99 protein-coding genes are annotated in these 115343 nt (G+C 60.8%); 57 read left to right on the top strand and 42 right to left on the bottom strand.

Annotated elements, in window-relative coordinates; all coding sequences use genetic code 11:
* The first annotated feature begins 36 nt into the window (after window positions 1–36).
* Entirely contained in the window at window positions 37–942 is a 906-nt protein-coding gene (locus ACKUG4_RS26465; RefSeq protein WP_445435158.1) for a LysR family transcriptional regulator, read from the top strand.
* A gap of 86 nt (window positions 943–1028) precedes the next feature.
* Window positions 1029–1205, top strand: coding sequence for a hypothetical protein (locus ACKUG4_RS26460; RefSeq protein WP_007953274.1), 177 nt, complete (start codon window positions 1029–1031; stop codon window positions 1203–1205).
* A gap of 9 nt (window positions 1206–1214) precedes the next feature.
* Here ACKUG4_RS26460 and ACKUG4_RS26455 read toward each other — a convergent pair whose 3' ends face one another.
* Window positions 1215–2111 (bottom strand): helix-turn-helix domain-containing protein, encoded by an 897-nt coding sequence (locus ACKUG4_RS26455; RefSeq protein ID WP_085610843.1) that lies wholly within the window; start codon window positions 2109–2111, stop codon window positions 1215–1217.
* A 187-nt stretch (window positions 2112–2298) separates the two neighbouring features.
* Between ACKUG4_RS26455 and pobA the strand changes: the two genes are divergently transcribed.
* Both pobA and ACKUG4_RS26445 read left to right on the top strand, forming a co-directional pair.
* Complete coding sequence (gene pobA / locus ACKUG4_RS26450) at window positions 2299–3483, top strand: 4-hydroxybenzoate 3-monooxygenase (protein ID WP_373874482.1); 1185 nt, start codon at window positions 2299–2301, stop codon at window positions 3481–3483.
* A gap of 79 nt (window positions 3484–3562) precedes the next feature.
* Window positions 3563–5080 (top strand): MDR family MFS transporter, encoded by a 1518-nt coding sequence (locus ACKUG4_RS26445; protein ID WP_445435157.1) that lies wholly within the window; start codon window positions 3563–3565, stop codon window positions 5078–5080.
* Between the two features lie 44 nt (window positions 5081–5124).
* Here ACKUG4_RS26445 and ACKUG4_RS26440 read toward each other — a convergent pair whose 3' ends face one another.
* The 4 genes from ACKUG4_RS26440 to ACKUG4_RS26425 all read right to left on the bottom strand — a co-directional run bounded on the left by ACKUG4_RS26440 (window position 5125) and on the right by ACKUG4_RS26425 (window position 9028).
* Window positions 5125–5973 carry a cache domain-containing protein gene (locus tag ACKUG4_RS26440; protein ID WP_445435156.1) on the bottom strand — a complete coding sequence of 283 codons (849 nt, stop codon included), beginning with the start codon at window positions 5971–5973 and terminating at the stop codon, window positions 5125–5127.
* A gap of 122 nt (window positions 5974–6095) precedes the next feature.
* Window positions 6096–6971 carry an ATPase gene (locus ACKUG4_RS26435; protein ID WP_445435155.1) on the bottom strand — a complete coding sequence of 292 codons (876 nt, stop codon included), beginning with the start codon at window positions 6969–6971 and terminating at the stop codon, window positions 6096–6098.
* 116 nt (window positions 6972–7087) lie between these two features.
* Window positions 7088–8080, bottom strand: a complete 993-nt coding sequence (locus ACKUG4_RS26430) for an NAD-dependent epimerase/dehydratase family protein (protein ID WP_445435154.1) — start codon at window positions 8078–8080, stop codon at window positions 7088–7090.
* 54 nt (window positions 8081–8134) lie between these two features.
* Window positions 8135–9028, bottom strand: a complete 894-nt coding sequence (locus tag ACKUG4_RS26425; protein WP_085647266.1) for a LysR family transcriptional regulator ArgP — start codon at window positions 9026–9028, stop codon at window positions 8135–8137.
* A gap of 96 nt (window positions 9029–9124) precedes the next feature.
* On the opposite strand from ACKUG4_RS26425, the gene ACKUG4_RS26420 reads away from it, so the two are divergent.
* The 10 genes from ACKUG4_RS26420 (at window position 9125) to ACKUG4_RS26375 (ending at window position 23114) form a co-directional block, all read left to right on the top strand.
* Window positions 9125–9526: an ACT domain-containing protein gene (locus ACKUG4_RS26420; RefSeq protein WP_085610849.1), complete on the top strand. Its 402-nt coding sequence runs from the start codon at window positions 9125–9127 to the stop codon at window positions 9524–9526.
* 5 nt (window positions 9527–9531) lie between these two features.
* Window positions 9532–10134 carry a LysE/ArgO family amino acid transporter gene (locus ACKUG4_RS26415; protein WP_236190351.1) on the top strand — a complete coding sequence of 201 codons (603 nt, stop codon included), beginning with the start codon at window positions 9532–9534 and terminating at the stop codon, window positions 10132–10134.
* A 176-nt stretch (window positions 10135–10310) separates the two neighbouring features.
* Window positions 10311–10907 carry a superoxide dismutase gene (locus ACKUG4_RS26410; RefSeq protein ID WP_003227660.1) on the top strand — a complete coding sequence of 199 codons (597 nt, stop codon included), beginning with the start codon at window positions 10311–10313 and terminating at the stop codon, window positions 10905–10907.
* A 354-nt stretch (window positions 10908–11261) separates the two neighbouring features.
* The gene (locus ACKUG4_RS26405; protein WP_039765890.1) at window positions 11262–13313 is read left to right on the top strand and encodes a putative bifunctional diguanylate cyclase/phosphodiesterase; all 2052 of its coding nucleotides are present in this window, start codon (window positions 11262–11264) and stop codon (window positions 13311–13313) included.
* A gap of 195 nt (window positions 13314–13508) precedes the next feature.
* Entirely contained in the window at window positions 13509–14855 is a 1347-nt protein-coding gene (locus ACKUG4_RS26400; protein WP_039765888.1) for an imelysin family protein, read from the top strand.
* 287 nt (window positions 14856–15142) lie between these two features.
* Window positions 15143–16570: a di-heme oxidoreductase family protein gene (locus ACKUG4_RS26395; protein WP_445435153.1), complete on the top strand. Its 1428-nt coding sequence runs from the start codon at window positions 15143–15145 to the stop codon at window positions 16568–16570.
* Between the two features lie 26 nt (window positions 16571–16596).
* Entirely contained in the window at window positions 16597–17661 is a 1065-nt protein-coding gene (locus tag ACKUG4_RS26390; protein WP_074688445.1) for an imelysin family protein, read from the top strand.
* A gap of 14 nt (window positions 17662–17675) precedes the next feature.
* Entirely contained in the window at window positions 17676–18776 is a 1101-nt protein-coding gene (locus ACKUG4_RS26385) for a DUF1513 domain-containing protein (protein ID WP_445435152.1), read from the top strand.
* 146 nt (window positions 18777–18922) lie between these two features.
* Window positions 18923–20071, top strand: coding sequence for an efflux RND transporter periplasmic adaptor subunit (locus ACKUG4_RS26380; RefSeq protein ID WP_085647262.1), 1149 nt, complete (start codon window positions 18923–18925; stop codon window positions 20069–20071).
* Between the two features lie 13 nt (window positions 20072–20084).
* Window positions 20085–23114: a multidrug efflux RND transporter permease subunit gene (locus ACKUG4_RS26375; protein WP_445435151.1), complete on the top strand. Its 3030-nt coding sequence runs from the start codon at window positions 20085–20087 to the stop codon at window positions 23112–23114.
* A gap of 52 nt (window positions 23115–23166) precedes the next feature.
* Here the strand turns inward: ACKUG4_RS26375 and ACKUG4_RS26370 are convergent, their stop codons facing one another.
* The 5 genes from ACKUG4_RS26370 to colR all read right to left on the bottom strand — a co-directional run bounded on the left by ACKUG4_RS26370 (window position 23167) and on the right by colR (window position 26893).
* On the bottom strand, window positions 23167–23394 hold the full coding sequence (locus tag ACKUG4_RS26370; RefSeq protein ID WP_011335717.1) for a hypothetical protein: 228 nt from the start codon (window positions 23392–23394) through the stop codon (window positions 23167–23169).
* Between the two features lie 2 nt (window positions 23395–23396).
* Window positions 23397–24110, bottom strand: a complete 714-nt coding sequence (locus ACKUG4_RS26365) for a lipopolysaccharide kinase InaA family protein (protein WP_445435150.1) — start codon at window positions 24108–24110, stop codon at window positions 23397–23399.
* A 4-nt stretch (window positions 24111–24114) separates the two neighbouring features.
* A complete protein-coding gene (locus tag ACKUG4_RS26360) occupies window positions 24115–24783 on the bottom strand; it encodes a class I SAM-dependent methyltransferase (RefSeq protein ID WP_011335719.1) in 669 nt (222 codons plus the stop codon).
* Between the two features lie 162 nt (window positions 24784–24945).
* A complete protein-coding gene (locus ACKUG4_RS26355) occupies window positions 24946–26220 on the bottom strand; it encodes a sensor histidine kinase (protein ID WP_445435149.1) in 1275 nt (424 codons plus the stop codon).
* The gene (gene colR, locus ACKUG4_RS26350; RefSeq protein WP_007953224.1) at window positions 26210–26893 is read right to left on the bottom strand and encodes a two-component system response regulator ColR; all 684 of its coding nucleotides are present in this window, start codon (window positions 26891–26893) and stop codon (window positions 26210–26212) included. Before colR ends, ACKUG4_RS26355 begins: the two co-directional genes overlap by 11 nt.
* A gap of 218 nt (window positions 26894–27111) precedes the next feature.
* On the opposite strand from colR, the gene ACKUG4_RS26345 reads away from it, so the two are divergent.
* A complete protein-coding gene (locus tag ACKUG4_RS26345) occupies window positions 27112–27855 on the top strand; it encodes a phosphatase PAP2 family protein (protein WP_064599123.1) in 744 nt (247 codons plus the stop codon).
* A 75-nt stretch (window positions 27856–27930) separates the two neighbouring features.
* Here ACKUG4_RS26345 and groL read toward each other — a convergent pair whose 3' ends face one another.
* The 4 genes from groL to ACKUG4_RS26325 all read right to left on the bottom strand — a co-directional run bounded on the left by groL (window position 27931) and on the right by ACKUG4_RS26325 (window position 31451).
* Window positions 27931–29577 (bottom strand): chaperonin GroEL, encoded by a 1647-nt coding sequence (gene groL, locus ACKUG4_RS26340; RefSeq protein ID WP_039765873.1) that lies wholly within the window; start codon window positions 29575–29577, stop codon window positions 27931–27933.
* Window positions 29578–29626: 49 nt separating this feature from the next.
* The gene (locus ACKUG4_RS26335) at window positions 29627–29920 is read right to left on the bottom strand and encodes a co-chaperone GroES (protein WP_003227685.1); all 294 of its coding nucleotides are present in this window, start codon (window positions 29918–29920) and stop codon (window positions 29627–29629) included.
* 257 nt (window positions 29921–30177) lie between these two features.
* Complete coding sequence (locus tag ACKUG4_RS26330) at window positions 30178–30654, bottom strand: FxsA family protein (RefSeq protein ID WP_064599125.1); 477 nt, start codon at window positions 30652–30654, stop codon at window positions 30178–30180.
* A gap of 65 nt (window positions 30655–30719) precedes the next feature.
* Window positions 30720–31451 (bottom strand): HugZ family pyridoxamine 5'-phosphate oxidase, encoded by a 732-nt coding sequence (locus ACKUG4_RS26325; RefSeq protein WP_445435148.1) that lies wholly within the window; start codon window positions 31449–31451, stop codon window positions 30720–30722.
* 160 nt (window positions 31452–31611) lie between these two features.
* On the opposite strand from ACKUG4_RS26325, the gene ACKUG4_RS26320 reads away from it, so the two are divergent.
* Window positions 31612–32370, top strand: a complete 759-nt coding sequence (locus ACKUG4_RS26320; protein ID WP_011335726.1) for an SDR family oxidoreductase — start codon at window positions 31612–31614, stop codon at window positions 32368–32370.
* A 68-nt stretch (window positions 32371–32438) separates the two neighbouring features.
* On the opposite strand, the gene apbC is transcribed toward ACKUG4_RS26320, so the two are convergent.
* Complete coding sequence (gene apbC / locus ACKUG4_RS26315) at window positions 32439–33533, bottom strand: iron-sulfur cluster carrier protein ApbC (protein ID WP_445435147.1); 1095 nt, start codon at window positions 33531–33533, stop codon at window positions 32439–32441.
* 155 nt (window positions 33534–33688) lie between these two features.
* Here apbC and metG point away from each other — a divergent pair, with 155 nt between their 5' ends.
* From metG to ACKUG4_RS26275, 8 genes are all read left to right on the top strand, one after another.
* The gene (gene metG / locus ACKUG4_RS26310; protein ID WP_221398022.1) at window positions 33689–35740 is read left to right on the top strand and encodes a methionine--tRNA ligase; all 2052 of its coding nucleotides are present in this window, start codon (window positions 33689–33691) and stop codon (window positions 35738–35740) included.
* Window positions 35741–35871: 131 nt separating this feature from the next.
* Complete coding sequence (locus ACKUG4_RS26305; RefSeq protein ID WP_103387009.1) at window positions 35872–36441, top strand: electron transport complex protein RnfA; 570 nt, start codon at window positions 35872–35874, stop codon at window positions 36439–36441.
* A complete protein-coding gene (gene rsxB / locus ACKUG4_RS26300) occupies window positions 36438–37652 on the top strand; it encodes an electron transport complex subunit RsxB (RefSeq protein ID WP_445435146.1) in 1215 nt (404 codons plus the stop codon). The genes ACKUG4_RS26305 and rsxB overlap by 4 nt, the downstream gene beginning before the upstream one ends.
* Window positions 37639–38622 carry an RnfABCDGE type electron transport complex subunit D gene (locus ACKUG4_RS26295; RefSeq protein ID WP_445435145.1) on the top strand — a complete coding sequence of 328 codons (984 nt, stop codon included), beginning with the start codon at window positions 37639–37641 and terminating at the stop codon, window positions 38620–38622. Before rsxB ends, ACKUG4_RS26295 begins: the two co-directional genes overlap by 14 nt.
* Window positions 38619–39224, top strand: coding sequence for an RnfABCDGE type electron transport complex subunit G (locus ACKUG4_RS26290; RefSeq protein WP_445435144.1), 606 nt, complete (start codon window positions 38619–38621; stop codon window positions 39222–39224). Before ACKUG4_RS26295 ends, ACKUG4_RS26290 begins: the two co-directional genes overlap by 4 nt.
* Window positions 39221–39802 (top strand): Rnf-Nqr domain containing protein, encoded by a 582-nt coding sequence (locus ACKUG4_RS26285; RefSeq protein ID WP_445435143.1) that lies wholly within the window; start codon window positions 39221–39223, stop codon window positions 39800–39802. Before ACKUG4_RS26290 ends, ACKUG4_RS26285 begins: the two co-directional genes overlap by 4 nt.
* On the top strand, window positions 39799–40437 hold the full coding sequence (gene nth, locus ACKUG4_RS26280; protein ID WP_445435142.1) for an endonuclease III: 639 nt from the start codon (window positions 39799–39801) through the stop codon (window positions 40435–40437). Before ACKUG4_RS26285 ends, nth begins: the two co-directional genes overlap by 4 nt.
* Window positions 40438–40544: 107 nt before the next feature.
* Window positions 40545–40724: a PA3496 family putative envelope integrity protein gene (locus ACKUG4_RS26275; protein WP_039765850.1), complete on the top strand. Its 180-nt coding sequence runs from the start codon at window positions 40545–40547 to the stop codon at window positions 40722–40724.
* Window positions 40725–40812: 88 nt separating this feature from the next.
* Here the strand turns inward: ACKUG4_RS26275 and ACKUG4_RS26270 are convergent, their stop codons facing one another.
* Window positions 40813–41439: a response regulator transcription factor gene (locus ACKUG4_RS26270; protein WP_007953203.1), complete on the bottom strand. Its 627-nt coding sequence runs from the start codon at window positions 41437–41439 to the stop codon at window positions 40813–40815.
* Window positions 41440–41826: 387 nt separating this feature from the next.
* Between ACKUG4_RS26270 and ACKUG4_RS26265 the strand changes: the two genes are divergently transcribed.
* A complete protein-coding gene (locus tag ACKUG4_RS26265; RefSeq protein ID WP_085647250.1) occupies window positions 41827–42408 on the top strand; it encodes a hypothetical protein in 582 nt (193 codons plus the stop codon).
* Between the two features lie 132 nt (window positions 42409–42540).
* Here ACKUG4_RS26265 and ACKUG4_RS26260 read toward each other — a convergent pair whose 3' ends face one another.
* Both ACKUG4_RS26260 and ACKUG4_RS26255 read right to left on the bottom strand, forming a co-directional pair.
* A complete protein-coding gene (locus ACKUG4_RS26260; RefSeq protein ID WP_007953201.1) occupies window positions 42541–43758 on the bottom strand; it encodes an argininosuccinate synthase in 1218 nt (405 codons plus the stop codon).
* 129 nt (window positions 43759–43887) lie between these two features.
* Window positions 43888–44796: a flagellar protein MotY gene (locus ACKUG4_RS26255; protein WP_007953200.1), complete on the bottom strand. Its 909-nt coding sequence runs from the start codon at window positions 44794–44796 to the stop codon at window positions 43888–43890.
* 160 nt (window positions 44797–44956) lie between these two features.
* On the opposite strand from ACKUG4_RS26255, the gene pyrC reads away from it, so the two are divergent.
* Both pyrC and rnt read left to right on the top strand, forming a co-directional pair.
* The gene (gene pyrC / locus ACKUG4_RS26250) at window positions 44957–46003 is read left to right on the top strand and encodes a dihydroorotase (RefSeq protein ID WP_039765844.1); all 1047 of its coding nucleotides are present in this window, start codon (window positions 44957–44959) and stop codon (window positions 46001–46003) included.
* Window positions 46000–46674 (top strand): ribonuclease T, encoded by a 675-nt coding sequence (rnt, locus tag ACKUG4_RS26245; protein ID WP_007953196.1) that lies wholly within the window; start codon window positions 46000–46002, stop codon window positions 46672–46674. The genes pyrC and rnt overlap by 4 nt, the downstream gene beginning before the upstream one ends.
* A 74-nt stretch (window positions 46675–46748) precedes the next feature.
* Here rnt and ACKUG4_RS26240 read toward each other — a convergent pair whose 3' ends face one another.
* Window positions 46749–47351, bottom strand: coding sequence for a peroxiredoxin (locus tag ACKUG4_RS26240; protein ID WP_007953195.1), 603 nt, complete (start codon window positions 47349–47351; stop codon window positions 46749–46751).
* A 291-nt stretch (window positions 47352–47642) separates the two neighbouring features.
* Between ACKUG4_RS26240 and ACKUG4_RS26235 the strand changes: the two genes are divergently transcribed.
* Together ACKUG4_RS26235 and bfr are read left to right on the top strand one after the other, a co-directional pair.
* Complete coding sequence (locus ACKUG4_RS26235) at window positions 47643–47861, top strand: bacterioferritin-associated ferredoxin (RefSeq protein ID WP_007953193.1); 219 nt, start codon at window positions 47643–47645, stop codon at window positions 47859–47861.
* Window positions 47862–48060: 199 nt separating this feature from the next.
* On the top strand, window positions 48061–48537 hold the full coding sequence (gene bfr, locus ACKUG4_RS26230; RefSeq protein ID WP_085684506.1) for a bacterioferritin: 477 nt from the start codon (window positions 48061–48063) through the stop codon (window positions 48535–48537).
* Window positions 48538–48643: 106 nt separating this feature from the next.
* Here bfr and grxD read toward each other — a convergent pair whose 3' ends face one another.
* The 3 genes from grxD to plzR form a co-directional block, all read right to left on the bottom strand.
* Entirely contained in the window at window positions 48644–48985 is a 342-nt protein-coding gene (grxD, locus tag ACKUG4_RS26225; protein ID WP_039765841.1) for a Grx4 family monothiol glutaredoxin, read from the bottom strand.
* A 97-nt stretch (window positions 48986–49082) separates the two neighbouring features.
* Window positions 49083–51188, bottom strand: coding sequence for a molybdopterin oxidoreductase family protein (locus tag ACKUG4_RS26220; RefSeq protein WP_445435141.1), 2106 nt, complete (start codon window positions 51186–51188; stop codon window positions 49083–49085).
* A gap of 131 nt (window positions 51189–51319) precedes the next feature.
* Window positions 51320–51610, bottom strand: coding sequence for a PlzR type 4 pili assembly inhibitor (gene plzR, locus ACKUG4_RS26215; protein WP_085610874.1), 291 nt, complete (start codon window positions 51608–51610; stop codon window positions 51320–51322).
* Between the two features lie 406 nt (window positions 51611–52016).
* Between plzR and argF the strand changes: the two genes are divergently transcribed.
* Both argF and ACKUG4_RS26205 read left to right on the top strand, forming a co-directional pair.
* Complete coding sequence (argF, locus tag ACKUG4_RS26210; protein ID WP_064599150.1) at window positions 52017–52937, top strand: ornithine carbamoyltransferase; 921 nt, start codon at window positions 52017–52019, stop codon at window positions 52935–52937.
* Window positions 52934–54043, top strand: coding sequence for an ABC transporter ATP-binding protein (locus ACKUG4_RS26205; RefSeq protein WP_445435140.1), 1110 nt, complete (start codon window positions 52934–52936; stop codon window positions 54041–54043). The genes argF and ACKUG4_RS26205 overlap by 4 nt, the downstream gene beginning before the upstream one ends.
* A 49-nt stretch (window positions 54044–54092) precedes the next feature.
* Here the strand turns inward: ACKUG4_RS26205 and ACKUG4_RS26200 are convergent, their stop codons facing one another.
* Complete coding sequence (locus ACKUG4_RS26200; RefSeq protein WP_064599153.1) at window positions 54093–54875, bottom strand: PhzF family protein; 783 nt, start codon at window positions 54873–54875, stop codon at window positions 54093–54095.
* An 89-nt stretch (window positions 54876–54964) separates the two neighbouring features.
* Window positions 54965–55435 (bottom strand): Cys-tRNA(Pro) deacylase, encoded by a 471-nt coding sequence (ybaK, locus tag ACKUG4_RS26195; protein ID WP_007953184.1) that lies wholly within the window; start codon window positions 55433–55435, stop codon window positions 54965–54967.
* Between the two features lie 360 nt (window positions 55436–55795).
* Here ybaK and ACKUG4_RS26190 point away from each other — a divergent pair, with 360 nt between their 5' ends.
* The 11 genes from ACKUG4_RS26190 to ACKUG4_RS26140 all read left to right on the top strand — a co-directional run bounded on the left by ACKUG4_RS26190 (window position 55796) and on the right by ACKUG4_RS26140 (window position 68117).
* Window positions 55796–56647, top strand: coding sequence for an MIP/aquaporin family protein (locus ACKUG4_RS26190; protein WP_236190372.1), 852 nt, complete (start codon window positions 55796–55798; stop codon window positions 56645–56647).
* A 78-nt stretch (window positions 56648–56725) separates the two neighbouring features.
* Entirely contained in the window at window positions 56726–58228 is a 1503-nt protein-coding gene (gene glpK, locus ACKUG4_RS26185) for a glycerol kinase GlpK (protein ID WP_039765827.1), read from the top strand.
* 95 nt (window positions 58229–58323) lie between these two features.
* Window positions 58324–59079 (top strand): DeoR/GlpR family transcriptional regulator, encoded by a 756-nt coding sequence (locus tag ACKUG4_RS26180; RefSeq protein WP_007953179.1) that lies wholly within the window; start codon window positions 58324–58326, stop codon window positions 59077–59079.
* A 248-nt stretch (window positions 59080–59327) separates the two neighbouring features.
* Window positions 59328–60866 (top strand): glycerol-3-phosphate dehydrogenase, encoded by a 1539-nt coding sequence (gene glpD / locus ACKUG4_RS26175; protein WP_445435139.1) that lies wholly within the window; start codon window positions 59328–59330, stop codon window positions 60864–60866.
* Between the two features lie 340 nt (window positions 60867–61206).
* Complete coding sequence (locus tag ACKUG4_RS26170) at window positions 61207–62121, top strand: glutamate/aspartate ABC transporter substrate-binding protein (RefSeq protein WP_011335750.1); 915 nt, start codon at window positions 61207–61209, stop codon at window positions 62119–62121.
* A 194-nt stretch (window positions 62122–62315) separates the two neighbouring features.
* Entirely contained in the window at window positions 62316–63062 is a 747-nt protein-coding gene (locus tag ACKUG4_RS26165; protein ID WP_007953174.1) for an amino acid ABC transporter permease, read from the top strand.
* On the top strand, window positions 63062–63733 hold the full coding sequence (locus tag ACKUG4_RS26160; RefSeq protein ID WP_007953172.1) for an amino acid ABC transporter permease: 672 nt from the start codon (window positions 63062–63064) through the stop codon (window positions 63731–63733). The genes ACKUG4_RS26165 and ACKUG4_RS26160 overlap by 1 nt, the downstream gene beginning before the upstream one ends.
* Window positions 63730–64464: an amino acid ABC transporter ATP-binding protein gene (locus tag ACKUG4_RS26155; protein WP_007953170.1), complete on the top strand. Its 735-nt coding sequence runs from the start codon at window positions 63730–63732 to the stop codon at window positions 64462–64464. Before ACKUG4_RS26160 ends, ACKUG4_RS26155 begins: the two co-directional genes overlap by 4 nt.
* Before the next feature lie 64 nt (window positions 64465–64528).
* Window positions 64529–66442, top strand: a complete 1914-nt coding sequence (aauS, locus tag ACKUG4_RS26150; RefSeq protein ID WP_039765823.1) for a two-component sensor histidine kinase AauS — start codon at window positions 64529–64531, stop codon at window positions 66440–66442.
* A complete protein-coding gene (gene aauR, locus ACKUG4_RS26145) occupies window positions 66439–67767 on the top strand; it encodes a two-component response regulator AauR (RefSeq protein ID WP_039765821.1) in 1329 nt (442 codons plus the stop codon). The genes aauS and aauR overlap by 4 nt, the downstream gene beginning before the upstream one ends.
* 20 nt (window positions 67768–67787) lie before the next feature.
* On the top strand, window positions 67788–68117 hold the full coding sequence (locus ACKUG4_RS26140; RefSeq protein ID WP_162831789.1) for a GlpM family protein: 330 nt from the start codon (window positions 67788–67790) through the stop codon (window positions 68115–68117).
* Between the two features lies 1 nt (window position 68118).
* Here ACKUG4_RS26140 and ACKUG4_RS26135 read toward each other — a convergent pair whose 3' ends face one another.
* Window positions 68119–69153 (bottom strand): alpha/beta fold hydrolase, encoded by a 1035-nt coding sequence (locus tag ACKUG4_RS26135; protein WP_445435138.1) that lies wholly within the window; start codon window positions 69151–69153, stop codon window positions 68119–68121.
* Between the two features lie 130 nt (window positions 69154–69283).
* Window positions 69284–71596 carry a 5-methyltetrahydropteroyltriglutamate--homocysteine S-methyltransferase gene (gene metE / locus ACKUG4_RS26130; RefSeq protein WP_445435137.1) on the bottom strand — a complete coding sequence of 771 codons (2313 nt, stop codon included), beginning with the start codon at window positions 71594–71596 and terminating at the stop codon, window positions 69284–69286.
* 111 nt (window positions 71597–71707) lie between these two features.
* On the opposite strand from metE, the gene metR reads away from it, so the two are divergent.
* A complete protein-coding gene (gene metR / locus ACKUG4_RS26125) occupies window positions 71708–72625 on the top strand; it encodes a transcriptional regulator MetR (protein WP_007953158.1) in 918 nt (305 codons plus the stop codon).
* Here the strand turns inward: metR and ACKUG4_RS26120 are convergent.
* The 4 genes from ACKUG4_RS26120 to nosR are packed head-to-tail and all read right to left on the bottom strand — an operon-like array spanning window position 72609 to window position 75654.
* On the bottom strand, window positions 72609–73139 hold the full coding sequence (locus ACKUG4_RS26120; RefSeq protein ID WP_085647243.1) for a GNAT family N-acetyltransferase: 531 nt from the start codon (window positions 73137–73139) through the stop codon (window positions 72609–72611). The two genes, metR and ACKUG4_RS26120, sit on opposite strands and share 17 nt — an antisense overlap.
* A 2-nt stretch (window positions 73140–73141) precedes the next feature.
* Entirely contained in the window at window positions 73142–73780 is a 639-nt protein-coding gene (locus ACKUG4_RS26115; protein WP_064599168.1) for a LysE family translocator, read from the bottom strand.
* A gap of 23 nt (window positions 73781–73803) precedes the next feature.
* Window positions 73804–74238: an NUDIX hydrolase gene (locus ACKUG4_RS26110; RefSeq protein WP_085647241.1), complete on the bottom strand. Its 435-nt coding sequence runs from the start codon at window positions 74236–74238 to the stop codon at window positions 73804–73806.
* 57 nt (window positions 74239–74295) lie between these two features.
* Window positions 74296–75654 carry a response regulator c-di-GMP phosphodiesterase, NosR family gene (nosR, locus tag ACKUG4_RS26105; protein ID WP_445435136.1) on the bottom strand — a complete coding sequence of 453 codons (1359 nt, stop codon included), beginning with the start codon at window positions 75652–75654 and terminating at the stop codon, window positions 74296–74298.
* A gap of 256 nt (window positions 75655–75910) precedes the next feature.
* On the opposite strand from nosR, the gene ACKUG4_RS26100 reads away from it, so the two are divergent.
* From ACKUG4_RS26100 to ACKUG4_RS26080, 5 genes are read left to right on the top strand one after another with little or no spacing between them, the layout of a single operon-like run.
* Window positions 75911–78184 (top strand): GGDEF/EAL domain-containing response regulator, encoded by a 2274-nt coding sequence (locus ACKUG4_RS26100; RefSeq protein ID WP_085610886.1) that lies wholly within the window; start codon window positions 75911–75913, stop codon window positions 78182–78184.
* On the top strand, window positions 78181–80055 hold the full coding sequence (locus ACKUG4_RS26095) for a putative bifunctional diguanylate cyclase/phosphodiesterase (protein WP_445435135.1): 1875 nt from the start codon (window positions 78181–78183) through the stop codon (window positions 80053–80055). The genes ACKUG4_RS26100 and ACKUG4_RS26095 overlap by 4 nt, the downstream gene beginning before the upstream one ends.
* A complete protein-coding gene (locus ACKUG4_RS26090; RefSeq protein WP_085647238.1) occupies window positions 80052–80999 on the top strand; it encodes a cytochrome-c peroxidase in 948 nt (315 codons plus the stop codon). Before ACKUG4_RS26095 ends, ACKUG4_RS26090 begins: the two co-directional genes overlap by 4 nt.
* Window positions 80996–82810 carry a DAHL domain-containing sensor histidine kinase gene (locus ACKUG4_RS26085; protein ID WP_445435134.1) on the top strand — a complete coding sequence of 605 codons (1815 nt, stop codon included), beginning with the start codon at window positions 80996–80998 and terminating at the stop codon, window positions 82808–82810. The genes ACKUG4_RS26090 and ACKUG4_RS26085 overlap by 4 nt, the downstream gene beginning before the upstream one ends.
* Window positions 82807–84210, top strand: coding sequence for an ATP-binding protein (locus ACKUG4_RS26080; protein WP_445435133.1), 1404 nt, complete (start codon window positions 82807–82809; stop codon window positions 84208–84210). Before ACKUG4_RS26085 ends, ACKUG4_RS26080 begins: the two co-directional genes overlap by 4 nt.
* A 7-nt stretch (window positions 84211–84217) precedes the next feature.
* Here the strand turns inward: ACKUG4_RS26080 and ACKUG4_RS26075 are convergent, their stop codons facing one another.
* Entirely contained in the window at window positions 84218–85543 is a 1326-nt protein-coding gene (locus ACKUG4_RS26075) for an APC family permease (protein WP_445435132.1), read from the bottom strand.
* A gap of 284 nt (window positions 85544–85827) precedes the next feature.
* Window positions 85828–86649: a carbon-nitrogen hydrolase family protein gene (locus tag ACKUG4_RS26070; RefSeq protein ID WP_445435131.1), complete on the bottom strand. Its 822-nt coding sequence runs from the start codon at window positions 86647–86649 to the stop codon at window positions 85828–85830.
* Window positions 86650–86774: 125 nt separating this feature from the next.
* On the opposite strand from ACKUG4_RS26070, the gene ACKUG4_RS26065 reads away from it, so the two are divergent.
* Window positions 86775–87575: a helix-turn-helix transcriptional regulator gene (locus ACKUG4_RS26065; RefSeq protein ID WP_011335770.1), complete on the top strand. Its 801-nt coding sequence runs from the start codon at window positions 86775–86777 to the stop codon at window positions 87573–87575.
* Between the two features lie 38 nt (window positions 87576–87613).
* Window positions 87614–89233: an FMN-binding glutamate synthase family protein gene (locus ACKUG4_RS26060; RefSeq protein WP_064599190.1), complete on the top strand. Its 1620-nt coding sequence runs from the start codon at window positions 87614–87616 to the stop codon at window positions 89231–89233.
* Between the two features lie 37 nt (window positions 89234–89270).
* Here the strand turns inward: ACKUG4_RS26060 and ACKUG4_RS26055 are convergent, their stop codons facing one another.
* The 3 genes from ACKUG4_RS26055 to ACKUG4_RS26045 form a co-directional block, all read right to left on the bottom strand.
* Window positions 89271–89645: a GtrA family protein gene (locus ACKUG4_RS26055; RefSeq protein WP_064599191.1), complete on the bottom strand. Its 375-nt coding sequence runs from the start codon at window positions 89643–89645 to the stop codon at window positions 89271–89273.
* A 108-nt stretch (window positions 89646–89753) separates the two neighbouring features.
* Complete coding sequence (locus ACKUG4_RS26050) at window positions 89754–91259, bottom strand: glucosyltransferase domain-containing protein (protein ID WP_445435130.1); 1506 nt, start codon at window positions 91257–91259, stop codon at window positions 89754–89756.
* Window positions 91260–91429: 170 nt separating this feature from the next.
* Window positions 91430–92851: an amino acid permease gene (locus ACKUG4_RS26045; RefSeq protein WP_011335773.1), complete on the bottom strand. Its 1422-nt coding sequence runs from the start codon at window positions 92849–92851 to the stop codon at window positions 91430–91432.
* 498 nt (window positions 92852–93349) lie between these two features.
* On the opposite strand from ACKUG4_RS26045, the gene ACKUG4_RS26040 reads away from it, so the two are divergent.
* Together ACKUG4_RS26040 and ACKUG4_RS26035 are read left to right on the top strand one after the other, a co-directional pair.
* Window positions 93350–96481, top strand: a complete 3132-nt coding sequence (locus tag ACKUG4_RS26040; protein WP_445435129.1) for a transglycosylase domain-containing protein — start codon at window positions 93350–93352, stop codon at window positions 96479–96481.
* Window positions 96482–96771: 290 nt separating this feature from the next.
* Complete coding sequence (locus ACKUG4_RS26035; protein ID WP_445435128.1) at window positions 96772–101691, top strand: NEL-type E3 ubiquitin ligase domain-containing protein; 4920 nt, start codon at window positions 96772–96774, stop codon at window positions 101689–101691.
* A 64-nt stretch (window positions 101692–101755) separates the two neighbouring features.
* On the opposite strand, the gene ACKUG4_RS26030 is transcribed toward ACKUG4_RS26035, so the two are convergent.
* The 5 genes from ACKUG4_RS26030 to ACKUG4_RS26010 all read right to left on the bottom strand — a co-directional run bounded on the left by ACKUG4_RS26030 (window position 101756) and on the right by ACKUG4_RS26010 (window position 107394).
* A complete protein-coding gene (locus tag ACKUG4_RS26030) occupies window positions 101756–102256 on the bottom strand; it encodes a CS1 type fimbrial major subunit (RefSeq protein ID WP_172829505.1) in 501 nt (166 codons plus the stop codon).
* Window positions 102257–102289: 33 nt separating this feature from the next.
* Window positions 102290–103033: a molecular chaperone gene (locus ACKUG4_RS26025; RefSeq protein WP_445435127.1), complete on the bottom strand. Its 744-nt coding sequence runs from the start codon at window positions 103031–103033 to the stop codon at window positions 102290–102292.
* 43 nt (window positions 103034–103076) lie between these two features.
* A complete protein-coding gene (locus ACKUG4_RS26020; RefSeq protein WP_445435126.1) occupies window positions 103077–104291 on the bottom strand; it encodes a hypothetical protein in 1215 nt (404 codons plus the stop codon).
* A 4-nt stretch (window positions 104292–104295) separates the two neighbouring features.
* Window positions 104296–106818, bottom strand: a complete 2523-nt coding sequence (locus ACKUG4_RS26015; protein ID WP_064599205.1) for a CS1-pili formation C-terminal domain-containing protein — start codon at window positions 106816–106818, stop codon at window positions 104296–104298.
* Between the two features lie 81 nt (window positions 106819–106899).
* On the bottom strand, window positions 106900–107394 hold the full coding sequence (locus ACKUG4_RS26010; RefSeq protein WP_064599207.1) for a CS1 type fimbrial major subunit: 495 nt from the start codon (window positions 107392–107394) through the stop codon (window positions 106900–106902).
* A gap of 478 nt (window positions 107395–107872) precedes the next feature.
* Here ACKUG4_RS26010 and ACKUG4_RS26005 point away from each other — a divergent pair, with 478 nt between their 5' ends.
* Together ACKUG4_RS26005 and ACKUG4_RS26000 are read left to right on the top strand one after the other, a co-directional pair.
* On the top strand, window positions 107873–108448 hold the full coding sequence (locus tag ACKUG4_RS26005) for a PadR family transcriptional regulator (RefSeq protein ID WP_039765773.1): 576 nt from the start codon (window positions 107873–107875) through the stop codon (window positions 108446–108448).
* On the top strand, window positions 108445–109230 hold the full coding sequence (locus tag ACKUG4_RS26000; RefSeq protein ID WP_064599209.1) for a siderophore-interacting protein: 786 nt from the start codon (window positions 108445–108447) through the stop codon (window positions 109228–109230). Before ACKUG4_RS26005 ends, ACKUG4_RS26000 begins: the two co-directional genes overlap by 4 nt.
* An 18-nt stretch (window positions 109231–109248) precedes the next feature.
* Here ACKUG4_RS26000 and ACKUG4_RS25995 read toward each other — a convergent pair whose 3' ends face one another.
* Both ACKUG4_RS25995 and ACKUG4_RS25990 read right to left on the bottom strand, forming a co-directional pair.
* Complete coding sequence (locus tag ACKUG4_RS25995) at window positions 109249–109887, bottom strand: Pr6Pr family membrane protein (RefSeq protein WP_445435125.1); 639 nt, start codon at window positions 109885–109887, stop codon at window positions 109249–109251.
* 1 nt (window position 109888) lies between these two features.
* Window positions 109889–110119 carry a VF530 family protein gene (locus ACKUG4_RS25990; RefSeq protein WP_007956650.1) on the bottom strand — a complete coding sequence of 77 codons (231 nt, stop codon included), beginning with the start codon at window positions 110117–110119 and terminating at the stop codon, window positions 109889–109891.
* Between the two features lie 301 nt (window positions 110120–110420).
* Here ACKUG4_RS25990 and ACKUG4_RS25985 point away from each other — a divergent pair, with 301 nt between their 5' ends.
* The 3 genes from ACKUG4_RS25985 (at window position 110421) to ACKUG4_RS25975 (ending at window position 115074) form a co-directional block, all read left to right on the top strand.
* Window positions 110421–111782 (top strand): carbohydrate porin, encoded by a 1362-nt coding sequence (locus ACKUG4_RS25985; protein WP_197868465.1) that lies wholly within the window; start codon window positions 110421–110423, stop codon window positions 111780–111782.
* A 135-nt stretch (window positions 111783–111917) separates the two neighbouring features.
* Entirely contained in the window at window positions 111918–114329 is a 2412-nt protein-coding gene (locus tag ACKUG4_RS25980) for a glucose/quinate/shikimate family membrane-bound PQQ-dependent dehydrogenase (protein ID WP_039765764.1), read from the top strand.
* A gap of 376 nt (window positions 114330–114705) precedes the next feature.
* Window positions 114706–115074 carry a DUF6124 family protein gene (locus ACKUG4_RS25975; protein ID WP_445435124.1) on the top strand — a complete coding sequence of 123 codons (369 nt, stop codon included), beginning with the start codon at window positions 114706–114708 and terminating at the stop codon, window positions 115072–115074.
* Window positions 115075–115343 lie beyond the last annotated feature (269 nt).

Genomic DNA, 115343 nt, shown 5'->3' with positions numbered 1-115343 from the left:
GCTTGAACATAGTTTGTTTCTGAAAGCGGGCAAATCATGGATCGTCTCCAAGCAATGCGGGTATTCGTCACGGTAGTGGATCTGGGCAGTCAGTCGGCGGCGGCCGATCACCTGGACCTGTCGCGGCCGGTGGTGTCGCGGTATCTGGCGGAACTGGAAGACTGGGTCGGGGCGCGTCTGATGCACCGCACCACCCGCAAGTTGAGCCTGACCGCCGCCGGCAACGAAATCCTGCCGCGCTGCCGGCAGATGCTGGAGCTGTCCGGTGACATGCAGGCCGCCGTCAGCGAACCCGCCGATGCACCAAGGGGGTTGCTGCGGATCAGCGTCAGCACCTCGTTCGGTCAGGCGCAACTGGCCGATGCCATGGCGGCGTTCGTCAAAGCGTATCCGGGGGTGAGCATCGACCTGCAAATGCTCGATCGCACGGTGAACCTGGTGGACGAACGCATCGACCTGGCGATCCGCACCAGCAATGACCTCGACCCCAACCTGATCGCCCGGCGCCTGACGGTCTGCCGTTCGGTGGTCTGCGCCGCACCCGCCTATCTGCGGGAACATCCGCAGCCGCAGCGGGTTGAAGATCTGAGCCGGCACACCTGCCTGACCCATTCCTATTTCGGCAAGAGCCTGTGGCATTTCGAGGAGGATGGCGAACCGGTTTCGGTGCCGGTGCAGGGCAACATCAGCGCCAACGAGGCCAGCACCCTGCTGCGCGCGACCCTGGCCGGCGCCGGCGTGGCGATGCTGCCGACCTATCTGGCCGGGGCACATATTCACAGCGGCGAACTGGTGCGCCTGCTGCCCCACGCCGAGCCCCGGCAGATGAGCATCTATGCCGTGTATGCCTCGCGCAAGCACATGCCGGCGGCGTTGCGCTGCATGCTGGACTTTCTGGTGCAGCGTTTTCCCGAAAACCCGCAGTGGGATATCAGACTGTAAAGCCGTTCACAGAGCCGCTGGCAACTCCACGGCGCTGACCTATGCTGAAAGTAGTACCCAAGGGTATTCGTTCAGAGGTCAACGCCATGAACACCAGAACAAGAAGATACCTCGCGATTTTCATCACCTGCGCGGCCACGCTGGCGCTGTACGGCACCGCGGCGTGGCGCGTGGAGCAGTTGCGGCAACTGCCCCGTGAGTACGCGAGCTGCAACTTCGAGCGCTGCATCCCTCACAACGCCACCCTCAACGCCCTGCGGTAACACAGGACGTCAGGCGTCGTCGTTCTGCTCGGCCTTCAAGCGGTCGCGGAACGCCTTTGGCGAGATCCCCACCCGACGCCGGAACAGGCGCGTGAAGTTGGTCGGATCGGAAAACCCCAACACCTCGGACATCTCGTAAATGGTCATGCTGGTGTACGTCAGCAGACGCTTGGCTTCCAGCAACTGACGCTCGTGCATGATCTGCAACGCCGGCTGCCCCGCCAGTTCACGGCAGGTGCCGTTGAGGTGCGAGACGGAAATCCCCAGCCGATGGGCCAGGTCTTCGACCTTGACGTGCTGGCGGTAGGTTTCTTCCACCAGTTGAATGAACCCGTTGAGGTATTCGCGCTGACGCTGCGGGCGTTGCGTGGCGTTGTGACGGCGGATCGCCTGACGGCTGACCCAGACCATGATCACACTGACCAGCGAATGCATGAGCATTTCACGTGCCGGTTGATGGCCGTTGTACTCGGCCTGCAACGCGGCAAACAGACTGTTGAGGTAATCCGCGTCCTTGCCCGCCGGATAGCTTTCGGCCTGGGCCAGGGCCTGCACCGCGCTGCCCAGTTGCGCCTGCAAATGGTTGATCAACGGAGTGGCGAGGGTGACGACAAACCCTTCGACGTCCTCGGAAAAACGGAATCCATGCACCGATAACGGCGGCAGGATCTGGATCGCGGTTTCGTTCAGTTGCGTGCGTTGGCCTTCGATTTCAAGCTCTGCCTGACCTTTGAATACGAAGAGCAACTGGCACAAATCGGCGTGGCGGTGGGGTTTGATTTCCCATTGGTGTTCGCGGCTGCGTTTGGAAATGGTTTCACAGTGCAGCAAGTCAGGGGTCGGCCAGTCCAGGCTTTCACCGTAGAGCTTGAACACCGGAATCGAAGGCAAGTCAGGCTTGTTCATCACTTCAATCCAGGCCTCGAGGTTTGCGGGCGATAATCGCACCGATTGGCAGAATGTACAGGTATCGGCTCAGTTTTCACCTTCAATTGACAGACCCGCAAGGGAAAAATGCAAGCACTCGAATCCTGAAACTCATTCACCGGCCGTTGTCGCGTGAAGCTTGCGAGTCATAAAAACAATGAAAACGCTGAAAACCCAAGTCGCCATCATCGGCGCCGGTCCGTCCGGATTACTGCTCGGCCAACTGCTGCACAACGCCGGCATCGACACCCTGATTCTGGAGCGCCAGACACCTGACTACGTGCTCGGCCGAATCCGCGCCGGCGTGCTTGAACAAGGCATGGTAGAGCTGTTGCGCGAGGCTGGCGTGGGTCAGCGGATGGACGCCGAAGGGCTGGTGCACGGCGGGTTCGAACTGGCCCTCGACGGGCGCCGGATCCACATCGACCTGCAAGCCCTGACCGGTGGAAAAACCGTGATGGTCTATGGCCAGACCGAGGTCACTCGCGACCTGATGGCCGCTCGTCGGGAGACCGGAGGGCAGACCATCTACGAAGCCCGCCATGTCGTTCCCTGTGACATGAAAAGCGACGAAGCTTATGTCACCTTCGAAAAGGACGGCGAAACCTGGCGCGTCGATTGTGACTACATCGCCGGTTGCGACGGTTTCCACGGCGTGGCCCGGCAGTCGATTCCCGAGGATTGCCTGAAAGTCTTCGAACGGGTTTATCCGTTTGGCTGGCTGGGGATTCTCGCCGACACGCCACCGATTCACGAGGAACTGGTCTACGCCCGCCACGAGCGCGGCTTCGCCCTGTGCAGCATGCGCTCGGCGACCCGCACCCGTTATTACCTGCAAGTGCCCGCCGAAGAAAACGTCGACGACTGGTCGGATCAGCGTTTCTGGGATGAACTGCGCAAGCGTCTGCCGGAGGATCTGGCGCAGAAACTGGTGACCGGTCCGTCGATTGAAAAGAGCATCGCGCCGCTGCGCAGCTTTGTGGTCGAGCCGATGCAATACGGGCGGATGTTTCTCGTTGGGGACGCGGCGCACATCGTTCCGCCGACCGGCGCCAAGGGGCTGAATCTGGCGGCCAGCGATGTCAGCACGCTGTTCAGGATTTTGCTGAAGGTTTACCGCGAAGGTCGCACTGACTTGCTGGAGAAATACTCGGAAATCTGCCTGCGCCGGGTGTGGAAAGCCGAGCGGTTTTCCTGGTGGATGACTTCGATGCTGCACCGCTTCGACGAGCACGATGATTTCAGCCAGCGGATCTGCGCTTCGGAACTGGACTACTTTGTCAGCTCGGAGGCCGGTCAAAAAACCATTGCAGAAAATTACGTCGGGCTTCCTTATGAGGCTATCGAATAGCTTCCTACCGACTTACACTGGCGAGCACTCACCCGCTCGCCCTGGCACTGCGGGTCAATCACTGCCCGCAGGTTCGCCCGTGACCAATCTCAACCATCCCGAAACGCCCAAACCGGCCATTCGCAGCGTGCTGGTTGCGCTGATGATGGCGATCTTCCTTGGCGCGCTCGACCAGACCATCGTCGCCGTTTCCATGCCGGCCATTTCCGCACAGTTCAAGGACGTCAGCCTGCTGGCCTGGGTGATTTCCGGCTACATGGTGGCGATGACCGTGGCGGTGCCGATCTACGGCAAGCTCGGCGATCTGTACGGGCGGCGCAAACTGATGCTGTTCGGCATGGGCCTGTTCACCCTCGCCTCGCTGTTCTGCGGCATGGCCCAAAGCATGGAGCAACTGGTGCTGGCGCGGATTTTCCAGGGCATCGGCGCTGGCGGGATGATTTCGGTAAGCCAGGCGATCATCGGCGACATCGTGCCGCCTCGCGAACGCGGGCGTTATCAGGGCTATTTCTCCAGCATGTATGCGGTGGCCAGCGTTGCCGGCCCGGTGCTCGGCGGCTACATGACCGAGTACCTGTCGTGGCGCTGGGTGTTCCTGATCAACCTGCCGCTGGGCCTCGGCGCGTACTGGGTGGCGCGACGCAACCTGATCGGCCTGCCGATTCCCCAGCGCAAACCAATCATCGATTATCTCGGCACGCTGCTGATGATCATCGGCCTGACCGCGCTGTTGCTGGCGATCACTCAGGTCGGCCAGGGCCATGCGTGGCGCAGCAGCGAAGTGCTCGGTCTCTTCGCTTGCGCGGTGGCGGTGCTGGCGGTGTTCGTCTGGCACGAGCGGCGCGCCCGGGAGCCGTTGTTGCCGATGCACCTGTTCACCAACCGCAGCGCCCTGCTGTGCTGGTGCACGATTTTCTTTTGCAGCTTCCAGGCGATCTCCCTGATCGTGCTGATGCCGCTGCGCTTTCAGAGCGTGACCGGTGCTGGAGCGGACAGCGCTGCATTGCACTTGCTGCCGCTGGCGATGGGATTACCGATCGGCGCGTATTTCGCCGGACGCCGCACTTCGATCACCGGACGCTATAAACCGCAGATTCTGAGCGGCGCGCTGCTGATGCCGATCTCGATCCTTGGCATGGCCTTCAGCCCGCCCGATGCCACGCTGCTCAGCAGCCTGTTCATGCTGCTCAGCGGGATCGCCGGTGGCATGCAGTTCCCGACTTCGCTGGTCGGTACGCAGAACTCGGTGGAGCAAAAGGATATTGGCGTCGCCACCAGCACCACCAACCTGTTCCGCTCACTGGGCGGCGCGGTGGGCGTGGCGTTGATGTCGGCGCTGTTGCTGGCGTTGTTGCAGGACTCCAGTTTCGCCCACCTGGCCGGCAGCTCGCTGATGAGCGAAGGGCATTCCGGCAACGTGCTGCTCGACGGCCTGAACGCGGCGCCCGGCGATGCGCAGAACGCCTTGCGTGCCGAACTGCTGGTGACGTTCCGCCATTTGCTGATGGTCAGCGCGGCGGTGTCGCTGCTCGGGCTGGCGGCGGCGATTGCGATGCCGAACCGGTTGCTGCGGGGCCGTGAGCACGGCGCCCGCTGATTGATGCCGATCGCTCCCACGCGCCGCGTGGGAGCTTTCAGCAATCAAGCACTGTAATAACCGACCGCCACCAGCATGTTCCCGACCTTCTTCAGGTAGGCATGCTTGTTCTCGACCTTGCCGGTCACCGGATTTTTCCAGCGGTATTCGTACTCGCCCTCATCCTGTTTGCCGATCAGCGCCAGAATCGGTTCGCCCACCGGTTTGCCTTCGGGATCGTCGACCTTGGCGAAATCGGTGTTGATCAACCGCAGATTGGTGCCGTGGGCGACGTAGCGATGGTTGTCGAGATTGACCACGAACACATACAGGTCGTCCTGCAGGTAACCGCCCTTGAGTGAGTTGATCGCGGACAGCGTGCCCTTCTCGTCTTTGGTCAGGTCAGTGGCGGCCTTGTCGAGCAACGCTTTCGCCTGCTCCGCCGACGCGCGCGGCAGGTAATAACCCACCGCCAGAATCCGCTGACCGATGCGTTGATAGTAAACGTGCTTGCGCTCGACCTTGCCGTCGGACCAGTTCTGCCAGCGGTATTCGGCCTGCTGGATGCCGTTGCCTTCCGGCACTTTCAAGGCGTCCTTGAAGGACTTCTGCAAGTCCGGCCCGAGGACTTCACTCACGTCGCGACCGATCAATGCCGACGACGGCCCGCCGCTGGCGAGCATCACGCCCTTGGTGTCGACCACGAACACGTAGCGATCCTTGTCGACGAATTCGCCCTGACGGCTGAACGCCGCAAACGCCTTGTCGCCGTTGTCGTGGTAATAGGCCAGAGCCTTTTCCAGCAAGGCGATGGCCGCCTTGCTGTCGTCTTTTTCAGTGGTGGCCGCGTTGGCCTGACCGAAACTCGACAGCAGTACCGCACCGAGCCAGGCCAGCTTGTGCACAAACCCCATGACGCATCCCTCGTTCTTGTTGGTGTTTCAAGAGCGTAGACGGCCTGAAGGCATGTATGGATATTCAGAACGCTTCTGAATGTTGCTGTGGCGAGGGCGCGCACCCTCGCCACACAAGGGGCTTACGGACGCGCGTTGAGTTGCTGTTGCAGGTTCTGGATCTGCGCCTGCAGGGTGTTGATGTTGCGGGTCATCTGCGCGCGGAACGCGTCGAACTCGGCAGTGTTGGTGCCACCCTGCGCAGCAGCCGGACGGTTGTCCTGCTCGCTCTTGAGGATGACGATTTCCTGCTCCAGACGATCGATAGCAGGGTTCGACCCAGCTTGTTTTTTCAGGGCCGTGATGTCGGCACCGAGGCTCTTGAACTGCGCATCGAAGCCCTTCACCTGTGCATCGAGGCTCTTGAGCTGGGCGTCGAGCTTGCTGGTGTCGGCCGGGGTGCTTTTCAGCGTTGCCAGCTCGGCGCTCAGGGCTTTGACCTGAGCCTGCAACTGAGTGTTGGCGTTCTGCTGTTCAGTGGTCTGGGCGGTCATCTGCGCCAGGCGCTTGTCCAGATCCGTCGCCTGCCCGGCCACGCCTTGTTGCTGTTTGCTCTGATCCTGAAGCGCACTTTGCAGCTGTTTGATCTGCAGCTTCAGGGCTTCGCTGTCGGTGGTGACGTTGGTCTGGCTGGCCACGACCTTGCCGGAAATGTCCTGCAGGCGCCCCGCCGCTTCCTCACTGATGCGCGCGAAACTTTCCTGGGTCGCCACCAGTTGCTGCTCCATAAGCGAAATCTGCTGGAAGCTCCACCAGGCCAGACCAATGAAGGCAAAAAATAATGCGCCAACCAATGCCCACAACGGACCGGTGCTGGCGGCCTTGACCTTGACCACCGGCGGCGTGCGCGAATGCACGGAGGTGCGGGCGGTGACCGGAAAATCGTCGTCATCGAGGGTATCGGCGCGCAGGCTCGGTACATCGTCGAAATCGTCGTGGGCATCGTTACGCATGGACATTGAGGCAACCTTTGTGAAACGCGGTGATGGCAGATTGGCGCGAAGTATAAACCCCGCGGCCGCTGGGGTTGACCCTCAAGCCGTGACGCGGTTCAGTGCCGGCCGGCAGATTCGTATCAACGAATGTCCTGAGCCTTCCACCAGCCACAGAACTCATCGAGGGCCGTCCACAGACTGACTTTCGGATCGTAGTCCAGATAATGCCGGGCGCGACTGATGTCGAGGGTGAAATTTTTGTTCATCACCTGCATGCCCAGACGCGACAGGGTCGGCTCGGGACGCCCGGGCCAGAGCTTGCACACACCTTCGTTGAGCGCCGCCACGCTGTAGGCCAGACCGTAGGAACGGTACTTGGTGACCTGTGGGACTTCCATCTTGCGCATCACGTAATTGACCACATCCCACAGCGGCACCGGGGCGCCGTTGCTGATGTTGTAGGCCTTGCCCAGCGCGGAAGCGTCGGCCAGCAGACTGCTGAGCAACGCTTCGTTGAGGTTATGCACGCTGGTGAAATCGACCTTGTTCAGACCGTTGCCGATGATTGCCAGACGACCCTTGCGCTGCATGTTCAGCAAGCGCGGGAAGATGCTCATGTCGCCGGCGCCGGTGACGAAACGCGGGCGCAGGGCGAGGGTTTCGAGGCCGAATTCCTGGGCGCCGAAGACCTTTTGCTCGGCCAGGTATTTGGTCGCCGCATAGTGATGCTTGAAGTGCGTGGGCACTTGCTCTTCGGTCAGGCCGAGATGATCGCGACCGTCAAAGTAGATCGAGGGCGACGACAGATGCACCAGCCGCCGAACCCGTTGCTTCAGGCAGGCCTCGACCACGTTTTCGGTGACCTGCACGTTGCCCTGATGAAAGTCCTGATAGCGGCCCCAAAGGCCAACCGCGCCGGCGCAATGCACCACGGCTTCGACGTCATTGCACAGTTCACGCACCAGATCCGGATCGCTCAGATCGCCTTGAACGAACTCGGCACCGCGACGCACCAGATGCTCGACACCCTCGGCCCGGCGACCGTTGACCCGCACGTCCAGGCCCTGCTCCAGGGCGAAACGCGCAAAGCGTCCGCCAATGAAGCCGCTTGCGCCGGTGACCAGAATTTTCATGTAGAGCTCCGCTGTCTTTCGTTTTGCCTGATTCGTGAGTCTTGACGCTGGCCGTCAGTCCAACGGCACCAGCCATTGCGCCGACGAGCGCACCAATTGTTCGGTCAACAGCCCGAGCAACTGACCGCCATTGCGCCAATGATGCCAGTACAAGGGCACGTCGATCGGTTTATCTGGCAACAGTTCGCGCAGCACGCCGCGCTCCAACTGCTCGCGGACCTGTAATTCCGGCACCAGGCCCCAGCCGAGCCCGGCTTCGGTCAGGCGGAGGAAACCTTCGGACGACGGGCACAGGTGATGTTCGAAACCGCCATCGACGCCGAGGGACGCGAGGTATCGATGCTGGAGAAAATCGTCAGGGCCGAACACCAGCGCCGGGGTGCGCGGTAATTGTTCGGCCCGCACGCCGTCGGGGAAATGCCGCTCGATGAACGCCGGGCTGGCCAGCGCTCGATAGCGCATCGCCCCGAGCAACACGCTGCGTGCCCCCGCCACCGGCCGCTCGCTGGCGCACAGGCAACCGGCCACTTCACCGGCGCGCATGCGTTTGAGGCCGACAGTCTGATCTTCGACGATCAGATCCAGCAATAGATGTTGTTCGGCGCAGAAGTCGCCCACCGCCTCGGCCCACCAGGTGGCGAGACTGTCGGCATTCAGGGCGATACGCAGGCGCTCCGGCAGGCCCTCTTCGTCCAGCGCTGGCACCAGCGTCTGCAAATCCCGTTCGAGCAGGCGCACCTGCTGCACATGGTTGAGCAGGCGCCGGCCAATTTCGGTAGGCGACGGCGGCGTGCCACGCACCAGAACCGGCTGGCCGACCCGCGCCTCCAACAGTTTGATCCGCTGGGAGATCGCCGATTGCGAAAGGCCCAGCACCTGCGCCGCCCGCTCGAATCCGGCCTGCTCGACCACGGCGGCCAAAGCAGAAAGTAATTTGTAGTCGAACATCAGTTTTCCTAATGAGCGATCAGCACTATTGGTTTTTCTTATACAGCCTCAACCGGGAGAATAGCCAGCAAGCACTCTTTATCAAGGACCACCATCATGGCTGGCGAAACCTCGTTGACCACCCTGCTGCGCAGCATGAGCCCGCAGCTCAATGCCGGCGAATTCGTGTTCTGCACCTTGTCCGACGGCGAGTTGCCGAGCGGCCTGGAAGTCGTAGGCAGTTTCCGTGAACAGGAAGGCCTGACGGTGATTCTCGAACGCTCCCACGCCGAGCGCGCCGGGTTCAGCTTCGACTATGTCGCGGCGTGGATCACGCTGAACGTGCATTCGGCACTGGAAGCCGTCGGCCTGACCGCCGCATTCGCCACCGCACTGGGCAAGGCCGGCATCAGCTGCAACGTGATTGCCGGCTATTACCACGATCATCTGTTCGTCGGTCAGGCCGACGCCGAACGCGCCATGCAAGTGTTGCGCGATCTCGCAGCCAACGCGGAGTAACCGTCATGTGGCAAAGCTATACCAACGGTTTGCTGGTGGCGTTCGGGCTGATCATGGCGATCGGCACGCAAAATGCCTTTGTCCTGGCCCAGAGCCTGCGGCGTGAACATCACCTGCCGGTCGCTGCATTGTGCGTCGCCTGCGATGCGTTGCTGGTGGCGGCGGGTGTGTTCGGCCTGGCCACGGTGCTGGCGCAGAACCCGACATTGCTGGCGGTCGCCCGCTGGGGCGGCGCGGTGTTCCTGATCTGGTACGGCAGCCAGGCGTTGCGCAGGGTGTTTTCGAAACAGAGCCTGCAACAGGGTGAAAACCAGACCGTACGTTCGCTGCGCGCGGTGATGCTCAGCGCACTGGCGGTGACCCTGCTCAACCCGCACGTCTATCTCGACACCGTCTTGCTGATCGGTTCTCTCGGCGCACAACAGTCGGTGCCCGGCGCCTATGTCGTGGGCGCGGCGAGCGCTTCGCTGCTGTGGTTCTTCACCCTGGCGTTCGGCGCGGCATGGCTCGCCCCGTGGCTGGCACGGCCGAGTACGTGGCGGATTCTCGATCTGCTGGTGGCGGTGATGATGTTCACGGTGGCAGGGCAATTGATATTGGCTTCATGATTTATTCCAAACAGCTCTGGAACCTCTATCCCACACAGTTGTTGCGTGGTTAAGCCGCACCCCCGGTGCTATGATCCGAACCCTGCGCCGCAAAGAGTAAAAACTCGCCGGTGCATTTCTGGCCGCCCGTGATCGGCCTTGCGCTCACCGCAACAGACCTGATTAGGAGAATCATCATGGCTTTCGAATTGCCGCCGCTGCCTTACGCACACGATGCCCTGCAGCCGCACATTTCCAAGGAAACCCTGGAATTCCACCACGACAAGCACCACAACACCTACGTCGTGAACCTGAACAACCTGGTGCCAGGCACCGAGTTCGAAGGCAAGACCCTGGAAGAGATCGTCAAGACTTCCTCGGGCGGCATCTTCAACAACGCCGCTCAGGTCTGGAACCACACCTTCTACTGGAACTGCCTGGCGCCAAACGCCGGCGGTCAACCAACCGGCGCACTGGCTGAAGCCATCAACGCGGCTTTCGGTTCGTTCGACAAGTTCAAGGAAGAGTTCAGCAAAACCTCGATCGGCACCTTCGGTTCCGGCTGGGGCTGGCTGGTGAAAAAGGCTGACGGTTCCCTGGCCCTGGCCAGCACCATCGGCGCCGGCAACCCGCTGACCAGCGGCGACACCCCGCTGCTGACCTGCGACGTCTGGGAACACGCTTACTACATCGACTACCGTAACCTGCGTCCTAAGTACGTCGAGGCGTTCTGGAACCTGGTCAACTGGAAGTTCGTGGCCGAGCAGTTCGAAGGCAAGACCTTCACCGCTTAAGCTGCACGCCAGACAAAAACCCGGCTTTGCCGGGTTTTTTTATACCTGCGGAAATAATCGTGAGTGCGTTGCATCACAAACAAGGCTTTTTCCCACACCTGAAGCAGCCCTTCTCGCCTTGCTCCCAAGCCACGGCGAACTAACATCAAAAGAGGAAAAATTGTCCGACGTCCCTCAAGTTGGAGACCGAAACTACCGACACAGTACAACCAGGGCAAATACTCCAGACAGCAGCATATCGGCCAAGGCCACGGACAAATTTTCCGCGGCTCGATTGTCCCTTTGACTGCCAACACGGGATTGCCAATACTCATGGCAACTTGACGCTACCCGCACGGAACAAGGAATAACCCTTTGAAGCTGGAACTCAAGAACAGCTTGTCGGTGAAGTTGCTCCGGGTCGTGCTCCTGTCGGCATTGATCGTCGGCGTGGTCTTGAGCTGCGCGCAGATCGTGTTCGATGCCTATAAAACACGCCAGGCCGTCGCCGGCGATGCCGAGCGCATCCTCGACATGTTCCGCGATCCCTCCACCCAGGCGGTCTACAGCCTGGACCGGGAGATGGGCATGCAGGTGATCGAAGGCCTGTTCCAGGACGACGCCGTGCGTCAGGCGTCCATCGGCCATCCCAACGAAGCGATGCTCGCGCAAAAGTCGCGTGAGCTGCAGCAATCCAACAGCCGCTGGCTGACCGACCTGATCCTCGGCCAGGAACGCACGTTCACCACCCAGCTGGTGGGGCGCGGGCCGTACAGCGAATATTACGGCGACCTGAGCATCACCCTCGACACCGCCACCTACGGTCAGGGTTTCATCGTCAGCTCGGTGATCATCTTCATTTCCGGCGTGTTGCGCGCCCTGGCCATGGGCCTGGTGCTGTATCTGGTCTATCACTGGCTGCTGACCAAACCGCTGTCGCGGATCATCGAGCACCTCACCGAGATCAACCCGGACCGCCCCAGCGAACACAAGATTCCGCAGCTAAAGGGTCACGAAAAAAACGAACTGGGGATCTGGATCAACACCGCCAACCAGCTACTCGAATCCATCGAACGCAATACCCACCTGCGCCACGAAGCGGAAAACAGCCTGCTGCGCATGGCCCAATACGATTTCCTCACCGGCCTGCCGAATCGCCAGCAATTGCAGCAGCAGCTGGACAAGATTCTGGTGGATGCCGGCAAGCTGCAACGGCGGGTCGCCGTCCTTTGCGTAGGTCTGGACGATTTCAAAGGCATCAACGAACAATTCAGCTACCAGACCGGTGACCAGTTGCTGCTGGCCCTGGCTGACCGGCTTCGTGCCCACAGCGGTCGCCTCGGCGCCCTCGCCCGTCTCGGTGGCGACCAGTTCGCGCTGGTGCAGGCCGATATCGAACAGCCTTACGAAGCGGCGGAGCTGGCGCAAAGCATCCTCGATGACCTGGAAGCCCCGTTCGCCCTTGATCATCAGGAGATCCGCCTGCGCGCGACCATCGGCATCACCTTGTTCCCGGAAGACGGCGACAGCACCGAGAAGCTGCTGCAGAAAGCCGAGCAGACCATGACCCTGGCCAAGACCCGCTCGCGCAATCGCTATCAGTTCTACATCGCGAGCGTCGACAGCGAGATGCGCCGCCGCCGCGAACTGGAAAAAGACCTGCGCGACGCCTTGCTGCGCGACCAGTTCTACCTCGTCTATCAGCCGCAGATCAGCTACCGCGATCATCGCGTAGTCGGGGTCGAGGCATTGATCCGCTGGCAGCATCCGGAACACGGCCTGGTGCCGCCGGACCTGTTCATCCCGCTGGCGGAACAGAACGGCACCATCATCGCCATCGGCGAATGGGTGCTGGATCAGGCCTGCAAGCAACTGCGCGACTGGCACGATCAGGGCTTCGTCGATCTGCGCATGGCAGTCAACCTGTCCACCGTGCAACTGCACCACGCCGAGCTGCCACGGGTGGTCAACAACCTGTTGCAGATGTACCGCCTGCCGCCACGCAGCCTGGAGCTGGAAGTCACCGAAACCGGCCTGATGGAAGACATCAGCACCGCCGCCCAGCACCTGCTGAGCCTGCGCCGCTCCGGCGCCTTGATCGCTATCGACGATTTCGGCACCGGCTATTCCTCGCTGAGCTATCTCAAGAGTCTGCCGCTGGACAAGATCAAGATTGACAAGAGCTTCGTCCAGGACCTGCTGGATGACGACGATGATGCGACCATCGTTCGCGCCATCATCCAACTGGGCAAGAGCCTGGGCATGCAGGTGATCGCCGAGGGCGTGGAAACCGCCGAACAGGAAACCTACATCATTTCCGAAGGCTGCCACGAAGGTCAGGGCTACCACTACAGCAAACCGCTGCCGGCGCGCGAGTTGGGCATTTATCTCAAGCAGGCCCAGCGCAGCAACGCGGCCATCCTCTGAAACGCGCCTGCCAGGCCCGACGCAACCCGGGTTCTGCCGGGCATCAACCTCGCTGTTGATCCAGCGCAGACCCCGCGCAAATAAGAAATATTTCCAGCTACAACCCTTTACACATAATGCGAAAGATTTGCATTATGTCGCAGTTTTGCGCACCCCCGCGCCTGTCCACTCAATCACCGAAGCAGGATGTTCGCCATGATTCGTATGCCTCTGGCTACCGCCAGTCTGCTGGCCATCGCTATTTCCCTCGCCGGTTGCGGCGAAGGTAAAGACAAAGAAAAGGCCGCCGCTCCTGCGCCGACTCCGGCTGCGAGCACCGCTGCACCGGCTGCGCCTGCTGCTGCCGGTAAAGTCGACGAGGCCGCTGGCAAAGCCGTTGTCTCGCACTATGCCGACATGGTCTTCGCCGTTTACAGCGATGCCGAATCCACCGCGAAAACCCTGCAAACCGCCATCGACGCGTTCCTCGCCAAGCCGAACGCCGACACCCTGAAAGCCGCCAAGGCTGCCTGGGTCGCTGCCCGCGTTCCTTACCTGCAGAGCGAAGTGTTCCGCTTCGGCAACACCATCATCGACGACTGGGAAGGTCAGGTGAACGCCTGGCCTCTGGACGAAGGCCTGATCGACTACGTCGACAAGTCCTACGAGCACGCACTGGGCAACCCGGGTGCCACCGCCAACATCATCGCCAACACCGAAGTACAGGTCGGCGAAGACAAGGTCGACGTCAAGGACATCACCCCGGAAAAACTCGCCAGCCTGAACGAGCTGGGCGGTTCCGAAGCCAACGTTGCCACCGGCTACCACGCCATCGAATTCCTGCTCTGGGGCCAGGACCTGAACGGCACCGGCCCTGGCGCCGGCAACCGTCCACCGTCGGACTACCTGGAAGGCAAAGGCGCCACCGGCGGTCACAACGACCGTCGTCGTGCCTACCTGAAAGCCGTGACCCAGCTGCTGGTCAGCGACCTGGAAGAAATGGTCGGCAACTGGAAGCCGAACGTGGCCGACAACTACCGCGCCACCCTGGAAGCCGAACCGGCTGAAAGCGGCCTGCGCAAAATGCTGTTCGGCATGGGCAGCCTGTCCCTGGGCGAGCTGGCCGGCGAGCGCATGAAGGTGTCCCTGGAAGCGAACTCCCCGGAAGACGAGCAGGATTGCTTCAGCGACAACACCCACAACTCGCACTTCTACGATGCCAAGGGCATTCGCAACGTTTACCTGGGCGAGTACACCCGCGTCGACGGCACCAAAATGACCGGCGCCAGCCTGTCGTCGCTGGTGGCCAAGGTCGACCCGGCTGCCGACACCGCGCTGAAAGCCGATCTGGCCGCCACCGAAGCCAAGATTCAGGTCATGGTCGATCACGCCAATAAGGGTGAGCACTACGACCAGTTGATCGCGGCCGGCAACACGGCTGGTAACCAGATCGTGCGCGACGCCATCGCTTCGCTGGTCAAGCAGACCGGTTCGATCGAAGCCGCTGCCGGCAAACTGGGTATCAGCGACCTGAACCCGGACAACGCCGATCACGAGTTCTGATCACAGCGTCCGCGTTAAAAAAGGCGACCTTCGGGTCGCCTTTTTCGTTTCCGCCATATACAAAACTTGTGGGAGCGCGCTTGCTCGCGAAAGCGTCCTGTCAGGCAACGCATCAGTGGCTGAACCAACGCTTTCGCGAGCAAGCTCGCTCCCACAAGGTTTGCACCCAGCCTTAAGATTTGTGAAACCCCTGCCCTGCATCAAGCAAACGATAATTCCTCTTATTCAAACCCACTCGCCCTGTTAGACTTTGCGCCTTTAAATTCGCCCCTCTTGCAGGAAGTCTGATGCCCTCGCTGCCTCTTCGCTTGTCCGCACTGTTTCTGGCCCTGGGCCTGAGTGCTTGCGATGACGCCCCGCGTTTCACCAAGGCCGAGCCAGGTGAAGCCCGTTCCGGCGGCGCGGCGACCGTGCGCAAGAGCGATCAGAACGCGTTTTCCCTGCCGTCGGCCAATCTGCCGCCGTCGCGGCGGGTGGACTTCAGCGTCGGCAACAGTTTCTTTCGCAGCCCGTGGGTGATCGCGCCGTCGACCACCACCGCCCGCGATGGCCTCGGCCCGCTGTTCAACACCAACGCCTGCCAGAACTGCCACATCAAGGACGGCCGCGGCCATCCGCCGACGCCGGATGCGGCCAACGCGGTGTCAATGCTGGTGCGCCTGTCGATTCCCGATGCGCCGCAGTACGCCAAATTGATCGAGCAGGTCGGAGTGGTGCCCGAGCCAGTCTACGGCGGCCAGTTCCAGGACATGGCCGTGCCGGGCGTCGCGCCGGAGGGCAAGGTGCGGGTCGATTACACGCCGGTGCCGGTACGCTTCAAGGACGGCACCGAAGTCGAGTTGCGCAAACCGGTCCTGCAGATCACCCAGCTCGGCTATGGCCCGATGCACCCGGACACACGTTTCTCGGCCCGTGTCGCGCCGCCGATGATCGGCCTGGGCCTGCTCGAAGCGATCCCGGAAGAAGCGATCCTCGCCAACGCCGCCGCGCAGGCCAAAGAAAACAACGGTATCAGCGGCCGGCCAAACCGGGTCTGGGATGACGCGCAGCAAAAGACCGTCATGGGGCGATTTGGCTGGAAAGCCGGCCAACCAAACCTCAATCAACAAAATGTTCACGCGTTCTCTGGTGATATGGGCCTGACCACCAGCCTGAGACCGTTTGATGACTGCACCGACGCGCAAACCGCCTGCAAACAGGCGCCGAACGGCAACGGCCCGGACGGCGAGCCGGAAGTCAGCGACAACATCCTGCGCCTGGTGCTGTTCTACAGCCGCAACCTCGCCGTTCCCGCGCGCCGTGGGGTCAACGATGCGCAGGTGCTGGCCGGCAAGAACCTGTTCTTCCAGGCAGGCTGCCAGTCCTGTCACACGCCGAAATACACCACCGCCGCCAATGCCGCCGAACCTGAACTGGCCCATCAAGTGATTCGCCCGTACAGCGATCTGCTGCTGCACGACATGGGCGAAGGCCTGGCGGACAACCGTACTGAATTCCAGGCCTCCGGCCGCGACTGGCGCACCCCGCCGCTGTGGGGCATCGGCCTGACGCAAACGGTCAGCGGCCACACCCAGTTTCTGCATGACGGCCGCGCCCGCAATCTGCTCGAAGCCGTGCTCTGGCATGGCGGCGAAGCGAAAGCGGCGCAGCAACAGGTTTTGTCTTTCAACGCCGAGCAGCGTGCCGCGCTGCTGGCGTTCTTGAACTCACTTTAAACACTTGAACGAATCGGGAGCCCGACATGTTCCGTCCCAAGCTGTTGTTCACCAGCCTTGCCGCACTGGCCCTCGGCGCGTGCTCGCCGCAGGATCCGCAAGCCGTCACCTCGGCGGCCATCGCCAAATCGGTGATCCTGCCGACCTACACCCGCTGGGTCGAAGCCGACAAGCAACTGGCCGTCAGCGCCCTCGCCTACTGCCAGGGCAAAGAGTCGCTGGACACCGCCCGTGCCGACTTCCTGCATGCGCAGAAAGCCTGGGCCGAGTTGCAACCGCTGCTGATCGGCCCGCTGGCCGAGGGCAACCGCTCGTGGCAGGTGCAATTCTGGCCGGACAAGAAAAACCTGGTCGGCCGTCAGGTCGAGCAACTGGTCACCGCGCAGCCGCAGATCGACGCCGCCGCACTGGCCAAGTCCAGCGTCGTGGTTCAAGGCCTGTCCGCTTACGAGTACATCCTGTTCGACGCCAAGCCTGACGTGGCCAACGACGCGCAGAAAGCCAAATACTGCCCACTGCTGGTGGCCATCGGCGAGCGTCAGAAACAACTGGCCGAAGAGATCCTCAGCAGCTGGAACAACACCGACGGCATGCTCGCGCAGATGAGCAAGTTCCCGAACCAGCGCTACGCCGACTCCCACGAAGCGATCGCCGATCTGCTGCGGGTTCAGGTCACCGCCCTCGACACCCTGAAGAAAAAACTCGGCACGCCGATGGGCCGCCAGAGCAAGGGCGTGCCTCAGCCGTTCCAGGCCGATGCATGGCGCAGCCAGTCGTCCATGGAGGCGCTGGAAGCCAGCCTCGCAGCGGCCAAAACCGTCTGGGAAGGCGTCGACAACAAAGGCCTGCGCGGCCTGCTGCCGGCGGAGCAGAAACCGTTGGCGGACAAGATCGATGCAGCCTACGCGGCGTCGCTCAAACTGTTCGGCAGCACTCAGCGCTCGCTGACCGAAATGCTCAACGATGACGCCGGTCGCCAGCAGCTCAACGATATCTACGACAGCCTCAACGTCGTCCACCGCCTGCACGAAGGCGAGCTGGCCAAGGCGCTGGGCATTCAACTGGGCTTCAACGCCAACGACGGTGACTGATGAGGGCACGTGCCATGCTGCGACGCCAGGCTCTGACTTTAGGTAGTTTGCTGCTGGGAGCAGTGACGCTGGGCGGCTGGACGCTGTTCAAACGCAAGGACCAAAGCCCGCTGCTGTTGTCGGCGCGGGACGACACCGACGGCAAGCATTACGCCGTCGGTTATCGACTGGACGGCACCCAGGTGTTCGCCACCGAAGTCGGCCAGCGTTGCCACGACATCATCAATCACCCGACGCTGTCGATCGCGCTGTTCGTCGCCCGCCGGCCGGGCACCGAGAGCTACCTGATCGACCTGCACAGCGGTGCATTGCTGCAAACCGTGACCTCGCAGCCGAACCGGCATTTCTATGGCCACGCAGTGATCCATCACAGCGGCGACTACCTGTACGCCACCGAAAACGACACCACCGATCCGGGCCGTGGCCTGCTCGGGGTGTACAAATTCGAAGGCGAACGGCTGGTGCACAGCGGCGAGCTTTCCACCCACGGTCTCGGCCCGCATCAGGTGTCGTGGATGCCCGACGGTGAAACCCTGGTGGTGGCCAACGGCGGGATCCGCACCGAGGCCGAAAGCCGGGTCGACATGAACCTCGACGCCATGGAGCCGAGCCTGGTGCTGATGCAACGGGACGGCACCCTGCTGAGCAAGGAAACCCTCGCCCAGCAGATGAACAGCGTGCGCCACCTGGGGATCGCCAGCGACGGCACCATCGTCGCCGGCCAGCAATTCATGGGGCCTTCCCACGAGCGTTCGGAGCTGCTGGCGATCAAACGTCCCGGCCAGCCATTCGTGGCGTTCCCGGTGCCGGAGCATCAGTTGCAGTCGATGGGTCATTACACCGCCAGCGTCGCCGTGCACAGCGAACTGCGCCTGGTGGCACTGACCGCACCGCGCGGCAACCGCTTCTTCATCTGGGACCTGGACAGCGGCGAAGTGCGCCTCGACGCGCCATTACCCGACTGCGCCGGTGTCGGTGCGGTGAAGGACGGGTTTGTCGTGACCTCCGGTCAGGGACGTTGCCGCTACTACGATTGCCGCCAGGATGATCTGCTCGCCAAACCGCTGGATTTGCCCGCAGGGCTCTGGGACAACCATCTTCATCTGATGGCCTGAAATTCGCCGCCGACCGCTCGGTCGGCGGCCCCGCTTTTCTCCACCGTCCTCCCTTACACCCGGTAAAACTGGCAGTTGGAATCCCTGCCGGACTCGGGGTAATGTGCCCGCCTGTCTCGCCTGATTTTCTCCAAGGAACTGGAAATATGCTGCGTCGCCGCATGCTGATCATGTTAGGTGTTGTACTGCTGATCGTTCTGCTTCTCGCCGGTTACAAAGCCTTCTCGATCTATACGATGATCCAGGGCTTTTCCAAACCGAAGCCGCCGATCAGCGTCGCCGTGGCCACGGCCGTCGAGCGCCCGTGGCAGATGCGTCTGCCCACCGTCGGCACGCTGAAGGCCTTGCAAGGTGTCGACCTGAGCCTGGAGAACGCCGGCACCGTCACCGAGCTGAAGTTCGAATCGGGGCAGAAGGTCAAGGCCGGCCAGCCGTTGCTGCAACTGGACAGCGCCGTCGAAGCGGCCTTCCTCGAAACTGCCAAGGCCGATCTCGGCCTCGCGCAGCTGGATTACGGTCGCGGCAGCCAGCTCGTCGGCAGCAGCGCCATCTCCAAAGGCGAATTCGACCGGCTCTCGGCGCAGTTGCAAAAGAACAAGGCCACGGTCAATCAGCTCAATGCGGCGCTGGCCAAAAAACGCATCGTCGCGCCCTTCAGCGGCACCATCGGCATCCGCCTCGTCGACATCGGCGACTACCTCGCCAGCGGCACCAAGATCGCCACTCTGCAGGATCTGAGCAGTCTCTACGCCGACTTCTACGTGCCCGAACAATCGGTGCCGAAACTGGCCCTCGGTCAGCCGGTGCAGATCACGGTCGCGGCGTATCCCGGCCAGCATTTCACCGGCGCCATCAGCGCCATCAACCCGATCGTCGAAAGCACCACCCGTAACATCCTCGTGCGCGCCACCCTGGCCAACCCCGATGGCAAGTTGCTGCCGGGCATGTTCACCAGCATCGAGGTGCTGCTGCCGGATCCGCAGAAACACATCGTGGTCCCGGAAAGCGCGATCACTTACACCCTCTACGGCAACTCGACGTACGTGGTTACCCAGAAAAAAGCCGAAGACGGCACCGTCGAGAAAGACGACAAGGGCCAACCCGTGCTGATCGCCGAGCGCAGGTTCGTCGAGACCGGCGAACGCCGCGATGGCCAGGTGATGATCAACAAGGGCGTGCAGAGCGGCGAACAGGTGGTGACGGCCGGCCAGATCAAACTGGACAACGGCGCCCACATTGCCATCAGCGATGACAAGACCCTCGGCGAGCAGAACAGTCCGCCCCGCGCCGACTGATCAAGGAAACCCCATGGCCTTTACCGATCCGTTCATCCGCCGCCCGGTGCTCGCCACCGTGGTCAGTCTGCTGATTGTGCTGCTGGGCTTCCAGGCCTGGAGCAAATTGCCGCTGCGCCAGTACCCACAAATGGAAAACGCCCTGATCACGGTGACCACCGCGTACCCCGGGGCCAACGCCGAAACCATCCAGGGCTACATCACCCAGCCGATGCAACAGAGCCTGGCCAGCGCCGAAGGCATCGACTACATGACCTCGGTCAGTCGCCAGAACTTCTCGGTGATTTCGATCTATGCGCGCATCGGCTCCAACAGCGACCGTTTGTTCACCGAATTGCTGGCCAAGGCCAACGAGGTGAAGAACAAACTGCCCCAGGACGCCGAAGATCCGGTGCTGAGCAAGGAAGCCGCCGACGCCTCGGCGCTGATGTACATCAGCTTCTTCAGCAAGGAGCTGAACAACCCGCAGATCACCGACTACCTGTCGCGGGTGATCCAGCCGAAACTCGCAACCCTGCCGGGCATGGCCGAGGCGGAGATTCTCGGCAACCAGGTGTTCGCCATGCGCCTGTGGATCGACCCGGTGAAACTCGCCGGCTTCGGCCTCAGTGCCAGCGACGTGACCAATGCGGTGCGCCAGTACAACTTCCTCTCCGCCGCCGGCGAAGTGAAAGGCGAGTACGTGGTCACCAGCATCAACGCCAACACCGAACTGAAGTCCGCCGAAGCCTTCGGCAAGATTCCGCTCAAGGTCAGCGGCGACAGCCGGGTGCTGCTCAGCGATGTGGCGCGGGTCGAGATGGGCGCGGAGAACTACAACTCGATCAGTTCATTCGGCGGTACGCCCTCGGTATACATCGGGATCAAGGCCACGCCCGGGGCCAACCCGCTGGAAGTGATCAAGGAAGTACGCAAGATCATGCCGGAGCTGGAAGCCCAGCTGCCGCCCAACCTCAAGAGCGAAATCGCCTACGACGCCACGCTGTTCATCCAGGCGTCCATCGACGAAGTGGTGAAAACCCTGTTCGAGGCGGTGCTGATCGTGATCGTGGTGGTGTTCCTGTTCCTCGGTGCCCTGCGTTCGGTAGTGATTCCGGTGGTGACCATTCCGCTATCGATGATCGGCGTGATGTTCTTCATGCAGATGATGGGCTACTCGATCAACCTGCTGACCCTGCTGGCGATGGTGCTGGCCATCGGGCTGGTGGTGGACGACGCGATTGTGGTGGTGGAAAACATCCACCGGCACATCGAGGAAGGCAAGACACCGCTGGACGCCGCGCTTGAAGGCGCCCGGGAAATCGCCATGCCGGTGGTGTCGATGACCATCACCCTGGCGGCGGTGTACGCACCGATCGGCTTCCTGACCGGGCTGACCGGGGCGCTGTTCAAGGAGTTTGCGTTGACCCTGGCCGGGGCGGTAGTAATCTCCGGCGTCGTCGCCCTGACCCTGTCGCCGATGATGTGCGCCATGCTGCTGCGCCATGATGAAAACCCCACTGGCCTGGCCCATCGACTGGACCGGATTTTCGACAGCCTCAAGCGGCGCTATCAGAGCATGCTGCACGGCACGCTCAATACCCGGCCGGTGGTACTGGTGTTTGCGGTGATCGTGCTGTGCCTGATTCCGGTGCTGCTCAAGTTCACCAAGTCGGAACTGGCGCCGGACGAGGATCAGGGCATCATCTTCATGATGGCCAACGCCCCGCAGCCAACCAACCTCGATTACCTGAACACCTACACCGACGAGTTCATCAAGATCTTCAAGGAGTTCCCGGAGTACTACTCATCGTTCCAGATCAACGGTTATAACGGCGTGCAGAGCGGCATCGGCGGCTTCCTGCTCAAGCCCTGGAACGAGCGTAGCCGCACGCAAATGGAAATCCTCCCCGAGGTGCAGGGCAAACTCGAGGGCATTCCGGGCCTGCAGATCTTCGGTTTCAACCTGCCGTCCCTCCCCGGTACCGGTGAAGGTCTGCCGTTCGAATTCGTGATCAACACCGCCAACGACTACGAGCTGTTGCTGCAAGTGGCCGACCGGATCAAGAAGCGCGCCACGGAGTCTGGCAAGTTCGCCTTCGTCGACCTTGACCTCGCCTTCGACAAACCCGAAGTCGTGGTCGACATCGACCGCGCCAAGGCTGCGCAGATGGGCGTGTCGATGCAGGATCTGGGCGGTACGCTGGCGACTTTGCTGGGCGAGGCGGAAATCAACCGGTTCACCATCGAAGGCCGCAGCTACAAGGTCATCGCCCAGGTCGAACGGGCCTACCGCGACAACCCGGACTGGCTGAACAATTACTACGTGAAAAACACCCAGGGCGAACTGCTGCCGCTGTCGACCCTGATCACCGTGACCGACCGTGCGCGACCGCGACAGCTCAACCAGTTCCAGCAACTCAACGCGGCCAAGCTGTCCGGGTTCCCGCTGGTGAGCATGGGCGAAGCCATCGACAGCGTGTTGCAGATCGCACGGGAAGAAGCCCCGGCCGGTTTTGCTTTCGATTACGGCGGCGCATCGCGGCAGTTCGTCCAGGAAGGCAGCGCGCTGTGGGTGACCTTCGCCTTGGCCCTGGCGATCATTTTCCTGGTGCTGGCGGCGCAGTTCGAAAGCTTCCGCGACCCGCTGGTGATTCTGGTGACCGTGCCGTTGTCGATCTGCGGGGCGCTGATTCCGCTGTTTCTCGGCTGGTCGAGCATGAACATCTACACCCAGGTCGGGCTGGTGACGCTGATCGGGCTGATCAGCAAGCACGGGATCCTGATCGTCGAGTTCGCCAACCAGCTGCGCAAGGAGAAGGGCCTGACACCCCGCGAGGCGGTGGAGGAAGCAGCGGCTATTCGTCTGCGCCCGGTGTTGATGACCACGGCGGCGATGGTGTTCGGCATGGTGCCGCTGATCGTGGCCACCGGCGCCGGTGCGGTCAGCCGCTTCGACATCGGGACGGTGATTGCCACAGGGATGTCGATCGGGACGCTGTTTACGCTGTTTGTCCTGCCATGCGTTTACACCCTGCTGGCGAAACCCGATCCCAAACCATGACGCAATAAAAAAGGCCTCGCATCAGCGAGGCCTTTGGCTCTAATCGAACGATTCAACTCTGCGGCCTCATCCCTTGAGAAAGTCCGAACATGAACAGCAATAGATCATGATCGGGTTGTGTGGCCACGGCGGCTTTCGCCACCCGTGGCATCGGGCAATGCGGATCACTGGCCGATGCGCCAATGACCTGCATGCGTGGCTGTTCCCAGGCCGCCACCGCCAATGATGCAACTGCCAAGGCTCCTACCAGAAACAAACCTCGTGCAATTTCTAGTTTCATCGCTATAAACCTTTGATAGCGCTGCCAAACGCCGTCTCATAAAAGTAGACGAGTTTTTTCCAGTCCGTAGCGCTGAACGACGAGTGGCGGCGCAGTTGCTTCATGTCATGGGCGGCCGCGCGATGAGCGGTCAGACGCTGACGGCATTTTTCCAGATCGATCAGAGCGACTTCGACCTTGGCCGATTCACCTGCGCCCGTCACCCGCACGAACACGTGCTTGATGTAGATGCAGCTGTGCTGCCAACGGCCCTTGTGCATGCGCGCCAGGTTTTCGGCGAGGTCCTTGAGCACGCGTTCATAGACGGCTTCGCCATATTGCTCACGACCGCCGGCGGCCTTCCATTGCTCAAACTCCTGAAAGCCGTCGAGGGATTTGGTCACCAACAGCGCGCGCCAATTGAATTTCGGATCGGGCTGCGCACCACAGAACACGATTTCAGGAACACGAACCCCGAGACGGGAAACCCCGGTCAGCGCATCCAGTTCACGCAACACGGTAGGCCGCCCGAACGGGTGCCGCCAGCTGCGATAGATATGTCCGGTCTGGCGCTTGGCATACAGCAGTTGACCATCGCGCCCCACCACCCGCTGCACACCACTTTCGCCACCACGACGCACATTGGGTTCTTCCACCCACTCACCGCGCTGGCTCCAGTAGTAGTCGAAGCGATCCTCGGGAGCGACTTCCGCTTCTGCTGCAAATTGCACTGCCATCCTCTTACCTCTTGCGTAATACGTAGACTCGCCACATGGCATAGAGCGGAATAAAGTCCAGTTGTTCCTGGATCCGGAATCCTGCTTCTTCGAATTCCTTTTCAACCGTTGCGGCCGGTAACACAAATCGATTCTGGTAACCTTCCTGCCCACGCTTGCGCTCGGCGCGCTTGCGTTTCCAGGCCTTGAAATTGCCGTCCACCCACAGCGAAATGATTACGCTGTCCCGGGTGACACGCTCGAACTCGCGCAGAATCGCCCGGCGGTGCTCGGCTTCGCCGATGTGATGCAGCAGTCGCATGCAAAAAATGCTGTCGACGGCGTTATCAGGCAAGGCAATGTCGAACGCAGATGTGTGCAAGGGTTGTACCCGTTTCACCACATCCGCCGGTTGTGCCTGCATGGCGGTCTTGATCATCGACTCGGAGTTGTCCGCCCCGATGATCACCCGATTGGGTTTTTCCGCCAGCAGTGGCCAGAAACGTCCAGCACCGCATGGCAGGTCCAGCACCAGGCCCGGCTCGCCAACAAGGGTCAACGCCTTGCGGGCCAACTGCTGATCTCGCCAATTGGACAAACGACGCCCCAGACCGTCCTGATGTTTACGCAGGTACTTCTGCGCATGGTTGTCGTCGTATTTTTCGGAAAAATCGAGCTTGATCGGGCCGGCCATCACCAGGACTCCTGAAATTACTGATGACGTCACCTTAAGCAGCGGCGTGTCAGCGTCAGGTCATCCCTTTGTGAAAAAAACGTCATGTAAACCGGCAAACTATTTCAAGGTTATACAGGATTTAGACAGGTTGGAGGCACTCTCGTGTCAGATGCACCGCTTTCAGCGCTTGCCCAGATCCACCTCGAAACGGCAGCCATTAGGCTCCATCGTGCTCAAAGTGACACTCCAGCCCTGGTTCTCGCAGATGCGTTGAACCAGTGACAGACCCAATCCCAGCCCTTCTCCGCGTTTTTCGTTGCCGCGCACAAAAGGCTGGAACATCGCCTCGCGCTTTTCCTCGGGAATGCCCACGCCCGAGTCCTCGACCACAAAACCGTTCTCATTAAGCGTCAGGCGAATAAACCCCTGCTCCGTGTAGTGCAAGGCGTTACGCAGCAGATTACCCATCACGGCATTGAGCAGTGTCGCGTTGTAACGGGTATCGGGCGGATTGCCCGGTTCGAAAATCAGCTGCAAGCCCTTGGATTCGATGGGCTCTCGCCACAGGCACAGCAAACTGTCAGCCACTTGCGAGAGGCTTTGCTGGGGCGCCGCGCCGGCGTCTTCACGTTGGGCGCGAGCGAGCATCAGGAAGGTCTGTACCAGCTCACGCATCTCTTCACTGGCCCGCGCAATGCGCTGAACCTGAGCCTTGCCGCGCTGATCGATACCCGGGTTTTCCAGCATCAGTTCACAGGAGCTGGCCAGCACCATGAGCGGTGTACGCAACTCATGGCTGACGTCGCTGGTAAACAAGCGTTCCCGCGTCAGTGCCTGACGCAATCGCCCAAGTGTCGCGTCGAACGCCACCGCAAGCTCGCCCACCTCGTCCGCCGCGTAGTCGGGCGCCAGCGGAGGCGCCAGTCCGAGCAACTGATCGCGATGACGCACCTGGCGGGCCAGCCGCACCACCGGGGCCATCACCTTGCGGGCCAGCACCCAGCCGAGGAACACCGCCAGTGCCAGACTGAGCACGAAGCCCACCAGCACCACGGCGAACAATACGCGCTCGCGCTCTTCGAAATCGCTTTGATCCTGCAGGAGCACATAACGCCGACCATCGACGATCTCGACCATTGCGTGATACGACAGCTGCTCGCGAAAGACTTCATGGAAACCTGAATCCAGGTGTCGCAGGTCCTTGGGCAGCTCGAAATCCCCCGGCCCGCCACTGAAATAAAACAACTGATCCGGTTCTGGTCGATGGCTCCAGTCCGAGACGTTGTCCATCAACAGCAGGCGTTGCAGGTCGCCGCCCAGCCCGGCGGAAATCAGTTTTTCCTCGACCAGGTGCACGGTCGCGACGATGCCCATGGCAAACGCCCCGGCTACCAGCGCGCTCATCAGCGCAAAGGCGATGATGATCCGCTGGGCAAGGCTTTGCTTAAACTCCATCGCGGCCCTCGGCCAAGCGGTAACCCACGCCATGCACGGTGTGCAGCAATGGCTTGGCGAATGGTTTGTCGATCACCTGGCGCAATTGGTGAACATGGCTGCGCAGGCTGTCGCTGTCCGGGCAGTCATCGCCCCACAGCGCTTCTTCGAGAATTTCCCGACGCAGGACATGCGGGCTCTTTTGCATCAGCACTGCCAGCAGTTTGAGGCCGACCGGGTTGAGCTTGAGCAATTTGCCTTCGCGGGTCACCTCGAGGGTATCGAGGTCGTAGCTCAGATCACCGACCTGCAGGGCACGACGGCCGCCGCCCTGGGTGCGGCGCATCACGGCTTCGACCCGGGCCGCCAGTTCCGACAGCGCAAACGGCTTGACCAGATAATCGTCGGCACCGGACTTGAAGCCCTGCAAGCGGTCATCGAGCTGATCGCGGGCGGTGAGCATGATCACCGGCGTATCACGACGGGCGTCTTCGCGCAGGCGCTTGCACAGGGTGTAGCCGTCGATCCCCGGCAGCATGATGTCGAGCACGATCAGGTCGTAATGCTCGGTGGCGGCCAGATGCAGGCCCGACAGACCGTCCTGGGCGCAATCGACGGTGTAGCCTTTGAGCCCCAGGTAATCGGCCAGATTGGCCAGGATATCGCGGTTGTCTTCGACCAATAGAATTCGCATGGGCACCTCCTCCGTACACGGTAGCGGCCGTCTTGGCCCGCGCAGCTTACGGCCAAGTGTGGCTCACGGCTAGGCGCTGGGCAGGTTGATTTGACTTAATTGCACGGATCGCCGGACTTGACGAGTTTTTCACGAGCGGTCGACAAATCGCCGACAGAACCAGGCGCAGACTCGCGCGGTTTTGCTTCTTTGAAGACCTTACCGATGAAGGAATTGCCATGGTTTCAATCTCTGCCCGACCTGCCTCAAGGCCTTTGAATGTATGGCTTTGCCTGGGTATTCCCGCCGTTGCGGCGGTCATTCTGGTGTTGCTGGAGCTGACCGATCTGGACATGGATCTGGCCCGGCTGTTTTACGATCCGGTCGCGGGCGACTTCATCGGCCGGCACAGTTATTTTCTCGAAGACATCCTCCACGACCGCGCCAAACAAGTGGTGATCGCCTTTTCGGTGTTTGCCATCCTCGGGTTCATCGGCGCGTTTTTCATCGAGCGGCTCAAACCGTTCAAGCGTGAGCTGGGCTGCCTGGTGTTGTCGCTGGGTCTGGCCACCTCTTTCGTCACGCCGGTGAAAGCGGTGACAGCGGTGCAATGCCCCTGGAGTCTCGAACAGTTCGGCGGCCACGAAACCTACAGCAAACTGCTGGAGCATCGCCCGCCGACCGACAAGCCCGGTCGTTGCTGGCCGGGTGGTCATGCGGCTACGGGTTTCACCTTGTTTGCGCTGTTCTTCGTGCTGCGTGATCGTCGCCCACGGCTGGCCCGTCAGGCGTTCATCTTTGCCTTTGCGCTGGGGTCGGTGTTCTCGATCAGCCGGATGATGCAGGGCGCGCACTTCTTTTCTCATAACGTGTGGACGGCGATCTTCTGCTGGCTGATCTGTCTGGGCTCGTATTACTGGATTCTGTATCGCCCGTCAGTAAAGGCTGAAACAGCAACACAGGCCCGGCCGGTCAACGCCTGAATCCTGGAACGCGGGCAATAAAAAACCCCGTCTGCTCTCGCAGACGGGGTTTTTCGTTACCGGGGTAAGGCTGGCTTACATCATGCCGCCCATGCCACCCATGCCGCCCATGTCTGGCATACCGCCGCCAGCTGCACCTTCTTTCTTCGGTGCGTCAGCAACGGCAGCTTCGGTGGTCAGGATCAGACCGCCGATGGAGGCTGCAGCTTGCAGAGCCGAACGGGTCACCTTGGTTGGGTCCAGGATGCCCATTTCGATCATGTCGCCGTACTCGCCGGAAGCAGCGTTGTAACCGAAGTTACCTTTGCCGTTCTTCACTTCGTTGACGACTACGCTTGGCTCGTCACCGGAGTTGGCAGCGATCTGACGCAGCGGCGCTTCAACAGCGCGACGCAGCACAGCGATACCGACGTTCTGGTCAGCGTTGTCGCCGGTCAGTTCGGTCAGGGCTTCCAGAGCACGGATCAGCGCAACGCCACCGCCAGGTACCACGCCTTCTTCAACGGCTGCACGGGTGGCGTGCAGGGCGTCTTCAACGCGGGCTTTCTTCTCTTTCATTTCAACTTCGGAACCAGCGCCAACCTTGATCACTGCAACGCCGCCGGACAGCTTGGCCAGACGCTCTTGCAGTTTTTCACGGTCGTAGTCCGAGGAGGTCTCGGCAACCTGGGCACGGATCTGAGCGATGCGGGCTTCGATGTCGCCTTGAACGCCAGCACCGTCGACGATGATGGTGTTTTCCTTGGACAGGGTGACGCGCTTGGCGTTACCCAGGTGTTCCAGGGTGGTGCTTTCCAGGCTCAGGCCGATCTCTTCGGAGATCACGGTACCGCCGGTCAGAACGGCGATGTCCTGCAGCATGGCCTTGCGACGGTCGCCGAAGCCTGGAGCCTTGACGGCTGCGACTTTAACGATGCCACGCATGTTGTTCACAACCAGAGTCGCCAAGGCTTCGCCTTCAACGTCTTCGGCCACGATCAGCAGTGGACGGCCGGCTTTGGCAACGGCTTCCAGCACTGGCAGCATTTCGCGGATGTTCGAGATCTTCTTGTCGACCAGCAGGATCAGCGGGCCGTCGAGCTCGGCGACCATGGTGTCCGGCTTGTTGACGAAGTACGGGGACAGGTAGCCACGGTCGAACTGCATGCCTTCTACAACCGACAGTTCGTTTTCCAGGCCCGAGCCTTCTTCAACGGTGATCACGCCTTCTTTACCGACTTTTTCCATGGCTTCGGCAATGATGTCGCCGATGGAGTTGTCGGAGTTGGCGGAGATGGTGCCGACCTGAGCGATGGCCTTGGTGTCAGCGCATGGCTTGGACAGGGCTTTCAGCTCTTTGACGATCGCGATGGTCGCTTTGTCGATACCGCGCTTCAGGTCCATCGGGTTCATGCCGGCAGCGACGGCTTTCAGGCCTTCGTTGACGATCGACTGAGCCAGAACGGTAGCGGTGGTAGTACCGTCACCGGCGTCATCGTTGGCACGGGAGGCAACGTCTTTGACCAGCTGCGCGCCCATGTTTTCGAAGCGATCTTCGAGTTCGATTTCCTTGGCGACGGAAACGCCGTCCTTGGTGATGGTCGGAGCGCCGAAGCTCTTCTCGAGGATCACGTTACGGCCTTTCGGGCCCAGGGTCGCTTTTACCGCGTCAGCCAGAACGTTGACGCCTTTGAGCATCTTGGAGCGAGCGGCATCGCCGAACTTAACTTCTTTAGCAGCCATGATCGATATTCCTTAAATACTTTGTAGTAGCGGGAAAATGAGCGGGGTATCAGCCTTCCAGTACAGCGAGAATCTCGTTCTCAGCCATTACCAGCAGGTCTTCGCCGTCGACTTTCACAGTGTTGCTGCCGGAGTAAGGACCGAACACAACCTTGTCGCCGACTTTAACGGCCAGCGCACGCACTTCACCGTTTTCCAAAGTCTTGCCTGGACCTGCAGCGACGATCACACCGTGGTTGGCCTTTTCAGCAGCCGAACCTGGCAGGACGATACCGCCAGCGGTTTTCTTTTCTTCTTCGCTGCGACGGATGACGACGCGGTCATGCAGAGGACGAAGCTTCATTGTCGATCTCTCCTAATTGTGGTTTTCATCGGCCGGTGTAGTCCCGGCGGGTTTAACGAATCCGGCCTGCGCCGGTTGCGGCTCGTCGAGCGAGCCGCGAAAGTCTGTCCGACTCATATGCCGGAACCTTGCGGTGACCGATACATAAGGGCGCATAAGCTTATTACAAGGGCTGGAGACAAAAAATTTTCATGCGGCTGCATGAATTCGTGCCATAAACGAACACGGCACCCGAAGGTGCCGTATCGATGCAGAATTTACTTGCTGTCGCGGTGTTCGAACTCGCCTTCGATCACATCGCCTTCGCGGCCAAGAGGCTGGCGCGGCGCGGGACCGCCGCGAGGTTGCAGGTCATCGGCAAACGCTCGCTGGCGCATGGCCTGTTCCTCGGCGCGTTGGCGCATCTTGTTGGCGACCAGCCGACGACTGAACGGCAACAGCAGCACCAGACCGACCACGTCGCTGATGAAGCCTGGCAGGATCAACAGGCCACCGGCCAGGGCCAGCATCAGGCCTTCGAGCATGGTCTGCGCAGGCAGTTCGCCACGGTTCAGGCTTTCACGAGCACGCAATGCGGTGGCCAGCCCGGCGACGCGCAGCACGAACACGCCGAACATCGAGCCGAGAATGATCAGCAGCAGGGCCGGGAAAAACCCGATAGCCCCTGCCACTTTGACGAATACGAACAGCTCCAACACCGGGAACAGCAGAAAGAGCAACAAAAAAGGGCGCATCAAAGTTTCCTCAACGCAAGAAATGCCTTGCAGTAAGCCTTAGATGACGTCGCCCTTTCGTGAATTCAAGCGTCGGCCAGCGCATTTTTTGGCCAGACCTCGGCGTGAGCCAGAGAAACCAAGGCCTCGCGCACTTGTATCGGCGTATGACAAGGCGCTTGAAACGGCAGCCAGTACAACGCCTGACCGATCCGCAGGTGCATGCCTTCGGTGTCGATCCCGGCCAGTTGCGCCGGTACGGTTTTCGGCAGACCGGCGAGGTCCACGTAATGCGCGATGGCCTTGACGTGGTCGCTGTTCATGTGCTCGACCATGCTGATTTCGGCCTTGCCGGCGAACGGGTTGGCCAGTGTCAGTTGGTCGACCCAATGGATCGCACCAAAGCCGCCTATATAGCGGTGGCGTACAGGCTTGAGCACCCAGAAATCGAAGTCGTGGGCCTTGTGGTAATTCTGCGAATCGGGAAAGTAGCGGTAGTAACGCTCGGCGGCGGCTTCGATGGCGGCAGCGTCTTCGAGTTTTTCCGCCTCGGCCAGATAGGTCAGGCGACCAACGGCTTGCACATCGTCAGCCTCGCGCTCGCCCACCAGCAGCGAACATTTCGGATCTTTCTGCAGATTGTGAGTGTGCTGGGCGATGCGGCTGATCAGGATCAGCGGCCGGCCCTGGTCGTCCAGGCAGTAGGGAACCACAGAGCCGAACGGAAAACCGGGCATCGATCTGGAGTGGGTCGACAGCACGCCACGGTATTCCTTGAGAAGCAATTCTCGGGCATTCTTAGCCGCTTCAACGCTCAATTTATGACTCCTTAAATAGAATCCGTCGACAAAACGGACAGGCGCATGGGTTTTGTCCCACTCGCCATCGGGCAGTTCTCATATGCAACAGGCTGCTGGCCGGTGCAGATCGAGAGGCTACCTGTAAGGACCACTCTGACCTGCTCTCGGGGGCATGCGAATGCAACTCAACGACAAAGTAATCATTATCACTGGCGGTTGCCAAGGCTTGGGCCGCTCGATGGCCGAGTATTTCGCGGGCAAGGGCGCGAAGCTGGCGCTGGTCGACCTGAACCAGGAAAAACTCGACGACGCGGTCGCGGCCTGCAAGGCCAAGGGTGTCGAGGCGCGCAGCTATCTGTGCAACGTCGCCAACGAAGAGCAGGTGACGCATATGGTCGCCCAGGTCGCCGAAGACTTCGGCGCGATCCACGGTCTGATCAACAACGCCGGGATCCTGCGCGACGGCCTGCTGCTCAAGGTCAAGGACGGCGAGATGACCAAGATGAGCCTGGCCCAGTGGCAGGCGGTGATCGACGTCAACCTGACCGGCGTGTTCCTCTGCACCCGTGAAGTGGCGGCGAAAATGGTCGAGCTGAAGAACAGCGGCGCGATCATCAACATCTCGTCGATCTCCCGCGCGGGCAACGTCGGCCAGACCAACTACTCCGCCGCCAAGGCCGGCGTCGCTGCAGCGACCGTGACCTGGGCCAAGGAACTGGCGCGCTACGGCATTCGCGTGGCCGGTATCGCGCCGGGCTTCATCGAAACCGAGATGACCCTGGGCATGAAGCCGGAAGCGCTGGAGAAAATGACCTCGGGCATTCCGCTCAAGCGCATGGGCAAGCCGGAAGAGATCGCCCATTCGGCGGCGTACATCTTCGAGAACGACTACTACACCGGCCGGATTCTGGAGATGGACGGCGGGTTGCGCATCTGACCTCTATCGCGCAATGAAAAACGCCCCGGTGCACAGGCACCGGGGCGTTTTCGTTTAAACCACAGCCATCAATCGTCGCTGATGGTGATGTTCGGCATTGCCGGCGACGCCGCTTCCTGCAGCACGATCCGCGCGCCGACGTGGCGGGCCAGTTCCTGATAGACCATGGCGATCTGGCTGTCCGGCTCGGAGATCACCGTCGGCTTGCCGCCGTCGGCCTGCTCGCGGATCAGCATCGACAGCGGCAACGAGGCCAGCAGCTCGACGCCGAACTGGGTCGCCAGCTTCTCGCCACCGCCCTCACCGAACAGATGCTCGGCGTGTCCGCAGTTCGAGCAGATGTGCACGGCCATGTTTTCCACCACGCCCAGCACCGGAATGTTGACCTTGCGGAACATCTCTACGCCTTTACGCGCATCGAGCAGCGCCAGATCCTGCGGTGTGGTGACGATCACCGCGCCGGCCACCGGGACTTTCTGCGCCAGCGTCAGCTGAATGTCGCCGGTGCCTGGCGGCATGTCGATCACCAGATAATCCAGGTCGCTCCAGGCGGTTTGCGTGACCAGTTGCAGCAGCGCGCCGGAGACCATCGGCCCGCGCCAGACCATCGGCGTGTTGTCATCGGTCAGGAAGGCCATCGACATGACTTCCACGCCATGGGCCTGCAGCGGCACGAACCACTTCTGATCCTTGACCTGCGGGCGGGTGCCCTCGGGAATGCCGAACATGATGCCCTGGCTCGGGCCGTAGATATCAGCGTCGAGAATCCCGACCTTCGCGCCCTCACGGGCCAGCGCCAGTGCCAGGTTGGCGGCGGTGGTGGATTTGCCCACCCCGCCCTTGCCCGACGCCACGGCGACCACGTTCTTGACATTGGCCAGCCCGGGAATCTGCGCCTGGGCCTTGTGCGCGGCGATCACGCTGTTGACCTCGACCTTCGCAGTCACCACGCCGTCGAGGTTTTCGATGGCCAGTTGCAGCAATTGCGCCCAGCCGCTCTTGAACAGACCGGCGGCATAGCCGATTTCCAGCTGCACGCTGACGCGATCGCCGGTGATTTCGATGTTGCGCACGCAACCGGCGCTGACCGGATCCTGGTTCAGGTAAGGGTCGGTGTATTGGCTGAGGACGGCTTCCACCGCTGCGCGAGTGACGGCACTCATGGGCAACTCCGATAACAAGACTGGGAAAAGATGGCGGGTATCCTACCCCTTCTGTCCTCCGGACGGCATGCCCGGCAACGATTTGCAGAGGTGAAATATCTTTCCCGGCGCTTTATAGTGGCCGACCTCCGTTTCATCAAGTAGCGAAGCCCCACATGTCCGAACCACGCAAGATTCTCGTCACCAGCGCCCTGCCCTACGCCAACGGTTCGATCCACCTTGGCCATATGCTGGAATACATCCAGACCGATATGTGGGTGCGCTTCCAGAAGCATCGCGGCAATCAGTGCATTTATGTCTGCGCCGACGACGCCCACGGTTCGGCGATCATGCTGCGCGCGGAAAAGGAAGGCATCACCCCGGAACAATTGATCGCCAACGTCCAGGCCGAACACAGCGCCGACTTTGCCGAGTTCCTGGTGGACTTCGACAACTTCCACTCCACTCACGCCGAAGAAAACCGTGAGCTGTCGAGCCAGATCTACCTGAAGCTGCGTGACGCCGGGCACATCGCCCAACGTTCGATCACCCAGTATTTCGACCCGGAAAAGAAAATGTTCCTGGCCGACCGCTTCATCAAGGGCACCTGCCCGAAATGCGGCACTGAGGACCAGTACGGCGACAACTGCGAAAAGTGCGGCGCGACCTACGCGCCGACCGATCTGAAGGATCCGAAGTCGGCCATCTCCGGCGCCACTCCGGTGCTCAAGGATTCCCAGCACTTCTTCTTCAAACTGCCGGATTTCCAGGAAATGCTCCAGGCCTGGACCCGCAGCGGCACCCTGCAGGACGCCGTGGCCAACAAGATCGCCGAATGGCTGGACGCCGGCCTGCAACAGTGGGACATCTCCCGCGATGCGCCGTACTTCGGTTTCGAGATCCCGGGCGAGCCGGGCAAGTACTTCTACGTGTGGCTGGATGCGCCGATCGGCTACATGGCCAGCTTCAAGAACCTCTGCAACCGCACGCCGGAGCTGGACTTCGACGCGTTCTGGGGCAAGGACTCCACTGCCGAGCTGTACCACTTCATCGGCAAGGACATCGTCAACTTCCATGCCCTGTTCTGGCCGGCGATGCTCGAAGGCGCGGGTTTGCGCAAGCCGACCGGGATCAACGTGCACGGGTACCTGACCGTCAACGGCCAGAAGATGTCCAAGTCCCGCGGTACCTTCATCAAGGCCCGTACCTACCTGGATCACCTGTCGCCGGAATACCTGCGCTACTACTACGCGGCCAAACTCGGCCGTGGCGTGGACGACCTCGACCTGAACCTCGAAGACTTCGTGCAGAAGGTCAACTCCGATCTGGTCGGCAAAGTCGTCAACATCGCCAGCCGTTGCGCCGGTTTCATCCAGAAGGGCAACGCCGGTCTGCTGGTGGACACCAACGCCGCACCGGAACTGACCGAAGCCTTCCTGGCTGCCGCGCCGAGCATCGCCGACGCCTATGAGGCCCGCGACTTCGCCCGTGCCATGCGCGAAACCATGGCGTTGGCCGACCGCGCCAACGCCTGGATCGCCGACAAGGCGCCATGGTCGCTGAACAAGCAGGAAGGCAAGCAGGATGAAGTCCAGGCGGTCTGCGCCACGGCGATCAACCTGTTCCGCCAGCTGGTGATCTTCCTCAAACCGGTGCTGCCAGTGCTGGCCGCCGATGCCGAGGCGTTCCTCAACGTCGCCCCGCTGACCTGGAACGACCACACCACCCTGCTGGCCAACCACCAGCTGAACGAATTCAAACCGTTGATGACCCGCATCGACCCGGTGAAAGTGCAAGCCATGACCGACGCTTCGAAAGAAGACCTGACCGCCAGCCAGACCGACACCGGCGCCGCCGCGCCTGCCGGCAATGGCGAACTGGCCAGGGATCCGCTGTCGCCGGAAATCGACTTCGACACCTTCGCCGCCGTCGACCTGCGCGTGGCGCTGATCGTCAAGGCTGAACACGTTGAAGGTGCGGACAAGCTGCTGCGTCTGACCCTCGACATCGGTGACGAGCAACGCAACGTGTTCTCCGGGATCAAGAGCGCTTACCCGGATCCGTCCAAGCTCGACGGCCGCCTGACCATGATGATCGCCAACCTCAAGCCACGGAAAATGAAGTTCGGCATCTCCGAAGGCATGGTGATGGCAGCCGGCCCTGGTGGTGAAGAAATCTACCTGCTGAGCCCGGACAGCGGCGCCAAGCCGGGTCAACGCATCAAGTAAGGTTCTGCCCTGACAGATCCCACAGGCGTACTCCGTGCGCCTGTGGGATTTTTCATATCTGGCCCGCCCTCCACGGCTGCCGGATAATGCCTAACCTTAAGTGACACCCGCCCGCTCCCACCGGCAGAACCATGACCGAACTCGTGCTTACGCTCTTCAGTGCTGCGCTGATCAACAACTTCGTGTTGCACTGGCCGCTGGGCGTCGATCCGCTGCTGGGCAGTGAGCGTCGACAAGTGCATGCGCTGGGGCTGGCGACGTTGTGTCTGATGCTGCTTGTCGGTGTGGCGGGTTACGTGCTCTGGCATTGGCTACTGGTGCCGTTGCAACTGGAATTCCTGCGCCTGTTTGTGTTTATGCCGTTGAGCATCTTGCTGATCACGCCGTTGCTGAAGCTGTTGGCGTATTGGCTCCCCGCTCTGCCATTCGATGGTTTGTGGCCGCTGCTGCTGGGCAATGCCGGTGTGCTGGGACTGACGCTGATCAACGCGCAAGCGGACACGGGTCTGTTGCATGCGACAGCGCTGAGCCTTGGCGCCGGCTTGGGTTTCTGGCTGGTGTTGAGCCTGTTCAACGATTTGCGCGAACGCACAGCCGACAACGATATTCCCCTGCCCTTTCGTGGCCTGCCGATCCTGTTGATCGGCGCCGGACTGATGGCCGTGGCTTTTCTCGGATTCAGTGGACTGATCAAAACATGAGTCTGATTCAACGCATCGATGCCCTGCTGCCGCAGACCCAATGCGGCAAGTGCGGCCATCCCGGATGCAAACCCTACGCTGAAGGCATTGCCGACGGCGAGCCGATCAACAAGTGCCCGCCGGGTGGCGACGAAACCATCGCGGCGCTGGCCGAACTGTTGAAAATTCCTGTGCTCGAGCTGGACATCAGTCGTGGTTCGGCGCCGCCGCAAGTGGCCTACATCCGCGAAGCCGAATGCATCGGCTGCACCAAATGCATTCAGGCCTGCCCGATCGACGCCATTGTCGGCGCAGCGAAGCTGATGCACACCGTCATCATCGACGAATGCACCGGTTGCGATCTGTGCGTGGCGCCCTGCCCGGTCGACTGCATCGAGATGCACCCGTTGCCGCTCGGCACGCTGCCGGTGGTCGGTGGTCTGGCCACCAGCCTTGAGGAACAACAGGCCCGTGCGGCCAAACGCGATCACGCCCGCCAGCGCTTCGAACGGCGCAACGCTCGTCTGCAACGCGAAGAACAGCAGAAGCAGGCCGAACGCGAAGCCCGCGCGCAGCGCGCGGCTCAGGTCGAAGTCGCTGCCACTGCGCTCGATCCGGTGCAGGCGGCGCTGGAGCGGGTCCGCGCGCAAAAAGCCGCGACCGCCGATGCTGCGCTGAAAAAAGCCAAGATCGATGTGGCCATGAGCCGGGCGCAATTGAACAAGTCGCTCAAGGCCTTCGGTCATCCGCCGACCTTCGATCAGCAATCGCAACTGATCGTCCTGCAACAACAGTTCGAAGCGGCCGAACAGGCACTTGCGAAGCTGGAAAGCAACGCGGCACCTGCGCCAGTAGCAGCCGCCCCGGCGAAGGACGCCGATCTGAAACGGGCAAAAATCCAGCTGGCGATGCGCCGTGCCGAACTGAAAAAAGCGCAAACCGCAGAGGCCCCGCCAGCCGAGATCGCCGCGCTGGAGCAAGCGCTGCGTGACGCCGAACGGGCGCTGCACAATGCCGAAGCCGCCAGTGATCAACCGGCGCCGGAGCTTGTGCGTGTCGAGAAACGTCCGATCGACGATCAGCTGCGTCAGCTGAAAACCGAACTGGCCTACGCTCGCGCCGATCTGAACAAACTGCAACGGCGCGACGGCACGCCCGCCGACATCCTCGAAAAGGCTCGCGCCCGCCTGCAAGAAGCAGAGCGGCAGGTACAAGCCCATGTCATCCATTGAAACCAGAGACGAGCGCCTGCAACAGGCAATGAAGCTGGTTTTGCTGGCGACATTGCCGGGATGGCTGGCGTTGTTCTGGTTTTACGGTTGGGGCGTGCTGATCAACCTGATCCTGTCCGTTGTCACGGGTTTGGGGGTTGAAGCTGCCGTGACTTATCTGCGCCGGCAACCGCTGCAGTCCACCTTGAGCGATGGCAGCGCGGTGGTCAGCGCCACGCTTCTGGCGATCGCGCTGCCGCCCTATTGCCCGTGGTGGCTGACGGTCACGGCGATCGCCTCGGGCCTGCTGCTGGGCAAACATCTGTACGGTGGCGTGGGCCGAAACCCTTTCAACCCGGCCATGCTCGGCTTTGCCTTGGCCATGGTGATGTTCCCTCAGCCGATGACCCACTGGCCGGCCCACGGCATGGAGCTGACGGCGGCTTTTGGCCAGGTGTTCAATCTGGGCGCGCAACCGGACGCCTGGGTTCAGGCCACCGCGCTGGACAGTCTGCGCATCAATAAAAGCCTGACCATGGATGAACTGTTTGCCGGCGATCCGGCGTTCGGTCGCGTTGGCGGGCACGGCGTCGAATGGGTGAACCTGGCGTTCCTCGGCGGTGGGTTGTTGCTGTTGCAGCGTCGAGTGTTTGGCTGGCACGCGCCGGTCGGCATGCTCGCCAGCTTGTTCATGATCAGCCTGTTGTGCTGGAACGGCTCGGGATCCGACTCCCACGGCTCGCCGCTGTTTCACCTGCTGAGCGGCGCGACAATGCTCGGGGCGTTTTTCATCGTCACTGAACCGGTGTCGGGGGCAAAAAGCCCGCTCGCCCGTCTGTTGTTCGGCGCGGGCGTGGGGTTGCTGACTTATGTGATTCGCACTTGGGGCGGTTACCCCGATGGCGTGGCGTTTGCGGTGCTGTTGATGAACCTGTGCGTGCCGGCGCTTGATCGTTTCGCCATGGCCCGTCAGGCGCAGGTGGCACCATGAACCGCACGAGCAGCCTGATCACACTGGTGTTGATCAGCGCGCTGGGCATCGGCGTGACATGGTTGGTGCAACGCAGCAATGCGCCGCAGATCGCCGCCGAACAGCGTCTGCTTGAAAGTCGCAAGCTGCTGGACGTGCTGCCGGCCGACAGTTACGACAATCAGCCGCTTGAACAACCTCTGGCGCTGACCGACATCAACCTGAGCCACAGTCAGTTGCTGGGCACTTATCGGGCGAGCAAAAGCGGCCAACCCGTGGCGGTGCTGCTGCGCAGCCAGGCCCAAGGTTATGCCGGCAATATCCAGTTGCTGATTGCCATCGACGCCAACGGCCGATTGCTCGGTGTGAAAACCCTTGAGCAAAACGAAACGCCGTCGCTGGGCGGGCATATCGGTGACTGGCCAAACAGCTGGCTTCAGCGCTTTAGCGGAAAATCGAGCAGCCAGCCGACGGACAGCGGATGGGCTCTGAAAAAGGATCAGGGACAGTTCGACCAGATCGCGGGCGCCACCATTACGTCTCGTGCGGCGATCAATGCCATCCACGATGCCCTGCGTTACTTCGATGAACACCGGACGGCCCTGCTCGGGAGCGCGCCATGAACACGTCAGCGACACTGTCGAATTCAATGATGCTGGTGCTATTGATCGGAGCCACCGACTCCGTGGCGGGTGCGCTGGCGACGCTGTTGATGTTTACGGTTGTCGTGGGCGTTTACGGTTTGTGCATGGCACCGCTGCGCTCGCGCCTGAGCAGCGAGAGCCTGTTGCCGGTCAGCCTGGTGCTGGCCGCAACCCTGGCGGGCTGCGCCGATATTTTTCTGCAACGCGGTGCGATGCAGTGGCATCAACTGATCAGTCTTTATGCAGGGCTGATTGGCTTGCAATGCGTCGTACTGGAGCACAATGGATTTTTTCGCCAACCCGTGCGCACACGGCTGAAGCTGTGCGGCCTGTTTGTCGCGCTGATGATTGCGCTTGCGATGTTGCGTGAGCTGATTGGTCAGGGCAGCATCGGCCATCACCTGTCGGATCACTGGCAAGGTTTGATTCTGTTCGGCGACGGCCTGCATTTCGCGACGCTGGCTCCCGGCGCCTTTATATTGCTTGGACTGTTACTGGCCGCCCGTCAGGCCTGGACTCGCCCTGCCGACCTACCCGAGGAAACGCATCACCCATGAATGCCGCAAAACGTCTGGAGATCTTCCGCCGGTTTCACGAGGACAACCCCGAACCCAAGACCGAGCTGGCGTATTCTTCGCCTTTCGAACTGTTGATCGCAGTGATTCTGTCCGCGCAATCGACTGACGTCGGGGTGAACAAGGCGACGGCCAAACTGTTCCCGGTGGCGAATACGCCGGCGGCCATTCATGCCCTTGGCGTCGAAGGACTGTCCGAATACATCAAGACCATCGGCCTCTATAACAGCAAGGCCAAAAACGTGATCGAGACCTGTCGTCTCCTGGTCGAGCTGCACAATGGCGAAGTCCCGCAGACTCGCGAAGAACTGGAGGCCTTGCCGGGCGTTGGCCGCAAAACTGCCAATGTCGTGCTCAACACTGCGTTCCGACAGTTGACCATGGCCGTTGACACCCACATTTTCCGGGTCAGCAACCGCACCGGCATTGCACCGGGAAAAAATGTGGTCGAGGTGGAAAAGAAGCTGATGAAGTTCGTGCCAAAGGACTACCTGCTCGACTCGCACCACTGGCTCATTCTTCACGGACGCTATGTGTGTCTGGCACGCAAGCCCCGCTGTGGCAGCTGTCGGATCGAAGATTTGTGCGAGTACAAGCACAAGACTTCCGACGATTGAGCGGCTATTGGAGTTATTGATTCATCGATTGAAAAAATCTTTTTTACCATCCGCTGGAATATCGATATAAGGGGCGCCAAAGGCAGTCTTAGCCTGGAGTTGACCTTATGACTGACAGCAAAGAACAACTGGATGTAGACGACGATTTCATCGCTGCCGAAGCCGAAGACGCCGAACCGGTGGTTGAAGTTGCCAAGACCAATCTCAGCAAGCGCCGAACCATCGACAACCTGCTTGAGGAGCGCCGGTTGCAGAAGCAATTGGCCGATTACGACTTTGATCTCTGATATTTGAAAGCCTCCCGAAACGGAGGCTTTTCTCTTTTTGCTACTCGCTGATTCCGATCCGCCCATGATCCGTCAGCCACTGAAAACCTCAGACCAGACCGTTGCGCTGCGCCAGTTCGATCAGATCCACCAAAGAGCGCGCGTTGAGCTTCAATAACAACCGGGTCTTGTAGGTACTCACGGTCTTGTTGCTGAGGAACATCCCGTCGGCGATTTCCTTGTTGGTCTTGCCGCGCGCCAGTTGCTGCAACACCATCATTTCACGCCCGGACAGGCGATCCACCATATCGGCCTCGCTGGCATTTCCCAGGCTGGTCCTCACGGTATGCAACGCCTGATTCGGAAAATAGCTGTATCCGGACAGTACCGCCTTGATTGCACTCAGCAACTCCGTCAGATCCTGTTGCTTGCAAACATAACCCGCCGCCCCCGATTGCATGCAGCGCATGGAAAAGTGCCCAGGCGACTGGGATGTCAGCACAAGTACTTTCAACGGCATCGCGCTTGTCGTAAGGCGCGCAATGACTTCCAGTCCATCCAGTTTCGGTATGCCGATATCCAGTATTACGATATCCGGCATCTGATCACGGGCAAGTTGTAATGCATCCACTCCATTGTCGGTTTCTGCAATGACTTCGTAGCCATGACGTTCCATCAGCATACGCACCGCAAGACGAATGACGGGGTGATCATCCACGATCAGCACTTTATTCATGGGCAAGTCCAGTTTCGCTGTTCGAATTTTTAGAACCGGCACAATAACGCAGTCATTTCACTCATGGCATGGAGAAGTTCATTCACACCGGCATCAAGAGACAACTCCTACAGCCAATAAAGATTATTCCTACAGAAAAGGACCACCAGAAAAATACCAGCCTGAAAAGAACATAAAGCCCGCCACCCTGCCGATCGCCACTCGAAAACTATCCAACAAAAAACAAACCCACCGAAAGAAATAAAAAGCTGAAACAACATACTTATATTAATTCAACGGTATTTCCGATAAACACCAGCTAACTAGCGTCGGAGCACCAACCCGACACCCAGCTATACAAATCACTAGAACCCCATGACGAGATCAGCAATTTCATGAGCAGAGCACATGTTAAAACCCAACAGAAAGATCACCAACCCCATCAGCATTATCGCCGTATTTGCATTGATAACGGAGACCTCGGCAGCGGTTTCCCTGCCCTTTCTGGATAACGAAGAACGGAAGATCTACATTTGGCTTTTAATCAGCTTTCCTTTTTTCCTGTCGTTCCTGTTCTTCATAACTCTTAATTTCAACTATCGATCCCTTTATGCACCTTCAGACTTTGAAAACGACAGTAGTTTTTTAAAGGCATTTGAGGAAACTGGATCCCACATGCATGAAACAGCGACACAGACCGATATAGAATTACACACAGTAAAACTGCAAAAGTTTTTAACTACGCTATATATCGTTGATATCAGGGGACGGACTGCCGAATTTGACACAGACGCGCTATTGAAAAAAATCCCACACTCTTCCAAGCACTCACTCAGAATATTCCTGTTCCTGACCCGCTCGACATCGGACGCTTCATTAACAGAAAACATCTTCAAATCGTTTAAACAGGCAAAGAAGGCTGCCGGAACGGCCTACTGCATTGCTTACGACGTGGATTCAATGAGCATGATCCAGGTGGAAAAGGTTTGAACGCCCCGCAGAAAGCGGGAGCAGCAAGATCAGCGCCAATACGGATCCGGATCAGTTTGAAGTACCGCGCGCCCGGAAACACAAAGGCCTTGTCTTACGACAAGGCCTTTGTTTCACATCCGAACCAACGACTCAGAATAGCTTGCGGCCCTTGTTGGCAGCAATGCGCATGCGCAGTGCGTTGAGCTTGATGAAGCCCGCCGCATCGGCCTGGTTGTAGGCGCCGCCGTCTTCTTCGAAGGTCGCGATGTTGGCGTCGAACAACGAATCGTCGGACTTGCGGCCGGTTACGATGACGTTGCCCTTGTATAGCTTCAGACGCACAACGCCGTTCACGTTGACCTGCGAAGCGTCGATCATTTGTTGCAGCATCAGACGCTCAGGGCTCCACCAGTAACCGGTGTAGATCAGGCTGGCGTACTTGGGCATCAGCTCGTCTTTGAGGTGAGCGACTTCGCGGTCCAGAGTGATCGATTCGATGGCGCGGTGAGCGCGCAGCATGATGGTGCCACCCGGGGTTTCGTAGCAGCCACGGGACTTCATGCCGACGTAGCGGTTCTCGACGATGTCCAGACGGCCGATGCCGTGCTCGCCGCCGATCTTGTTCAGCGTCGCCAGTACGGTGGCCGGGGTCATTTCGACGCCGTCCAGCGCGACGATGTCGCCGTTGCGGTAGGTCAGTTCCAGGTACTGCGGGGTGTCGGGAGCCTTCTCCGGGGAGACGGTCCAGCGCCACATGTCTTCTTCGTGCTCGGTCCAGGTATCTTCCAGCACGCCGCCTTCATAGGAGATGTGCAGCAGGTTGGCGTCCATCGAGTACGGGGATTTCTTCTTGCCGTGACGCTCGATCGGGATCGCGTGCTTCTCGGCGTAATCCATCAGCTTCTCGCGGGACAGCAGGTCCCACTCGCGCCATGGAGCAATCACTTTCACGCCTGGCTTGAGCGCGTAGGCACCCAGTTCGAAACGCACCTGGTCGTTGCCTTTGCCGGTGGCGCCGTGGGAAATGGCGTCGGCGCCGGTTTCGTTGGCGATTTCGATCAGACGCTTGGCGATCAGCGGACGCGCGATGGAAGTACCCAGCAGGTACTCGCCTTCGTAAACGGTGTTGGCGCGGAACATCGGGAACACGAAGTCACGCACGAATTCTTCGCGCAGGTCGTCGATGTAGATTTCTTTGACGCCCATGGCCTGCGCCTTGGCGCGAGCCGGCTCGACCTCTTCGCCCTGACCCAGGTCAGCGGTGAAGGTCACGACTTCACAGTTATAAGTATCCTGCAGCCACTTGAGGATCACCGAAGTGTCCAGGCCGCCGGAATACGCCAGAACGACCTTGTTTACGTCCGCCATGCCATCACTCCACGGGGTTCTACGGAAAGCCGAGGAGTCTACCGCCCAAACGCGATAATTTACAGAGGCGCGACAGCTTAAGACGACAAAGCGACAGAATCTGTCGAGAGGGCGACGATGACCGGCAGGTCAGGAAGTCGCCGCCGTGTTGGCCGGAGTGCTGGCCTGAGGCGCTGGCGCGGTAGTCGGTGCCACCCGCGCCAGGTGCACGTTGACCCGGCGATTCTTGGCCCGGTTGGCGGCATTGGTGTTCGGGACCAACGGGTAGCGCTCACCATGGAAACGCACGGTGATCTGCGATTCCTGAATGCCGTTGGCCTTGAAGAAATCAACCACGGCCAGCGCACGACGGCGCGACAGCTCACGATTGGTCAGACGATTGCCGCTGTTGTCGGAATGGCCGTCGAGCTCGATGTGATTGACCGTCGGATCGGCCTTCATGTATTCGAGCATCACCTGCAACTTGGCCTTGGCGGCGGCGTCCAGCTCGATGCCTTCGCCGGGGAAGCCGATCTGCGATTGTTTGACCTGATCGAAATTCTGCGGGAGCAGTTTCGCCACGCAGGTCTGATAGTCATTGAACGCCTTGCTGAACTTGACCGGCAACAGGCGCACTTCAGACACCCGACCATCGCCCGATGCCCGGCGCACCACCGGGCTGCGACCGTCCATCAGCCCGCTGATCAGTTGCCCGGCCTGGGACTGCGAACTGTTGAACAGCACGTTGCCGCTGCCCAGTCGAACCGTGCCCAGATTGATGTCGCCACGCCCCGGCTGCCACGGCGCAGCCGCCGCCAGCAAAGTCGCCGAACCGCCGCCAAGCATGGCGTTGTAGGCGTTCAGGCGAAAGGTCGCCTGCTCGCCGGCCTTGCGCACGAATTGCCCCGAGCCGAAGTCGGTGATCGGCTGCGTCAGACGGCACTCGAACTTGTCGCCCTCGACCGTCCACTCAATGTTCTCCAGACGAGTCTGGTAGGTCAGTGCCATCGCGGGAAGGCTGGCAAACACACTGAGCAAGGCTAAATATCGCTGGCGCACGGGAGGCTCCATTGGCTTCTACAACAAAAAAGACCGAGACATACATCTTTACGGCATACCTATGGGATATCGGACGCTCGTCGCAAAACTTGATAGCGAGTGCCTGCAAGAGTCTTTTCCGGTAGCATTCGCCTCAGTTTGACCCGCCTGGAATCCCCTCATGTCCGACCGCCTGACCCTGCTGCGTCCCGACGACTGGCACATTCATCTTCGCGATGGTGCCGTGTTGACCAATACCGTTGCGGATGTCGCGCGCACCTTTGGTCGCGCCATCATCATGCCCAACCTGGTACCTCCGGTGCGCAACGCCGCTGAAGCCGACGGCTATCGCCAGCGGATTCTCGCTGCCCGCCCGGCCGGCAGTCGTTTCGAGCCGCTGATGGTGCTGTACCTCACCGACCGCACCCAGCCCGAAGAAATCCGTGAGGCCAAGGCCAGCGGTTTCGTGCACGCCGCCAAGCTGTACCCGGCCGGCGCCACCACCAACTCCGATTCCGGGGTCACCAGCATCGACAAGATTTTCCCGGCGCTGGAAGCCATGGCCGAAGTCGGCATGCCGCTGTTGATCCACGGTGAAGTCACCCGTGGCGACGTCGACGTGTTCGACCGCGAAAAAATCTTCATCGACGAGCACATGCGCCGCGTGGTCGAGCGTTTCCCGACGCTGAAAGTGGTGTTCGAACACATCACCACCGGCGATGCCGTGCAGTTCGTCAACGAGGCGTCCGCAAACGTCGGCGCAACGATCACCGCGCATCACCTGCTCTACAACCGCAACCACATGCTGGTGGGCGGGATCCGGCCGCACTTCTATTGCCTGCCGATCCTCAAGCGCAACACGCACCAGGAAGCCCTGCTTGACGCCGCCACCAGCGGCAGCGCGAAGTTCTTCCTCGGCACCGACTCGGCGCCGCACGCCCAGCACGCCAAGGAAGCCGCCTGTGGCTGCGCCGGCTGCTACACCGCGTACGCCGCCATCGAGCTGTATGCCGAAGCCTTCGAACAGCGCAATGCGCTGGACAAGCTCGAAGCATTCGCCAGCCTCAACGGCCCACGTTTCTACGGCCTGCCGGCGAACACCGATCGCATCACCCTGGTTCGTGACGAATGGACCGCCCCGACCAGCCTGCCTTTCGGCGAGCTGACCGTTATCCCGCTGCGCGCCGGTGAAAAACTGCGCTGGCGCCTGCTGGAGGAACACGCGTGAGTGAAGACCATTTCGACGACGAACTGGACGGTCAAGGTGGCGGCGGTTCGCGCCATCCAATGGCAGCACGCTTTCGCGGCTACCTGCCGGTTGTCGTCGACGTAGAAACCGGTGGCTTCAACTCGGCCACCGACGCTCTGCTGGAGATTGCCGCGACCACCATCGCCATGGATGAAAAGGGTTTCGTCTACCCTGATCACACCTACTTCTTCCGCGTCGAGCCGTTCGAAGGTGCCAACGTTGAGGCGGCGGCACTGGAGTTCACCGGGATCAAGCTCGATCACCCGTTGCGCATGGCCGTCAGCGAAGAAACGGCGCTGACCGACATCTTCCGTGGCGTGCGCAAGGCCTTGAAGGCCAACGGCTGCAAGCGGGCGATCCTGGTCGGCCACAACAGCAGCTTCGACCTCGGTTTCCTCAACGCCGCCGTCGCGCGACTGGACATGAAGCGCAATCCGTTCCACCCGTTCTCCAGCTTCGACACCGCGACCCTCGCCGGTCTGGCTTACGGTCAAACCGTATTGGCCAAGGCCTGTCAGGCAGCCGACATCGACTTCGATGGCCGTGAAGCGCATTCGGCGCGTTACGACACCGAGAAGACGGCCGAGCTGTTCTGCGGCATCGTCAACCGCTGGAAACAGATGGGCGGCTGGGAAGACTTCGACGACTGAGGGTCGCCGGGTTAAATCCCGCGCATGAAAAAACCGGCTCAAGAGCCGGTTTTTTTGTACCTCGACGATGCGCCTTACAGGGCAGCAGCGTTCTCGGTCAGGTAAGCCGCAACGCCTTCTGGCGAAGCGTTCATGCCTTTGTCGCCTTTTTTCCAGTTGGCAGGGCAGACTTCGCCGTGCTCTTCGTGGAATTGCAGCGCGTCGACCAGACGGATCAGCTCTTCCATGTTACGGCCCAGCGGCAGGTCGTTGACGATCTGCGAGCGGACAACGCCTTTGTCGTCGATCAGGAACGCGCCACGGAAAGCCACGCCGCCTTCGGACTCAACGTCGTAGGCCTTGGCGATGTCGTGCTTCATGTCGGCAGCCATGGTGTATTTCACCTGGCCGATGCCGCCATTGTTGACCGGGGTGTTGCGCCAGGCGTTGTGGGTGAAGTGCGAGTCGATCGATACGGCGATCACTTCAACGTTGCGAGCCTTGAAGTCGGCCATGCGGTTGTCCAGGGCGATCAGCTCGGACGGGCAGACGAAGGTGAAGTCCAGCGGGTAGAAGAATACCAGGCCGTATTTGCCTTTGATGGCCGAGGACAGAGTGAAGCTGTCAACGATCTCGCCATTGCCGAGTACGGCCGGGACGGTGAAGTCAGGGGCTTGTTTGCCTACGAGTACGCTCATTGATATCTCCTGGTGTAGAAACTTGAAGTTCAGGGTCCGGGCCAGCCTGCCACCCTCAGGCGACAGCCCTGTGACACGAACCCCCTTCGCAAGGGCCGACCATCATACACTGCGTTTTTGGACTGGCCTTAACGGTTTTTCGCGAAATCCCGGCTGGCATTCAGCCATGCACCACCGTTCGTCAGTCACAGCCGTTGGCGATGAAAACCCTTCGGAAAGCACTTTGACAATCATTCTCGTTAACATTAAGATCCATCGCAATTGAGTCACAACCAGCGACGGTTCTCACTTATGTATGTTTGCCTCTGCACTGGCGTCACCGACGGACAGATCCGCGAAGCGATCTATGAAGGTTGCTGCAGCTATAAAGAAGTCCGTCAGGCCACCGGCGTAGCCAGCCAATGCGGCAAATGTGCGTGCCTGGCGAAGGAAGTGGTTCGCGAAACCCTGACCAAGCTGCAAACCGCCCAGGCCGCGATCCCCTACCCGGCAGAATTTACAGCCGCGTAATTATCCCGATTTCGAAGAACCGGACTTAAGTCCGGTTTTTTTATGCCTGAAAATCAACTGCTTAGCGTCTAGACGCGGAACACAAACATTCTTATTCCGATTAATTTTCATTTATTATTCAATAACTTAGGTTTGACACTTATAAACACCAAGCTCAAACTCTGCCTTATATACCGCTACTTAGGGCAGGACTCCCATCATGAAAGGCGACGTAACAGTCATCCAGCATCTCAACAAGATCCTTGCCAATGAGCTGGTCGCGATCAATCAGTACTTCCTGCATGCGCGCATGTATGAAGATTGGGGCCTGAACAAGCTCGGCAAGCACGAGTACCACGAATCCATCGACGAGATGAAGCACGCGGACAAGCTGATCAAGCGCATCCTGTTCCTCGAAGGCCTGCCGAACGTGCAGGATCTGGGCAAGCTGCACATCGGCGAGCACACCAAGGAAATGCTGGAGTGCGACCTGCGTATCGAGAAGACCGGCCATGCTGACCTGAAGGTCGCCATCGCCCACTGCGAATCCGTTGGTGACTTCGGCAGCCGCGAACTGCTCGAAGACATCCTGGAATCTGAAGAAGAACATATCGACTGGCTGGAAACCCAACTGGGCCTGATCGATAAAGTCGGTCTTGAGAACTATCTGCAATCGCAGATGGGCGAAGACGAGTAATCAGCCAGCGCTAAACTCGAGACACTAAAAAGCCCCGCCCTCTTTCGAGAGGAGGGGCTTTTTATTGCCTGGACTTCAGGGTTGCCGAAGTCCGGACAGAAACCAATCAGGCTTCGGACTTGGCCGCAGCAGCCTTGGCGGATGCTTCCTTGACCAGGGTCTGCAGCTCACCGTTGGCGAACATTTCAGCCATGATGTCGCTGCCGCCGACCAGTTCACCGGCTACCCACAGCTGCGGGAAAGTCGGCCAGTTGGCGTACTTCGGCAGGTTGGCACGGATTTCCGGGTTCTGCAGGATGTCGACGTAGGCGAACTTCTCGCCACAGCCCATCACAGCCTGCGCAGCTTTCGCGGAGAAGCCACACTGCGGGGCATTCGGCGAGCCTTTCATGTAAAGCAGAATGGTGTTGTTGGCAATCTGCTCTTTAATCGTTTCGATGATATCCATGGAGCACCTCGGCTGAACTTTCCGACTCATGGGTCGGCACGGTGGCGCATTGTAACGGAATCCCGAGCGCCCTGCTCGGTCTCCCCGACAGACATGCTCAAGCCGCTGCCACGGTCACCGGCACACCGTTGAGCGCCGCATTGCCTGACAGCTCGTCGAGCTGGCATTCATCGGTCAGGTCATTGGCGCTGGAGCCCGGCTGACCGCTGGCAATCGCCAACTGCACACCCGGACGGGCGTGGCCCCATCCGTGCGGCAGGCTGACCACGCCTTTCATCATGTCCGCGCTGCCCAGCACCTCGACCTCGATCTGCCCGACCCGCGAACTGACCCGCACAAGCTGACCATCACTGAGCCCGCGACTGGCGAGATCGTCCGGGTTCATCAGCAGCTGATGACGCGGTTTGCCCTTCACCAGTCGATGGTAATTATGCATCCACGAGTTATTGCTGCGTACATGACGGCGGCCGATCATCAACAGCTCATCAGCGGCCGGCGCCTGCAACGCGGCGAAGCGCGCCAGGTCGGCGAGGATTTCCGGCGGCGCCGCCTGAACTCGTTGATTGGCGGTCTTCAATCGCGGTGTCAGGTTGGGCTTCAGTGCTCCCAGATCAACGCCATGTGGATGATCGAACAGCGTCGCCAGCGACAATTTGTGTTCGGACGCATCGCCATAGGCGCCCATGCGCAAACCCATATCGATCATCTTCGCCGGCGCCATCGTCGGTTTCAGCTCCTTGCCGGTCTTCGCGGCAAAGGCCCTGGCCAGGCCGACGAAGATCTCCCAGTCGTGCAGTGCCCCCTCCGGTTTAGCGAGGATCGCCCGATTGAAACGGCTGACGTTGCGCACGGCGAACAGGTTGAAGGTGGTGTCGTAGTGATCGTTCTCCAGCGCCGAGGTCGACGGCAGGATCAGGTCGGCGTAACGGGTGGTTTCGTTGATATACAGGTCGACGCTGACCATGAACTCCAGCCCGTCCAGCGCCTGCTCCAGCTGCCGGCCATTGGGCGTGGACAACACCGGGTTACCGGCCACGGTGATCAAAGCGCGAATCTGCCCCTCGCCTTCGGTGAGCATCTCCTCGGCCAGCGCCGAGACCGGCAACTCGCCGCCGTATTCAGGACGCCCGGATACGCGGCTCTGCCATTTGTTGAAATGCCCGCCCGAGGTCGACGCCACCAGATCCACCGCAGGCTCGGTACACAAGGCACCGCCGACGCGGTCCAGGTTGCCGGTGACAAGATTGATCAACTGCACAACCCAATGGCACAGCGTGCCGAAGGCCTGAGTGGAAACCCCCATCCGGCCGTAGCAAACGGCACTTGGTGCAGCGGCGAAGTCCCGGGCCAGTTGGCGGATCTGTTCGGCGGGAACGGCGCACAACGGGCTCATGGCTTCGGCGGTGAAACCCGCTACCGCCGCGCGAACCTCGTCCAGACCATCCACCGGCAGATGACTGTCCGAAGTCAGGCCCTCGGCGAAAAGAGTATTGAGCACACCAAACAGCAACGCCGCATCGCCACCGGGACGCACGAACAGATGCTGATCGGCCATCGCCGCCGTCTCGCTGCGCCGAGGATCGACCACCACCACTTTGCCGCCCCGGGCCTGAATCGCCTTCAGACGCTTCTCGACATCCGGCACGGTCATGATGCTGCCATTGGACGCCAGCGGATTGCCGCCCAGAATCAGCATGAAATCGGTGTGATCGATATCCGGGATCGGCAGCAGCAAGCCGTGGCCATACATCAGATAGCTGGTCAGGTGATGGGGCAGTTGATCGACCGACGTCGCCGAATAGCGGTTACGGGTTTTCAACAGGCCGAGGAAGTAATTGCTGTGGGTCATCAGCCCATAGTTATGCACGCTGGGATTGCCCTGATACACGGCAACCGCGTTCTGCCCATGACGCTCCTGAATCGCCGAGAGTTTTTCGGCGACCAGCTCGAACGCTTCGTCCCACTCGATGGGCAGCCATTCGTTGCCGACCCGGCGCATGGGCTGGCGCAGGCGATCCGGATCGTTCTGGATGTCTTGCAGCGCCACGGCCTTGGGGCAGATGTGCCCACGACTGAACGTGTCCTGAGCATCGCCCTTGATCGAGGTGATTTGCACCTGACCGTCGGTTTCGGTGGTTTCAATGGTCAAACCGCAGATGGCTTCACACAGGTGGCAGGCACGGTGATGGAGAGTCTTGGTCATGGCCAGTCTCTGTCTTGTTCTGGGCAGGCAATCACGCCTGCGGGAACAAAACTATGGCCCGCAGCCCGATGCAGCGCCAGCGACGTTCGTCTTGTGAATCGGCGGCCATCAGGCCCGCCGATAGACCCGCGTCAGTTCGCCGGAAGCTGTGGCGGCGCGGCCAGCTGGATTTCCTGGATGGTCTCGATCTGCTCGTGGGCGACGTGGACGCCGGTGAGTTCGCCGATCAGTCGCCAATGCTCGTCGAGCCCGGCGCTGATGGTCGCCATCCGGTCGATCATCTGTCGACTGGCGGCCTTGACAACGTCGTCTTCGCTGCGCATCAGTTCGAAGGACATCGAGGTCATCGAGGCGGTGAGGTGGGTCAATGAGCGTGCCGTGTGGCCCAGCAGTTCCATTAACAGTTTTTCTTTCGATTCCATGCGGAGGCTTCCTGCGTCGCTCGTGATTTATTTATAACCCAGCACTTTGCTTTAGCAAATGTTTCAACCTGCGCATCCGACCAAGCGAACCGGTGGCTCACCGGTCGCAAACCGACCAGAGCGGTGCCATCCCCGCCGCGGCGGATTGCCAAGCCCGGTGGGGCCAGTGTACAAAGACCTCGCTGCCCTCTCGAAAACTGACCGGAAATCACAGTGTTCGCACTGTTATCACCCCGGCACATTTCTGCAAAAACCGTAGCCTATTGGAAAAACGCGACATTTAGTGTCAATATCGCGCCTTCCCCTATTTCGTCGCCCCCGTGCGGCTTACGCCGCAGGTCTCGCCCGTTGTTCCGATAAACAAGGCTTTGAGCATCTGCGGTTTGTAGCAAAAAGGTAGTCAATGATGAGCGCAAGGCACTTTCTCTCCCTGATGGATTGCACGCCCGAAGAGCTGGTCAGCGTGATCCGTCGAGGCGTTGAGCTCAAGGACCTGCGTAACCGCGGCGTACTGTTCGAGCCTCTGAAAAACCGCGTCCTGGGGATGATCTTCGAGAAATCCTCGACCCGCACACGCATCTCCTTCGAAGCCGGCATGATCCAGCTCGGCGGCCAGGCGATCTTCCTGTCGCCGCGCGACACCCAGCTGGGCCGCGGCGAGCCGATCGGCGACTGCGCCATCGTCATGTCGAGCATGCTCGATGCGGTGATGATCCGTACCTTTGCCCACAGCACCCTGACCGAATTCGCCGCCAACTCCCGCGTGCCGGTGATCAACGGTCTGTCCGACGACCTGCACCCGTGCCAGTTGCTGGCCGACATGCAGACCTTCCTCGAACACCGCGGCTCGATCCAGGGCAAGACCGTGGCCTGGATCGGCGACGGCAACAACATGTGCAACAGCTATATAGAAGCGGCGATCCAGTTCGACTTTCAGTTGCGCGTGGCCTGCCCCGAAGGCTACGAACCAAACCCTGAGTTCGTGGCCAAGGCCGGTGACCGCGTGACCATCGTCCGCGACCCGCAAGACGCCGTGCGTGGCGCGCACCTGGTCAGCACCGACGTCTGGACCTCCATGGGCCAGGAAGAGGAGACCGCCAAGCGCCTGAAGCTGTTTGCGCCGTTTCAGGTCAACCGTGCCCTGCTCGACCTGGCAGCCGATGACGTGCTATTCATGCACTGCCTGCCCGCTCACCGCGGAGAGGAAATCAGCCTCGACCTGCTCGATGACCCGCGCTCCGTCGCCTGGGATCAGGCAGAAAACCGTCTCCACGCACAGAAGGCCCTGCTCGAGTTCCTTGTCGAACCGGCATATCACCACGCATGAGTCATGAATTACTGCTGAACCTGCGCAACCTCGCTTGCGGCTATCAAGATCAACGTGTGGTGCAGAACCTCAATCTGCACCTCAACGCCGGTGACATCGGCTGCCTGCTTGGCTCCTCCGGCTGCGGCAAGACCACCACCCTGCGTGCGATTGCCGGTTTCGAACCGGTGCACGAAGGAGAAATCTCTCTCGGCGGTGAAGTGATCTCCAGCGCCGGTTTCACCCTCGCCCCGGAAAAACGCCGGATCGGCATGGTGTTCCAGGACTACGCGCTGTTCCCGCACCTGAGTGTCGCGGACAACATCGCCTTCGGCATCCGCAAGCACCCGAACAAGGAGCGCGTGACCGAGGAGCTGCTGGAACTGGTCAACCTGAAGAACCTCGGCAAACGCTTCCCCCATGAGCTGTCCGGCGGCCAGCAACAACGTGTCGCCCTCGCCCGCGCCCTGGCGCCGGAGCCGCAACTGTTGTTGCTCGACGAGCCGTTCTCCAACCTCGATGGCGAATTGCGACGCAAGCTCAGCCATGAAGTGCGCGACATCCTCAAGACCCGTGGCACCAGTGCGATTCTGGTGACTCACGATCAGGAAGAAGCCTTCGCCGTCAGCGATCACGTCGGTGTGTTCAAGGAAGGCCGGCTGGAGCAGTGGGACACGCCCTACAACCTCTATCACGAGCCGGCGACACCGTACGTGGCCAGTTTTATCGGTCAGGGTTACTTCATTCGCGGCCAATTGGGCAGCCCGGAATCGGTGCAGACCGAACTCGGTGAACTGCGCGGCAATCGCGCCTACACCTGGCCGATCGGTGGCGCGGTGGATGTGCTGCTGCGTCCGGACGACATCGTTTACGCGCCGGACAGCGGGTTGAAAGCGCGAATCGTCGGCAAGACCTTCCTCGGCGCTTCGACCCTGTATCGCCTGCAACTATCGACCGGCGCACAGCTGGAATCGATCTTCCCGAGCCATGCCGACCATCAGGTGGGTGCGGATGTCGGGATTCGGGTGGCGGCGGAACATCTGGTGCTGTTCCAGGCCTCCGGCAGCACCGCCGCGCAGATTCCGGCGGTGGAAAACGGCGTTCGCCGTTACAGCACCGCGCACTGATCTGCACACAAACAACGAGGGAGCCTGATGGCTCCCTTATTTTTTGCTCTCAGCCCAGCATCAATGTGCCGCTGGCCACCAGCGTCGCATTGCCGCCGATCTTCACCCGCTCGCCTTCCAGCCGACAAAACAGCTCGCCGCCCCGCGCCGAACGCTGGCATGCAGTCAGACTGGATTTGCCCAGACGTTTCGACCAGTACGGAATCAGGCTGCAATGGGTCGAACCGGTCACCGGGTCTTCATTGATGCCGATGGCCGGAGCGAAATAGCGCGAGACAAAATCATGCTGATTGCCCCGGGCCGTGACGATCGCACCCAACCACGGCAGCTTGGCGAGGGCGACCATGTCCGGCTGGCAATCGAGCACCGCCTGCTCCGACTCCAGCACCACAAACAGCTCGTTGGAACTCAGAACATCGACTGCCTGGACATTCAGCGCCCGCTCGATCTCCAGGGTGACGCCTTTCTCAACCGCTTCGATGGCCGGAAAATCCAGCCACAACCGGCCACCTTCGCGGCTGACACTCAACGGCCCGGACTTGCAAGTGAAGTCCAGACGCTCGGCGCTCTCCTTATAGATCTCGAACAGCACATAGGCGCTGGCCAGGGTCGCATGACCACACAGCGGCACCTCGGTGGTCGGCGTGAACCAACGGATGTGCCACGCCTGCCCTTCGCGCACCAGAAACGCGGTTTCCGCCAGATTGTGCTCGGCGGCGATCTTTTGCATCAGGTCGTCCGCGAGCCACGCGTCGAGCCGATAGACCATTGCCGGATTGCCACTGAACGGCCGATCACTGAACGCGTCGACCTGATGAAACTCGAGCTGCATAACCTTCTCCCTGTGTCAGTCGAACGAGCATGCAGCGCCAGCCGGATCAGCGCCAGTGACAGTGCCGGCCAATTTTCTTCATACAGCCGTCAAGGGCGACCGATGTCGGCAAATTTCGCCTGGGTGTGCTCCGCCAAGACCGCCGGCGCCAGCTCCACTTCCAGCCCACGTCGGCCGGCGCTCACATAAATGGTTGCAAAAGGCTGTGCCGAATTATCGATGAAGGTACGCAGGCGTTTTTTCTGCCCCAGCGGACTGATGCCGCCCAACAGGTAACCGGTGGAGCGCTGCGCGGCGGCCGGGTCGGCCATCTCGACTTTTTTCACGCCGGCGGCGTGGGCAAGCCCCTTGAGGTCGAGACTTCCGACGACCGGCACCACCGCCACCAGCAACTCTCCCTTCTCACTCGCCGCCAGCAGCGTCTTGAACACCTGCGCCGGATCGAGCCCCAGTTTTTCCGCGGCCTCCAGGCCATACGACGCGGCCTTCGGGTCATGTTCGTAACTGTGCACGCGATGTTCGGCACGAACTTTTTTCAACAAGTCCAACGCAGGGGTCATGGCAGCTCCGGGCTCGGCAGTGGCAAAAAATCCTGCGGCGGATTTTAGGCCATCGCTGGGTAAAAGGCTCTACCACGCGCCACGTTTCCCGGGGTCTACAGGCCGACAACAACCGCGCAGGCCGGGTAACCCGCAGGATCATTCACATGACTGATAGTTTATTTGTGACTGACGGTTCACTTTCGACCTTTGACAGGTTTGTTTCTTGTCTATATTTTTTCGAATCTGAATAATGTAAGAATTATCGTCATCGCAGCACCCAGCAGTAAACCGGGAACAGGATGGGGATCCTGCCTCGGCGAAAATCGCGCCTTGCCCTGTCGGCAACGCGCCAGACAACAACAAAAACCGAGGTTTTCAATGACAACTGCGTTACAGCAACCTTCGCTTTCGAGCCAGTGCCTGGCCGAGTTTCTGGGTACTGCACTCCTGATCTTTTTCGGTACGGGTTGCGTCGCCGCGCTCAAGGTCGCGGGCGCCACCTTCGGCCTGTGGGAAATCAGCATCATCTGGGGCGTCGGCGTCAGCATGGCGATCTACCTCACCGCCGGCGTTTCCGGTGCGCACCTGAACCCCGCCGTCAGTATTGCCCTGAGCATTTTCGCCGACTTCGAAAAGCGCAAACTGCCGTTCTACATTCTGGCCCAGATCGCCGGTGCCTTCTGCGGCGCGCTGCTGGTTTACACGCTATACAGCAACCTGTTCTTCGATTTCGAACAAACTCACCATATGGTTCGTGGCACTGAAGCCAGCCTCGAACTGGCGTCGGTGTTCTCCACTTTCCCGAACCCTGCGCTGTCAACTGCCCAAGCGTTCCTGGTCGAGGTGATCATCACCGCGATTCTGATGGGCGTGATCATGTCCCTGACCGACGACAACAACGGCCTGCCGAAAGGCCCGCTGGCGCCGCTGCTGATCGGTCTGCTGATTGCCGTGATCGGCAGTTCGATGGGCCCGCTGACCGGTTTCGCGATGAACCCGGCCCGGGACTTCGGCCCGAAACTGATGACTTTCTTCGCCGGCTGGGGTGAAATTTCCTTCACTGGCGCACGTGAAATCCCGTACTTCCTGATTCCGATTTTTGCACCGATTGTCGGTGCCTGCCTCGGCGCTGCCGGGTATCGCGGGCTGATTGCCCGTCACCTGACCGGCGCCACACCTGCTACAAAGGATGCAGAACCGGCCATTGACGGCAAACCAAGAACTTCTTGAAACAGTCGGCGCGGGCTCCTGCCCTTATAGAGCCCGCGCCACGGCCCACTCTCCCTTATTTCGTCCAAGGCAATCGACATGACCGACATTCAGAACAAGAACTACATCATTGCCCTCGATCAGGGTACGACCAGCTCCCGCGCGATCATTTTCGACCGCGACGCGAACGTGGTCTGCACCGCACAACGGGAATTCGCTCAGCATTACCCGCAAGCCGGTTGGGTCGAACACGATCCGATGGAAATCTTCGCCACCCAGAGCGCAGTGATGGTCGAAGCGCTGGCACAGGCCGGCCTGCACCATGACCAGGTCGCCGCCATCGGCATCACCAACCAGCGTGAAACCACCGTGGTCTGGGACAAGACCACCGGCCGCCCGGTGTACAACGCGATCGTCTGGCAATGCCGCCGCAGCACCGAGATCTGCCAACAGCTCAAGCGCGACGGTCATGAAGACTACATCCGCGACACCACCGGCCTTGTCACCGACCCGTACTTCTCCGGCACCAAGCTGAAGTGGATCCTCGACAACGTCGAAGGCAGCCGTGAGCGCGCGCGCAACGGCGAACTGCTGTTCGGCACCGTCGACAGCTGGCTGATCTGGAAATTCACCGGCGGCAAGGTCCACGTCACCGACTACACCAACGCCTCGCGCACCATGCTCTTCAACATCCACACGCTGGAGTGGGACGCGAAGATGCTGGAGATCCTCGACATCCCGCGCGAGATGCTGCCGGAAGTCAAAGCGTCGTCGGAAATCTACGGCCGTACCAAAAGCGGCATCGCCATCGGCGGTATCGCCGGCGACCAGCAGGCTGCGCTGTTCGGCCAGATGTGCGTCGAGCCGGGCCAGGCGAAAAACACCTACGGCACCGGTTGCTTCCTGCTGATGAACACCGGCGACAAAGCGGTGAAATCGCAACACGGCATGCTCACCACCATCGCTTGCGGCCCACGCGGCGAAGTGGCCTACGCCCTGGAAGGCGCGGTGTTCAACGGCGGTTCGACCGTACAGTGGCTGCGCGATGAACTGAAAATCGTCAACGACGCCCACGACACCGAATACTTCGCCAATAAAGTGAAGGACAGCAACGGCGTCTATCTGGTGCCAGCCTTCACCGGCCTCGGCGCGCCTTACTGGGACCCGTATGCCCGTGGCGCCCTGTTCGGCCTGACCCGTGGCGTGCGCGTGGATCACATCATCCGCGCTGCACTGGAATCGATTGCCTACCAGACCCGCGACGTTCTCGACGCCATGCAGCAGGACTCCGGCGAACGCCTCAAGGCCCTGCGCGTGGACGGCGGTGCGGTGGCGAACAACTTCCTCATGCAGTTCCAGGCCGACATCCTCGGCACCCAGGTCGAACGTCCGAAAATGCGCGAAACCACGGCGCTGGGCGCCGCTTATCTGGCCGGCCTGGCGTGCGGTTTCTGGGGCAGCCTGGAAGAACTGCGCGGCAAAGCGGTGATCGAGCGCGAGTTCGAACCGAGCCTGGACGAAGCGGCCAAAGAGAAGCTCTATAAAGGCTGGAAAAAAGCCGTCAGCCGTACCCGCGACTGGGAGCGTGAAGACGCTGAATAAGCCAGTCTGAGGACTGACTAAGGCTGGAAACTGGTCGGGAGGAGATTCCTGCGGCATCATGGGCAAATTTTGCACGGCAGCCCAAAGGAAGCCCCATGAATCTGCCTCCCCGTCAGCAGCAAATCCTCGAGCTGGTCCGCGAACGCGGCTATGTGAGCATCGAGGAAATGGCCACGCTGTTCGTTGTTACCCCGCAAACCATCCGCCGCGATATCAATCAACTGGCGGAAGCCAATCTGCTGCGTCGCTACCACGGCGGCGCCGCCTATGATTCCAGCGTCGAAAATACCGCCTACGCGATGCGCGCCGATCAGATGCGCGATGAAAAGCAACGCATCGGCGAAGCCATCGCCGCACAGATTCCCGATCACGCCTCGCTGTTCATCAATATCGGCACGACGACCGAATCGATTGCCCGCGCCCTGCTCAATCACAGCCACCTGAAGATCATCACCAACAACCTACACGTCGCTTCGATGCTCAGCGCCAAGGATGATTTCGATGTGCTGCTGACCGGCGGCAACGTGCGTCGCGACGGCGGCGTGGTGGGTCAGGCGAGCGTGGACTTCATCAACCAGTTCAAGGTCGACTTTGCGCTGGTGGGCATCAGCGGTATCGACGAAGACGGCAGCCTGCTCGACTTCGATTACCAGGAAGTGCGGGTGTCCCAGGCGATCATCGCCAATGCCCGGCAGGTGATCCTGGCGGCGGACTCCAGCAAGTTCGGGCGTAACGCGATGATCCGCCTCGGCCCGATCAGCCTGATCGATTGCCTGGTCACCGATCAGCAACCGGTGCCGGCCCTGGCGCAACTGCTGAGCCAGCACAAGATTCGTCTGGAAGTCGTTTAACCCTCTCCCGCATAACTCCCTCCCGGCGAACTCTCGTTCCCACGCTCTGCGTGGGAACGATCAGTCACGCCCTGATCCGCGCCCTGACGCGCATTTCATGTTCGAATATTTTCCTTTTTCGGCCCTTCGATGAGTTTTTTCAATCGAAGTCGACTGGCTGCGCGCGTCTTTATGGGCTACCATTTTCGCAAATGAACATTCATGTTCGATTTCCAAGACAGAAAATCAAAAGAGCCCGAGGCCAGCCGATGTCCACATCTACCTTGCGTACGCCCCCTATCTCCGAGATCTACGACATCGCCGTCATCGGCGGCGGGATCAATGGCGTGGGGATCGCAGCGGATGCCGCCGGTCGCGGTCTTTCGGTGTTCCTTTGCGAAAAGGACGACCTGGCCAGCCACACCTCATCGGCCAGCAGCAAGCTGATCCACGGTGGCCTGCGCTACCTCGAACATCACGAATTCCGTCTGGTGCGCGAAGCCCTGGCCGAACGCGAGGTGCTGCTGGCCAAGGCCCCGCACATCGTCAAGCCAATGCGTTTCGTGCTGCCGCACCGCCCGCACCTGCGTCCGGCGTGGATGATCCGCGCGGGCCTGTTCCTTTATGACCACCTCGGCAAGCGCGAAAAACTGGCGGGCTCGAAAAGCCTGAAGTTCGGCGCAGACAGCGCACTGAAAAGCGAAATCAGCAAAGGCTTCGAATACTCCGACTGCTGGGTCGACGACGCCCGCCTCGTGGTTCTCAACGCCATGGCCGCCCGTGAAAAAGGCGCGCACATTCACACCCAGACCCGTTGCGTCAGCGCCCGCCGCGCCAAGGGCCTGTGGCACCTGAACCTGGAACGCGCCGACGGCAGCCTGTTTTCGATCACCGCCAAGGCATTGGTGAATGCCGCTGGCCCGTGGGTCGCCAAGTTCATCCGTGACGACCTGAAGATGGAATCGCCGTACGGCATCCGCCTGATCCAGGGCAGCCACATCATCGTGCCGAAACTGTACGAAGGCGATCACGCGCACATCCTGCAAAACGAAGATCAGCGCATCGTTTTCACCATTCCGTACCTGAACAACCTGACCCTGATCGGCACCACCGACCGCGAATACACCGGCGATCCGGCCAAAGTGGCGATCACCGACGGCGAAACCGATTACCTGCTCAAAGTGGTCAACGCCCACTTCAAGAAGCAGATCAGCCGTGACGACATCCTGCACACCTACTCGGGCGTGCGTCCGCTGTGCAACGACGAATCCGACAATCCTTCGGCCGTGACCCGCGACTACACCCTGGCGCTGTCCGGCAGTACCGAAGAAGCGCCGCTGCTGTCGGTGTTCGGCGGCAAGCTGACCACCTACCGCAAGCTCGCCGAGTCGGCGATGGCGCAGTTGATGCCGTTCTTCACCCAGATGCGCCCGAGCTGGACGGCTACCGCCACCCTGCCCGGCGGCGAAGACATGACCACGCCACAGGCCCTGAGCGCGCAGATCCGCGACAAGTTCGACTGGGTACCGACCGAAATTGCCCGTCGCTGGGCCACTACCTACGGCAGCCGCACCTGGCGCATGCTCGAAGGCGTCGACACCCTTTCCGACATGGGCGAACACATCGGTGGCGGTCTCTACACCCGTGAAGTCGACTACCTGTGCACGGAAGAGTGGGCCACCACGGCACACGACATTCTTTGGCGTCGCAGCAAACTGGGCCTGTTCACCACGGCGGCGGAGCAAGAGCGCCTGGCGGCTTACCTGAACAAGGTCGAGCAGAACCGCAGCAAGATCGAAGCGGCCTGATCCGTTCCTCGTTGAATAAAAAGCCCCTGAATCGAATGATTCAGGGGCTTTTTGCATTCAGGCTGAGAAAGGATGCGCTGAGGACGTTCGGTTTTCCGAACGCGACCTGACGGTCAATTCGGTTAACCGGATCAGATCCACGGAAAAACACCATCACAAAACTTTAATAACGTTATAAATCAATGAATTAACCTGTATCGACTGGTCTGGCACGACTCATGCTCTACACTCCTTCGACGAATGCCTGTTGCGCCAACACAACAGGAGCCGTCAGGCATTCGAAGCTCAAAAGGGCCCGCTCAACCGGCTCCATAAAAAAAACAATGTCGAGGAAAATTTGATGCGCATCGTTCCCCATATCCTGGGCGCAGCCATTGCTGCCGCTCTGATCAGCACACCAGTTTTCGCTGCCGAACTCACCGGCACCCTTAAGAAGATCAAAGAGTCCGGCGTCATCACCCTGGGCCACCGTGACGCTTCCATCCCTTTCTCCTACATCGCTGACGCTTCCGGCAAGCCGGTCGGCTACTCCCACGATATCCAGCTGGCCATCGTCGAAGCGATCAAGAAAGACCTCGACCTGCCAAACCTGCAGGTCAAATACAACCTCGTCACCTCGCAAACCCGTATCCCGCTGGTGCAGAACGGCACCGTGGACGTCGAGTGCGGCTCCACCACCAACAACGTCGAGCGTCAGCAACAGGTCGACTTCTCCGTCGGCATCTTCGAAATCGGTACCCGTCTGCTGTCCAAGGCAGACTCCAAGTACAAGGATTTCGACGATCTGAAAGGCAAGAACGTCGTGACCACCGCCGGCACCACCTCCGAGCGCATCCTCAAGGCGATGAACGCCGACAAGCAGATGGGCATGAACGTGATCTCCGCCAAGGACCACGGTGAATCCTTCCAGATGCTGGAATCGGGTCGTGCCGTTGCGTTCATGATGGACGACGCCCTGCTGGCCGGCGAAGCCGCCAAGGCCAAGAAAGCCTCCGACTGGGCCGTAACCGGCACACCACAGTCGTACGAAATCTATGGCTGCATGATGCGCAAAGGCGACGAGCCGTTCAAAAAGGCTGTCGACGACGCCATCAAGGCGACCTACGCCTCGGGTGAGATCAACAAGATCTACGAAAAATGGTTCATGCAGCCGATTCCGCCAAAAGGCCTGAACCTGAACTTCCCGATGAGCGACGAGCTCAAGGCCCTGATCGCCAATCCGACCGACAAAGCGGCTGACGACAAGAAATCCTGATTTCTGACTAACCTTATCCCCTGAGGAGGCGCCTGCCTTTTCAGGGGATGGTCACTCCCTGCTGGCACTTATTGGAAACACTCGAACCGGTGGCTGTCGAGCCGATCGCGTGTGCCTGATTTTCACAATCAGGGCGGGAACGGAGCTTCCCCAGGCGGGCACTTGTACATCGATCGAATCGAGGGGAGACCCTAATGAATTACAACTGGGACTGGGGCGTGTTCTTCAAGTCCACCGGCGTGGGCAGCGAGACCTATCTCGACTGGTTCATTTCCGGTCTGGGCTGGACCATCGCCATCGCCATCGTCGCCTGGATCATCGCCCTGCTGCTCGGCTCGCTGCTGGGCATCATGCGCACCGTGCCGAACCGCATCGTGTCGGGCATCGCGACCTGCTACGTCGAACTGTTCCGTAACGTGCCGCTGCTGGTTCAGCTGTTCATCTGGTACTTCCTGGTGCCCGATCTGCTGCCGCCGGATCTGCAGGAGTGGTACAAGCAGGACCTGAACCCGACCACCTCGGCCTACCTGAGCGTTGTCGTCTGCCTGGGCCTGTTCACCGCCGCCCGGGTCTGCGAACAGGTTCGCACCGGTATCCAGGCGCTGCCACGGGGCCAGGAATCCGCCGCCCGCGCCATGGGTTTCAAGCTGCCGCAGATCTACTGGAACGTGCTGCTGCCCCAGGCCTACCGGATCATCATTCCTCCGCTTACCTCGGAATTTTTGAACGTGTTCAAGAACTCCTCCGTGGCGTCCCTGATCGGTCTGATGGAGCTGCTGGCGCAAACCAAACAGACCGCCGAATTCTCGGCCAACCTGTTTGAAGCCTTCACCCTGGCGACCCTGATCTACTTCACCCTCAACATGAGCCTGATGCTGCTGATGCGCATGGTCGAGAAGAAAGTCGCCGTGCCCGGCCTGATCTCCGTGGGGGGTAAATAATGGAATTCGATTTCAGTGGCATCGTTCCGGCCATTCCCGGCCTGTGGAACGGCATGCTGATGACCCTCAAGCTGATGGCGCTGGGCGTGGTCGGCGGGATCATCCTCGGCACCATCCTCGCGCTGATGCGCCTGTCCCACAGCAAACTGCTGTCGAGCATCGCCGGTGCGTACGTCAACTATTTCCGTTCGATCCCGCTGCTGCTGGTGATCACCTGGTTCTATCTGGCAGTGCCGTTCGTGCTGCGCTGGATCACCGGCGAAGACACCCCGATCGGCGCGTTCACCTCGTGCATCGTGGCGTTCATGATGTTCGAAGCGGCGTACTTCTGCGAAATCGTCCGGGCCGGCGTGCAGTCGATCCCCAAAGGCCAGATGGGCGCGGCGCAGGCACTGGGCATGACCTACGGCCAGATGATGCGCCTGATCATCCTGCCTCAGGCGTTCCGCAAGATGACCCCGCTGCTGCTGCAGCAGAGCATCATCCTGTTCCAGGACACCTCGCTGGTCTACACCGTGGGCCTGGTGGATTTCCTCAACGCCTCGCGCGCCAGTGGCGACATCATTGGCCGCTCGAATGAGTTCCTGATCTTCGCAGGTCTCGTGTACTTCACCATCAGCTTTGCCGCCTCGGTGCTGGTCAAGCGTCTGCAAAAAAGGTTCGCCGTATGATCTCTATCAAGAACATCAACAAGTGGTATGGGGACTTCCAGGTGCTGACCGATTGCAGCACCGAGGTCAAAAAGGGTGAAGTGATCGTGGTTTGCGGCCCGTCCGGTTCGGGCAAGTCGACCCTGATCAAGTGCGTCAACGCACTGGAGCCGTTCCAGAAAGGCGACATCGTGGTCGACGGCACATCGATTGCCGATCCGAAGACCAACCTGCCGAAGCTGCGTTCGCGCGTCGGTATGGTGTTCCAGCACTTCGAACTGTTCCCGCACCTGACCATCACCGAAAACCTGACCATCGCGCAGATCAAGGTGCTGGGCCGCAGCAAGGAGGAAGCCACCAAGAAAGGTCTGCAACTGCTCGAACGTGTCGGCCTGTCGGCTCACGCCCACAAGCATCCGGGGCAACTGTCCGGTGGTCAGCAACAGCGCGTGGCGATTGCCCGTGCGCTGGCGATGGACCCGATCGTCATGCTGTTCGACGAACCGACCTCGGCGCTGGACCCGGAAATGGTCAACGAAGTGCTCGACGTGATGGTGCAGCTGGCCCACGAAGGCATGACCATGATGTGCGTGACCCACGAAATGGGCTTCGCCCGTAAAGTGGCCGACCGTGTGATCTTCATGGACGCCGGCAAGATCATCGAAGACTGCAAGAAAGAAGAGTTCTTTGGCGACATCAGCCAACGCTCCGAACGCGCGCAGCATTTCCTCGAGAAAATCCTGCAGCACTAAAAACTGCTGCATTCCCCGACATCCACTGTCGGGGAATGCAGGTGGTTGACCCAAGGCAACTGTGATGAAATGCGACCCCACTCTCTATCGCGCCACGCCGCCATCACTTGCCGTGAAACCCCGTCTGATCCGCCACCTGTTCCTGCCGCCGCTGGTCATCGCTCTGATGATCGGACTGGGTTACATCGGCTTCTGGACCAGCGAACATTTCGGCATCCGCAGCCTCGGCGAAAACGGCCAGCGCCAGCTGGAACTGCACGCCCGCGCGGTCGAAAGCGAGATCAGCAAATACACCTACCTGCCCAGCCTGCTGGAGCTCGAATCGAGCGTTTCGCAGCTGCTGGACGACCCTACCCCGGAACACCGGCAAACGGTCAACGATTACCTTGAAGGCCTGAACCGGCGCAGCCGCAGTCGGGCCATCTACGTCATGGACACCACCGGCCGGGTCATGGCCACCAGCAACTGGCGTGACGTCGACAGTTATCTCGGTGAAGACCTGTCGTTCCGCGCCTACTTCCAGAACGCCATCCGCGGCCAGCCTGGACGTTTCTACGGGATCGGCAGCACCAACGGCGAGCCCGGTTATTACCTGGCCCACGGCCTCGAAGAACACGGCAAGATCATCGGCGTCGCGGTGGTCAAGGTACGCCTGGAAGCCATGGAAGAACGCTGGCAACGGGCGCGTCTCGAAGCCTTCGTCAGCGATGAAAACGGCATCATCATTCTGTCCAGCGATCCGGCCCGGCGCCTCAAATCGGTGATACCGCTGAGCGACGAGACCAAGGAAAAACTCGCCCGCAGCCTGCAGTACTACTGGTTCCCGCTGAACGAGCTGCAACCGCTGGCCCGGGAAACCCTGTCCGAAGGCGTGGAAAAACTCACCTTCCCGGCCAACAGCGAAGTGCCGAGCCAACAGGATGGCGATGAAGAAAACATCAGCTACCTGGCGCAAACCCGGCCGTTGAGCGATACCCCGTGGAATTTCACCCTGCTAACGCCGTTGCAGGATCTGCGGCGCGAGGCAATCAATCAGGGAATTCTGGTGGCCGTGGCGTTTGCCCTGGTGGCATTCCTGCTGATCGCCTGGAATGAACGGCGCAAGGTCATCGCCACCCGCCTCGCCGCCCGCGAAGCCTTGCAGGAAGCCAACAATCAACTGGAGCGTCGGATTACCGAACGCACCGCCGACCTGCGCGCCAGCAACGACCGGCTCAAGAGCCAGATCCGCGAACGGCGTCAGGCCGAAGAAACCTTGCGCCGCGCCCAGGACGAACTGGTGCAGGCCGGTAAGCTCGCAGCCATCGGCCAGATGTCCACCAGCATCGCCCACGAACTGAACCAGCCGCTGGCGGCGATGCGCACGCTGTCGGGCAACACCATTCGCTTCCTTGAGCGCGGCCAGCTCGATGTCGCCAGCACCAACCTCAAGACCATCAACGACCTGATCGACCGCATGGGCCGGATCACCGCCAGCCTGCGCTCCTTCGCCCGGCGCGGTGACGACAAGGGCCGCGCCAGCCTCGGCAAAGCAGTGGACGCCGCCCTGCAAGTGCTCGGCGCCCGTGTGGAAAGTGCCGCCCTGAAAGTGCATCGCCAGTTCGACGATGTGCAGGTGCAGATCGACCAGACGCGTCTGGAGCAGATTCTGGTCAACCTGATCGGCAACGCCCTCGACGCCATGCAGGCGCAACCGCTGCCGGAACTGTGGCTGGAAGGCGAAGAATTCAACGGCAAATATCGCCTGCGCGTGCGCGACAACGGCCACGGCATCGACGCGGAAGCGCGCAAGCATCTGTTCGAACCGTTCTTCACCACCAAGCCCGGCGAACAGGGTCTGGGCCTCGGCTTGACCCTGTCGGCCAGTCTGGCGGCCGCCACCGGCGGGCATCTGGGTGTCGAACACCCGGCCAGCGGTGGTACCACTTTCGTCCTCAGTTTACCGTTGGTAAGCCCTACTCCTGCCGAGCCAATATGAACAACGACCTCAGTGTATTGATCGTCGAAGACGACCCCCATGTCCTGCTCGGCTGCCAGCAGGCGCTGACGCTGGAAGACATTCCCTGCATCGGCGTCGGCAGTGCCGAAGAAGCGCTGGAGCAGGTCGGTGACAATTTCGCCGGGATCGTCATCAGCGACATTCGCCTGCCGGGCATCGACGGCCTGGAGCTGCTGACCCGGCTCAAGCAACGCGACCGCAGCCTGCCGGTGGTGCTGATCACCGGCCACGGCGATATTTCCATGGCGGTCGGCGCGATGCAGAAAGGCGCCTACGACTTCATGGAAAAACCGTTCTCCCCCGAGCGTCTGGTCGATGTGGCCCGCCGTGCCCTGGAGCAACGCAGCCTGAATCGCGAAGTCTCGTCCCTGCGCCGGCAACTGGCCGAACGTGATTCACTGGAAGGACGGATCATCGGGCGTTCGCCGGCCATGCAGAACCTGCGTGAACTGATCGCCAACGTCGCCGACACCTCGGCTAATGTGCTGATCGAAGGCGAAACCGGTACCGGCAAGGAACTGGTCGCCCGTTGCCTGCATGATTTCAGCCGCCGTCACAGCAAACAGTTCGTTGCGCTGAACTGTGGCGGGCTGCCGGAAAACCTGTTCGAAAGCGAAATTTTCGGCCACGAAGCCAACGCCTTCACCGGCGCCGGCAAACGGCGGATCGGCAAGATCGAACACGCCGACGGCGGCACGCTGTTCCTCGATGAAGTGGAAAGCATGCCGCTGCCGTTGCAGATCAAACTGCTGCGGGTGTTGCAGGAACGCACCCTCGAACGCCTCGGCTCGAACCAGAGCGTGGCGGTGGATTGCCGGGTGATTGCGGCCACCAAGTCCGACCTCGACGAATCGAGCAAGGCCGGGGAATTTCGCAGCGACTTGTACTACCGCCTCAACGTGGTAACGCTGGAACTGCCGCCCCTGCGCGAGCGCCGCGAAGACATCCTGCAACTGTTCGAACACTTCACCCAGCAATCGGCCCTGCGTTTCGACCGGGCGCTGCCGGAGCTGGACAACCAGACCCTGTCGAGCCTGATGAGCCACGACTGGCCGGGCAACGTACGGGAACTGCGCAACGTCGCCGAGCGTTTTGCCCTCGGTTTGCCGGCGTTCAAGAAAACCGGCGCGGGTAGCGCGGGCCAGGGTCTGGCATTCGCCGAAGCAGTGGAAGCGTTCGAGCGCAACCTGCTCAGCGACGCCCTGCAACGCAGCGGCGGCAACCTGACCCAGGCCAGCCTGGAACTGGGAATGGCCAAGACCACGCTGTTCGACAAAGTGAAGAAATACGGCCTGAGCCATTAAGCGAGAACGAAGTGGATCTGATTTTCAAGGCAATGCTCGGCGCGGCCGTGGTGGTGATCCTCGCCATGCTGGCCAAGACCAAAAACTACTACATCGCAGGGCTGGTGCCGCTGTTCCCGACCTTCGCCCTGATCGCCCACTACATCGTCGGCAAGGGCCGTTCGATAGACGACCTGAAGACCACCATCGTCTTCGGCATGTGGTCGATCATTCCGTACTTCGTGTATCTGGCGACGCTGTACGTGATGGTCGACCGCATGCGCCTCGAAGCTTCGCTGGCGGTCGCGGCAGTGGCGTGGCTGATGGCGGCGACGGTGCTGGTGTCGGTGTGGGTGCGGCTGCACGCCTGAGTCAGAGCAGGTTGTGTTCCGCCACCGGTTCGATCTGCGCCCAGTGCGACGTGTCTTCGCGATGCTCGCGCAAATACGGTAACACCGCCGCCAGCAACGGTTCCTTGAACGCTTCCTGAAAGCGGTGTGCCAGCCCCGGAATCAGCCGCAGCTGACTGCCGCGAATGTGCGCCGCCAGGTGCACGCCGTGCATCACCGGCAGCAACGGATCCGCCGTGCCATGCACCACCAGCGTCGGCACCCGCAACTGGTTGAGCAACGCCACCCGGCTCGGCTCGGCGAGGATCGCCATGATCTGGCGCTTCACGCCTTCGGGATTGAACGCCCGGTCATAGGACAGCGCCGCCTGATGCAGCAAGGCCTGCCGGTCATCGCTGACCGAAGGGCTGCCCAGTGCGGCCAGCAGATCGGCCTGTTGCTCCAGCGCAATCTGGCGATTGGGCGCGCCGCGCCGTGACAACAACTGCACCAGCGCCGCGCTCGGCGCCGGCAGCCCTTCGGCACCGGAGCTGGTCATGATCAGCGTCAGGCTTTCGACCCGTTGCGGCGCCATCGCCGCCAGGTGCTGGGCGATCATCCCGCCCATGCTCGCGCCGAGCACGTGGAATTGCTCGACGTGCAACGCATCCATCAGGCCCAGCGCATCGTCGGCCATGTCGGTCAGGCTGTAAGGCGCCACCACCGGCAGGCCGAGTTTGTAGCGCAGCACCTCAAAGGTCAGGTTGGCTTCGGCCGGCGCCTGGCGCCAGGTCGACAGACCGACATCGCGGTTGTCATAACGGATCACCCGAAAGCCTTGCTGACACAGCGCGACCACCACTTCATCCGGCCAGTGGATCAACTGCCCGCCCAGGCCCATCACCAGTAACAGCGCCGGATCCGACGCACGACCGATGCTCTGGTACGCCAGGCTTACCTGCTCCAGATCGACCCGTTCGGTCGGTACATTGACGTCGCAACGCGACGCCGCGTAGGACGCCGGAACGCAAAAAACCGCGGCCAACAACGCCGCGATTGCAAAAAATCCCTTGAACATGAAAAACACCGAAACGCAGAACCCCAGTAGAGCGTGAGTCTGATGAAGTTTGTTCAAGCGCGCTGCCACAGTTCGATGACAGTTTGATGAAGAGTGCCGAGCGGTCGACACGCTTCATTCGGTGTTGCCGTTACGCCAACTGACTGCGCAACTGCCGAGCCGCCGCGACCATGTTGACCAATGCGGCTTCGGTCTCCGGCCAGGCGCGAGTCTTCAGGCCGCAATCGGGGTTGACCCATAGCCGCTGCGCCGGGATGCGTTTCACGGCCTTGCTCATCAACTTGACCATCTCGGCGGTGTCCGGCACTCGCGGCGAGTGGATGTCGTAGACGCCCGGGCCGATGTCGTTCGGGTAGTCGAACGCTTCGAAAGCCTCGAGCAATTCCATGTCCGAGCGCGAGGTTTCGATGGTGATGACGTCGGCGTCCATGTCGGCGATCGCCTTGATCACGTCGTTGAATTCGCTGTAGCACATGTGGGTGTGGATCTGGGTTTCATCCTTCACGCCCGAGGCGGTCAGGCGGAACGCTTGCACCGCCCAGTCGAGGTATTCCTGCCATTGCTCACGGCGCAGCGGCAGGCCTTCGCGGAACGCCGCTTCGTCGATCTGCACGATCCTGATCCCGGCGTTTTCCAGATCGACCACTTCGTCACGCAGGGCCAGCGCCAGTTGTTGCGCCTGGACTTTGCGCGACACGTCTTCGCGGGGGAACGACCACATCAGCATGGTCACGGGACCGGTCAGCATGCCTTTCATCACCTTGTCCGTCAGGCTCTGGGCGTAGCTGATCCAGTCAACGGTCATGGCGTTCGGACGGCTGAGGTCGCCATAAATCACCGCCGGTTTCACGCAGCGGGACCCGTAGCTCTGGACCCAGCCGAAACGGGTGAACAGGTAACCGTCGAGCTGTTCGGCGAAGTACTCGACCATGTCGTTGCGCTCGGCTTCACCGTGCACCAGTACATCCAGGCCCAGACGTTCCTGCACCTGCACCGCGTGGCGGATTTCGCTGCGCATGGCATCGTGGTAGTCGTTGGCCGACAGCTTGCCCTGCTTGAATGCCTGACGGGCCAGGCGAATCGAGCCGGTCTGCGGGAACGAACCGATGGTGGTGGTCGGGAACGTCGGCAATTTCAAACGCGCCTGCTGTGCGGCGATGCGTTTGGCAAACGGCGAATGCCGCTGGCTGTCGCTGGCATTGATCGCCTCGATCCGCGCTTGCACGTCGGCCTTGTGAATACGCGGCGAGCGGGCGCGGCTCTCTTGAATCGCGCGGCTTGCGGCCAGCGCGTTTTGCACGTTCGGCGCTTGCGGGTCGTTCAGCGCATCACGCAACACCGAGATTTCGCTGCACTTCTGTACAGCGAATGCCAGCCAGCTTTTCAGTTCCGGATCGAGCTTGTCTTCACGCTCGACATCCACCGGGCTGTGCAGCAACGAGCAGGAACTGCTGACCCACAGGTTGTCGCCGAAACGCTCCTGCGCCGGTTGCAGTTGCGCCAGCGCCTGCTCCAGTTCGCAGCGCCAGACGTTGCGCCCGTTGACCAGGCCGACCGAGAGAATCTTGTAGGTCGGCAGACGATCGAGCACCTGACCGAGCTGATCCGGTGCCCGCACAGCGTCGATGTGCAGGCCTTGCACCGGCAGGCCGACGGCCAAACCGAGGTTGTCTTGCAAACCACTGAAATAGGTCGCCACCAGTTTCTTCAGCGGCGAATACTGAAGGATGTGATAGGCGCGTTCGAAGGCGCTTTTCCAGGCTTGCGGCAGATCGAGGGTGAGGATCGGCTCGTCGATCTGCACCCACTCCACGCCCTGGGCGGCGAGGCGGCCGAGGATTTCGTTGTACACCGGCAGCAGGCGCTCAAGCAGATCGAGCTTGTCGAAATCGTTGCCTTTCGCCTTGCCCAGCCACAGATAAGTCAGCGGGCCGATGATCACCGGTTTGACGTTGTGACCGAGGGCTTTGGCTTCTTCGACTTCATCGAACAGCTGTTCCCAGCTCAGCTTGAATGGCTGGTCGGCGGTGAATTCCGGGACCAGGTAGTGGTAGTTGGTGTCGAACCACTTGGTCAACTCTTGGGCGTATTGAGTCTTGCCGTGTTCGCCGCCGCAGCAGGAAGACGTGGCGCCACGGGCCATGGCGAACAGGGTGTCGAGGGTTGGCAGACCGCGTTCGTCACGCACACCGTCGAAACGCTCGGGGATCACACCGAAGGTCAGCGAGTGGGTCAGCACCTGGTCGTACCAGGCGAAGTCGCCGACCGGCAGCAGGTCGATGCCGGCGTCCTTCTGCAATTGCCAGTGCCTGGCGCGCAGCTCGCGGCCGACCTGATTCAGAGCGGCCTGATCGAGATCGCCTTTCCAGTAGGCTTCGAGGGCTTTTTTCAGTTCGCGGTCGGCGCCGATGCGCGGGAAACCCAAGGTGTGTGCCACGGCCATGTCGAGTGTTCTCCATTGCGTAAAAGATGGCGCCATTGTCGACAGCCAGAGCAACATGAGACAAACTCAACCTTTTCGTGTTGATCACAAATTTTCCTCATGGAGCCTGCGGTGCTTGAGATCCGTCACCTGAAAACCCTGCATGCCCTGCGTGAAGCCGACAGCCTGGTCGATGCGGCCGACCGCCTGCACCTGACCCAGTCGGCGCTGTCCCACCAGTTCAAGGAGCTGGAAGAGCGCATGGGCATGCCGTTGTTCGTGCGCAAGACCAAACCGGTGCGCTTCACCAGCGCCGGCCTGCGCCTGCTGCAACTGGCCGACGCGACCCTGCCGCTGCTGCGAGCCGCCGAACGTGATATCGGACGGCTGGCCGGTGGCACCGCCGGGCGACTGCACATGGCCATCGAATGCCACAGCTGCTTCCAGTGGCTGATGCCGACCATCGACCAGTTCCGCGATGCCTGGCCGGAAGTCGAACTCGACCTCGCTTCGGGCTTCTCCTTCGCACCGCTGCCGGCGCTGGCCCGGGGTGATCTGGATCTGGTGGTGACGTCCGATCCGCTGGAAATCGCCGGCATCACCTACGTGCCGCTGTTCACCTACGAGGCGATGTTGGCGGTCGCCAACCAGCACGCACTGGCAAGCAAACCGTACATCGTCCCCGAAGACCTGCTGACCGAAACCCTGATCACTTATCCGGTGGAACGTGACCGCCTCGATATCTTTACCCGCTTCCTCGAACCGGCCGACATCGAGCCGGCGCAGGTGCGCACCTCAGAGCTGACGGTAATGATGATGCAGCTGGTAGCCAGCGGCCGTGGCGTGTGCGGCATGCCGCACTGGGCGCTGCATGAATACAGCTCGCGCGGTTACGTGAAGGGCAAGCGGCTGGGCGAGAAAGGTCTGTTTGCGACGCTGTACGCGGCGATCCGCGCCGACATGCTCGACGCGCCGTACATGCGCGACTTCCTGCTGACGGCCAAGGACACCTCGTTCTCGACCCTGGATGGGGTCAGCGCGGTTCGTTGAGACTGGCGGTTGGCACGAAAGGCTGGGACCACATGTGGATCTTGTCGAAGTAGTCCTCGCCGACCCGCACCGCCATCGGCTCGAGGCCGAACTGGACGAAGCCGCAGCGCTGGTACAGATGAAACGCCGCGTCATTGCCGGCGGTGACGGTCAATTGAATGACTTTCAGCGCCGGATGCTGCTGCGCTTCCCCCAGCACCGCCTCCATCAATTTCAGCCCCAGCCCGCGCTGACGAAACTCGGCCGACACATACATGCCGAACACCGTTGCCTTGTGCCGGGCCTTCTCCCGAGGCTCGAACGCCAAGCCGACGATCCCCACCAGGCGGCCCTCTTCAAACGCGCCAAACACTGCGTCGAGCTTGCTGGTCAGGCGTGATTCCCACCAGCTCAGCGGCATCACTGCGCGCTCGCGCACACTGGAGGTAAACGCCTGCGGATGCCGGTCATACGCCTCCAGCATCAATTCGCGATAGGCCAGCGCATGACTGGCGTCCAGCCGCTCGATCCACATGTTCAGGCGGCCTTGCGCTGTTCAAGCATCAGCCGCACGGCCAGACCGCTCAGCACAAACCCCATGAAATAACGCTGCGCCGCCAGCCAGGTCGGGTTGTTGACGAACCACGACGCGATGCCCGCCGCGAACAGCGCGATCAGCAGGTTGACGCTGAAACTGACGCTGATCTGGGTCAGGCCGAGGATGATGCTCTGGGTGAACACCGAGCCGTGCTCGGGGGTGATGAACTGCGGGAATACCGAGAGGTAGAACACCGCGATTTTTGGGTTCAAGGCACTGGTGAGAAAGCCCATGGTGACCAGTTTGCGCGAAGAATCCGCCGGCAACTGTTGCGCCTCGAACGGCGAGCGGGCGCCGGGCTTCACCGCCTGCCAGGCCAGCCACAACAGGTACAGCGCGCCGGCCCACTTCAACACTTCATAGGCCATCGGCACGGCGAGAAACACCGCGGTCAAACCGGCGGCCGCCGCGAACAGGTGCACGAAGAACCCCGCCACCACGCCGAGCAGCGAGGTCACCCCGGCGCGACGTCCCTGGCAGATCGACCGCGAGATCAGGTAGATCATGTTCGGCCCCGGCGTCAGTACCATCAGCAGTGCGGCGGCGGCGAAAATCAACAGGTCTTGAAGCGGGATCATGACGAAGTCCTTTGCACGAATGATCAGGCGATCGCAGTCAGCGAGGCTCGATAAAACGGCAGGATCAGGTCGCGTGTCAATGGGGCGAGAACCACATCGCCGTCGGTAGCCGGATCGATCCAGATCACCTCTTCGATCTCGGCGGCCGGAGACACCCTGGCGTCGATGGTCAGTTGAAAGATTTCGGCCTGCACAACGAATCCCGGCTCGTTGGCAGCGGGTGCCGAGAACTGGCCGAGAAAGCTAGCCTGCGCCGGATCGATCACCAGTCCCAGTTCTTCCTCCAGCTCACGGGCCAGCGCATGCACCGGCAGTTCATGGGCTTCGATCTTGCCGCCCGGTTGCATGAACGCCGTGGTGTTGCGCTTGCGCACCAGCAGGGTTTGGCCGTCGGGACCGATCAGCAGCGCGGCGGCGATACGGATGATGCGGGGGGAAACTGCGGATACAGAAGTCATGGGTCAGCCACCGGCCTTGAGAAAAGCCGCAAGGATCCCATGCCGGCCGCGCCAGCGTCATCCACCCTGGGCCGCGAGCGGCGTCTCGGGCTCTTGCGGCACCTTCACGAATACCTTGTATTTGCCGCCCTCCATGGCCTCGAAACTGATCAGTTTTTCAACCAGCGGAGCGCTCAGCACTTTGCCGGCGTTGAGCAGCAACATGCCGTTGTCGGCATTGAGGTTGCGCGCGAGGATCATCCCCGCCGCCAACTCCCGGGTGCCCATGACCTTGACGTCCGGATCGGCCAGGGTGATGTCGCTGACCATTGCGCAGACCTTGATGAAATCCTCGATCAGCTCGGGATCGTAGAGTTTGCCGGCGTACTGGCGCAGGTACAGCAAGGCTTCATCGCTGTTCATCTGCCGCTCGAGAATCAGCCCGCGCTGCAACTCGACAAAATCCACCGCCAGTTTCAACAGCCGCGAGCCCAAGGGAATGGCCTCGCCCTTGAGCCGGTCGGGAAACCCGCTGCCGTCCCAGTGCTCCTGGTGGTGCAGGATCAGCCGCGCGGCATCCTTCATCGGGTCCAGGGTCATCAACAGCGATTCGCTCTGTTTCGGATAAGCCCGATAGCGGTCGCGCTCGGTGCTGTGCAGCAAGTCCGACGGCGTGGTCATCATGCTGTCGGTCCAGCTCAGCTTGCCGATATTGTAGAGCGCGGCGGCCATGGTCAGGTCGCGGCTGGCGGCTTCGTCCAGACGGTGCATCTTGCAGTAGCCGCGTACCAGCTCGATGATCTGCCGATTGGTCTGCTTCGCCGGCGGCAGGCGCAGGTTGGCCAGTAACGAGAACATTTCGGTGCCTGTCAGGAAACTGCGCTTGAGCTCCTCGTAGGCAAGGTCGAGCATGTCGGCGGTCTGCTGCAGTTCGGCGGTACGGGCGGCGACGTGTTTTTCCAGGGTGCTGTTGAGCAATTTCAATTGTTCGTTTTGCACTCGCGTCAGTTTTTCCAGACGTTCGCGCTCGTGTGCCAGATGCTGATGCTCGAGGGCCTGACGCAAGGTCAGCAGCATTTCCTCGTCGTTCCAGGGTTTGCTGATGTAACGGTGGATCTGCCCTTCGTTGATGGCCTTGATGATCGCCGAAGGGTCGGCGTAGCCGGTGAGCATGATCCGCGCAGTCGCCGGATACCGCTCATGAACAAGAGCCAGCAGCGTGGCCCCATCCATGTTGGGCATGCGCGCGTCGCTCATCACCAGATTCACCGGTTGCTGCTCGAGTATTTCCAGCGCCTGGGCACCGCTGGTGGCCAGCAAGACGTCATAAGGCTGGCCGCGCAGCAGACGGCGCAGGCTGTTGAGAATCGGTTCCTCGTCATCGACCAGCAGTACTTTGGGCCGGGGCGGCGAAATCGGGGCGGACGGCTCTTCCATGGCGAAGCCTCGTGAAAAACGTTGGACATGACTGACGCGCCGGCAGACCTCCCCTGCTTGCCTGCGCTTGAATCACAGGCTAGATGATTTTCGCAGGGCTCGTGTAAATCCCCTGTTACACCACGCCAGGCGAAGTTGCGCCCCTGCAACTATGCTCAAGTCGCTGGACGACACCATCGGCCTGCGCGCAGGCATGTGATGAGGGGAAAAGGATGCTCCCGATGACGAATGTGCGTGAACACACGGGTATTGCGTCATGAGTGCGCAACCCGGACACACCAACCGCCGCGTGCTCATCGTCGACGATACCGCGTCGATCCATGACGATTTCGCCAAGATCCTCAAACCGGCCACGGCTGAAGCCGACAGCCTGGATGAAACGGAAAGCCTGCTGTTCGGCGATGCGTCCTCCGCCCCCGTCGCACCGAAAGACCGTTTCGAACTGGACTCGGCCTATCAGGGCCGCGAAGCGCTGGACAAAGTCGAAGCCGCACTCGCCGCCGGGCGCCCGTACGCCATGGCCTTCATCGACATGCGCATGCCGCCGGGCTGGGATGGCCTGGAAACCATCGAGCGGCTGTGGCAGGTCGATCCCAAGCTGCAGGTGGCCCTGTGCACCGCCTACTCCGATTACTCGTGGGAAGACATCGACCGGCGGCTGGCCCTGACCGATCGCCTGCTGATCCTGAAAAAACCCTTCGACGCGATCGAAATCCGGCAGATGGCCAGCGCCCTGACGGTCAAGTGGCAAATGACCGAAGACGCCGCCATGAAGATGAACCTGCTGGAGCAGGCAGTTCAGGAGCGTACCCGGGAACTGTCCGACGCCAACATCATCGTGCAGAACAGTCCGACCATCCTCTACCGGTTGCGCGGTGAACCGTCGTTTCCGCTGATGTACATCTCCCACAACATCACCCGCTACGGCCATGTCGCGGCTGATCTGGTGGGTTCGGCCAACTGGGCGCAGACGCTGATTCACCCGGACGATCAGCTCAGTGTCGATACCGCCATGGGCCGGGTGCTCGATCGGCATGCCGAAGGCGCCTCCATCGAGTTTCGCCTACGTACCGGCGCGGGCGACTGGCGCTGGGTGGAAAACCGCTACATCCCGGTGCGCGATCACGACGGCCGCCTGCTGGAAGTCGAGGGGATCATTCTTGACATCACCGAACGCCGGCTGGCCGAAGAGAAAATGGCCTTGCTGGCCCGCACGGACGGCCTCACCGGACTTGCCAATCGCGCCACGCTGATCGAGCGTCTGCATCAGGCCTTCGCCGCCGCGCGTCGGGGAGCGGCACCTTTTGCGGTGTTTTACCTGGATCTGGATCACTTCAAGCGGATCAACGACACCCTCGGCCATCCGGTCGGCGATCTGTTGTTGCAGGCAGTGGCGCAACGGATCAAATCGAATGTGCGGGAAAACGACGTGGTCGCACGTCTGGGCGGAGACGAGTTCGCGATCCTGCAACTGGACGTCAGCGACCCGACCCAGTCTGCTGCCATCGCGACCAAGATCCGCGATGCGCTTCTGGAGCCCTACCAACTGGCAGGCAATGCCTTGCGCATTTCCGTCAGTATCGGCATCTGCCTGTACCGCGCCAACAGTCTGGATGCCGACAGTCTGCTGGCTGGCGCCGACATGGCGCTGTACCGCGCCAAGGAAACGGGCCGTAATCAGTACCAGTTCCATTCCGAGCAAATCACTCGCGAAGTCGCCGAGCGCATGGCCCTGGCCGAGGAATTGATGACCGCCCTGACTCAGGGAGGACTGAAGCTCGACTACACGCCGGAAGTGGACATGCACAGCGGCAAGATTCTCGGCATGGCCGCGCAGGTCAAATGGCAACATCCCCGGCTTGGTCTGCTGCCAGCGTCGGCCTTCGTACCGGCAGCGGAAAAGACCGGTGCAATCATCCCGCTCGGTCGCTGGATACTGGATCACGCCTGCTGGCAGATGCGCCAGTGGCAAAACGAGGGAGTGGCGCCTCCAGTGATGGCGATCAGGATTTCCCTGGCGCAACTCAAGAGCGGCCCGGAACTCATCTATGACGTGCTGCGCACCACCGCCCGCTGGGAACTGGCACCGTGGGATCTGCGTTTCGATGTCACCGAAGCGACCCTGGCCCAGACCAAATGGACCCACAACGATGTGCTGCCGCGCCTCAGTGAGCTTGGGGTAAAGATCGCCATCGACGATTTCGGCACCGAATACTCATCGTTCGATTACCTGAAAACCTACCGGGTCAATCACCTCAAACTCGCTCAATCCCTGATCGACAGTGCGGCCCAGGATGAAGGCAGCGCCAATACCCTGCGAGCGATCGTCAATTTCGCCCGGGATCTGGCGATCGACATCAGCGCCGAAGGCGTCCAGCCCGCAGATCGAGATGACGCCCTCACCTCTTCGGCCCCGCTGAAAAACGTGCAAGGCCTTTGCTTCAGGGAAGCTGTCAGCCCCGAGCAAGCAGCCCGCCTGCTGAAGGACGGAAACGCGACTGCCCCGCTGCCCAGGGAGGATGAGGGATGAAAACACCTTTTCCCCAGACCAACCGGCGCATATTGATCGTCGACGATACCCCGGCGATCCATGATGACTTTCGCAAGATACTGACCCCGGACACCAGCGGTGCAGCAGACCTGGATACGCTCGAGCAAACGCTGTTCGGCACCCGGCAATCATCGCACCTGACGTTCCAGCTCGACTCCGCCTATCAGGGGCAGGAAGCGCTCAAACTGGTGCAGCATGCGGTGGAAGAAGGCCGGCCTTATGCCCTCGCGTTCACCGACATGCGCATGCCGCCCGGTTGGGACGGCCTGGAAACCATCGAAAAACTGTGGGCGGTCGATCCGAATCTGCAAATCGCCTTGTGCACCGCCTATTCCGACTACAGCTGGGAGGCCATGGCCGAACGACTGGAATTCGGCGATCAGTTGCTGATCCTGAAAAAACCATTCGACACCCTGGAAATCCGCCAGATGGCCAATGCCCTGACCTGGAAATGGCAGTTGGCCCAGGACGCGGCGCTGAAGATGCTCAGTCTCGAGCAGACCATCGAAGCCCGCGTGCATGAATTGCTCAAGGTCTCGCACCTGTTGCAGTACGACAGCCTCACGGGCCTGCCCAACAGCACCTTGCTCGGTGACCGTTTGACTCAGTCGCTGGCCGCCTGCCGGCGCCATGACAAACAACTGGTGGTGATGTTTCTCGGGCTGGATCGCTTCAAGCGCATCAACAATGCCCTGGGCCACCCAGCGGGCGACGAGATGCTCAAACGGGTCGGCCAGCAATTGCTCGCCTGCGTGCGCGAATCGGATTCGGTTTTTCGTTATGGCTCCGACGAATTCGTGGTGATGCTCAGCGACATCAACCACCCGCAGCAGACCCGCAGCATTGCCGAGAAACTGCTGGGCGCCATCCGTATTCCACAGACGATTGTCGGGCATCCCGTGAGCATCACGGCCAGTCTGGGCATCAGCATCTATCCCGACGACGGGTTCGAAGCCATCGAATTGATCAAAAAAGCTGAAACGGCCATGCGCAACGCCAAGGAAACCGGGCCGAGCGAGATCGCTTTCTTTATCGAGGCGATGAACCAGCGTGCCCGGGAACAGCAAGGCATCGAAACGGGCATTCGCCAGGCCCTGCAGCGGCACGAATTCGTCCTGCATTACCAGCCGAAAATCGACCTGGTCAGTAGCCGGGTGGTCGGCGCCGAAGCACTGGTGCGCTGGCAAAAACCGGGACATGGCTGGGTCTATCCGTCGGATTTCATACCGGTGGCCGAAGACAGTGGCCTGATCGTACCGCTGAGCAAATGGGTGCTGGGCGAAGCCTGTCGGCAGACCCGGGACTGGCAACAGGCGGGCTTGCCGCCGATCCGCATGTCGGTCAACACCTCGGCCATCGACTTTCGCCAGCGGCACTTCGTCGAGGGCATCGAACAGGTGCTGGCACAGACCGGGCTGGATCCTCGCCTGCTGGAACTGGAGATCACCGAAGGCGTGCTGATGCAGAACGTCGACGCGACGATGAACGCGCTGGGCAGGCTGAAGGCGCTGGGGGTTCGGCTGGCCATCGATGACTTCGGCACCGGTTATTCCAGCTTGAGCTATCTGCGCCGCTTTCCCATCGATGTGCTGAAAATCGATCAATCGTTCATTCGCGGCCTGAGCCATGACAGCGGTGATGCCGCCCTGGTCGGCGCGATCATCAGCCTGGGCAAGAGCCTGAACCTCAACGTCATTGCCGAAGGTGTGGAAACAGCACAACAGTTGGAGTTTCTCAGGGCTCACCACTGCGAGGAGGGCCAGGGCTTTTATTTCAGCAAGGCCTTGCCGGCAGAGGCCTTCGCCCGTTTGCTGGAGTCTGCTCAACCTGGCACGTGGGGTGTTTCATGAATCGCCCGGGGTCGTTGGTTCTACTGCTCGGTCTGTGCGCAAATGCCATCGCCGCACCGCTGGACGAGCCGCTGAAACCCTTGCCGCCAAAGCCGCACCTGGATGCCAGGCGGGTCGAGCTCGGGCGCCAGTTGTTCCATGACCCGCGATTGTCGATCAATAACACGCTGTCCTGCGCCAGCTGCCATCAACTGGATAAAAGCGGCGCCGACACCCGCGCCTTCTCCAACGGCTTCGATGGGCAACCGGTGGCGGTCAACACACCAACCGTATTCAACGCCAGCCTCAATTTCCGCCAGTTCTGGGATGGCCGAGTCGAAACCCTGGAAGAACAAAGCAACGTCGTGATCACCAGCCCCCACGAAATGGGCAGCGACTGGAACACCGTCGTGCAACGGATCGCTGACGACGCAGCCTATGGTCAGAGCTTTCGTGCCGCCTACCCCGATGCCGTGAGCCGGGCCAATATCCAGAATGCGCTGGCCACCTATGAACGCACGCTGCTGACCCCCGACTCCCGTTTCGATCAGTACCTGCTGGGCAATACCGATATCCTGACCCTCGAAGAAAAATACGGCTATCAGCGTTTCAAGGAGTACGGCTGCATTGCCTGCCATCAGGGCGTCAACATTGGCGGCAACATGTTCCAGAAATTTGGCGTGTTCGGCGACTACATCGCCGATCGCGGTAACCCGACGGTGGCCGACCAGGGCCGTTTCAACGTGACCGGCGACGAAGCCGACCGCGCCGTGTTCAAGGTGCCGAGCCTGCGTAATGTCGCGCTGACCGCACCGTACTTCCATGACGGCTCGGCGCCCACCCTCGAACGGGCCGTGGACGTGATGTTCCAGTATCAGTTGGGGCGCATGCCGAGCGAAGAAGACAAGACCCTGATCATCCTGTTTCTCAAGACCCTGACCGGCCATCCGGAGGGCCAGCCATGATGAAGGTTTCACGCCGTGTCAGCCTGATGTTGATCGGGCTCGTCGCCGTGCTGCTGGCCTCGATCCTGGTGTTTCTCTACCTCAAGTCCAGCACCGAGCAGACGACGGCCTACACCGAGTCCCGGGACCTGATCCGCCAGATCAAGCAGCAGGACTCGCTGTGGGAAAACGAAATCCTCAAGGCGCGGGTGGCGATCTCCCACAATTACGACCCGCTGGTCTCGCCGATGAGCGAGATGAACCGCCTGTGGGAACGCTTCGACACCATGGAGTCCGGCCACGGGCGCAACGACTCGACACAATGGGACGAAGCCCACGAGAGTTTTCTCAAGGCGATGCAGGAAAAGACCCGGTTGGTGGAGCAGTTCAAGTCGCACAACGCCTTGCTGCGCAACTCCCTGGCGTTCCTGCCGACCGCCGAAGATGACATTCAGGCACAACTGGCCGGCCTGTCCGATCTCGACAAGATTCAGGTGCAGAACATCGCCACCGATACCTATGACCTGCTGCTCAGCGCACTGGAGTTCTCTCAGGTCACCTCCGACGACAAGGCCGCCGATATCGTCCTGGGCCTGAACAAACTGGCGGTGAACGCGCAACGCCTGCCCCAGGACTTTCAAGCCCCGATCAGGATCCTGAGCAATCACATCAGCCTGATCCTGCGCGAGCAGCCGATCGTCAACCGCTTGCTCGAGGAGATTGAGGCGGTTCCGGTGGCCGAGCGCCTGGACAACATCACCAACATGCTCAACCGGGATCAGCAGCGGGTCGAAAAAATCGACAGGAAATATCACTTCTATCTGCTGCTGTTCTCGGTCCTGCTGATGCTGTCGCTGCTGTGGCTGGCCATCCGTCTGATCCGCAGTTTCGCCGAGATCAACCGGGTCAACGCAGCCCTGCAAACCGCCAACGATGTGCTGGAGCAACGGGTCGACGAGCGCACCCGGGAGCTCAAGAACGCCCAGAGCGAACTGCTCGACGCCGCACGCCAGGCCGGCATGGCCGAGATCGCGACCAACGTGCTGCACAACGTCGGCAACGTGCTCAACAGCGTGAACATTTCCTCCGACCTGATCGCGCGCAAGTTACGCAGCAGCAAGACCCTGGGGCTGGGCAAGGCCATGCAGCTGATCAACGAACACCCCGACGACCTCGGCCAGTTCCTCAGCGAAGACCCCAAGGGCAAATTGCTGCCCGGTTATCTCAATCAACTGGTCGTTGCCATCGCCCAGGAACAGCAGGAAATGGTCGACGAACTGAACCAGATGAACAAAAGTGTCGATCACATCAAGGACATCGTCGCCACCCAGCAATCCTATGCCGGGGCCAGCAGCCTGACCGAGCCGCTGTACATCAGCGAACTGCTCGAAGACGCCCTGCGCATGAACGCCGGAGCCCTGACCCGGCACCACGTCACAGTGGTCAAGGACTACGCCGAAGTGCCGCAGGTGATGGGTGACAAACACCGTTTGCTGCTGATCCTGATCAACCTGATCAGCAACGCCAAATACGCGATGTCCGACCTCAGCAACCGCCCGCGCACCATCACCCTGGGCGTAAAAATCGTCGACGGGAATTATCTGGAAATCAGCGTCAAGGACGATGGCGAAGGTATCGCCCCGGAAAACATGACGCGGATCTTTGCCCACGGTTTCACCACCCGCAAAGAGGGCCACGGCTTCGGCCTGCACAGTTGCGCCCTGGCGGCCATCGAGATGAACGGCCACCTCACGGCCCACAGCGACGGACCTGGCCAGGGCGCCCTGTTCACCTTGCAGATTCCGCTGATCGCGGTAACGGAGAACGCATGAGCGAATTGTCGAACCGCCGCATTCTGCTGATCGATGACATGCCGTCGATCCACGAAGACTTTCGCAAGATCCTCGCCCCGGCTTCAGCGCAGTCGGCAGAGATGGACGAAATGGAAGCCGCGCTGTTCGGCGAAACCGCCAGACCCCGGCGAGCGGTTTTCGAACTGGACTCGGCCTACGGAGGGGAAGAAGGCCTGGCCAAACTCAACCTGGCCTTGCAGGAACAATGTCCCTACGCCCTGGCGTTCGTCGACATGCGCATGCCCGACGGCTGGGACGGGGCGCAAACCATCGAAGCGCTGTGGCAGCGGGATCCGCAGTTGCAGGTGGTGGTCTGTACCGCCTATTCCGACTATTCCTGGGACGAATTGCTGGATCGTCTGCACGCCCATGACCGGCTGCTGATTCTGAAAAAACCCTTCGACAACATCGAAGTCCAGCAGATGGCCAACACCCTTCTGACCAAATGGCAGATGACCGAGCGCGCGTCGCTGCAAATGCATCACCTGGAACATCTGGTGGATCAGCGTACCGCCCAGTTCAAGCAGGCCAGCGAAGCCTTGCAGCGGGAAATCGACGAACGCAAACAGCTGGAAGGCCAGTTGGTGCAATCGGAGAAGCTCGCTTCGCTGGGGCAACTGGCCGCTGGCGTCGCCCATGAAATCAACAATCCGATCGGTTTCATTTCCTCCAACCTCGGCACGCTCGACGGCTATTTCCAGCAACTGCTGGCCATGCTCGGCGCCTATCACACCGCCGGGCAAACTCTGCCCGCCGAACTGGCTGGGCAGTTGCAGCAATTGCGCGAGGACCTCGAACTGGATTTTCTGCTCGAAGACATTCCGGTGCTGATCAGGGAATCCAAGGAAGGCATCGCTCGGGTCGGCCAGATCGTCAGGGACCTGAAGGATTTCTCCCGGGTCGACAGCCATCAGGAATGGCAGTGGGCCAATCTGCAACAGGGCATCGAATCGACCCTGAACATTGTCGCCAGCGAGCTCAAGTACAAGGCCGATGTGATCAAGGAATATCAGGAGCTGCCGGACATCGAATGCCTGCCCTCGCAAATCAATCAGGTCATCATGAACCTGGTGGTCAACGCGGCGCAGGCCATGGGCCCGGAGCGCGGCACCATCACCCTGCGCACCGGGGTGCAGGGCGAAACGGCAATCATCGAAGTGGCCGACACCGGTTCGGGCATCGCCCCCGAGACCCTGCAGAAAATCTTCGACCCGTTCTTCACCACCAAACCGGTCGGCCAGGGGACGGGCCTGGGCCTGTCCCTGTCGTATGGCATCGTGAAAAAACACGGCGGTGACATTTCCGTCAGCAGCAAACCGGGATTCGGTACGACGTTCCGCGTGCAACTGCCGTTGCGCCAAACCCGGCCGGCGGCCTGATGCCTGATCAGGCCGCTTCCTGAAAGTCCATCTCCGGTGGTTGGCGACGGAAGCCACCGGTCAGCACCGCCAGATACAGCACACCAATCGCCAGCCAACTCAGGCCCAGATACACCGCCAGGTGATCGAGGCTGACCATCAGCCACAAGTCCGCCAGCAGACCGATGAACGGGAAGACCAGGAACAGAACCAGTTCGCGCAGGCCTTTTTTCTCGCCGCCGATCCAGTAGTGAAAAATCACCGACAGATTGACCAGACTGAACGCCAGGAACGCGCCGAAGTTGATGAACGAGGTCGAGGTGGTCACGTCGAGTTTCAGCGCCAGCAACGCGACAACGGCGCACAGCAGGATGCTGTTGACCGGCGTACCGAAGCGCTCGTGCAAGGTGCCGAAAAACGACTTCGGCAACACGCCGTCACGGCCCATCGCAAACAACAGTCGCGAACCGCTGGCCTGCGCCGACAGGCCCGAGGCGAACTGACCGACGATCAGGCCGATCAGGAAGATCGACACGAACAGATCACCGCCGATGTTGCGTGCAATTTCGTAGGCCGCCGAGTCGACGCTGTCGAACTGGAACGACGGATGGGCGATCTGCACGAAGTACGACACGCCGACAAAAATCAGCCCGCCGATCAGGGTAATCAACATGATTGCCCGAGGGATGGTGCGACGTGGATCGCGGGTTTCTTCGGTGAGTGTGCTGACCGCGTCGAAGCCGAGGAACGAGTAGCAGGCAATCGCGGCGCCGCTCATGATCAGCGGCATCTGCATGTCGCCGTTGAAGAACGGTTTGATCGACCACAGCGGCGTGCTGGCATCGCCGCCGACGTAATGCACGCACAGCGCGACGAAGGCGATCAGCACCAGGAATTGCACCAGCATCAGCAAGGCGTTGATGCCGTTGGCCAGTTTCAGGCCGATGATGTTGATCGCGCTGGTGATGCCGATGAACGCCAGAACCCAGACCCACTGCGGGATCGACGGGAAGGCCGAAGCCAGATACGCGGCGCCGATCAGCCAGATCGCCATCGGCAGAAACAGATAATCGAGCAGCACCGCCCAACCGGCGATGAAGCCGAGTTTCGGGCTGATGGCCTTGCGCACATAGCTGTAGGCCGAGCCGGCCACCGGGAATGCGGCGGCCATGCGCCCGTAGCTCATGGCGGTGAAGAACATCGCCACCAGCGCCGCCAGATACGCGGCGGGCACCATACCTGCAGTGGATTGGGCGAGGATGCCGAATGTGCCGAGGACAATGATCGGCGTCATGTAGGCGATGCCGAACAGCACCACCGACCCTAGCGAAAGGGTGCGTTGCAAACGAGCCATGGGCGACTTACTCCGGATTTTATTGGATTTATGGCAGAGGCCGAGTTCGGCGAATGTTTCGGGTGTTGCGTTGTTGTTTTTTGGGTTATCTGAATGTTTGTATGACTTGAGATCGATCCCCCTCACCCCAGCCCTCTCCCCCAAGGGGGCGAGGGGGAAAGGGAGCCGATCGGGGACTTTTCAAATCCTGAGTTCGACTGGACATTTCAGGTCGGCGTGCCTCGAGTGAGCGACCCGGTCAGTCCCCTCTCCCTGTGGGAGAGGGTTAGGGTGAGGGCTGGGGTTCAACGGTGTGGAATAAGCAACTCCCGAACACCGCCATCCCGCTCCACCACCTCCCCCGGCAACCTCAACCGCTGATCATCCAGATACCGATAATCCTTGCGCGCCAGCTCCAGCTGAGCGAAATCCAGCTCGACACTGAACCGCCCTTCCTCACGCCCGGCTTCGAACAGCAGCGTGCCCAGCGGATCCACCAGCGCACTGCCGCCGGCGAACATCAACCCGTCATCCCCGACGTCCACCCGATTGACCATCAGCGCAAACGCCTGGTTTTCCTGGGCCCGGGCCATGATCGCGGTGCGGTGGGTCGGGCCGTACGGGTCCATGTTGCCGTTGGTCACGATCAACAACTCCGCGCCCAGTTGCGCCAGGGCCCGGGCCGATTCCGGGAACTCGATGTCGTAGCAGATCAGCAGACCGACCCGCACACCGTTCCACAGGCAGGTGGCGTAACGGTCGCCTGCCTCGAACACACAGCGATCCGAGGCCCAGAGATGGGTCTTGCGATATTTCAGGGCGATGCCTTCAGGGGTAATCAGCAGCGTGGTGTTGTAGAAGCGGCCGTTGTCGTTCTCGGCCATGCCGATCACCACGGCGAGGTTGCGTTCGCGGGCGGCGGCCTGCACGGCGCTGACGGTCGGGCCGTCTACCGGCTCGGCGATCTGCGCCACGGTGTCGGCGGTCGGGAAGCCCATCAGGTGGGTCTCGGGGAATACGATCAATTGCGTGTCGGCGGCGCAGGCCGCAATCGCCGCGAGGGCGCGTTCGAGGTTGTACGCCGTGTCTTTGTCACGGCCCGCCAGTTGGGCGAGTTCGACTTTCATGGGCAGTCCTTGTTATGGGCGCCGGGTGCCGAAAGATTGCCCGGCGGCTGTCTGTGGGCCAGTATGCTTCGCATTCGACCGGCCAGGGAATTACGCGGCCGGGGTAACCCGATAGGGGTAGAGGCATGACTCTTTCGTTTGACGACATCACCTGGCACCGCGCCGTCGGACAGTTGATCGACGCCCTCGACAAGCCGAATTTCTGGGCGCAACTGGTACGCCTGCTCGACCAGTACGTGCCGTTCGATAGCTGGGTGGCGCTGCTGTTCAGCGCCGACCGCCACCCGCAGGTGTTCGCCGAATGCCCCGGCGCAGACGGCAGTCCCGATCAGCTGTTTCAGGATTACCTGCGCGGTCTGTACCTGCTCGACCCGTTCTACATCGCCTGCCGCGAGCAGTCGCGCACCGGGTTGTATCGCCTGTCGGAGGTCGCGCCGGAGCACTTCGAACTGACCGAGTATTACCAGCGATACTTTCGTCTGAATGTGGTGGCCGACGAAATCCAGTTCAATTGCCAGCTCGAGGGCGACCGCACGCTGTGTCTGTCACTGGGCAGCCAGCAGCGCTTCACCGGCGAGCAGATTGCCCTGTTGTCACTGATCCAGCCGTGGGTGCTCGGCCTGTTGCGCCAGCGCCTGCCCTATGAAATCAACGAAACCGTGGCATTGGCTCCGGCGCCTGCGCAACCGGACTGGCGGGTGCAGCTCGAAGCGTCGGTGCAGCAGCTCAAGGGCGCGCAACTGACCGCCCGGGAACTGGACGTCGGGCGCCTGATGCTCAGCGGTTGCTCCAGTAAAGAAATCGCCCGTAAGCTGGAAATCTCTGTTGAAACCGTGAAAGTCCATAAGAAACACATGTACAGCAAGCTGGGGATCAAATCCCAGTCGGAGCTGTTTTCGATCTTTCTGCAGGCGCAGAACGCCTGACTGCCGCAAAAAAAAACCGTCCGAACCAAGGAAACCGTATGAGCCTGTCACTCCTGAGCCGCTACGCCTTCTTTGCCGTCTGCGTGATGTTCACCCTCGCCAGCCTGCCCTTTCTCGAACACGACTGGCTGTGGCCGATCACCGCCGTCACCGGCGTATTGAGCCTGATCGGTCTGTTCGACCTGCTGCAAAGCCCGCACGCGGTGCGCCGCAACTATCCGATCCTGGGCAATATCCGTTATCTGGTCGAAGGCATCCGCCCGGAGATCCGCCAGTACCTGCTGGAATCCGACAGCGACGCCCTGCCCTTCTCTCGTGCCCAGCGTTCGCTGGTGTACTCGCGGGCCAAGAATGAAACCGCCGACAAACCGTTCGGCACCCTGATCGACGTCTATCAGTCCGGCTTCGAATTCATCGGCCACTCAATGCGCCCGGCGCCGTTGAGCGACCCGAGCAGTTTCCGCGTCACCGTCGGTGGCCCGCAGTGCACCCAGCCGTACTCGGCGTCGGTGTTCAACATCTCGGCCATGAGTTTTGGCTCCCTCAGTGCCAACGCGATCCGCGCGCTGAACCAGGGTGCGAAACTCGGCAACTTCGCCCACGACACCGGCGAAGGCAGCATCAGCCCCTATCACCGCGAACATGGCGGCGACCTGACCTGGGAACTGGGCAGCGGCTATTTCGGCTGCCGCACCAGCGACGGCCGCTTCGACCCGGAACGCTTCGCCGCCCAGGCGCAGACCCCGCAAGTGCGGATGATCGAAATCAAGATGAGCCAGGGCGCCAAACCCGGTCACGGCGGGATTCTGCCCAAGCACAAAGTGACCCAGGAAATCGCCGACACCCGCGGCATCCTGATGGGCGAAGACTGCATTTCGCCGTCGCGCCACAGCGCGTTCTCCACGCCGATCGAAATGATGCATTTCATCCAGCAACTGCGTGAACTGTCCGGCGGCAAACCGGTGGGCTTCAAGTTCTGCCTCGGTCATCCGTGGGAGTTCATGGGCATCGCCAAGGCCATGCTGGAAACCGGCATCCTGCCGGACTTCATCGTGGTCGACGGCAAGGAAGGCGGGACCGGCGCCGCACCGGTGGAATTCACCGACCACATCGGCGTACCGATGCGCGAAGGTCTGCTGTTCGTGCACAACACGCTGGTCGGCCTGAATCTGCGGGACAAGATCAAACTCGGCGCCAGCGGCAAGATCGTCAGCGCTTTCGACATCGCCAGCGTGCTCGCCATCGGCGCCGACTGGGCCAACTCGGCGCGCGGCTTCATGTTCGCCATCGGCTGCATCCAGTCGCAAAGCTGCCACACCAACAAATGCCCGACCGGCGTCGCCACCCAGGACACCCTGCGCCAGCGCGCACTGGTAGTGCCGGACAAGGCTCAGCGGGTCTACAACTTCCACCGCAATACACTCAAGGCACTGGCGGAAATGCTCGCCGCCGCCGGCCTCGATCATCCGTCGCAACTGTCGGCCAAGCATCTGGTGCGGCGCATGTCGGCGACTGAAATCAAACTGTTCTCGCAGCTGCACGTGTTCCTGAAACCGGGGGAATTGCTCACCGGGGAAGTGAACGGCGAGTTCTATTCGCGGATGTGGCAGATGGCACGGGCGGACAGCTTCGAGCCGCAGGAAATCGCGGCGGCTTAATCAGTTTCGCAGCGCCAGTCGGGCCAGGCTGGCGCTTTCAGGTTCGAGAACGGCGAAACAATACAAACCGGAAAAAGCTGTACCCCAGCAACAGATCCAGCAGTGAAAACACCGACACCGTCACCAGCCCCGGCAGACTCCATGCATCGGCGATCACACCTGTGCCGTAACTCAACGCCCCCATCACGCTGATAAACATCAGGTACGCCAGCACCGACGTTCCGGTCTCGAACGTGTAGAGCGCGTTCATGTAAAACGCGAAGGATGCGGCGATGCAAAACGCAGCGAAGTTGCTGGCCGCCTGATCGAGCTGAACCGCACTGGTCAGTACGAAAAAAACCTGCCAGTGGACCAGCGTTGCGGCGAGACCGATTGCCGTTTGTGCGGGAAATCCTTTCCACAAGATCCTCATCGTGAATCCTTGCTGTCACTGCAACGGGCGGAGCTTTCACGCTAGGGCAAGGTACGGGTGCGGTCTACTGTCAGAAATTACAGGTAGGCGCTGGTTTCTGACCAACGGTCACCATTGCAATAACCGCCCGTGGGGCGGCTCTTTCATGACGGTGAAGCCGTAGTCGCCGATCAAGTAGAGCCGGTAATAAAGGCTGTCCACCAAGGGTGGATAGCCCATCAGACCGACATGGGTCGCGTTGCGACGTTCGCGCTCGGCGACCACGTTGGTGATACCGGCCGAGGCCAGGTTTTCGGCGAGCATGAAATAGTCGACGTTCAGCAGGTAGCGCAGCACCGGCAGCCGTTGGAAGGTGCCCTGCGCCCCCGCGAGCCAGCGGTCGGAGTACGTCACCGAGAGATAAATCCGTTTGGCTTCGCGCAGTTCTCGATGGGACGAGATGTCGTGGCTGAGGCTGTAGAGCGCACTGCTGGCGAAGGTTTTTTCCATCGTCAGCACCCGGCCATAAGCGAAGGACAGTGACAGCGTGGCCAGAAGCGGAATCGCCAGCATCAGGGGTAATCGCTGATGTAACGGTGCCAACCCCAGATGGGCCAGATAGAACAGCGACATCAGCAATACGCCGAACCCCATCAAGGTGCGCGCGCCTTCGTTGAAGTCGCGAAACAGCAGGGTAAAGCCCGGCACCAGCAGCACAATCAGCGACCATGCCAGCAGGCAACTGAAGCTCAGGAGCAAACCCTTGGCGCGCGACAGGTTGCGCTCACGAATATGCCGCCCCAATTGCACGGCGCCGAACACGGCGCACAGCACCAACACAATACAAACCACCGTGTAGCCGCCGTGAAACAGCAGCGCAACCTTCTCCATCGCCCGACCGATATTGATACCGATCTGCAGCAACGGATCGGCGCTCGTATTCAGCAATTGCGTGCGTCCGGCGTCAGTGAATGGATAAGCCGTGACGCTGTAGATCGACACTGCCAGCAGCAGTTGCGCCAGCCTCCAGCCCGACCGGTGCCAGAGTTCATCCCACGGCACTCGCCGGTGAACATTCCTGAGCAATTCCAGGCAGCACAACCCGAGAAACACATTCAGGCTGATCTGATACAACCCGATCGCCAGCGCCAGCAACACCGATGGCACCAGCCATCGCTGAATGCGTGAAGCGCCGCAAAAGGTGATTGCATAAATCACCGCGACCAGGCTCAGGGCCATGCCGGCGCCGTCGTATTGATAGGACAGGTTCTGCAACAGGAACGGGTTGTACCAGAGCGGCAACGGCACCAGACAACAGGCCAGCGTCGGTTCGGGAAAATAGTGGAAGGTCAGCCGGGTCAGAGCGAACGACATCGCTACGGTGGCGAGCAACAGCGGCAGTGGAAAAATATTCGGCGCAGCGCCGGTGAAGCTCAGCGCCTGATACAGCCAATCCATGAACAACCGCCCCTGCCCCGCCCAGGCGTTGCCGGCAGCGAGGGTGCGCCAGTTGTCGTCGATGTAGGGGAAATCGGCGAGGATCAGCGGCAGGATGTACAGCAGCGTGGCGAGCAGGAAAAACAGCACGACCTGACGGCGGCCGAGTTCTCTTACGAGAAAATCGCTGATCCTCATACCTGCGCCTCTGTTCACGGCTGCGCGGGAAACAACGTAGATAAACCTTCGAACATGACTCTGAATCAGAGGTCGTTTTTTGCGCTGATTTCAGACCAGCGGCATCAACTCACCCCCATGAAAAAGCCCCGGACTTTCGACCGGGGCTTTCAGGTTTCAGCGACAACGAATTACGAAGCCGAACGCATCGCGCCCTGTACCGAATCCTTCGGTTGCAGCTTGAACACGTAGAACAACACGGTCAGCAGCACCAGGAACGCCGGGCCTACATACAGCGCCACACGAGTATCCGGGAAGTACGCCATCAAGCCGACCACCAGCACCAGGAACGCCAGCGCCAGATACGAGCTGACCGGGAACAGCCACATCTTGTACTTCAGGCCCGCACGTTCGCTGGCGCTCAGGCCTTTGCGGAATTTGAGCTGGGCCAGCAGGATCATCACCCAAGTCCAGATCGCGCCGAAGGTGGCAATCGAAGTCACCCAGACGAAGACTTTTTCCGGCACCAGATAGTTGAGCAGCACGCCCAGCAGCAAGGCGAAGATCGACAGCAGCAACGCCCGACGCGGTACGCCGTTGCTCGAGGTGCGAGCGAATCCGGCCGGCGCCTGGCCGTTCTGCGCCAGGCTGTAGAGCATGCGCCCGGTGCTGAAAATGCCGCCGTTGCACGACGACAGTGCAGCGGTAATCACCACGAAGTTGATGATGCCGGCGGCGGTCTTGATGCCCAGACGCTCGAAGGTCATCACGAACGGACTGCCCTGGGTGCCGATTTCGTTCCACGGGTAGATCGACAGGATCACGAACAGCGCGCCGACGTAGAACAGCAGGATCCGCCAGAACACCGAGCCGATAGCATTCGGGATGGTCTTCTGCGGGTTCTTCGCTTCACCGGCGGTCAGGCCGATCATTTCCACACCGAGGTAGGCGAACATCACCATCTGCAGGGACATCAGCACGCCCGTCACGCCGTTGGGCATGAAGCCGCCGTGGGCCCACAGGTTGGAAATCCCCAGCGCCACACCGTCGTTGCCGAAACCGAAGGCGATGATGCCGATGCCGCCGAGCACCATGGCGATGATGGTGACGATCTTGATCAGGGCGAACCAGAACTCGAATTCACCGAAGGCCTTCACCGCGATCAGGTTGATCGAGCCCATGCTGACCAGCGCCGCCAGCGCCCAGATCCAGCGCGGGACATCGGGGAACCAGATGCCCATGTACACCGCCACCGCGGTGATTTCGGCGACGCAGGTCACCAGCCACAGGAACCAGTAGTTCCAGCCAGTCAAAAAGCCCGCCAGCGGGCCGAGGTAATCCTGTGCATAGCGACTGAAAGAGCCGGCAACCGGGTTGTGTACGGCCATTTCGCCGAGGGCGCGCATGATCACCAGGATCGCCAGACCGCCGATGATGTACGAGAGCATGATCGCCGGGCCGGCCATTTCGATGGCCTTGGCCGAACCGAGAAACAGACCGACACCGATACAGGCGCCGAGCGCCATCAGGCGAATATGCCGTTCACCGAGTTCGCGTTTGAGCGGACCGCCTTGAGCGGTTTCGCCATGGGGCGGGTGATTGCCGACTGGCATGGGGGAGTTCCTCGTCTTGTTATTGGATGTGACCACCGAGTGTTCAGACGTCGGCCGATAAGCCTGCGCCTGAGGAAAACCGGCCCTGCTTCGTGGGCAGGACCGTCCCGCAGAAGCAACCTGCGGGATCAGCGGGGCGTGCAGTATAAAAAGCTTGCGACAGGTTTTTTCACTCTATAAGGCATCTGATTCAGACGTAAACCTCGTCTATTGCGAGGTTTACGAGACAAACCATCCTGCATTTCGAGGATTATTCACGGCGCAAATGGGCGCCGAGTATTGCACAGCAATGGTGCAACGTCATGCCGCGACCAAAGTCGCAGCTGCCTCAGGACCTCTCTGTTCGGGACTTTTCAGGCCTGCGATCACTTGCCGGAGGGTTGCAGCCGGATGTGCAGATTTGTTCAGGGTCCCGCCTTCACAATTTTTTCACCCGCGCCAACCACCGACTAAGCTTCAGACAAGTCCGATCAATCTGCGTGAATGGATCAATCGACTATGGGCGCTTTGTGGCAAACCGATTCGAGTGAAAAAGTGGTTCCGACTGAACGTGTGGATGAAGCGCCTTTACCTGAAAAACCCCGCCGCAACCGGCACGGGTGGAAGGCTTTCTGGCTTCTGGTGGTGATCATCGCGATTGTCGTGGGCTTGGCCGCGATGAAGGAAATGCGCACCTCGCGCTTTCAGTCCCGCGAGGTCAGCCAGTACGCCGCCAAACTCAAGTACGAATTGCAACCGGGGCCCAGCGAAGCGATCCGCTATCCGGGCAACGGGCCGTTCGATCTGCGTCTGGGCTACAGCTCGCTGGACGAATTCCTGCCACGGCTGCTCAAGCGCAACTACGTGATCACCGAGCAGACGCGCTTCTCCCCGGCCCTGCTCAATTACACCGACAAGGGCTTGTTCGTGCCCTACTCCGAGAAGATCCAGGCCGGGCTGTCGATCACCGATTGCCGCGCAGCGCCGTTGTATCAGTACAACTATCCGCAGCAGCTGTACGCGAGTTTCGATTCGATCCCGCCGGTGGTGGTCAACAGCCTGCTGTTCATCGAAAACCGTTTTCTGCTCGACCCAAAGCAACCGCTGGCCAACCCGGCGGTGGACTGGCCGCGCTTCGGCATGGCCGCGTGGTCGCAGGTCGCCAAGTTGCTGCACTTGCCGGGGCAGTCGGCCGGTGGCAGTACTTTGGCCACGCAACTTGAGAAATACCGCCACTCGCCTGACGGCCTGACGGTGTCCGGCGCGGAGAAGATTCGCCAGATGATTTCCGCCAGCGTGCGCGCCTATCAGGGCGGCCCGGACACCTTGCCGGCGCGGCAGAACATCATTCGTGACTACCTCAACAGCGTGCCGCTGTCGGCGGTGCCGGGACATGGCGAAGTGCACGGCATGGCCGAGGGCCTGCGGGTCTGGTACGGCGCCGATTTCAACGAGGCCAACCGCAAACTCTCCAGCTCGGCGACCGATCCGCAGTCCATGGCGGACAAAGGCCTGGCCCTGCGCGAAATGCTCTCGCTGATGATCGCTCAGCGCCGTCCTTCGCATTACCTGACCAAGGGCCGCGAGGAACTGGTCGAACTGACAAACAGCCACCTGCGCCTGCTCAAACAGAACGGTGTGATCGACGCCGCCCTGGCCGATGCCGCGCTGGCCAGCACCATCAGCTATCGCGACTGGCAGACCCAGCCGACGATTCAACCGATCGAGACCAACAAGGGCATCAGTGTCGCCCGCAGCCGGTTGGCATCGATGCTCAACCGTCCGCTGTACGACCTTGACCGCCTCGACCTCTCCGCCACCAGCACCCTGCAAGGCGAGCTGCAAACCCAGGCCACAGCCTATCTGAAACGACTGGCTGACCCGGCCTATGCGACCGAAGTCGGCCTGATGGGCGAACGCCTGCTGACGCCCACCAGCACTACTCAGGTGCGTTATAGCTTCACCCTGTTCGAGCTGACCCCGGACGGTTCACGTGTGCGGGTGCAGACCGACAGCACCGATCAGCCGTTCGACATCAACGAAGGCAGCAAACTGGAGCTGGGCTCCACGGCGAAAATGCGGGTGCTGACCACCTACCTGCAAATCATCGCGGAGCTGCATGACAAATTCGCCGCCATGAGCGTGCCGGAGCTGAAGAAAGTCGAGGTCCCTGAACAGGATCGCCTGAGCCGGTGGGTGGTCGATTACCTGATCCAGAACAAGGATCGCGATCTGTCGAAATTGCTCGGCGCAGCCCTTGATCGCAAATACTCGGCCAGTCCCGGCGAAGCTTTTTTTACCGGTGGCGGGCTGCACACGTTTCATAACTTTCGCAAGGAAGACAACGGCCGCCTGCCGACCCTGCGCGATGCCCTGCGCGAATCGATCAACCTGCCGTTCATTCGCCTGATGCGCGATCTGGTGCGCTACACCACCTACTCAGGCCCCAACAACAGCGCCGAGCTGCTCAAGGACGACCGCGACCCAAGACGTCAGGAATACCTCGCCTCGTTCGCCGATCGAGAGGGCACCTCGTTCCTGCTCAAGTTCTGGAAGAAGTACCGGAACAAGGACACCCAGGCCCGGCTCGACACCTTCCTCGACAGCATGCGCCCGACCCCGATCCGCATGGCCGCCGTGCACCGTTACCTGCTGCCTAACGCCAGCCAGGAAGACTTCAACACCTTTGTGCGCTCGCACCTCAAGGGCGTAAAAATTACCGAGAAACTCACCGACGAACGCCTGGAGCGGCTCTATCTGGCCTACGGCCCCGGCACCTACGACCTGCCGGATCAGGGCTTCATCGCCAAGGTTCACCCGCTGGACCTGTGGATGATCGGCTACCTGCTCAACCACCCCGATGCGACCTTCAAGGACATCGTCAAGGCCAGCCAGTTCGAGCGCCAGGAAGTCTACAGCTGGCTGTTCAAAAGCCGGCACAAGGGCGCACGTGACAGCCGCATCCGCACCATGCTGGAGATCGAAGCGTTCCTCGACATTCATCAGCGCTGGCAGAAAGTCGGCTACCCGTTCGATCACCTGGTGCCGTCGCTGGCCACCGCCATCGGCAGCTCCGGGGATCGCCCCGCCGCATTGGCCGAACTGATCGGCACCATCCTCAACGACGGTGTGCGCATGCCGACCCTGCGCATCGACAGCCTGCACTTTGCCGCTGGCACGCCTTACGAAACGAAACTGGTCAATGATCCTCATGTGGGCAAACGGGTGATGCCGTCCGAAGTCGCCACGGCGATGCGTGAAGCGCTGTCGCAAGTGGTGGACTCGGGAACCGCCAAACGTGTTTCCGGCAGTTTCAAACTGGCCGATGGAACACCGCTGACCATGGGCGGCAAGACCGGCACAGGCGACAACCGGATCGAAGCGATTGGCTCCGGAGGACGGATTCTCAGTTCGAAGTCGATCAACCGCACGGCGACCTTCGTGTTCTACATCGGCGACCACCATTTCGGCACGCTCACAGCGTTCGTTCCGGGGCGCTCGGCCGAGAACTTCAAATTCACCTCGGCCCTGCCGGTGCAAGTGCTCAAGGGCATGGCACCGATCCTGATGCCGTACCTGCAACCGGGCAGCGACTCGCAGTGCCTGCCCCCTGCAAACACAGCGGTGGCGGCACTGAGTACGGGCACTTGAAACGGATTCAAAGCCGGGGTGTTATTTATATGTTTTATACATATCAATATTCAATGGATCCGCGATAAACCCCAGCATTCCCAAACAGGCTTTTGAACTAATCATTCCGAGTCTTGAACGTTAGTCTGAAAACTCACGACTTATTCAAGGCTTCACCAATGACTGCAATAAATGAATACAAAGGGCAACATTACGAATTGATAAAATCGCGTATCGACGCTGTTTATCTTGATATGCGCTGGCATCGAAACAATGCATTGCGACATGTTCCGCTGCATCGTCATATGTGGATGACCGATTTGCCGGCCAACCATGCCGAACGCCTGGACAGCGCCAACAAGAAGGCCTGGAGCACGCAGAACAAGGTTGACCGGATACTGTCGCGTTTGCAGGACATTCGTGCATTCGCCGAGCCATTGTTGCGGGCAAAGTTGTTTGAGCAATACAAAATCAATGTCGACGTCGAAAACACCTGTTTGCGACTGTATGTCCCCAAGGAAAGCAGTTGGTGGGTGATTCAAGTTTCAAAAGGATATAGCGCAAGAACCGTGTCACTCCTCGATGCGGCCCTTCATAACTTCGCCTATGACGAAACATTCGCAAAAGACTCGGCTTTCGTCGTCAAGACCGATCCTGCGCGCGACCTGTTCGATGTATCACCGATCAATAGCCGGATCAGTGTCAGCCAGTTTCAGGCGCTGTGCCGCGAACTGGACATCGGCGCGCAGTACAAGGCCCACCTCGAAACGTTCCTGCTTGAGCGGGACCCGGTCTCTGTTGCCTATCTGAAACTCCAGGTCCAGCGCAGCCAGCAATCGGCGCTCAAGGCTGCCGCGCACATCGCGCTGGCGAAAAACGACATCAGCCGTCAGGGGCACGCACTGGTCCGCGAACTGCTCGAAGGTCGGCAGCAATTGAAGCTCGATCAGCAATCCATGCAGCTCTGCGATCTGGGCATGATGGACCTCACGCTCACCGGGATCCTGATCATCAGGCCCGATCCCGATACACCGCAGCGCTCACAGAAAATGATCGCCTATGTACCTCACGACCCCGAGCATCCGCTCAAGGAATACCCGTCCATTCCGGATTTCATGAACGAACTGAGCCGGCAACTGCGCGACAACAACGTCCTGCCATCGACCGGCATGAGCTACCGCCAGTTCTTCAGTCAGTTTGTCGATCACGAACAACGTGGACATTTTTTCGCCGACCTCGAGCAACGTCTCACGTACGTCAAGTGGTATCCGAGGGAGCCGGGTGATCCGCGTCCGTCCTGGCGTGAAACTCCGGTGAGCAATCCCCAGTTGCAGTTCAGCGCCCCGCCGATCAACCAGCCGCTGTGGACTCACCTTTACCAGCAACGACTGAACAAGATTCTCAATGACGCCCGGGGCATCGCGGTGCCCACTGCCGACGCGGACAGCCAGGCGCGCTGGGCCTGGTGGGAAAACTTCAAGAAAATCGCTTCGGATATCTTCAATGCAGCGCTGCTGGTGATGACACCTTTCGTACCGTTTCTGGGCGAACTCATGCTCGCCTATACCGCGTACCAGCTTACGAACGAAGCAGTCGAAGGCATGGTGGACCTGGCCGAGGGGCATTTCGCCGAAGTGGGCGAACATGTGCTGGGGGTGGTGACCGACGTCCTGCAACTGGCGGCATTCGGCGCCGGCGTGACGATCGGCAACACCTTTCGCCTGAAGCTGTCACCGCTGATCGAAGGGATGAGGCCCGTGCGCTCGTTCGACGGCAAGACCCGCCTCTGGCACCCGGATCTCACACCCTATGAGCAACCGACACTGGCACCGAACCCGACATCGAAACCCGACACCCTCGGTCTGCACCAGGTCGCGGGCAAAACCGTCCTGCCCCTGGAGGGCAAGCATTACCAGGTGCTGTACGACATCTCCAGCGACCAATATCGAATCCTGCACCCGACGCGCTCACAAGCCTACGCTCCCCAATTGCGCCACAACGGCCTGGGTGCCTGGGTCCACGAAGGCGAACGGCCCCAGGACTGGGAAGGATCAACCCTGATGCGACGGATCGGGCATTCCGTCGATGACTACACGCCCGCCGAGCTGGAAACACTGCGCCGCATCAGCGGCACGCCGGATGACTCATTACGCCGGATGCATGTCGACAACGCCGCTCCGCCACCGCTGCTGGCCGACACCGTCGCCCGTTTCGATACCTGGGATCGAACCCGCGGTGCGAGCCAGCTCGTGCGTCACGGGCAACCCTTGCCCGCCGACTCCTACTGGTTTGAAACCATCGCGGCGAACCTGCCGGGATGGCCGGCGGATAAAGGGCTGAGAGTCTTCGAGCAAGCCGACCTGACCGGCAGCCACCGCCAGTACGGCAACGCCGCAGCGCCCTCCGACAAGATGCTGGACATCAGTCTTGCCGACCTGATGGCTGGCCGGCTGCCGGAGCGTCTGCCCGGTTTTCTGAGTGAATCCGACATGACCGCCGTGCTGGGCAGACATTACCCCCAGGACTTGCAGGTCCAGGCGCTGCGCAATCGGATGGCGCAAGCCGTCGAGGCGCGAACCCCCGAGATTTTCGATTACGAGTACCGACTCAGGAACCGCTCCGGCAATCCGCAGGTGAATCTGCTGCAGCGCCGACTCCCGCAACTGCCATCGGCGGTCGCTCAGCCCCTGCTGGAGCAGGCGACGCCTGCGGAACGACAGCTCATGTCCGAACAGCAGCGCATTCCCCTGCGCCTGAAGAACCTGGCCCGTGAAAGTGCCTTCGAAGCGCGGGCGGCCCGTGCCGTCGAAGGCCTCTACGAACCGGCATTGCTGGTGCCCGATACCGAGCGCCTGGCTCTCAATGCCCTGCGACTGCATGTCGACGCTTTCGCCGACTTGCGCATCGAAGTACGCGACGGCACCACTGAAGGACCGCTGCGTTGCCGTGCCGGGGCCGAAGACGCGACCAGCGTGCGAATCCTGGTCAGGGACGAGCATGGCCGCTATGAGGTGCACGATGGCGAGAACAGGCTGCTCCACGGTGCCGACAGTCTCTATGAAGCCGTCCTGTCAGCCCTGCCGGTGACAAAACGCAACGCACTGGGCTATCGCCCGGGGCAAGGGGAACTGTTCAGGCAATGGGTGATGGCCAAGGCCCATACACCCGCCGAGCGCCGGACACTGCTTGCCCGGCCACCCCTGCGGGCGTTCGTGCCCCGGCAGACCGAGCTGCTGGTGCAGGGCAAGGGGCTGTCCAAGGTACGCTGGCCGTTCACCGAGAAAACCGTCGAAACCAAGGTGCAGGAACTCTATCCGCACTTTGACCGGGGCGAGGTGGCTGCATTTACCCGTTCGTTGCAGGCCAAGGGCGATCCCCACCAGGAAATCGATCGGCTGAAGCTTGAGCGGACAAACCTGAGGAACATCCTGGAGAACTGGCGCCAACGCCATCTGAGCGGATTCGAGCCGGACGACGCCGGCCGCCTGCCCGACGCCTACTGGGAGTTCGAGCGCAAGGGCGGTCGGCTGATCATGGAGCGTCTGGTGGATTGCTTCGACAGGATTGGCGAGGTGTTCGGCGAGCGTGGTACCCGTCTGGAGGGCGGTTACACCCTGGACCTGTCCTCACAACTACTGCCGCACAATCTCGAACGCTGGTGGCCACCCTTGCCGGAACTCAAACCGTATCTGGAGCAAATCACGACGCTGAGCCTCGATGCCCAACAGTTCTCACCCGGGTCAGGGGGGCTGCTCAAGAACTTTCCCAATCTGCAGCAACTCAGTGCCAGGAACTGTGGCTTGCGAAGCCTGCCCGACAACATCGGCAATATGACGCAGCTCAGAACCCTGCGACTCAGTGACAATATGATCGAGCTGACGCCGTCCGCCATCGAGCAGATGCAGAGACTCGAACGCCTGGAAATCCTGCGACTGGACAACAATCCACTGGGCGACCCGCCGCCCGTACAGCGCATGCCCTGGCTCAAGGTTCTGAACCTGTCCAATACCGATCTCAAGGCCTGGCCGCCGGGGGTATTCAGCCTTGCCCGACCGAAAGGGTTTTTCCTCGATCTGCGCAGAAACCGGCTGCGTTCCATACCCGACGTCGCCCCAGGCTCGGACAAGGCCCTTCTCATCGCCCGTACCCGAGTCGACCGGGAAAAACTGCCGCCCGACCTTCGCATGACTTACGAACAGTACCGGGAGTCCGTGGGGTTGATGCCAGCCGTCAGGTATCGGTTGCCTGCCGCAGATCTGCTGGAGAAATGGACGCCCGACGAAGATGCATCGCTGTACAGCGAATCACCCGGCATCGGTATCCACCGCGCAGAGGATTGGCATGAACTGATTAACGAGCCGGATTCCGAAGGTTTTTTCACGGTCATCCAGGACCTGACCCGTTCCGCCGACTACCTCCAGGGGGGACGCGCTCGCGCACAACTGACCGACCGCGTATGGCGCATGGTGGACGCCATGACGCTCGACCCGATGCTGCGCGAAGAACTGTTGCTCATGTCCACCGAACCGGAAGGCTGTGAGGACGCCGGCGCCCAACTGTTCAACAACATGGGGGTAAAAGTGCTGGCCACGGAAGCCTTGAGCTTCTCCACTACCCTCGCCGAAACCGAATCCCGACTGGTGACGCTGGCCAAAGGGTCGGCGCGCCTTGAGCAAGTGGGTGAAATTGCCCGTGCCGATATCAAGGCACGTGGGCCGGACAGCAACCCCGATCAGGTCGAGGTGCATCTGGCGTATGAAACCGGGCTGGCCAAGCGTCTGGATCTGCCCTGGCAGTCCGAGGCCATGAGGTTTCGCCCGGTGGCAGGCGTCACTGACGAGGCGATCGACAAAGCCTACGGGAAGATCATTGCAGCTGAAGCCGGCGACGGGCTGGTCAATCAAATGATCGAGCAACCGTTCTGGGATCGCTATCTGCGCCAGACCTACCCGAGCGATTTCGCCCGCAACACCGCGCTGTTTCATGACCGACTGGAACTGTTGTCACTGCGCCGGGAATGGCAGCGGGCACCCAGCCAAAGCGAGCAGCAGACCCTGTTGAAAAGCCTGGTGAAACTGGCGGACAAACTGTCCATCCCGCTGGACCAGGTTCTGACGGAGGAGCCATTGACCGATGCCGTCTACGAGAGCCTGCAACGCGACATCGGTTACGAGGAAAAGGGACTGAGCAGACGCCTGACCCGCGAAGCCATGGCCCGGGCCGGGATCTGATCTTCGACCGGTGTACGTGAGGCAAGCGCGCAATACCCTTCGCAACGCCATGCCAGGCCCGGGATCACGCTCCCGGTGCCCTGGCATTGAACAGCAGCATCACGGTGCCGCTGTAATCCCCCGGCCGGAATCCTCCGGTCGGTTTCAACGGTTCTATCTCCAGCAGCACTCGCTTGCCCACCGCCGCCTCCTCCTGTGACAGCACGAGTCGGGAAGGCACTTCAGGCCCGAGCACTACGCCATTGAAAGTGACCTTCAGCCAGATGTCCTCGCTCGACCTGCCGTTCGACAGATGCGCAGGGCTGTCCAGACGTGCCTCTATAGCGCTGGAGTCATGCCGCACATCGAAGTGCTTGCTCAGCGTGCTCAGCGTCTCGCTGCCGGGATTCCAGACCAGGCGCTGGACCCGGTGGATCCAGTCCGGTTCGGCGGGCACGATATAGAACGGCCGACTTGGAATCGTCAGCGACACCTCGAAAACGTGTTCCTCGCGGGCCCCCCATGTCAGGTGACTGGTCAGTGCGGTGATTGCCATCAATGCAAGGACGGCACATTGCTTGTTCATGTTCTTTACCTGGCGCGTCAATGGAAACCGCCGTCAGCGGCTCGTCACCTTCAAGTCTTTTTTGCTGTCGCCTTCGATCAACTTGAAGCGGTACTCGCGGCCCTTCTCCTTGTCGAAGGCAAACGTCTTGCCGGCCAGGATATGGTGCTTGGTGGTCGCGCCGCAGTCGGTTTCGTTACTCAGGGAACAGCTCTTGAACTCATCGACGATGACCACGGTGTTGCCGCTGTTGCGCAGTTCATAGCGATCGCCCGTTTCATTGACGACGGTCTCGAACCGGGCGTCCCTGGGCCGTACGAAAAAGATCGTGCCGAAACCGGTCATCAGGTTGACCCCGGCCGACAGCCCCTCCTTGTACGCGTCACGCTCCTGCTCGCTCACCACGAATTCATCCTCCTTTTCAGGCACCACCGGCACGAAACGCACCCGGAAATAGCGCTCGCGATCCCGCTCGCCCATGTACAGCAGGCGTGTGCCCTGCATGCCTTTGATCGGCACGATCAACCGCGCCGGGCTGGCCATGAGGCCATTGCGCGACGCGCCGTCGGTGGCCGTCTCGATCGGGACTTCCTGCGGCTTGCCCTGATCGTCATAGACGATTTCCAGCACGTTGATCTTGACGAAGGCCGTGCTGTCGCCGCTGTTGAATACACGTTTGAGGTAGGTGCTCTTGTCGCCATCCAGATAGTCGTACACCGTGCCGACATTGATCTGCGGCCCGGCCAGTGCGGGTCCGCCAAGCAGGCCGAGCAGTGAAAGCAGAAACAGGCGTGTCATCGTCTTCAACCTTTTGAAAGATGTAAGGGGTTGATCCGGAGGGTCAGACTTCCGAGTCCCAGATAATGGTGATGCGCCCCGTGAGTGTGTCGTTGACGCCGGGTTGCAATAGAAACTCGATGTCCCGCTGAGAAATCGAAAAATGCAGGTTGCCGGGCTTGCGATCCACATAGTGGGTGGGCTGGAAAGGGCCTATCCACAAGTTGTGGAGCAGCGAGCCCGTCCAGCCGTCGGCACCACCCGGGCCGACGATTCCCCCCGGCACACTGAGCTTGACGGTCGCTTTGGTGGATCGGCCTGTCGGACTGCGCAAATTGCACTCCTCACCACCCAGCGAGTCGCACGTCATCCGGACCTTGAAGCGTGACGACGCCGAGAGGAAATAAGGCTGATCGCGGAAGATTTTGGTCGGCTTGCGGCCGCTGTCGAGCCAGCTCTGCCAGCCCCCGGCCGGCTCCAGCGTCACTTTATTGCCTCCCGGTGGCAGATCGACCTTCAGGGTGTGTTGTACATCCAGTACGAAATCCAGAGTCAGGTTGCTGTCGTCCGGGTACATCTGCATGCCGAGATCGAAATCACCACCGGGACCAAGGGTGTAGGACAACGAGCCGGTATAGAGCCCCGACGACATGCCCAGCGGATTGGGCGTGCGCAGTTCGTAAGCGAAATCCATCGTTCTGAAAGCCATCCCCGGAATCAGGAAAGCCGTTACCTTGGTACAGCTTGCTTCCACCGGCGTTTTCCAGAAAAACCGATACGTCGAAGGCGTGTAGGAACCCACGCCGCTGTACTGACAGGGCGCCGGCGCGTAAACCCAACTGCTGGTGGTCCAGAGTTTTTGATGACCTTCGAGGATGTCCGATACTCCGACCAGATTGGCGGCCGTATCGCTCAGCACAAAATCGGAGCCGATGCCGATGACCCGCACTTCGACGGTTTCGGTTTCCTGGGTGTCCCGGTTGGTGACTGTCAGTTGCCGCCAGTTGGCTGGCACCTTCAGTGAAAGCGGAAAACCGGCTGACATGAAGCGACTGGAAGTGAAACGAATCGGCAACTCGATACTGAACATCTGGTTGTCGACGCATTGATCCGGCCATACCGCGCAATAACCGCTGTTGGGCGTCTGGTTGATGAACACATTTTTGTTCGGATGCGCAGGATCAGGCTGGAACAAGGCACGGATTTCCTGATTCGCCGCCCCTGCCTGCGAGGCGCTCAGCGCCGTCAGCAGCCCCAACCAACACGTCATCTTTTTCATGGTTTCAACCCGCCTTCTGCTCGGTAGAAGTGACATCGGCCAGGGTGTCCGGGGTGCACCGCAGATCACCGATCATCAACACGTTGTTTTCACTGCGATGGCTGTTCGCATCGAGGCGGAACTGACACAGCAACTGGTTGCCCTGACGCACTTCCAGGGTTGGCGCTCCGGCGTTCATTTCCATCGAGAAGAAGCCATCGACTTCCGTCACCCCCCGGCTGGCGTGATTGATCACGTGATGGCCCTTGAGCGGCCGGCCCTGAGCATCGACCAACCGACCCAGCACAGTCAGGGTTCTCATCACCCGGACCTTGCGGTACTCCACCCCGCCCTTGTTCATGTGGTAACGGGTCCGCGCCGGCTCAATGGTCGCGGCCGGGGCGTGATTACCCTGGAAGTCAAAGCTCACCGAACTGTTCTGGTACGCGGTGATCGGGATGAAATTGCGCCCCGGTTTCAACGCCGCACTGCCGCCGCTGTAATCGTCGGCGCGCAGGGCGATGCCATCGATGTCCGACTCGACGTCGACGATCATGCCCGCGCCGCGGGTTTCGCTCTGACTGGTCAGGATCATCTGGTCGGCGCCCATGACCAGCGTGCTGTCGAGGTTCAGGCCACCGGTAAAGTTGCCGTTGTAGGAGGAGCGCTGCACGAATCCGTCGCCATAAACGACATCCGTGTGGAAACTCGCCAGGCTCGACAGGCCCACGCCATAGGTGTCGCTCAGCGCGGTGACCGACACGTTCTGCAGCACGTGATCCTTGAAGTCCTTGCGCCAGCCCAGGGACGCATTGTTGTCACGCCCGCCTTCACGGGCGGTGCGCGAACCGATGCTGCCGGTGATCTGCTGGCCGGGCGGCCCCAGAGCCAGATTGATACTCAGATCGACCCCGCGATTACGCTCGTCGCCGCTGCTGAAAGTGCCCGGTCGGTCAAACAGCGACAGACGCCAGTTGGCGTCGCTGCCCAACAGCGTCGTGCGCTGGGTCCAGCCAAGATCCACGCCGACGCCTTCGGTGTTGCCATCGCTGTGGGAAACCCGGGCGTTGAGCGAATTGCGGCTGTCGAGTCGATGGTTGAGTGCCAGCGATGAGTTGCTGGTCTGCCCGACGAACACATTGCGCTGGCGAATCCGCGTGCCATCCGGCAGGGTTTCGTAGAGATCGGTGGTATCGAGCCAGCTGCGGTTATGGCTGACCACCAGACTGCCGGCGCCGTAGTTGTACAGCCCTTGCAGGTCAAGGCCGGTGCCATGGTCCTGGGTTTCATAGATGTTGGCGAACAGGCTGACGCTGTTGGCCAGCGTCCAATCGATGGACGTGCCGTACTGCAAGGTGTCGCGTATCTGGCGTGCCGACAGGCCGAGAATCATGCGCGGGTGCAGCAGATAGTTGATCGAAGCCCCGGCCGTGGGATCGCCGGTGACCTGGTTGTCCCAGTTGCTCAGCAGTTTGCTTTCCTCACCGGCAAACAGGTTGTAGCGCCAGCGGTCATCGAGATTGCGCCAGTTGTTCGGCTTGTAGACCAGCTCCTGAGTGGTCGAGGTGATCTGGCCGTCCTCGATCAACCGCACCTCCACGTCATAGATACCGCCCGGCAAGGGACGCGTGTCGAGGGTTTGCAGGCCCGCAGGCACCGACTGGGTATTGATCAACAAACCGTCACGCAGGATCTCTACCGACGCCTGACGGTTGGCCGTGACGTAAATCGGGTACACGCTGGGCTGAGGCGAATTGATTGCCAGACTGTCGGAGCTGCCATACATCACCCCGACCGTGGTGTCGGGGCTGGCACCGAAGGAACGAGGCTGGCGCATCAGGCCTTCGGAGGCCGGCGTGAAATACCCCAGACGCAGGAAACTGCCCTGCAGTTCGCGCTGGGTGTGCAGCTCATGGACGGCGTGATAAAGCTTGTCGTCCGGGCCGCCGAGGCGGGCCAGCTGCATGTTGAATGTCTGGGTCCAGTTGCCCAGGCTGCCGCTGGCCGCCAGGCCGAAGCGCCCGCCCAGATCCTGATCCTGGCCACCATTGAGGTTGAGCTGGTTACGCACGATCAGGCCGCTGCTGCCACCCTCGGGTTGCTCATGGAAACGCTTGGCCTCGGTGTCACGTTCGGCATTGGCCGTCACGATCGACACCAGCGAGCTTTCCAGGTTGTAGTGCAGCGCAAGCATCTGCTCGGGGCATCGTCCGCTACAGGCACCCAGCGCGACGCCGGGCTTGAGATAGTCGGCCCAGACGTCCCGCTCGAAGGCGCTGAAACGGCTGTCGCTGGTGTCGGTGAATTCCAGCAGCGTCAGGCGATCGTCACGGGACAGCACCACCATGGCCTCGCCCAGAGGCTGTTGGTCGAGTTCGACCCGTACCGCCAGCGGAACATCAAAAAAGTGCTCTTCAAAATCCGCCGGCAAACCTTTGGCCTGCGCCAATAAACTTCGCGGTGTCGTACCAGAGGCGGCAGGAGCCGCCATGGCTGCGGCACAAAACAGCAACGCAAGTGCAGCCGCGATGGGCGTCATCGGGAACATGAACAGTTACTCTGATTGCAAACAGACAAGAAGTCCGACTGACAGAAACTTCCGTCAGCCGGATTTTGTTACTTCCAGACGTTAGAGCGAGCCGAGTACCGGATCCACGGCATCGAACATCATGGTGACCGCGCCGGTGTAATCACCCGGGGTGAAAGTGGAGCCTTTGGCGGTGATGCTGATCGGTGCGCGATAGTTCACATTGGATTCGGTTTCACCGACCACCAGTTGCGGTGTCTGGGTGAGCACGACGTTGTTGAACTTGACCTCCAGATCGATGATGCTCGAGCCGCCCACCAGCTTCGGCACGCCTTCCAGGTAACCATGCACCGAGCCGTTGTTGTTACGAGTGTCGAAGAAGCCGTTGACCGGTTTCATGCTGCCGGTGATCGGGCTGAAGCTCATGTCCTGGTCCTTGTTGACCAGATCCGGATCGACCGGAACCACATAGAAACCATTGGTTGGAACGTGAGCGATCAGGCTGATGGAGTGACGGGCTTCGCCGGCAGCAAACGCCATGGAAGAACCCAGTGCCAGAACAGCCAGTGGAGCAGCGAGTGCGATTTTCTTGAACATCGTTCATTACCCTGTCTTTATAAGATTGAGCATTGAAAGTTCAAACAACGCCGGCCGATATCGACGGTGTGGCTTTGAAGTTTCAACGCCGGGGCATGATCGACTGTTCGCCATTGAATGTAAGCAGGCAACTTCCCACGAACGCGTAGTTAATCACCCCTGCAACTGGAAAGAAAAAAGAACAAAATCTTCAAATATAAAACAATGACTGTAAGTTATAGACTACCGACACTTTTCTCTGAAAAACCATACAGCAACTTCAGCAAGAAGAATGGGGGGCCGAGTGCAAATTAGAACATAAGCTCAACGATTAATAGAGTGATGACTTTAACTTTTTAGTTATGGTCGTATCGATGAGGTTTCCAGACTCACTGCCACGCACCGTTCGTCGCTGGCGTCGTCTTCGGGTCAGAAAATCCTTGCTCGTACGAAAAGATATATCTTAAGTTGTATCTAAATACGACGAGAGAAGACTGAAATGAGAGACCATCATTCCCCCCACCGCGAGCATGGCGACAGCCGTGACGGCTTCGAAAAACGCCACGGCCGCGAGCGCGGCGGTCGCGGCCCACGGGTGTTTGCCCCCGGCGATCTGAAACTGCTGTTGCTGGCGCTGATCGCCGAACAGCCCTGCCATGGCTACGACCTGATCCGCCAGATCGAAACCATGTTCGACGGCGCCTACAGCCCCAGCCCCGGCGTGATCTACCCGACCCTGACCTTTCTTGAAGAAAGCGAAATGATCAGCGGCGATGCCGAGGGCGGGAAAAAACGCTACGCCGTGACCGATGCCGGTCGCCAGTCCCTGAGCGAACAGGCGGTGGCCCTGGACGGCGTGCGCATGCGCATCGACGTCAGCAAGCGCTCGCTGCGCGGCCATGATCGCCCGCCGGAAATCCACGAAGCGGTGCATAACCTGCGCCATGCCCTGCAGATGCACCACGGACGCTGGAGCCCGGAAGAAATCCTGCGGGTGCGCGACCTGCTCAATGACACCGCCAAAGCCATCGTCGACGGCCCCGCCGTTCAATCTGCCCCGGAGAAAGCCGAATGACTGAAGTACAGACCCAAGGCATCCATCGTGTGATGCACGAAATCAAACGTCGTCGCCTGGAAGTGTTGCGCGTCGTCGACCTGACCCCGCGCATGCGCCGCATCACCCTCGGCGGGCCGGAACTGGCCGGCTTCATCAGCCTCGGTACCGACGATCACGTCAAACTGCTGTTCCCGCAGAACGCCGAACAGGCCGCGGCGCTGGAAACCCTGGTGCTCGGCGCTGGCAAGAGCGACGTGCCAATGCCCGAAATGCGCGACTACACCCCGCGCCGCTACGACCTCGACAAGCTTGAGCTGGACATCGATTTCGTACTGCATGGCGATGGCCCTGCCTCGACCTGGGCGGAGCAGGCCAAGCCCGGGCAATTCCTGCACATCGGCGGCCCGCGTGGCTCGATGATCGTGCCGGACATCTTCGACAGCTACCTGCTGATCGGCGACGAAACCGCCCTGCCCGCCATCGCCCGCCGCCTCGAAGGGCTGGCGGCCAATCGCAAGGCGCTGGTGGTCATCGAAGTGGAAAACGGCAAGGAGCAGCAAACGCTGGAAAGCGCGGCGCAGGTCAACGTGATCTGGGTACTGCGCGAAGGCGGCAAGGACAACCTGCTGACCACTGTCAAACAATTGCAGGTGCCCAAGGGCAATCTGTATGCGTGGGTGGCGACCGAGACCAAGGTTTCGCGGCAGATCCGCCGGGTGCTGCTCGATGAGCACGGACTCGACGAGAAGTTCGTCAAAGCGGTCGGTTACTGGCGCGCAGAAGGCTCCGAAGAGGAGTGAATACGAGCGGCGGCGCTGCTAAAGGCGCCGCCCCTGCCAGCGATCAATCCCGATCACCAGCAACGCAATCAGCACAAACCCCAGCAGAATCCCCCCGGCATTGATGAACACCTGTGGATAACCCAACAGCGCCACGTCGATGAACGGATACGCGTAAGCCCCCAGCAAATGCCCGCGCAACAGCGCATAGGCGAAGTACACCAGCGGATAAATCAGCCACAGCGGCAGGTGCTTCAGACGCAAGCTGCCCTTCGGCACGCACAACCACCAATAAGCCAGGAACAGCAGCGGCATCACGTCGTGGAGCAATTCGTCAGCGATAAACTGCCAGCCCTGCGGATGCCACAGATGTCGCAGCAGAATGCTGTAGGCCAGGCCCACCACTGCAATGCTGACGGTAATCCCGCTGCTGACCCACGGTTGCAGAAACCAGCGTCGTGCTGCGGATTCGCGATCCGTCACCGCACAGGTCAGCACCACCGCCACCAGGGTGTTGGTGATCACGGTGAAGTAGCTGAAGAAACTCACCAGCCCGCCCAGCAGACTGGCGCCGACGCTCAGGCGCGCGAAGAAAATCAGGTACAGCTGAATCCCCAGCCCGGCCCAGCCCAGCACCGCAGCCGAAGTGATCAGGCGTCGCCGCCATACGGCGTTCATCTCAGAGCGGACGCTTGGTGCGCATCAGTTTCACGTACAGCCGCTCGACTTTCTCCCGCGCCCAAGGTGTCTTGCGCAAAAAGGTCAGGCTCGACTTGATGGTCGGATCGCTCTTGAAGCAACGGATGTCGATGCGCTCGGCCAGGCCCGACCATTCGTAGTGGGTCACCAGCGCATTGAGGATCTGTTCGAGGGTCACGCCGTGCAGCGGATCGGGATTGTGGTCGTTCATGCCGGGCCTTTGGGCGAAGTGAAAATACAGAAGCCGCGCACCTTAGCCGAGGGCATGGGCGGGTGGAAGGCCTTGGGTTAAATGTAGGCCAACCGGAGAAGATCGCAGGTCTGCGCCAATGCCCGCAATGCGCTGTATTGCCGCACTGTTACCGAATCCGAAAGGGTTCATGTCTGCAAAAGCCCTTTGTGTTTTTGTAACAGGACATTATCCTGCCGCCCTTCTGCTGAACCGCTTCACTGCCTGCGTCAAATCGTAGCGGCCAGCTTATCCCCCAAAAAGATCAAGAAAGACCCTATTCATGCCCGATTTTCCGTTCTCCCGAGACAGCGCTATCTCCACCCTGCGCCTGATCGGCGGCTGCACCGCCCTTGGCCTCGCCACCTGCACCCAGGCCGCTCCGGCCTTCGACAGTGAATCACCGTGGATGCTTGGTGACTGGAACGGCACCCGCAGCGAGCTCGCGGCAAAAGGTATCGACTTCAAGCTCGACTACACCGGCGAAATGGGCAGCAATCTGCACGGCGGCTACGACCACGACCGCACCGCCCGCTACAGCGACCAATGGGGCCTCGGCACCCATCTGGATCTGCAAAAACTGCTGGGCTGGAACGACGCTGAATTTCAGCTGACCGTGACCAAACGCAGCGGCAACAACATCAGCAACGACCGCATCAACGACCCGCGCGTCGGTGGCTTCACTTCGGCCCAGGAGGTCTGGGGCCGTGGCCAGACCACCCGCCTGACGCAGATGTGGTACCAGCAGAAATTCTTCGACCAGAAGCTCGACATCAAGGTCGGCCGCTTCGGCGAAGGCGAAGACTTCAACAGCTTCCCGTGCGACTTCCAGAACCTGGCGTTCTGCGGCTCGCAGGTCGGCAACTGGGTCGGCGGCATCTGGTACAACTGGCCGGTCAGTCAATGGGCGCTGCGCGTCAAATACCACCTGACGCCAGAGCTGTACGCGCAAGTCGGCGCCTATGAGCAGAACCCGTCGAACCTTGATCGCGGCAACGGCTTCAAGCTCAGCGGCAGCGGCACTCAGGGCGCGATCCTGCCGATCGAGCTGGTGTGGAAGCCGAAGCTCAACGGCCTGCCGGGCGAATACCGCGCCGGTTACTACTACAGCAACGCCAAGGCCACCGACGCCTATAAAGACAGCAACGGCCAGCCCGCTGCCCTGAGCGGCGAAGCCTATCGCAGCGCTTCGAGCAAACACGGCGTGTGGCTCGGCGTGCAGCAACAGATCACCAGCGTGGCCAGCGACAACTCCCGTGGTCTGAGCGTGTTCGCCAACGGCACGATGCACGACAAGAAGACCAACGCCATCGACAACTACGTCCAGGCTGGCGTGGTCTACAAGGGCCTGTTCGACGCCCGTGCAAAAGATGACATCGGTTTCGCCCTGGCCCGCGTCCACGTCAACCCGGCCTACCGCAAGAACGCCGAGGCGACCAACCAGGCCCGCGCTGTCTACGACTACGACGATCCGTCCTTCCTGCCACCACAGGACACCGAATACAGCGCCGAACTCTATTACGGCGTGCACGTCACCAACTGGCTGACCGTGCGCCCGAACCTGCAATACATCCGCCATCCGGGCGGTGTGGACAAGGTCGACGACGCGCTGATCGGTGGGATCAAGATCCAGTCGTCGTTCTAATCCAGCGCACGCGGCTCAGTCCTGCGAAAGAAATTCGATAGCAAGACAAGTTTTTATCTGAACCATGCCTGCGCCCAATCGTCATCTAAAGTGACTACAGCGCGGGACTACATAAACGTCACGGAGAATCACACTATGAGCACTGAAGGTGCTTCGAGTCGAAGCCGTCTTCTGCCGAACCTGCTCGGCATTCTGCTTCTGCTGATGGGCCTGGCCATGCTGGCCGGGGGAATCAAGCTGAGTACGCTCGGCGGCTCGCTGTATTACCTGCTGGCCGGTATCGGCATCACGCTGACCGGCATTCTGATGCTGATGCGCCGTCGCGCAGCATTGGGCCTGTACGCCATCGTGCTGTTCGCCAGCACCGTCTGGGCGCTGTGGGAAGTCGGTCTGGACTGGTGGCAACTGGTGCCGCGCCTGGCACTGTGGTTTGTCCTCGGTTTCGTGATGCTGCTGCCGTGGTTCCGTCGCCCGCTGCTGCTCGCAGGCCCGGCGCCGATGGGCACCGGCGGCCTGACCGTGGCCGTGATTCTGGCCGGCGTCACCGCCCTGGCCAGCCTCTTCACCCACCCGGGCGAAATCTTTGGCGAACTGGGTCGCGACACCGCCGACACCACCAGCACCGCGCCAGCCATGCCTGATGGCGACTGGCAGGCCTATGGCCGCACCGAGTTCGGTGACCGCTACTCCCCACTCAAGCAGATCACCCCGGCCAACGTCGGCAAGCTGCAGGAAGCCTGGCGCATCCAGACCGGCGACCTGCCGACCGCCGATGACCCGGTCGAGCTGACCAACGAAAACACCCCGCTCAAAGCCAACGGCATGCTCTACGCCTGCACCGCCCACAGCAAAGTGCTGGCGCTGGACCCGGACACCGGCAAGGAACTGTGGCGCTTCGACCCGCAGATCAAAAGCCCGGTCGGCTTCAAGGGCTTCGCCCACATGACCTGCCGTGGCGTGTCGTACTACGACGAAGCCGCGTACGCCAAGTCTGAAAACGCAGCCTCCGCTGTCATCTCCGAGGCCGGCAAAGCCGTCGCCCAGGCCTGCCCGCGTCGCCTGTACCTGCCGACCGCCGATGCACGCCTGATCGCACTGAATGCCGACACCGGCAAGATCTGCGAAGGCTTCGGCACCAACGGTGTGGTTGACCTGACCCAGGGTATCGGCCCGTTCACCGCTGGTGGCTACTACTCCACCTCGCCTGCCGCGATCACCCGTGATCTGGTGATCATGGGCGGCCACGTGACCGACAACGAATCGACCAACGAGCCATCGGGCGTGATCCGCGCGTTCGACGTGCGTGACGGTCACCTCGTCTGGAACTGGGACAGCGACAAGCCAGACGCCACCGAGCCTTTGGCGCCAGGCGAAACCTACAGCCGCAACTCGGCCAACATGTGGTCGCTGGCCAGCGTCGACGAAAAACTCGGCATGGTTTACCTGCCACTGGGCAACCAGACCCCGGACCAATGGGGCGCCGACCGCACCCCGGGCGCCGAGAAATTCAGCGCCGGCGTCGTGGCACTGGACCTGGCCACCGGTAAAGTGCGCTGGAACTACCAGTTCACCCACCATGACCTGTGGGACATGGACGTCGGCAGCCAGCCAACCCTGCTGGACATGAAAACCGCCGACGGCATCAAACCTGCGCTGATCGCTCCGACCAAACAGGGCAGCCTGTACGTCCTCGACCGTCGCGACGGCACGCCGATCATCCCGATCAAGGAAATCCCGGTGCCCCAAGGCGCCGTGAAAGGCGACCACACCGCCCCGACCCAGGCCCGTTCGGACCTGAACCTGCTGGCCCCGGAACTGACCGAAAAAGCCATGTGGGGCGCCAGCCCGTTCGACCAGATGCTGTGCCGCATCCAGTTCAAGGAACTGCGCTACGAAGGCCAATACACGCCTCCGTCGGAACAGGGCAGCTTGATCTACCCGGGTAACGTCGGTGTGTTCAACTGGGGCGGCGTCTCGGTCGACCCGGTTCGCCAGATGCTGTTCACCAGCCCGAACTACATGGCCTTCGTCTCGAAAATGGTGCCACGCGAAAAAGTCGCAGCCGGCAGCAAGCGCGAGAGCGAAACCGCTGGCGTGCAACCCAACACCGGCGCGCCATACGCGGTGATCATGCACCCGTTCATGTCGCCACTGGGCGTACCGTGCCAGGCTCCGGCCTGGGGCTACGTCGCCGGTATCGACCTGACCACCGGCAAAGTCGTCTGGAAACGCAAAAACGGCACCAGCCGCGACAGCTCGCCAATCCCGATCGGCTTCACCCTGGGCGTGCCAAGCATGGGCGGCTCGATCGTCACCGCCGGCGGCGTCGGCTTCCTCAGCGGCACCCTCGACCAGTACCTGCGCGCCTACGACGTGAACACCGGTAAAGAACTGTGGAAATCGCGCCTGCCTGCTGGCGGCCAAGCGACTCCGATGACCTACACCGGCAAGGACGGCAAGCAATACGTCCTGCTCGTGGTGGGTGGTCACGGCTCGCTGGGCACCAAGATGGGTGACTATGTGATTGCGTACAAACTGCCGGAATAAGCTTTAGCGGCGGTAAAGGAAAGGCGATGCCCTGAGAGGGGTGTCGCCTTTTTTTGTGGGCTGCGTTTTTTTAAACGGGGTGTTTATGTCCTACAGACGGGGTGTTTGCAGGGGATGTTTCTGACATGTCGCGTCGGTTGTGGCTCGGAAATGGGGTGGATAGGCTTTGGGGGTCGCTGCAAATTCAGCGAACGGGCTTGGTCGTCCGGGTTTAGAATGGCGCACTTTTCAGCATGCTTAATGGCGAACTGTGCGTGGGAGGGCTAACGGCCCTGCCGGGTATCCATTCCCTGGTCGACCAACCTGCGTACGGTTCGCCCCCCTATTGCTTGGTCGCAGTGAGCGGCGAACTCCACATCCCGAATGGAGTTCCATCATGAAAAAGCCAACACCGAATCCACCCGAAACAGACGAAACCTCGCCCTACGAATCCGCCGATTCGAAGAAACTACACGAAGCCGCCGAGCGCGCGCTCGACCACCATTTCAATCCCATTCCAAAAAAATGCCCCGGTCGCCGACCGAGCCAGATGTTCCAGATATCGCCAGACATGGACGATGAAAGCCTGTTGGCCCATGCCTGTGAGTCCCTGGCTACAGCAAGCGTCATGGCCAGTGATGTAGCGGCTTTTGTCGATACGCCGCAGCGACATCGGATCCTCGGGATTCAGCAGGTGATCATGCTGGCGGAACTGGCGGTGAATCGGGTGCTGGATAACGTCGAGATCAGTCGATATCCGGCATAAATGCTGATGAGGTCTCTCTGCGGGAGTCAGGCTTGTGGTGAGTCAGTCATGACGCTGCCCTCACCCTAGCCCTCTCCCGGAGGGAGAGGGGACTGACCGCGTTGTTTGGGAGAGGTACGCCGACGTGAAAAACCGAGTCGCACTCAGGTTTTAAAGCCCCCAATCGACTCCCTCCTCTTCGCACCACCCCCACCACCCCCCCCCCCCCCCCCCCCCCCCCCCCCCCCCCCCCCCCCCCCCCCCCCCCCCCCCCCCCCCCCCCCAAAAAA

This window comes from Candidatus Pseudomonas auctus (genome assembly GCF_048654275.1).
Classification (GTDB): domain Bacteria; phylum Pseudomonadota; class Gammaproteobacteria; order Pseudomonadales; family Pseudomonadaceae; genus Aquipseudomonas; species Aquipseudomonas pharyngis.
The sequence above is the reverse complement of the archived record's forward strand: the minus strand, read 5'-3'. Positions and strand labels throughout refer to the sequence as shown.

Coding starts and splice junctions, on each gene's coding strand:
- ACKUG4_RS26370 (WP_011335717.1), bottom strand. CDS start 23,394: ATGAAACTAGAAATTGCACGAGGTTTGTTTCTGGTAGGAGCCTTGGCA.
- ACKUG4_RS25985 (WP_197868465.1), top strand. CDS start 110,421: ATGCCCGATTTTCCGTTCTCCCGAGACAGCGCTATCTCCACCCTGCGC.
- ACKUG4_RS26435 (WP_445435155.1), bottom strand. CDS start 6,971: ATGTCCATGCGTAACGATGCCCACGACGATTTCGACGATGTACCGAGC.
- ACKUG4_RS26025 (WP_445435127.1), bottom strand. CDS start 103,033: ATGACACGCCTGTTTCTGCTTTCACTGCTCGGCCTGCTTGGCGGACCC.
- metG (WP_221398022.1), top strand. CDS start 33,689: ATGTCCGAACCACGCAAGATTCTCGTCACCAGCGCCCTGCCCTACGCC.
- ACKUG4_RS26395 (WP_445435153.1), top strand. CDS start 15,143: ATGCCCTCGCTGCCTCTTCGCTTGTCCGCACTGTTTCTGGCCCTGGGC.
- ybaK (WP_007953184.1), bottom strand. CDS start 55,435: ATGACCCCTGCGTTGGACTTGTTGAAAAAAGTTCGTGCCGAACATCGC.
- apbC (WP_445435147.1), bottom strand. CDS start 33,533: ATGAGTGCCGTCACTCGCGCAGCGGTGGAAGCCGTCCTCAGCCAATAC.
- ACKUG4_RS26065 (WP_011335770.1), top strand. CDS start 86,775: ATGACTCTTTCGTTTGACGACATCACCTGGCACCGCGCCGTCGGACAG.
- ACKUG4_RS26425 (WP_085647266.1), bottom strand. CDS start 9,028: ATGTTCGACTACAAATTACTTTCTGCTTTGGCCGCCGTGGTCGAGCAG.
- ACKUG4_RS26260 (WP_007953201.1), bottom strand. CDS start 43,758: ATGGCGGACGTAAACAAGGTCGTTCTGGCGTATTCCGGCGGCCTGGAC.
- ACKUG4_RS26030 (WP_172829505.1), bottom strand. CDS start 102,256: ATGAACAAGCAATGTGCCGTCCTTGCATTGATGGCAATCACCGCACTG.
- ACKUG4_RS26345 (WP_064599123.1), top strand. CDS start 27,112: ATGGTTTCAATCTCTGCCCGACCTGCCTCAAGGCCTTTGAATGTATGG.
- aauR (WP_039765821.1), top strand. CDS start 66,439: ATGAACAACGACCTCAGTGTATTGATCGTCGAAGACGACCCCCATGTC.
- ACKUG4_RS26380 (WP_085647262.1), top strand. CDS start 18,923: ATGCTGCGTCGCCGCATGCTGATCATGTTAGGTGTTGTACTGCTGATC.
- ACKUG4_RS26400 (WP_039765888.1), top strand. CDS start 13,509: ATGATTCGTATGCCTCTGGCTACCGCCAGTCTGCTGGCCATCGCTATT.
- ACKUG4_RS26265 (WP_085647250.1), top strand. CDS start 41,827: ATGTTAAAACCCAACAGAAAGATCACCAACCCCATCAGCATTATCGCC.
- ACKUG4_RS25990 (WP_007956650.1), bottom strand. CDS start 110,119: ATGAACGACCACAATCCCGATCCGCTGCACGGCGTGACCCTCGAACAG.
- ACKUG4_RS26035 (WP_445435128.1), top strand. CDS start 96,772: ATGACCGATTTGCCGGCCAACCATGCCGAACGCCTGGACAGCGCCAAC.
- bfr (WP_085684506.1), top strand. CDS start 48,061: ATGAAAGGCGACGTAACAGTCATCCAGCATCTCAACAAGATCCTTGCC.
- nosR (WP_445435136.1), bottom strand. CDS start 75,654: ATGGAAGAGCCGTCCGCCCCGATTTCGCCGCCCCGGCCCAAAGTACTG.
- ACKUG4_RS26460 (WP_007953274.1), top strand. CDS start 1,029: ATGAACACCAGAACAAGAAGATACCTCGCGATTTTCATCACCTGCGCG.
- ACKUG4_RS26320 (WP_011335726.1), top strand. CDS start 31,612: ATGCAACTCAACGACAAAGTAATCATTATCACTGGCGGTTGCCAAGGC.
- ACKUG4_RS26360 (WP_011335719.1), bottom strand. CDS start 24,783: ATGGCCGGCCCGATCAAGCTCGATTTTTCCGAAAAATACGACGACAAC.
- ACKUG4_RS26465 (WP_445435158.1), top strand. CDS start 37: ATGGATCGTCTCCAAGCAATGCGGGTATTCGTCACGGTAGTGGATCTG.
- ACKUG4_RS26155 (WP_007953170.1), top strand. CDS start 63,730: ATGATCTCTATCAAGAACATCAACAAGTGGTATGGGGACTTCCAGGTG.
- ACKUG4_RS26170 (WP_011335750.1), top strand. CDS start 61,207: ATGCGCATCGTTCCCCATATCCTGGGCGCAGCCATTGCTGCCGCTCTG.
- ACKUG4_RS25975 (WP_445435124.1), top strand. CDS start 114,706: ATGAAAAAGCCAACACCGAATCCACCCGAAACAGACGAAACCTCGCCC.
- ACKUG4_RS26110 (WP_085647241.1), bottom strand. CDS start 74,238: ATGACTTCTGTATCCGCAGTTTCCCCCCGCATCATCCGTATCGCCGCC.
- ACKUG4_RS26335 (WP_003227685.1), bottom strand. CDS start 29,920: ATGAAGCTTCGTCCTCTGCATGACCGCGTCGTCATCCGTCGCAGCGAA.
- ACKUG4_RS26040 (WP_445435129.1), top strand. CDS start 93,350: ATGGGCGCTTTGTGGCAAACCGATTCGAGTGAAAAAGTGGTTCCGACT.
- ACKUG4_RS26055 (WP_064599191.1), bottom strand. CDS start 89,645: ATGAGGATCTTGTGGAAAGGATTTCCCGCACAAACGGCAATCGGTCTC.
- ACKUG4_RS26000 (WP_064599209.1), top strand. CDS start 108,445: ATGACTGAAGTACAGACCCAAGGCATCCATCGTGTGATGCACGAAATC.
- ACKUG4_RS26285 (WP_445435143.1), top strand. CDS start 39,221: ATGAACACGTCAGCGACACTGTCGAATTCAATGATGCTGGTGCTATTG.
- plzR (WP_085610874.1), bottom strand. CDS start 51,610: ATGGAATCGAAAGAAAAACTGTTAATGGAACTGCTGGGCCACACGGCA.
- ACKUG4_RS26135 (WP_445435138.1), bottom strand. CDS start 69,153: ATGTTCAAGGGATTTTTTGCAATCGCGGCGTTGTTGGCCGCGGTTTTT.
- ACKUG4_RS26305 (WP_103387009.1), top strand. CDS start 35,872: ATGACCGAACTCGTGCTTACGCTCTTCAGTGCTGCGCTGATCAACAAC.
- ACKUG4_RS26290 (WP_445435144.1), top strand. CDS start 38,619: ATGAACCGCACGAGCAGCCTGATCACACTGGTGTTGATCAGCGCGCTG.
- ACKUG4_RS26275 (WP_039765850.1), top strand. CDS start 40,545: ATGACTGACAGCAAAGAACAACTGGATGTAGACGACGATTTCATCGCT.
- rsxB (WP_445435146.1), top strand. CDS start 36,438: ATGAGTCTGATTCAACGCATCGATGCCCTGCTGCCGCAGACCCAATGC.
- ACKUG4_RS26440 (WP_445435156.1), bottom strand. CDS start 5,973: ATGGGGTTTGTGCACAAGCTGGCCTGGCTCGGTGCGGTACTGCTGTCG.
- ACKUG4_RS26090 (WP_085647238.1), top strand. CDS start 80,052: ATGAATCGCCCGGGGTCGTTGGTTCTACTGCTCGGTCTGTGCGCAAAT.
- ACKUG4_RS26420 (WP_085610849.1), top strand. CDS start 9,125: ATGGCTGGCGAAACCTCGTTGACCACCCTGCTGCGCAGCATGAGCCCG.
- ACKUG4_RS26385 (WP_445435152.1), top strand. CDS start 17,676: ATGCTGCGACGCCAGGCTCTGACTTTAGGTAGTTTGCTGCTGGGAGCA.
- ACKUG4_RS26005 (WP_039765773.1), top strand. CDS start 107,873: ATGAGAGACCATCATTCCCCCCACCGCGAGCATGGCGACAGCCGTGAC.
- ACKUG4_RS26060 (WP_064599190.1), top strand. CDS start 87,614: ATGAGCCTGTCACTCCTGAGCCGCTACGCCTTCTTTGCCGTCTGCGTG.
- metE (WP_445435137.1), bottom strand. CDS start 71,596: ATGGCCGTGGCACACACCTTGGGTTTCCCGCGCATCGGCGCCGACCGC.
- ACKUG4_RS26010 (WP_064599207.1), bottom strand. CDS start 107,394: ATGTTCAAGAAAATCGCACTCGCTGCTCCACTGGCTGTTCTGGCACTG.
- aauS (WP_039765823.1), top strand. CDS start 64,529: ATGAAATGCGACCCCACTCTCTATCGCGCCACGCCGCCATCACTTGCC.
- ACKUG4_RS26205 (WP_445435140.1), top strand. CDS start 52,934: ATGAGTCATGAATTACTGCTGAACCTGCGCAACCTCGCTTGCGGCTAT.
- ACKUG4_RS26330 (WP_064599125.1), bottom strand. CDS start 30,654: ATGCGCCCTTTTTTGTTGCTCTTTCTGCTGTTCCCGGTGTTGGAGCTG.
- ACKUG4_RS26120 (WP_085647243.1), bottom strand. CDS start 73,139: ATGTGGATCGAGCGGCTGGACGCCAGTCATGCGCTGGCCTATCGCGAA.
- ACKUG4_RS26220 (WP_445435141.1), bottom strand. CDS start 51,188: ATGACCAAGACTCTCCATCACCGTGCCTGCCACCTGTGTGAAGCCATC.
- ACKUG4_RS26070 (WP_445435131.1), bottom strand. CDS start 86,649: ATGAAAGTCGAACTCGCCCAACTGGCGGGCCGTGACAAAGACACGGCG.
- ACKUG4_RS26080 (WP_445435133.1), top strand. CDS start 82,807: ATGAGCGAATTGTCGAACCGCCGCATTCTGCTGATCGATGACATGCCG.
- ACKUG4_RS26015 (WP_064599205.1), bottom strand. CDS start 106,818: ATGTTCCCGATGACGCCCATCGCGGCTGCACTTGCGTTGCTGTTTTGT.
- ACKUG4_RS25980 (WP_039765764.1), top strand. CDS start 111,918: ATGAGCACTGAAGGTGCTTCGAGTCGAAGCCGTCTTCTGCCGAACCTG.
- ACKUG4_RS26050 (WP_445435130.1), bottom strand. CDS start 91,259: ATGAGGATCAGCGATTTTCTCGTAAGAGAACTCGGCCGCCGTCAGGTC.
- ACKUG4_RS26045 (WP_011335773.1), bottom strand. CDS start 92,851: ATGCCAGTCGGCAATCACCCGCCCCATGGCGAAACCGCTCAAGGCGGT.
- ACKUG4_RS26100 (WP_085610886.1), top strand. CDS start 75,911: ATGAGTGCGCAACCCGGACACACCAACCGCCGCGTGCTCATCGTCGAC.
- ACKUG4_RS26160 (WP_007953172.1), top strand. CDS start 63,062: ATGGAATTCGATTTCAGTGGCATCGTTCCGGCCATTCCCGGCCTGTGG.
- ACKUG4_RS26410 (WP_003227660.1), top strand. CDS start 10,311: ATGGCTTTCGAATTGCCGCCGCTGCCTTACGCACACGATGCCCTGCAG.
- ACKUG4_RS26355 (WP_445435149.1), bottom strand. CDS start 26,220: ATGGAGTTTAAGCAAAGCCTTGCCCAGCGGATCATCATCGCCTTTGCG.
- ACKUG4_RS26240 (WP_007953195.1), bottom strand. CDS start 47,351: ATGAGCGTACTCGTAGGCAAACAAGCCCCTGACTTCACCGTCCCGGCC.
- grxD (WP_039765841.1), bottom strand. CDS start 48,985: ATGGATATCATCGAAACGATTAAAGAGCAGATTGCCAACAACACCATT.
- glpK (WP_039765827.1), top strand. CDS start 56,726: ATGACCGACATTCAGAACAAGAACTACATCATTGCCCTCGATCAGGGT.
- glpD (WP_445435139.1), top strand. CDS start 59,328: ATGTCCACATCTACCTTGCGTACGCCCCCTATCTCCGAGATCTACGAC.
- ACKUG4_RS26365 (WP_445435150.1), bottom strand. CDS start 24,110: ATGGCAGTGCAATTTGCAGCAGAAGCGGAAGTCGCTCCCGAGGATCGC.
- ACKUG4_RS26075 (WP_445435132.1), bottom strand. CDS start 85,543: ATGGCTCGTTTGCAACGCACCCTTTCGCTAGGGTCGGTGGTGCTGTTC.
- argF (WP_064599150.1), top strand. CDS start 52,017: ATGAGCGCAAGGCACTTTCTCTCCCTGATGGATTGCACGCCCGAAGAG.
- ACKUG4_RS26375 (WP_445435151.1), top strand. CDS start 20,085: ATGGCCTTTACCGATCCGTTCATCCGCCGCCCGGTGCTCGCCACCGTG.
- ACKUG4_RS26270 (WP_007953203.1), bottom strand. CDS start 41,439: ATGAATAAAGTGCTGATCGTGGATGATCACCCCGTCATTCGTCTTGCG.
- ACKUG4_RS26085 (WP_445435134.1), top strand. CDS start 80,996: ATGATGAAGGTTTCACGCCGTGTCAGCCTGATGTTGATCGGGCTCGTC.
- ACKUG4_RS26165 (WP_007953174.1), top strand. CDS start 62,316: ATGAATTACAACTGGGACTGGGGCGTGTTCTTCAAGTCCACCGGCGTG.
- nth (WP_445435142.1), top strand. CDS start 39,799: ATGAATGCCGCAAAACGTCTGGAGATCTTCCGCCGGTTTCACGAGGAC.
- ACKUG4_RS26235 (WP_007953193.1), top strand. CDS start 47,643: ATGTATGTTTGCCTCTGCACTGGCGTCACCGACGGACAGATCCGCGAA.
- ACKUG4_RS26455 (WP_085610843.1), bottom strand. CDS start 2,111: ATGAACAAGCCTGACTTGCCTTCGATTCCGGTGTTCAAGCTCTACGGT.
- ACKUG4_RS26180 (WP_007953179.1), top strand. CDS start 58,324: ATGAATCTGCCTCCCCGTCAGCAGCAAATCCTCGAGCTGGTCCGCGAA.
- groL (WP_039765873.1), bottom strand. CDS start 29,577: ATGGCTGCTAAAGAAGTTAAGTTCGGCGATGCCGCTCGCTCCAAGATG.
- ACKUG4_RS26115 (WP_064599168.1), bottom strand. CDS start 73,780: ATGATCCCGCTTCAAGACCTGTTGATTTTCGCCGCCGCCGCACTGCTG.
- ACKUG4_RS26390 (WP_074688445.1), top strand. CDS start 16,597: ATGTTCCGTCCCAAGCTGTTGTTCACCAGCCTTGCCGCACTGGCCCTC.
- ACKUG4_RS26095 (WP_445435135.1), top strand. CDS start 78,181: ATGAAAACACCTTTTCCCCAGACCAACCGGCGCATATTGATCGTCGAC.
- ACKUG4_RS26430 (WP_445435154.1), bottom strand. CDS start 8,080: ATGAAAATTCTGGTCACCGGCGCAAGCGGCTTCATTGGCGGACGCTTT.
- ACKUG4_RS26200 (WP_064599153.1), bottom strand. CDS start 54,875: ATGCAGCTCGAGTTTCATCAGGTCGACGCGTTCAGTGATCGGCCGTTC.
- ACKUG4_RS26295 (WP_445435145.1), top strand. CDS start 37,639: ATGTCATCCATTGAAACCAGAGACGAGCGCCTGCAACAGGCAATGAAG.
- ACKUG4_RS26190 (WP_236190372.1), top strand. CDS start 55,796: ATGACAACTGCGTTACAGCAACCTTCGCTTTCGAGCCAGTGCCTGGCC.
- ACKUG4_RS26020 (WP_445435126.1), bottom strand. CDS start 104,291: ATGAAAAAGATGACGTGTTGGTTGGGGCTGCTGACGGCGCTGAGCGCC.
- ACKUG4_RS26415 (WP_236190351.1), top strand. CDS start 9,532: ATGTGGCAAAGCTATACCAACGGTTTGCTGGTGGCGTTCGGGCTGATC.
- ACKUG4_RS25995 (WP_445435125.1), bottom strand. CDS start 109,887: ATGAACGCCGTATGGCGGCGACGCCTGATCACTTCGGCTGCGGTGCTG.
- pyrC (WP_039765844.1), top strand. CDS start 44,957: ATGTCCGACCGCCTGACCCTGCTGCGTCCCGACGACTGGCACATTCAT.
- colR (WP_007953224.1), bottom strand. CDS start 26,893: ATGCGAATTCTATTGGTCGAAGACAACCGCGATATCCTGGCCAATCTG.